The organism is Streptomyces bluensis (assembly GCF_014650715.1).
GTDB lineage: Bacteria > Actinomycetota > Actinomycetes > Streptomycetales > Streptomycetaceae > Streptomyces > Streptomyces bluensis.
In genome coordinates this window covers 173,015-286,463 of the sequence record NZ_BMVM01000004.1, presented here as the reverse complement: position 1 = coordinate 286,463, position 113,449 = coordinate 173,015, and the positions used below count along the sequence as shown (strand labels likewise).

Here is a 113,449-nt window from a genome sequence, read left to right as displayed (position 1 = left end):
ATCACCTCGACCGCCGGGACGTCCGCGATGTCGCGGGTCATGCTGTCGAAGTCGGGGGAGTCTGTGGAGCCGGACGTGTCGGCCGGATCCGAGGGGGAGGTGTCACTCATGTCCCACACGATAGGCCCGGCTTCCACGGCGGCCGTGCGCGGGAGGCACCCGCACGCCGGTTCGCACCGGCCTCCGGTAGCTGCTAGCCTTGGGTGACGACCGGTCGGACACGCCAAGACGACGTCAGCGTGCCCGGCCCGCAAGTGGAGGCTCCGAACTCCCACCTGACCCTCCTCCGGGACGGCAGGTCACCGGTCAGGCGGCCACCACCGTTCCGTACGGACGGTGGAGTCGCCCGAAGCGCGCCCCGCGGTTCACTGCGGCGGTGCTCCGGCAGTCTGGAGCCCCGCCTGTGTCCCGTCCGGGGCATTTTTCATGCGCCGTGATGGTTGGTCCCTATGTCAACCAGACATACACGGCGGTCCGCCAGACCGTCGTGGGGTGCTACCGAGGAGGATCCATCAGCGCCGAGCCCCGCATCAACGACCGGATTCGCGTTCCCGAGGTGCGACTTGTCGGTCCCAGTGGCGAGCAGGTGGGCATTGTCCCGCTGGCCAAGGCACTGGAGCTTGCGCAGGAGTACGACCTGGACCTGGTCGAGGTCGCGGCGAACGCCCGTCCGCCCGTGTGCAAGCTCATGGACTACGGGAAGTTCAAGTACGAGTCGGCCATGAAGGCCCGTGAAGCGCGCAAGAACCAGGCGCACACGGTCATCAAGGAGATGAAGCTCCGGCCGAAGATCGACCCGCACGACTACGACACCAAGAAGGGTCACGTCGTCCGGTTCCTCAAGCAGGGCGACAAGGTCAAGATCACGATCATGTTCCGTGGTCGCGAGCAGTCCCGGCCCGAGTTGGGCTACCGACTGCTGCAGCGTCTCGCGGAGGACGTCCAGGACCTCGGGTTCGTCGAGTCGAACCCGAAGCAGGACGGCCGCAACATGATCATGGTTCTCGGTCCGCACAAGAAGAAGACCGAGGCGATGGCCGAGGCCCGTGAGGCGCAGGCGGCCCGCAAGGCGGAAGCGAAGGCCAACCCAGGCCGCTCGCAGAACGCCTCCGATGCCGAGGTACCTGCCGAGGAGCCCGCAGAGGCGTGATTCCGCGGGACGTGAGTCCCAGGGATTCCCCGGGACGACAGTCCAGGGATGTCAACCGATAGACAGGACGTTCCACCGTGCCCGGTTTCACGACCGGGCACCGGAGCGCCATGACGAGGAGAGAACGGCGCTATGCCGAAGAACAAGTCGCACAGCGGTTCCAGCAAGCGCTTCAAGGTCACCGGCTCGGGCAAGGTGCTCCGTGAGCGCGCCGGCAAGCGCCACCTGCTCGAACACAAGTCGTCCCGCGTGACGCGTCGCCTCACCGGCAACGCCGAGATGGCCCCGGGCGACGCCAAGAAGATCAAGAAGCTTCTCGGCAAGTGAGGCGGGTGCGCCTGACGCCCGACGGCGTCCGGCGCCCGCAGTCACCGAGAGACCGGGACCCATTCGTTTCCGGGCCGCGTGAGGACCACCGCGGCCCCGCTACAAGGAGTTAGAGAAGTGGCACGCGTCAAGCGGGCAGTCAACGCCCACAAGAAGCGCCGGGCGATCCTGGAGCAGGCCTCCGGCTACCGCGGTCAGCGTTCGCGCCTGTACCGCAAGGCCAAGGAGCAGGTCACCCACTCGCTGGTCTACAACTACAACGACCGTAAGAAGCGCAAGGGCGACTTCCGTCAGCTGTGGATCCAGCGCATCAACGCCGCTGCCCGCGCCAACGGCATCACGTACAACCGCTTCATCCAGGGTCTGAAGGCCGCGAACGTCGAGGTCGACCGCAAGATCCTGGCCGAGCTGGCCGTCAACGACGCCGGTGCGTTCGCCGCGCTCGTCGAGGTCGCGCAGAAGGCGCTGCCGAGCGACGTCAACGCGCCGAAGGCGGCGTGACACTGCGTGACGCCGCGCCGGCTTCGGCCGCGTACGTGACGTGACCCGGACCCGCAGGCCACCCACCGCCTGCGGGTCCGAGTGCGTCCGGCACCGGTTTCTCCCGCCCCCGCCACCCCTGCCCGCCCCCTCCCGGACCTCCGCCCCGGACCCCGCTCCTCAAGAACCGGAGGGGCTGAATTCCCACGGACTCCCAAAGGTGCCCCCATGCCCCCCGCCCCCGAGCTGATCTCCCCGCGCTCCGCTCGTGTGTCCGCCGCGCGGCGCCTCGCCAAGCGGAACTTCCGAGGCAAGGAGCGGCTGTTCCTCGCGGAGGGGCCGCAGGCCGTGCGGGAGGCGGCCGGGCACCGGGTCGACGGGACGCCCGCACTCGTCGAGCTGTTCGTCACCGTCGAGGCCGCGGAGCGCCACGCCGACATCGTGGGAGAGGCACGCACAGCCGGAGCCCGGGTGCACCTGGCGTCCGAGGACGTGATCGCCGACATCTCCACCACAGTGACCCCGCAAGGACTGGTGGGGGTGTGCCGCTTCCTCGACACGCCCTTCGAGGACGTACTCAAGGCCCGCCCCAAGCTCGTCGCCGTACTCGCCCATGTGCGGGACCCCGGAAACGCCGGCACCGTACTGCGATGCGCCGACGCGGCCGGGGCCGAGGCGGTCGTCCTCACCGACGCGTCCGTCGATCTCTACAACCCCAAGGCCGTGCGGGCCTCCGTGGGCTCCCTCTTCCACCTGCCCGTCGCCGTCGGCGTGCCCGTCGAGGAGGCCGTGGCCGGGCTCAAGGGTGCCGGTGTGCGCGTTCTCGCCGCCGACGGGGCGGGGGACGACGACCTCGACGACGAGCTGGACAAGGGAACCATGGGCGGGCCCACCGCCTGGGTGTTCGGCAACGAGGCGTGGGGGCTTCCCCAGGAGACGCGTGCGCTGGCCGATGCCGTCGTGCGCGTTCCCCTCCACGGAATGGCCGAAAGTCTGAACCTCGCGACCGCCGCCGCCGTATGTCTCTACGCGTCCGCCCGTGCACAGCGCGCCTCCGGCGGGTGCCGTTCCGTCACACTCGGCTAGTAGGGTGGCGGGCTCGGGGCCCTCTCCCCGAGCTCTCGGCTGCGCTCGAAGCAGGGGGGAGCCCCATGCAAGACGAGAGGTGGGGTTCGGGGATGAGTGTCGGCACGAGCAGGTCACCGGCTGCACGGGACGTGCACGGCAAGGCGGCCCCCCGGCACGGTGAGCTCGCCGAGCTCGGCATCGACCCCGACGACCTCCCGGACGGACTCGTCGTCGCCGACGAGCAGGGCCGCGTCGTCTGCTTCAACGCCGCAGCCGCCCGGATCACCGCCGTCCCCGCCCAAGACGCCATCGGACGCCACCTTGAAGTGGTCCTTCCGTTAGAGGACCTGGAGGGCCGCCGCTGGTGGCAGCTGACCGATCCGTACGGCGGACTCGCCATCAGGGTCGGACAGCCCGAGCGGAACCTGCTGCTGCCCGGGGGCAGGGAAGTGCTCGTCTCGGCACGCTATCTCCGTACGGAACCCACCGGGCCCGTCCACCGCGTCGTGGTCTCGCTCCGCGACACCGAGGCCCGTCGCCGCACCGAGCGCAGCCACGCCGAGCTGATCGCCACGGTGGCCCATGAACTGCGCTCGCCGCTCACCTCCGTCAAGGGCTTCACCGCCACCCTGCTCGCCAAGTGGGAACGGTTCACGGACGACCAGAAGAAGCTGATGCTGGAGACCGTCGACGCCGACGCCAATCGCGTGACACGGCTCATCGCCGAACTCCTCGACATCTCGCGCATCGACTCCGGGCGGCTCGAAGTACGCCGCCAGCCCGTCGACATCGGCGCCGCCGTCGGACGGCACATCCAGGCGTACGTCGCAGCCGGTCAGCCCGCCGACCGGTTCCTGCTGCGCATCCAGCAGCCCCTGCCCGCCCTCTGGGCCGACCCCGACAAGATCGACCAGGTGCTCAGCAACCTGCTGGAAAACGCGGTGCGCCACGGCGAGGGAACCGTCACGATTGACGTACAGCCCTCGGCGTCCCCCCGGGAAGGGGAGGACACCGGTACGTCGGTCACGGTGAGCGACGAGGGCCCTGGCATCCCGGAGGAGTCCATGAACCGCGTCTTCACCCGCTTCTGGCGGGGCAGCAAGCGCGGCGGCACGGGCCTCGGGCTCTACATCGTCAAGGGCATCGTCGAAGCCCACGGCGGCACCATCACGGTCGGCCGGGCCCCCGGCGGCGGCGCCGAGTTCCGATTTACGCTGCCCGTGGGCACCCCGGCGTATCTGCAGTAACGCCGAGCCGGGCCCCACGGGCGCATTCGCACACCTCAACCCCGTTAGACTCGGCCTTTGGCACCTTTGCGTCCACCACCAGGGACGAATCGTCTCCAGGTCGAAGACGGGGCACATCAGCCAGCCAATCGGAAGTACGGGAAGAGATGTCGGCACCCAATAAGTCGTACGACCCTGTCGAGGTCGAGGCGTTGAAACCGGAAGAGATCGAGCGCATGCGGGACGAGGCGCTCGCCGCCTTCGCCGCCGCGGACTCCCTCGACGCGCTCCAGGAGGCCAAGGTCGCCCACACCGGCGGCACCTCCCCGCTGGCCCTCGCCAACCGCGAGATCGGCGCCCTGCCCCCGCACGCCAAGGCCGCCGCCGGCAAACTGGTCGGCCAGGCCCGCGGTGCCGTCAACAAGGGGCTCGCCGCACGCCAGGCCGAGCTGGAGGCCGAGCGGGACGCCCGAGTGCTGGTCGAGGAGGCCGTGGACGTCACGCTGCCGTACGACCGTGTACCGGCCGGCGCCCGTCACCCGCTGACCACGCTGTCCGAGCGTATCGAGGACATCTTCGTGGCCATGGGCTACGAGGTCGCCGAGGGCCCCGAGGTCGAGGCCGAGTGGTTCAACTTCGACGCGCTGAACATCGGCCCGGACCACCCGGCCCGCGGCGAGGCCGACACCTTCTTCGTGCAGGGCCCCGAAGGAGGCACCGAATCCGGCGTCGTGCTGCGCACCCACACCTCGCCCGTGCAGATCCGCTCCCTGCTGGACCGGGAGCTGCCGGTCTACGTGATCTGCCCCGGCGTCGTCTACCGCACCGACGAGCTGGACGCCACCCACACCCCGGTCTTCCGCCAGGTCGAGCTGCTGGCCGTGGACGAGGGCCTGACCATGGCCGACCTCAAGGGCACCCTCGACCACATGGTCCAGTCGCTGTTCGGTGAGGACATGAAGACCCGGCTGCGGCCGAACTTCTTCCCGTTCACCGAGCCGTCCGCCGAGATGGACATGGTGTGCTACGTCTGCCGCGGCGAGTCCGTCGGCAACCCCGACCGACCCTGCCGCACCTGCTCGTCCGAGGGCTGGATCGAGCTCGGCGGCTGCGGCATGGTCAACCCCAAGGTGCTGATCGCCTGCGGCGTCGACCCGGAGAAGTACAGCGGCTTCGCCTTCGGGTTCGGCATCGAACGGATGCTGATGTTCCGCCACAACGTCGAAGACATGCGAGACATGGTCGAGGGTGACGTCCGGTTCACCCGGCCGTTCGGGATGGAGATCTGATGCGGGTCCCGCTTTCCTGGCTGCGGGAGTACGTCGACCTGCCGGCGACCGAAACCGGCCGTGACGTCCAGGCCAAGCTCATTTCGGCCGGTCTGGAGGTCGAGACCGTCGAACACCTCGGCGCCGACCTCAAGGGACCGCTCGTCGTCGGTCAGGTGCTGACCATCGAGGAGCTGGAGGGCTTCAAGAAGCCGATCCGCTTCTGCACCGTCGACGTCGGCACCGCCAACGGTACGGGCGAGCCGCAGGAGATCGTCTGCGGCGCCCGCAACTTCGCCGTCGGCGACAAGGTCGTCGTGGTCCTGCCGGGCGCCGTGCTGCCCGGCGGCTTCGCGATCTCCGCCCGCAAGACGTACGGCCGGAACTCGCACGGCATGATCTGCTCCAGTGACGAGCTGGGCATGGGCGACGACGGCACCAAGGGCATCATCGTGCTGCCGCCGGAGACCGAGGTCGGCAAGGACGCCGTCGAACTGCTCCAGCTGGTCGACGAGGTCCTGGACATCGCCGTCACCGCCAACCGCGGCGACTGCCTGTCCATCCGCGGTGTCGCCCGCGAGACCGCCACCGCCTACGGTCTGCCGCTGCGCGACCCGGCGCTGCTCGACGTGCCCGGGCCGAACGCGTTCGGCTACCCCGTCGAGGTCTCCGACCCCGTCGGCTGCGACCGCTTCACCGCCCGCACCGTCACCGGACTCGACCCGGAGGCGCGCTCCCCGATCTGGCTCAAGCGCCGTCTGCAGAAGGTCGGCATGCGCCCGATCTCGCTCGCCGTCGACATCACCAACTACGTGATGATGGAGCTCGGCCAGCCGCTGCACGCCTACGACCGGGGGCTCGTCCAGGGCACGATCGGCGTGCGCCGGGCCGAGGAGGGCGAGAAGCTCACCACCCTCGACGGCGTCGCGCGCACCCTGCACGCCGAGGACCTGGTGATCACCGACGAGCGCGGCCCCATCGGGCTCGCGGGCGTCATGGGCGGCGCCAACACCGAGATCGCCGACCACCACGATGTGGAGAACGCGTCCACCGAGATCGTCATCGAGGCCGCCCACTTCGACCAGGTCTCGATCGCCCGCACGGCCCGCCGGCACAAGCTGTCGTCGGAGGCGTCCCGCCGCTTCGAGCGCGGCGTCGACCCGCTCGCCGCGGCCGCCGCCGCCCAGCGCACGGTCGACCTGCTGGTGCTGCTCGCCGGCGGCACCGCGGACGGCGGCGTCACCGAGGTCGTCGCGCCGTCCGCGCCGCGCACGATCACGATCCCGGCCGACCACCCCGACAGGGTCGCGGGCGTCGTCTACGGCCGCGAGACCGTCGTACGCCGCCTCCAGGACGTCGGCTGCGACGTGTACGGGCAGGACGAGCTGATCGTCACCGTGCCGTCCTGGCGACCCGACCTCACCGACCCGAACGACCTGGCCGAAGAGGTCATCCGTCTGGAGGGCTACGAGAACCTGCCCTCCACGCTGCCCAGGCTGCCCTCGGGCCGCGGGCTGACCCACCGGCAGCGGCTGCACCGCCGCGTCGGCCGGGCCCTGGCCGGTGCCGGGTACGTCGAGGCGCCGAACTACCCGTTCATCGGCGAGCAGGTCTTCGACCAGCTCGGTCTGGACGCCGCCGACCCGGCCCGCCGCGTCGTCAGGCTCGTCAACCCGCTGAACGACGAGGAGCCGGCGCTGCGTACGTCGCTGCTGCCGGGCCTGCTCGGCGCGCTGCGGCGCAACGACGGGCGGGGCTCGCACGACCTGGCCCTGTTCGAGACCGGCCTGGTCTTCCACCCGCGCGCGGAGCAGCACGTCGCCGCGGCGCTGCCCGTCGACCGCCGTCCGACCGGCGAGGAGATCGCGTCGCTGGGTGCCGCGCTGCCCGAGCAGCCGCGCCACGTCGCCGCCGTTCTCGCGGGCGCCCGCGAGCAGGCCGGCTGGTGGGGCAAGGGCCGTCCGGCCGACTGGGCCGACGCGGTCGAGGCCGCCCGGACCGTCGCCCGGGAGACCGGCGCCGAACTGACCGTCCGCAAGGGCCAGTACGGACCGTGGCACCCCGGCCGCTGCGCCGAGCTGGTCATCACCGTCGACGGCACGGAGCGGGTCGTGGGCCACGCCGGCGAGCTGCACCCGCGCGTGGTGAAGGCCCTGGGCCTGCCCGCGCGCACCTCGGCGATGGAGCTCGACCTGGACGCGCTGGAGCAGGCGAGCGACGGCACCCCGCAGGCACCGGGCATCTCCACGTTCCCGGTCGCCACGCAGGACGTCGCCCTGGTCGTCGACGAGTCCGTGCCGGCGGCGGACGTCGAGGCCGCGCTGCACGAGGGTGCCGGTGAACTGCTGGAGTCCATCCGGCTGTTCGACGTCTACGAGAACGCCGAGCAGCTCGGCCAGGGGCGGAAGTCCCTGGCGTATGCGCTCCGCTTCAGGGCCGGGGACCGGACGCTGACCGTGGATGAGGCGTCCGCGGCCCGTGACGCCGCGGTTGCCCTGGCGGGCGAGCGTACGGGGGCTGTTCTGCGAGGCTAGTCGCCGTTGGGGGCGCTGTGGGCCGGCCGCGGCTTTGTCGTGGTCGGCCCACAGCGCCCCCGGACTCCCACCCGTCACCTCACTCATTCGGGTGACAAGTTGGGGTGATCCGGCCTGATCCGGGCATGAGGCAGTCAGAATCGGACCGGCCCTCCGAGGCCGTCTGTGTGCTGTTTCAGGGCCTGATGGGGGGCCATCGGCATGTCGCGTACCAAGGCTGGGGCTCCCCGTGGGGAAGTGCTCCGGATGGCCCACCGGCTGCGGGCCGCTCTCGCTCGCGGGGCCCGCCACACCAGCCCCTGCCCACAGGCACGGCAGCACGGGCTCGGGGCCCGGATCGTCGGCAGCGCCGTGTTCTTCGCGGTCGGTACTGGTCTGATGCTGCACGCCGGGCAGATGCTGCTCCGGGGGCTGCGGCAGCCCCGCGACGGCGCCGGTGCCGTACGGGGCACACCGCTCAGGCCCCTGCCCGCGCGCATCGACGGGCTGGGCACCGCCGCCGCACACCTCTCCGCCGACCGGAGTGCCGCCGCCGGAGGCGACCTGTACGACGTGATCGCCACCGAGCACGGCGTACGGGTGGTGATGGGTGACGTCCGCGGGCACGGCATCGGTGCCACCGCAACCGTCGCCGCCGTCCTCGGCTGCCTCCGTGAGGCCGCGCACGACGAGGTGGAACTCGCCCGTGTGCTACGGCGGTTGGAGCGGGCCCTCGCCCGGCACCTGCGCGAGCGGGCCACCGCGGGACCGGGCTCCGACAGCCCGGCAGCCGAGGAGTTCGTGACGGTACTGCTGCTGGAGATCCGGCGCGACGGCGAGATGCGTGCCCTCAACTGCGGACACCCCTGGCCCTTCCTGCTCGGCGAGGGCCACGCACAACCCCTCGCCGGCACCGAACCCCTGCCCCCACTCGGGCCGTTCCCCCTCCCCGCCGAACTGCCGTACGTCGACTGCGGCCGGCTCCGGCCCGGCGAGGCGTTGTTCCTGCACACGGACGGGGTCACGGACGCGCGGGACGGCCAGGGCAGGTTCTTCCCCCTGCCCGCCGTGCTCGCCGAGGCCGTACGCGCCGACCCGGTCACGCCCCACGCGGTGCTGCGGGCCGTGGTCGCCCAGCTCCTGCGCCACACCGGCGGAAGGCCCGCGGACGACGTAGCCGTAGTGGTACTGAGCAACGACCGCCAAGCCGGACGCGCCCCTTCAGGGGCGCGGGACAGTGACACATGCGGCTCCGCCGCGGGGGCGCGACCAGCCACAACGAACCCGCGGCCGACGAACTACCAGTAGTTCCCCGGCTCAACCGGCGGAGCCAAGCGGCACGCCGCCCGCCCCGCCGCGGAGTGTCGGGCAGACAGCCGGGCGGACGGCGTGGGAACGGGCCACCGCACTGTAGGAGGGGGAGCCGGCGGCCCGGTCGGCCTCTTGCGAGGCATTTCAGTCAACCGGTCCGAAACCCTACGCGACAGCGCGCACACAGCCCGGCTGCGAGCACTCGGTTCACACCCCGTGTGAACAGGAAGGCGTTACGCTGCTGAGCGGCCGGTACCGAGCCACCGGAGGGCACTCATGCAGCCCAACACGCTGCTCGACTCGATCCTCGACGAGGCCGGGGTCTCCCACGCGGGCCTCGCCGCGCACGTGAACCAGGCAGGGAGGGCGCGCGGTCTCGCGCTCAGGTACGAACACACCGCCGTGGCACGGTGGTTGAAGGGGCAGCGTCCGCGCGGACAGGTGCCGGACCTGATCTGCGAGGTGCTCGCCGCCCGGCTGCACCGCACCGTCACCCTCGACGACATCGGTCTCGGCATCCCCGGAGAGCCGGTCAGCTCCCACGGTTCGTCGCTCTCCGGCTTCGTGGAGCGCGCCACCGCGCTGTGGCGCTCCGACGAACAACAGCGCCCGCACATCCTCGGCGCCCCGGCCGTCACCGGAACCCCCGCCGTGATGCCCGTGTGGGAGTGGGAGAACCCGCCCGAGGACGTGGACGTCTCGCGCGGCGGCCGCCAGCAGGTCAGCATGGCCGACATCGAGATGCTGCGCGCGGCCCGCACCCACTACGAGCAGATGTACCGCAAGGCGGGCGGCATAGCGACACGCACCCGCATCGTCGGCTTCCTCAACGCCGAGGCCGCGCCGCTGCTGCGGGGCAGCTACACCGATGCCACGGGGCGCCAACTCCACCGTGCCACGGGCGGGCTGGTGGCCGTCGCCGGTATCTGCGCCTACGACTCCGACGCTCACGGACTCGCCCAGCGCTACTTCCACCAGGCGCTGCGGCTCGCGAAGGCCAGCGGGGACCGGGGGCTCGGCGCGTATGTGATCGCGCTGCTCGTGAACCAGGCACTGTTCATGAAGGAGTACCGGCAGGCGGTCGCCTTCGCGGAGGCCGCGCTGCGCGCCGCGGGCAAGCGCATCACCCCGGCGCTCGCCTCGGACCTGTACGCGATGCAGGCCAAGGCGTACGCGCACCTCGGCGACGGTACGAGCGCGCTGTCCTGCATCCGGCGTGCCGAGCAGGCCGCCGAGCGTATCCGGCGCGGGCACGAGCCGGACGAGACCGGCTATGTCCAGCCGGGCCTGGTCAACGTACAGGTGGCGGAGGCGCTGCTCAGCCTCGGTGATCTGACGGCCGCGGCCGAGCACGCCACCGCCGCGGTGGGCACGCCGGCGCACGACCGGGGGCGCGTCCACCGGCTCGCCATGCTCAGTCAGATCGAGCTGCGGCAGGGCAATGCGGACAAGGCGGTGGCGACCGCCGTCGAAATGGCCGAGACGGCGCGAGGGATGGAGTCCCAGCGGCTGCGTGACAGACTGCGGGCGGTGCGCGAGCACCTGGTGCGCAGCGGCCGCGCGGGCACGGCCGAGGCCGCCGAACTCATCGACGGGGCACTGCGCGTACCGCTCTAGCCGGGAGGCCGTACCGAGGAGGACTGCCCTCGGTGCGTCCGATCTCCGAACGTACGGGAACACGGCGCACTCCGCTGTGCCGCGAGCGGGTCGCCGTGCGCTCACTGTGCGCCTGCTGTCAGGCTTTTCCTGCTGCGATATTGCCACTTACTCGGCGGAAGGTGGCAGAACCGTGCAGTGGACGAAACAGAACGAACAAACTGTGTATGAAAACCGCTGGTTCAGCGTCAATCTCGCGGATGTGGAGCTGCCGGACGGGCGGCATCTCGATCACTTCCTGATCCGGCTGCGGCCCGTGGCCGTGGCGACGGTGGTGAACGAGGCGAACGAGGTGCTGCTGCTGTGGCGGCACCGCTTCATCACCGACAGCTGGGGATGGGAGCTCGCCGCGGGCGTGGTCGAGGACGGCGAGGACATCGCCGAGGCCGCGGCCCGCGAACTGGAGGAGGAGACCGGCTGGCGGCCGGGACCCCTGCGTCACCTGATGAGCGTCGAGCCCTCCAACGGGCTCACCGACGCCCGGCACCACATCTTCTGGGCCGACGAGGGTACGTACGTCGGCCACCCCGTGGACGACTTCGAGTCCGACCGCCGGGAATGGGTTCCCCTGAAGCTCGTCCCCGACATGGTCGCCCGCGGCGAGGTCCCGGCCGCCAACATGGCAGCCGCGCTGCTCCTCCTGCACCATCTGAGGCTCGGACAGGACGCCTAGGCCCTGTCGTCAAACTCCCTCCCCCACTGCCTTAAGGGCGTGGGAGGTGCCCCCAGCCCCGCGACGCCATGCACGCTCCCCCACTGCCTTGAGGGCGTGGGAGGTACCCCCACTCGCCGCACCGGGCGAAAGCCCTAGTACATCCAGTACGAGGGCTTCCGCCCGGCACGCCGAGAGCACGCACCTGACGCCGCGAGGCCCGCCCTTCGGGCGGACGACGGGAGTTTGACGACAGGGCCTTGCCCTGATTCCCCCACGGCGTCCGGCGAGTCAGCGGCCAACAGCCTGCCAGATCGTCACGACGAGCGCGCCCACGGCCGTGAGCGCCGCCACCGCGGGCAGCGGCCAGCGGGTGTGCTCCAGGGCGACGAGCCGTGCGCTCAGGTCGTCGACGTCCTTGGCGGTCTGCTCGGTCTGGTGACTGAGCAGGGTGATCCCTCCCTCCACGCGGGCATGCGCCACGTCGAGGCGGCGGCGTAACTCTGCGAGTTCACCGTGGACCACGGAATGCTCCGGGTCGTTGGCCACGACTTCCACTCCTTTCTGTAGTCGTCTCATCACTTGCACGCGCACGAGCAGTCAACTCGCCTGGTGGGCGCGTGGGGAGCGTGTGCGAAGGGCATATGCGTGCCCGGCGCGCACACGGTGTGTGAATGAAGTGGGCCCGGCACCTCTCTTCGGCGCCGGGCCCACGGAGGCCTCAAGTTCTACGGAAAGTAATCGTCACGGGTAGGTGTAGAAGCCCGACCCCGACTTCCGGCCGAGCCGGCCCGCGTCGACCATGCGCTGGAGCAGCGGGGGAGCGGCGTACAGCGGCTCCTTGTACTCCTCGTACATCGAGTGGGCCACCGAGGCCACCGTGTCCAGGCCGATCAGGTCGGACAGCTTCAGCGGGCCCATCGGGTGGGCGCAGCCCAGCTCCATGCCGTTGTCGATGTCCTCGCGGCTGGCGATGCCCGACTCGAACATCCGGATCGCGGAGAGCAGGTACGGGATCAGCAGCGCGTTGACCACGAAGCCGGACCGGTCCTGGGCGCGGATCGCGTGCTTGCCCAGCACCTTCTCGGTGAAGAGCTGGGCCCGGCTCAGCGTGCCCTCGGAGGTGGTGAGCGCGGGGATCAGCTCGACCAGCTTCTGCACGGGCGCCGGGTTGAAGAAGTGGATGCCGATGACCTGATCGGGCCGCGAGGTGGCCACGGCCAGCTTCACCAGCGGGATGGACGAGGTGTTGGAGGCGAGGATCGCGTCCGGACGGGTCACCACCTGGTCGAGCACCTGGAAGATCTCGGTCTTCACCTGCTCGTTCTCGACGACGGCCTCGATCACCAGATCGCGGTCCGCGAACTCGCCGAGGTCGGTGGTGAAGCCGAGCCGCGTCTGCGTCGCCCCCAGCTCCTCCTCGGTGATCTTGCCCCGCTCGGCCGCCTTGGACAGGGAGTTGAACAGCCGGGTACGGCCGATCTCCAGGGCCTCGCCGGTGGTCTCGGCGACCTTCACGTCCAGCCCGGCGCGGGCGCACACCTCGGCGATGCCCGCTCCCATCTGGCCGCAGCCCACGACTCCGACTCGTGTGATATCTGCCCAACTGTCGGTCACATCGTCCCTTTCATCGGCATACGGATCATCACAGCAATCCCGAGGAGTCCGGGCCTGCGCCAAACCCGCACGTTACCTTCGGCGGCTACTGATCAGTATCGCGGGTGGCACATGGCAGGCTTTTCGGGCACGGCTCGCTGAGCACGGTCGCGGTCCCGGCACAGGCTCTGGCGTCCGGAGGCGAGCGGAACACACGGCACAGGGAGGCATGGGAATGAGTCGGATGTCGCGGCGGCTGTTTTCCGGGGCGATGCTCGGCGGGGTGGTCGCGGCGGGAGGCGCCGCCGCCTGGGGGGCCACGGCAAGGGACGACGACAGCGGCGGCGAGGCCCGGCGCGGGGCGCCCGCCCCCGAGCTGCGCGGCATGTGGGTGGCGTCCGTGGCCAATCGCGACTGGCCCTCCCGCCCCGGCCTGACGGCCAAGCAGCAGCGCGCGGAACTCATCGCGCACCTCGACACCGCCGTGAAGCGCCGCCTCAACGCGGTGATCTTCCAGGTCCGTCCCGCGGCCGACGCGCTCTGGCCGTCCCCCTACGAGCCCTGGTCGCAGTACCTCACCGGTACCCAGGGCAAGGACCCCGGCTGGGATCCGCTGGGCACGGCGGTCAAGGAGGCCCACGCGCGGGGGCTGGAGCTGCACGGCTGGTTCAACCCGTACCGCGTCGCGGTCCACGACGACCCGACGAAGCTGGTCGCCTCGCACCCCGCCCGCAAGCACCCCGACTGGGTCGTCGCCTACGGCGGCAAGCTCTACTACAACCCGGGCATCCCGGCAGTGCGCGCCTTCGTCCAGAAGGCCATGCTCGACGCGCTGCGCCGGTACCCGATCGACGCCGTGCACTGGGACGACTACTTCTACCCGTACCCGGTCGCGGGCCAGACCTTCGACGACGACGCGGCGTACGACGAACACGGCGGCGGCTTCCCGAACCGGGCCGCCTGGCGACGCGACAACATCGACAAGCTGGTGCGCGAGACCGCGGCGAAGATCAAGCAGATCCGGCCCGGTACCCAGTTCGGCATCAGCCCCTTCGGGGTGTGGCGCAACGCGTCCACCGACCCGCTCGGCTCCGACACGAAGGCCGGTGTGCAGACGTACGACGACCTGTACGCGGACACCCGTAAGTGGGTCCGCAAGCACTGGGTCGACTACATCTGCCCGCAGCTGTACTGGAACATCGGCTTCACCGCCGCCGACTACGCCAAGCTGCTCCCCTGGTGGGCGAAGGTCGCCAAGGGCAGCGGAACACGGCTGTACGTGGGTGAGGCTCTGTACAAGGCCGGGGACCCGGCGCAGCCCGCGGCCTGGCAGAAGCCCGGGGAACTGTCCCGGCACCTCACCTTCGCCCGTGACTACCCCCAGGTGCGCGGCCACGTGTTCTTCTCGGCCAAAGAGGTCAAGGAGGACAGGATCGGGGCCATGGCCCGGGTGGTTGCCGACCACTACCAGCGGCCGGTGCGGACGCCCAAGGTCCCCTGAGTCCCTCCAGGGAGGCGAACAGGCCCCCCTCCTTCGGGAGGAGTGTCGGCAACGGCGGCGCGGGTAGGCCGACCCGGAGTTCGCGAGCACCAGCGGCGGCACCACCGCCCCTGCCGCCGTTGCGCACTGTCACCTTGCCCTGGTAGTCGCGCGACCTTGTGCTGGCCGTCCGGTGCTCGGCGGCGCAGGCGCCGCCCGGGCCGCCGACATCGTGCCGCCGGTGGTGGTTCCGGAGCCTGTACCGCTGCTCGTGCCACCGCCGGCGCCGGATGTGGTGCTGCCCAAGTGCGGAGTCTGCCAGTCACGCCACTGCGCGAGGTTGCCGGCCTTGCCGGAAGCGATCCGGAACGCGCCCGAGCCGCTGCCCGAGCCCAGCAGGAACTTCGAGATGTTCTGCTGCAGCGGGGCCTTCCACTCGGGCCTGACGGCGCAGTGCGTGCCGTCGGCGACGTCGGACCAGTAGGTGATGTTGCTGCCCGCGCCGAGCGCCTTGTAGACCTCCGCGCCGCCCAGGGCGGCCACGCTGCCGGACCGGGCGGCGAGCCAGTTGATGTGTGGGTTCTCCATGACGAACAGACCTCGCGGAGCGACCATGCCGACGATCTCGTGCGTGTCCACCGGCAGGGCGTTCGGGTTGCCGGTGTAGGTGCCGAAGGCGTCACCGAGCCACGGCTGCTCCGAGTAGCCGCTGCTCAGTGGCTGGGAGCCGCTCTCTCCGGGGATCGCCCGGTAGGCGGGCAGGCCGGCTGTGCCGGACTCGATCGGCATCGTCAGCGCGATGCGCTGGTCGAAGGCACCGGCCACGAAGGCGCCCTTGCCGAACCGCGAGCAGCCCGTGACGCCGGTCGCGCCGGCCTTCAGAACCGATCCGTCCGACTGCTCGATCACGTCGATGATCCGGCTCACGCCCCAGGACCAGGCCATCAGCAGACCAGTGTTGCTGGATGAGCCGTAGATGTTGTAGAAAGCGCCCTGCTTGTTGTTGCGAGCCGTGTTCTCCTTGCCCACGGTGTAGGGGTCGAAGTTGATGACGGCGACGCCGGACGCCTTGATGGTGTTGACGTCCGCGCCGAGTCCGCCGTAGACGATGATTGCGGGGAAGGGGCCGGAGCCACCGGGCAGCGAGACGCTCGCGGAGAAACTGGCACTCCTGCCCTGGTGAGTGACGTTCACCGTGATGCCGTTCGATGAGACGCTCCCGGTCACGGCGGCGGGCTTCGTGGGCTTCTGGCCGTAAAGGGACTGCTCGGCCAGTTCCCTGATCTCCGCCCGGCGGCACCGCCAGTCGGACACGGTGGTGACACGGGTGCCGTCCAGCTTGGTGAACGGGTCGGGAAGCAGCGATCGGGAGGGCGTCGAGCCCGAGCCGGGCACCGGGCAGTCGAGCCCGTCGTCCTCTACGCCGGGGGCGGCCTGCGCCGCGGCCGCCACGGTGTCGGCGGGGTGGGCCTGTTGCAGGGTCGCGCCGGTCAGTGCCGCGGCAGCGGCGAGGGCTGTTGCCGTCGGCAGTCCAGGGCCGCGGCGGCGTAAACGGTATGAGCGCATGGGGCCTCCAGAGAAACGCCAGAGGGGTGTGGGAGCGCTCCCATAGGCAATGTGTCAGAGGCACGACAAATGCGGGCCACGGACTTCCGGCCAATCTCCGACGGATTATCGAGACCAGGGAGGTCCACCGTTGCGCCTGGGTGCGCTTGCCTGCCCACGCCTTGCGGCGGTGTCTCGACGACGGCCACGATCCTCACCAACGGCCGGCGCCTCAGGCGCGGACCCGCTGGCCTGCGCTGCCGGGAACGCGTTCGGGTCCCCTCCAGGTTCACCAGTTCCTATAGGTTTCCCTGTTCTTTGCGGACGAGGATGGAGGCGCGGCAAGTCGATCTCCCGTGACAGCATGACGTCCCCGGAGTGGCTCGAATGTCTCAGGTGGTACTCACAGACCCAGCGTGCGTCGCGCTGCACCTGCCCGGCACCATCACTTCGCCGGACTGGCCATGTGCCCTCAGCGCGACCGCGGCATCTGCCCAGTCCTCTCTGCCAGAACACCGGAACCCGGTGGGCTCCGCAGAAACTGTGGGGCACCCGCGAAGACCCGGCTGAGTCCGAGCGGCTGAGGAATTCTCCTCACCAAGAGCAATCGGAAGCCCACTGCCGTGCTGGGGCGGACGGGTAACCGGGCGAGTGCTCCTGTCTGCCTCGCATACGGCGAAGCCGACGAAATCGATTCCCCTCAGAAGGTATGGAAACGATGCAGAGGAAAAATAGCGAAATGACCACTCATGCTTTGTCGCAATGTGTCGTCTGCAACGGATCGATCGAACGAACGGGAAAGCGAAGCAAGCTCTCTTCATCCCTGCGGTACTGCTCAAATGCCTGCCGTCAACGCGCTTACCGACACCGCTCGAAAAACAGCGTCATCAAGGCCGCGGACAGCAGTAGGTTACTCACTCGGCTCAGCAGCTTTGTCGGCCGTTCCGACGAGTTGGTCGAGTTGCGACGATTACTTCGATCCGAACGATTGCTGACACTCACCGGGCCTGCGGGAGCGGGTAAAAGTCGTCTGGCGCTCGAATTGGCTCTACGGGAGCAACGCAGCGGACGCCGTGAGGTCGTCTTCGCGGAGCTGGGCTCGCTCATGCGAGGCGACTCGGTGGAACAGCACGTTGCAGCGCTTCTCGCGTCGGCGGTACGCGACCGCACGCTGCTGCTCGTGTTGGACACCTGCGAACATGTGCTGGACGAGTGCGGACAACTGCTGAGCGAGCTGCTGCCGAACCATCCCGAGTGGCGGGTTCTTGCTACCAGCCGCGAGCCCCTGCGAATTCCGGGAGAGATGCTCCACTCGGTGACCGGACTGCCTTTACCCGACATTCATGGGGAGCGGCAACATCTGTCCGCATATATGCAGTGGGATTCGGTTCGTCTGTTCTGTGAACGGGCGCAGTCAGTCGAACCGGGATTCCAGATCACACAGGAGAACGCTGAGCAAATAGGTAGGATATGTGCCCGCGTTGACGGCCTGCCGCTGGCAATAGAGTTGGCTGCCGGCCTGGTGGGCACGCTCCCATTGGTCGAGATTCACGATGGGCTCGACGACAGCATGTCGTTGTTGAACCATGGCTGGCGGACATCGGAGCGGCGTCATCAGAGTCTGCGCGCCGCGTTCGGGTGGAGCTATGACTTGCTGACGCCGGCGGAGCAGAAGGTGTTCAGAAGGGTGGCGGTGCTGCCAGGCGGGTTCGGGCTGGATGCCGCCGCTGCCGTACATTCGGAGGACCGAATGACGGGCTCGGAATTGAGAGCGATTCTGGCACGTCTCGCGATGAAATCCCTCATCACGCCATGCGCCGGCCCGTCAAACCTGTCGCGATTCCGCATGTTGGAACCCGTACGTTGCTACGGGTATGAACGACTTCATGCCGAGGGTGAGCAGGAGCAGGTCTACGATCATTTTGCCGGCTGGCTGGCGGAACTGGCGACCCCACTCCAAGGAACATCGATCATTTCTTCCCGGACATTGGAACGACTGAAGGAAGAGCAGGAAAATCTGAGGCATGCTCTGGACTGGTTGAGCGCAGGGCACGATGAGCGGCAATTGCTGCTGGCGGGAGCGCTCGGTATGGGGGCCACTCCAGGAGTGCGCCATCATGCGTCACCGACGACCCGTCAATTGATCTCCAGCGTTCTGGAACGAGCTGACACGATGTCGACTTATCGCAGTATTGCTCTGGAAGGGGCTGCCGTCCAGGCTGTGCGGGAGGGCGAACGTGATGAGGCCGTGCACTGTGTTGAGCAAGCAGTGGAGTTGGAGCGCCAGGGGCGTCGCTTTCCGCTGCTCGGCCGCCTGATGCTCCTGCTGAGTCTCCTCCGGGAGTTACGAGGCGAACGCACCGCGGCGCTTGCGGACCTGCAGGAGTACCTGCGGATCAGCCGCCGTCTCGATGACGAACTCATGACCGCGGTCGGCTTGAGCCACCTGGCTCGGCACTGCTTGTATCGGGGGGACCTGACGCGAGCGAACAAAGTGATCGGCAGAGCGCTACCTGTCCTGCGAACAGAGGAATTGCCGGTCCACTCAAGCGCTGTTCTGCACACTGCGGGTTCTCTCGCCTTGGAACAGAACCGCTTGGCAGACGCCGAGAAATGCTTCGTTGAACTACTGCAGCAAGCCACAGATGACCTCAGCACCACCGCCTCTGCGCTCGAAGGGCTGGCCATCATCGCTGTACGGAAGCATCAGTTCGAGCGAGGGCTGCAGCTTCTCGCGGCAGCCCTGGCCGTCGGACCACGCTTTGGCGATCCCGCGTCGTGGTGGCAAGTGCGAGTCCGTGCCGCGCTGACCGCAGCCATGCAAGCACTGCCGGCCAAGCGATCCCAACAAGCACTCGCGCTCGGACGCGGGTTGCGCCCTCATCAAGTCGTATGCCATGCGCTGGGAGCGGAGAGGGCCCCTCTCGCGGACGTGAAGGGCAGTAGCCTGTTGAGCGAACGAGAGTGGGACGTCATTGGCCTGCTGATGAATGGGCTGACCAATCGACAGATCGCGTCTCGACTGTTTCTTTCGGTGCGTACCGTCGAAACACATATACGGAACATTCGCGCCACACTCGGTCTCCGTTCCCGTGCGCACCTCGCGGCATGGGCTGCTCAGCAGGAGGTACGCACCGATGAATCCGGCCTCGCTCTGCGCCCCGGCCCCCTTTGCGGATGAGGCTGTCGAGACCTCACCGAAGCCGCCCCTGACAGGTTCCGTCGTCGCGCCGGGCGCGGGGCGCCTCCCATTCGACGAGGGCGAGGCCCGCGGCCATGCCTCCGCCGAACCCGGCGAGTACCACGAGGTCGCCGGTGGCAAGGCGCTCGGCGGCCCGGTCCAGGGTGATCGGCACCGATGCCGCTCCGGTGTTGCCGTACTGCTGCACCGTCATGTGCGTGTGCTCGGGCAGGAAGCCGAGGTCCGCCCCTAGTGCTTCGATCATGCGTCCGTTGGCCTGATGCGGCACGAGGTGCGGCTGTCGTGCGCTGTCGGTCGGATGAGCGTCCAGGAAGTCCCGGACAAGTGGCCCGACCCGGCTCTCCACGAAGTGGCGCACGGCCCGGCCGTCCATCGTGAAGTAGTGCAGGCCCCGAGCGAGGGACGTGGACGAGGCGGGGATGAGCGAGCCGCCGGCCGGGACCCGGATCAGGTCCCGCTTCTCCGGGAAGGTGGCGAGGCGAGTGGCGAACACACCCCGGCCCCTGGTGGGCCCGAGGACGACCGCGCCCGCGCCGTCACCGAAGAGCACCACGGTGCGGCGGTCGGTGGGGTCGAGCGTACGGGAGTAGATGTCGGCCCCGATGACGACGGCGTGTCCACCGGTGCCGCGTAACATCCGTTCCGCGGTGGCCAGGGCGAATACGAAACCGCTGCACACCGCGTTCATGTCGAAGGCGGGGGTGCCCGAGGTGACCCCCAGTTCGAGGGCGACCGCGGTGGCGGTGGGCGGCTGCGGCGAGTCCGGGGTGGACGTCGCCACAATGACCAACGAGACGTCTTGCGCGCGGATGCCGGCATCGGCCAGCGCCCGGAGGGCGGCCGTCGCGGCGAGGCCGGAAGTGGCCTCGTCCGGCTTTGCCCAGCGGCGCTCGCGTATCGCGGTCCTGCGGACGATCCACTCGTCCGTCACCCCGGCCGGCGTTCCGACTTCCTCGTTGGTGACGACGTTGCCGGGGAGGCAGGAACCCGTACCGAGTATCCCGATGGCCTCCGTATCGAGGACCGTTGCTGCACGAGGGGTCATGATGACTCATTTCATGTCGTTGCCGGACGGACGACTCGATGCTCAGAGCGACGAGGTGCGCATGAGAATCCCAGGAGGGGCGGTTATGCCGTCTCGTAGATGCGCTGATGGTCCCGGAGGCCGGCCAGCCGGAACGGGCCCTGGGTCTGGTGCGGCAGGTCGTGCCAGCCCCCGTCAGTGGGCAGGGTGCGCTCGTGCAGTTCCCGATAGGTGCCGTAGTCGATGGCACGCCGCTTGCTGACTGCTTCTCGATGGGCGTCGCCGCGGAGATGCTCCCGGTAGCCGGGGCGCAGACGGCCGGCGAGAAATTCCGCGACGCTGCCCGAACCGTAGCTGAAGAGGCCCAGCGACTGGCCGGTCAGTTCACTCCCACTGTCCAGGAGCGCGGCGAGCGCCAGGTACATGGAAGCGGTGTAGCTGTTGCCCACCGTCTCGTTGTAACCGGTGGTGGCCGCGATGGCGCTCTCCACCGCTGCGTCGTCCGGCTGCACGCCGCAGGCTTCCAGCAGTCGGCGGTGGGCCTTGAAAGCCATGCGGGTGTACGGCTGGTGGTAGCAGAAGGCACGGAACTCCTCCAGCGGCAGGCCCCCCTGGGCGTTGTAGTCCCGCCAGGCGCCCTCGACCGCTTCGAGGTAGGCGGTGACCGACTCCTTGCCGTTCACCAGGGCGGTGGAGCGGTAGTTGGGGCGCCAGAAATCCATGATGTCGGAGGTGAACAGCCCGGAGGGGCGGTCGATCTCGATCAGCGCCGGGTCGGCCGAGACCAGCAGGGCCGCCGCGGCGGCTCCCTGGGTGGCCTCGCCGGGGCTGTCGAGGTCGTACCGTGACACGTCGCTCGCGATGACGAGGACCTGTTGAGCGGGGTCACGGTGTACCAGGGCGGTTGCGAACTGGAGCCCGGCAGTGGCGCCGTAGCAGGCCTGCTTGACCTCGACCACGCGTACCTGCGGGGGGAGCCCGAGCAGCGAGTGCACGTAGATGCCCGCCGCCTTGGACTGGTCGATGGAGGTCTCGGTGGCGAGGACGAGCGTGCGAATACGGTCGGCCGTGTGGCGCTGGACGATGGGGGCGGCGGCTGCCGCGGCCATGGTGACGATGTCCTCATCAGCGGTGGGCACGCTCATCGCGCGCTGGCCGATGCCCTTGTGGTACTTGGCGATGTCGGTGCCGTTGTGCCTGCTGAGCTCGTCGTGGCCGAGTACGAGGCTCGTGGTGCTGAATGACAGGTCATGGATGCCTATGGCCAGGTCAGTGGGCATGTGCGTCTCCGTTGTGGCGTTCGAGGCGGGTGTGGGCCTTCATCAGTTCGCCCGGATTGGTCTGAGCCGCGAGCAGCGACAGCTCGCCGCAGAGCACGGTGGCTGCTGCCAGAACCGCCAGGCGCCGGGCGTTGTCGCCGACGGGCCGGTCCTCCTGGCAGCCGAGACGGTGAAGATGGGCGTCGACGAAGTCGAGGCCCTTGCCGTTGCCCACCGAACCCACGATGAGGTTGGGCAGAGTGCACGAGAAGTACAGGTCGCCGTCGCGGTCCTCGGCGAGGGTGATGCCCTGCGATCCCTCAACGATGTTGGCCGCGTCCTGGCCGGTGGCCAGATAGAAGGCGAGCAGCATGTTGGCGTAGTGGGCGTTGGCCGAGCGGATGCCGCCGGCGAGCAGAGTGCCGACCAGGTTCTTGTTCGTGTTGAGCGCCGCGATCCTGGCGGCGGTGGTGTGAAGGCGTTCTACCACCACGTGTTCGGGAACGAGTATCTCCGCGACCACGTTCTTCCCACGGCCGAGGATGCCGTTGATGGCGGTGGCCTTCTTGTCCGTGCAGTAGTTGGCGGATATGGAGCCGTAGCGAATTCCCGGAACGGTGGCGAGCAGGTGGGCGAGGAGGGCGTCAGCGGCGAGGGTGGCCATGTTGTGGCCGGAGGCGTCGCCCGTGGAGAACTCGAAGCGCAGGAAGAGCAGGGGGCCGGTCACCTCGTGACGCACTGCCAGCAACTCGGCGAACCGGCTGCTGCGGCGCGTGACCGCGCGCAGCTCGTCCATCGTTGCGTGGACGGCGCGGGCCGCGTCGTAGGCCGCTCCCGCATCGGCGGCCTCGACCAGGACGGAACGGGTCATCCGCTCGTCCACCAGGGTGGCCCTGATGCCGTCCTCCGTCAGCCGGGAGATCTTTGCGCCACGCCCCACCGAGGGCCACAGCGGCGACTCGTAGGTGGCAAGCGGGACCTCGATCTCGGTGGTGGCGACATTGCCCGAGATGCGCAGCGGACCCACCCAGCGGAGAGGGACCGCCGCTGTTGAGAGCTCTGTGCTCGGCCTGGTGATGATCGTCATGCCATGTCTCCTTTCGCCGCGCCCATGGCGAGGCCCCGGTCCTGACAGAATTCGCGCAGCGAGCCGGTCACCAGCACGTCGCAGTCGGCGAGTGCCGCCGGGCTGTGCGCGCCGAGCAGTGTCATCAGGGCGGTGAGCTGGTCGAGCCAGGTGGTGATCTGCCGCACGAGCGCATCCACCCCACCGTCGAGCAGCACGGTGAGGAATCCGCCGGCCGCCCCCACTGCGCGGGCGCCGAGCGCGAGTGCGCGTGCTGCGTCGAGCGGATGGCGTACGCCGCCCGAGGCGAGCAGCGGCAGCCCGTGGCCGCGTGCGTCGAGCAGCGAAGCCGGGGTGCTCAGCCCCCAGTCCTCCAGGTAGGCGTAGTCGGCGTGGTCACGACGGCCGTTCTCGATCCGGGCGAAGTTGGTCCCTCCGCGTCCGGCCACATCGGCGACCCGCACGCCCAGGGAGACCAGTTGCTCCACCGTCCGGCCGCTCAGTCCGAACCCGACCTCCTTGACGATGACCGGTACCTCGACGGCGGTGACGATCTTTTCGATGCCGACAGACCAGTGCCCGAAGGACCGGTCTCCTTCCGGCATCACCGTCTCCTGCACCGTGTTGAGATGGATCTGCAGCGCGTCGGCCTCGATCAGTCCGACCGCCCTGCGGGCCTGTTCCGCGGTGGCCGTCGCGTTGATGTTCGCCATCACGAATCCGTCGGGGTGTTCACGACGCATGGGTGTGAAGGTGCCCGCGGTGGACGGATCCTTCAGGTAGGGGCTCATGGAGCCGGTGGCGATCGGCAGACCGGTCTCCCGCGCGGCGATGGCGAGGTCCCGGTTGATCTCACCCGTCTTCTCACTGCCGCCGGTCATGGCGTTGATGTAGAGCGGGACCTGCCACTCCAGGCCGGCGAAGCTGGTTCGAGTCGAGACTTCTGCCCGGTCCGTGCCGGCGAGAGCGTGGTGCATGAACCGCACCTCGTCGAACTGACTGACTCCCGGTGCGTCGAAGGGTGTGACATGGCGTTCGGGCGAGTGCTGGGCGGTGGCGAGCCTGACGTGCTCGTCCTTTCGGTTTCCGGTCATCAAGGGCGTCCTCGCTGGGAAGCGGATACGGGGTCGGCTGGCGTGCCGTGGCCGGCGTAGTGCTCCTCGAAACCGGGTGTGGTGCCGGGATGGGGCACCTGCAACGGCAGCGTGGTGATGCCGGCCTCGGCCCAGCGCGTTTGCAGGGCTGAGGGCGAGTGGTGGGCCGGCAGCAGAGCGATGCCGCAGTCGCCACCGCCCGCACCGGACGGCTTGGCGGCCGCGCCGCAGGCCTCGGCCGTGTCGCACAGCCGGATCAGCCGCTCGGTGAACATGCCGAGCGCGGCATCCGCGTCCATGCGGGCCAGGAGGTGACGGGCGGCCCGGACGGCATGGAGCAGCGCCTCCGGCTCCCCCCGCTCCAGCGCGCGTACCGCCGCCGTCACCCATCGCTCGCTGTCCGCGAGGAAGTCGGCCCTGGCAGAGCTGCGCCACCACTCTCCCGCGGTGAGATTGGCGACCAGGGCGGAGGTGGATGCCGGGCTGCCGGTCCAGCCCACCCGGAGGGCGAGATCGCGCGGCGGTGGCAGCGTCCGTATCGAGAGGCCCGGCCAGGGGGCGCGCAGTGTCTTCGCGATCCCCCGGAGGTGCAGACTGCGGCGCAGAGCGTCCCGGTCGGGCGAACGGTAGGCGATCCACCCCTGCCAGGTGCTGGCCGCGAGGTCGGCGCCGGAAGGACCGGCGTCGATCCGGACACTCGCCAGCAGGGCGAGCCGGAAGCGGGCCTCCGGTGACAGTCGCATGCCGTAGTAGCCCGTCACGGCCCCCGTGGCCGCTACGGTGACTGCTGCGCTCGACCCCAGCCCGATCTTGGAGCCCTGTTCGTGCAGACGGCTGCGCACCGTGAGGCGTAACGGCTCCGGTGTGAGCCCCTGTTCGGCCCTGAGCTGTTCGATGACCTCCACGGTGGAGACGAGGTGCGCGAGCGTGCCGCGTACGTGCTCGGCGTCTGCCGGGGCGAGGGCGTACAGCGTTCCCTCGCTCCGGTGTAACTGCACCTCGTGGTCCAGCAGATCGGAGTCGACGACGACCTCGGCACCGTCGGCGGCGGACACGGTGACGGTGATGTACCGGTCGACCGCCACGACGATCGCCGGCTGTGCCGGTTCCAGTACGGCGTACTCCCCGGCCACGAAGAGCTTGCCGGGTGCCCGGCGGGTGACTGTCGCTGACATCAGCGGCCCTCCGCCAGGGCGGCGGCGCCGGGGCCACTGCGCGCGACGACCACCCGGGAGCCGGTGACCGCGCGCATCCGATCCGCCACGCGATCCGCGTCGGGGATGTCGCACAGCACCTTGACGTTGGGTCCGGCGTCCATCGTGGCCCAGGCCCGCACTCCTTCCTCGCGCAGGCCGCGGACCTCGGCGAGGACAGCGGCCGAGGCCTCGGTCAGGTAACGGACCGGCGGCGCCGCCGCCTCCATTGTGGCGTGCATGCCAAACGCGTTGTGTTCCGCGATGCTGCCCACGGTGCTCAGGTCGCCCGCTCGCAGTGCCTCACGCATCCGGACGAGGTCGCTACGGCTCGCCGTGACCCATTCCTTGTAGAGCGGAGAGGTGGCGACCGTGCGCCGCATGGCCTCCCGGCTGGAGACGGACTTCGGGCCCGCCTCCAGAACGACCACGACCATCGCGGCGTCCAGGCGGGCGTCCGTGACCGGCTCCGCGTAAGAGGCATCGTCGGGATCGCGAGCGTCCACGGCGCCGGCGTGCCAGACGACGAAGCCGCCGAAGACCGACCTCGCGGCGGAGCCGGACCCGCGGCGGGCGAGGCGGGACAGCGAGCGGCGATCGCAGGACAGCCCGTAGGCGCCGGCCGCGGCCAGTGCCAGGGCTGCGAAACCACCGGCGGAGGAGGCGAGCCCGGCGCCCACCGGCACGGTGTTGTGGGTGTCCACGACGGCCCGCTCACGCCGCCCGGCCCGGTCGCGCACCAGGTCCAGGAACGCGGTCACGCGACGCAGTGGCTCCCCCCGCGCGGGGAGACCGTCCATGACCACGGAATCCGCGTCGGCAGCCGCGTCGAGCCGGACCGACGTAGTGGTGGGGAACACGTCGAGGGTCATCGAGAGGCTGTCGGTGAACGGCAGCACCAGATGCTCGTCGCGCTTGCCCCAGTACTTGATCAGCGCGATGTTCGGATGGGCGACCGCGACCGCCTGTTCAGAACCCGCCATCGCCGGCTCCCTTCGCCACCGGGACGGTCCACGTGTGTACGCCGTGCTCACGGGCGAGCCGACCGGCTACCGCGTCCGCCTCGTGCGGCGTCGCGGTCAGGGCGATGACACAGCCGCCGAGCCCGCCGCCGGTCATCTTGGCGCCCAACGCGCCCGCGGCGAGGGCCGCCTGCACCAGCGCGTCGGTACGGTTCGTCGTGAGGCCGAGGCCGGCGAGCATCTCGTGGCCGTCGGTGAGCCGCCGGCCCAGCCCGGGGAGCCGTCCGTTCTCCAGGTCGCCGAGCGCCGCCCGGGTCAGCTCGGTCGACCGGTCAAGGAAGTCCGCACGACGGCCGGGCGCCTGCGCGAAGGCGGCCCCCAGCATGGCGACGGCCTCTCTGGTCCCGCAGCCGCTCCCGCTGTCCGCCACGACGACATGGCACTCGGAGCCCACCGGGGGAGTGCTGCCGCGGCCGTCCGCCAGCAGCACCGGCCCGGTGCCGCCGACGGCCAGGGCGTCGATGCCGCTGGCCCGGCCGTGCGCCGACCGCTCGGACACCTGCACCAGCTCGAAGACCTCGCGGCTGCTCAACCCGGCCTCGAAAAGCCTGTCGAGCGCGTGGACCAGAGCGCGTGCGGTCGCCGCGCTGGAGCCGAGCCCCCGCGCGGGCGGCACTCCGCTTTCGACAAGCACCTCCAGGCCCGGGGGCTCGGCAAGGCCGGCACGCCGCGCGAAGGCGTCGACGAGCAGTCGCAGTCCCTCGGGAGCGCTCTCTTCCGTTTTCTCCGCGGGTCCGTCCGCAACAGACACGGCACGGCACAGGCGGAGCGGCCCTCGCCCGGGTCGGTCCAGGTGGCTCACGGTGGCCTGGCAGCCGAGGGCCGGCACCGGGAGCGCCAGCGCCGGGGCGCCGTAGACCGCCGCGTGCTCACCCAACATGATGATCTTGCCGTGGGCCCTGCCCGTCGCGATGTGCCGCTTGTCGGCCTCAGGCACATGGTGTGTGGACATGGTTCCGGGTTTCCCTCCTTCTGATAGGTGGTAGTGCGTGGGGACTCCGGCTCGGCCGGCCCCGACACACCGCGCCGGGGAGGTGACGCTCCCGCTGCGCACCGCGCAAACGGACGACATACGCCCGTCGGCGCCGCGCATCAGGGCCTCGCACGAGAGCCCCGGTGGGCGAAGGACGGCCGAGCGACGTTCACCCGCGGCCGACGGAGACCGATCCGGCGGTGACGACCTCCCGTACCCGGACGGCCGCGCGTTCCCCGGTGACGAGGCTGGAGTTGGTCGCGCTGAAGGCCAGGTAGTCCCCGGCGAGCTGGATGCGGGACCGGGGGTCGAGACCGCGGCTGAACTCGCGCAGGCGTGCGTAGTCCCCGGGCTTGCGCAGGATGACCGCGTTCTTCCACCGCTGCACGTAGGCCATGTCCTGGTGTGCCTCAATGTGCCGGGCCAGCTCCGGCCAGGCCTGCCGGTGCACCTCGTGGGTCAGCTCCACCACCTTGTCGTCGTCCGAGTCCCAGTGCCGTATCGCCCACGGATAGCGGTAGTAGCTCGTCAGCAGGCCGTGGCCCTGAGGGGCGCGGCCGGGGGCGAAGTTGTGGTTGAAGGTGATGACGCCCAGGTCGGGGTGTTCCCGCGTGGGAAAGAGGACACAGGTGGCCGTTTCGCTCGGCTTGTTGTCCACACCGAAGTAGACGTGGATGTCCGGCACGTACGGCACGTTCTCCAGGTACGTGCGGCTCGCGGGGGCCATGCCGGGGCACAGCCGGGCGGCGATCGGGCCCGGAAGCGCGACCACCGCGGCCGCGGCCTCCTCCACATGGTCGGGCTCACCTGCCCGGCTCCAGTGCACCCGCACTCCGTCCGATGTCTCCTCCACGAGCGTGACCTCGGCGCCGGTCTCCACGGGGAGCCGGGCGGCGAGGGCCGTCGTGAGGGTGTCGACCCGATCGTGGAAGTTGAACCACTCGGAGTTGACGGCCGGCATCGAGAACAGGAAGTTGACCACGGAGAGGTCGGGAGGCGAATTGAAGAACATCGCGCTCATCGGGTCGACGACGTAGTCGCGGAAGTCCTTGTCGAGACGGCGCTCGGCGTAGGCGGCAGCGGTCTCGGTGTCCAGCGACGCGGCTTCGCCCATGTCGCTGTCCCAGCGCAGGCGGCTGCCGTACTTGTTCAGGTCCGACTGCAGCCGCCGCATGGCGGGGACTGAGGACCAAGGCAGCAGGCCGGAGCTCTTGAGGTCCGTCGGCTTGTTCGCCCGCACGTGGTGGACTCGTCCGTCCCGCCGGATGCCGACGACGTTGTTGGTGCGCAGGGTGGTGTCCTCGATACCGAGGTCGCGTACCAGGTTGAGCATCTGCGTGTAGTTCTCGATCAGCAGGATCGCTGCGAGGTCCATGTGGTAACCCCGGCGTTCCACAGTGCGCATGCGGCCGCCGGCCCGGTCCTCCGCTTCCAGGATCCTGACCGGGTGTCCGGCCTGCTGCAGGCGGAAGGCGGCGGTCATGCCGGCGATGCCGGCACCGACGATGACGATCGGCTCTCCAGTGCCTGTGGTGTTCACGGGTGTCCTTTCATCGGAGCGGAGGCGAGTGTGGGTTCACTTGTAACTGCCCTGTGCCGGCGTCAGGCCCAGCCGATCCGTGAGCCGGCGGGCCGCGATGGCCGCCGAGCAGATGCTGTGGTGCGTACTGGACTGGGTGAAGAAGTCACCTCCGGCAAGCCGGACGCGTGAGTTACTCGGCCAGGCCTTGCCGAGGCGGGCCAGCTCTCGGTAGTCGCCGGGCCGCCTGAAGACCACACACTGCCCAGGGCGCAGAACGTGTGTCATGACGGTGCGGTCCTCGATCTCGGGTGTCAGCCGCACCGTCCGCAGCGCGGCTCGGGCGTGCTCGATCAGTCGTTCCTCGGGCAGATCGCGGTGCTGGTCCGACCAGGAGCCGCGGAAATGCGCCATGACCAGTCCGCGGCCCTGGGGAACCCGGCCCGGAGCGGTGTTGTGCGGCAGGATCACCCCGACCAGCGCGGGGTGTTCCGCCCGCGGGACATTGACCATCACGGCTTTTTCAGCGGTGGGCCGGTCCAGACCGAAGGCCACGTGGACGCTTCCGGTGTACTCGACGCGACGGAAGAAGTCGGCGAATGGCCGCTCCATCTGGGCGTAGAGGTCGAGCGCCTGCGGAGCGGGAACGGCCATCACGCAGGCGTCCGCCCGCTCGGTGCGTTCCGCCGTGCCGTCCTCCGCCTGCCAGGTGACGGACACACCGGAGGAGTTCTCCTCGACCTGACGCACGTGTGCGTGGTAGGTGACGGACAACTGCGCCGCCAAGGAACGTGGCAGCCGCCCGACACCTCCTGCGAAGGTGAACAGTCCGCCGCCGCCCAGCAGCGAGTTGAGCAGCATGAACGGAGCGATGGACGAGGTGCGCTCGACGTCCTGGAGAGACGCGAGCATGCACAGCGGGTCCAGCAGGTGGTCGACGGTGCCCGGGCGCAGGCCCCGGCGGGCCGCGTAGCCCGCGACGGACTCCCCGTCGTGGCGGGCCGCGGCCGACATGTCGTACCAGTCCAGGGTCCTGCGAATCCGGACGTGGTCCGCCATCAGCTTGGGCAGATCCGTGGGGAACGGCGCGAAGCGCAGCAGCCCGGCCGCCATACGGGGCAGGGAGCCCACGCGCAGGTGGTGCACACGCCGGTCGCGCATGAGCCCGACGACGTCGGAGGAGGGCAGGACCTGGTCCCCGATACCCGCCAGGTCCGCCAGGCGCAGCATCGCCCGGTACCGGCGGGACAGCAGGGAGGCGCCGGTGTCGAGGTAGAAGCCGTCGCGTTGGATCGACGCCATCCGTCCACCCACGTACTCCGGGCCCGAGCGCTCCAGCACGGTGACCTTGCAGCCGCGCCGTTGCAGGAGGAAGGCGCTGGTGAGCCCGGCTATGCCTGCGCCGACCACGACGACGTGCGGTCGGCCTCCCGACTCCTCGGTGGCCCGTCGAGAGGTCGTGGGAAGCACGCTGCTCATGCGGACATCTCCGACCGCGGTTCCTCACGTTCGTACCGGGTGTGCCGGAGATACCACTCGACATGGTTCTGGAAGCAGAGCAGACCGTTGGCCCAGGCCCGGATCGCCGCGATCTCGCTCCCGGTGTAGGAGTCGCCGGAGCCGGAACCGCTGATCCTGTCCAGCGCGCCCTCCAACGACCGCACGCGCTCCTTGATCCGGTCCAGTGTTTCGACAGCGGCGTCCTGCAGCGACTTGCTCTCCAGGCGGTGCAGGAGAACAACGAGGTTGTAGGCGTCCGGCCGGTGCAGCTCCTTCGACACGGAGCACAGGTCGTTGATCCAGGACGCGATGTCAGCGGCGCAGCCGATCATCTCGGTGTACTCCGGCGTTCCGTAGAAGCGCGCCGGAAGCCGTACGCACTCCGCCTGCTCCACGAAATCCAGGAGCGGAAGCACCGGACCGGTGTCCCTGCGCAGCGCGATGTAGGCGTCGACATCCGGCAGGACGCCGCGTGCCCGGTAGTCCGACTCCACGACCAGGGAGGTGAAGTAGTCGTCGAGGTGGGCGAGGAGTTCGTGGAACTGCACCGGTGCCATGACCCGTTCCGTCCGGCTCAGCAGATCCGACAGCGATCGCTGCAAGGAGTCCTCGGCGCGGGGCAGCGTGCTGCGGTGCCTGGCCGCGTCCACCATCCGGCGCAGCGGCGCGGCCGCCTTCTCGGCGGCGTCGGCACTGGTGCCGGCGGCTCCGTCCTCGAAGTGGTCGTCGAGGTTGAAGTACCACATCGTCCACTGCGTGATCAGCACGCGCATACCGGTGTCCGCCCGTGGATATCCGTGGCTGACCAACTCTCCCGCGCACAGGCGGCGCAGCGGATGAAGGGCGATGCCGGAGTCGATCAGGCCGAACCGCCGGGCCCATTCCTCACCGCCACTCTCGACGGCCGCGACATCGTCGGGGTCCCGCGACGGAGCGGCGGGGAAGGGCCACCGCGGCAGAACGGCCTCCAGGACCGGATCCGAGACTGGGCTGTGCACGGTGCTTCTCCTTTCTCTGTCCCGTCGACGAAGCGATCACCGGCCGGGACGGAGGCATCGGGATGGACATGAGGGGCAGATGCGCCGGGGTTCGGTCGGCGAGGGGCGGGCGTCGGCCGGCGGGGGGCAGGCGGGACTTCCGCGACAGGCCCTGGTTCCGCCGGCTCCGCCCGAGGCGACGACGGCGTCGCCGTCACAGGGGTGCGGCGCCCGTGCAGGACGGAGGGACGAGTGGGGTGTGGTGGATCCTCGCCGTCACCGGCGAGGTCACGTGACGTCAGTGGTCACGGTCGGCGAGCCACTGGGCGAGGGCACGCAGGGGACGGCTCTCGGGTGCCGGAGGACAGGCGTCGTCCAGGTGGCACAGGGCTTCGGACAGATGCCGGCGAGCACGTTCGGCTGACAGTCTCCGCCCGCCCGCACGTTCGACCAGATGGGCGGTGCGGCGGAGGGTGTCCATGTCGTCCAGAGCAGGATCGCGGGAGTAGTGGTCGGCCAGTTCCTTCGACTCCGGTGTGCGGGAGGTCAGCGCGGCGACCACTGGCAGGCTCTTCTTGCGGGTGTGGAGGTCCGCGCCCGCCGGCTTGCCGGTCAGCTCGGGGTCTCCCCAGATACCGAGGAGGTCGTCCACGTGCTGGAAGGCCAGCCCCAGGGATCGGCCGAAGGCGTCCATCGACGCCGCCTGCGCTTCGTCGGCGCCTGCTGCGATCGCACCCAGTCGGCACGCCGCCCCCATGAGGGCGCCGGTCTTGCGGGCGGCCATGGTGGTGCATTCGCCGAGCGAGACGTCGGCCCGCCGCTCAAAACCGATGTCCTCGAACTGCCCGCCGATGAACTGCTGCACAGCCTCGTTCAGCGCCGCGGTGGCGCGTGCGCTGTGGCCGTCCTGCTGGGCGAGGGACACCGCCAGCGCGAGCATGGCGTCACCCGCAAGGAGCGCGCCGGGGATACCGAAGACCTTCCAGGCCGCGGGCCGGTGCCGACGAGTCTCGTCCTGGTCGATGATGTCGTCGTGCAACAGCGAGGAGTCGTGCGCGAGCTGGACTGCCGCGGCGGCGCTCCGTCCCACGCCGGGACGTCCGCCGACGGCCCGGGCGGCGAGCACGACGAGCGCGGGCCGTACAGCCTTGCCCCAGCCGGCCGATACGGGCCGACCCTGCTCGTCCCACCAACCCAGGTGGTAGCCGACGACGATCCGCGCCTGCTGGTGCAGGGAGGAGACGGCCTTGCGCAGGACCGGATCGGTCACCTCGCGGGCGTAGCGCAACCAGGTCTCCGGCGGGGCGTCGTCGGAGGGTGACCCCACCGCGTCCTGTTCTCGTGTCTGACCGGTCGTCCTCACTGGGCCGTTCCTTCCGTCACGGTGCCCGTCCTCGTCGTGGGCCGCTGCCAGTGGTGCCGGTCGAGTGCGTAGTGGAACAGCGCGGCGATGCCGTCCCTGGAGGTCGCTTCGCCGCCCGCCTGCCCCAGTGCGTGCAGTCCGCGGTCGAGGTGATCACGGGCGGCCCGCTGGGCCTCCTCGCGTCCTCCGGCCTGGTCGATGAGGTCGGCGAGCACGGGCAGGTCGGCCTCGACGGGAGCCCTTTCGCAGGCCAGTCGCGCGGCCAGCCGCACACCCGCGGGAGTACCGGACCGGAGTGCGGCGATCACCGGATACGTTCGTTTCTGCTGTCGCAGGTCGCCGAACGGAGGCTTGCCGCTGTCGGCGGCAGTGCCCCAGATGCTCTCGATGTCGTCGGCCATCTGCCAGGCGACACCCAGATTCCAGGCCGCCGCCCGGAGTGCCCGCACTCCCGCGACAGGCGCGCCGGCGAGGGAGGCGCCCACTTCGACACAACCGCAGAGCAGACCGGTGGTCTTGGCGCAGGCGGCCAGATAGTCCTCCGTGCTGACCCGGTCCACGTGAAAGCGGTTGAGAGAGAGGTCGGCCGCCTGACCGCGGATGATCGTGTCCACCGCGTTCGCCAGGGCTTCGGCGGCCCGATGTGCGGGAGTGTCGTCCGCGGCGGCGACGACACACAGTGCCTGGCTCAGCAGGGCGTCCCCGGTCAATACGGCCGGCCCCGATCCGAAGGCCACCCAGGCCGCCGGGCGGCCTCGCCGAAGCTCGTCGGCGTCCATCAAGTCGTCGTGCAGCAGCGAGAAGTTGTGTACCAGTTCCACCGCGACCGCGCCGGGCACAGCGGTCGCCGTGCTGCCTCCGAAGGCCCGTGCTGAGAGCAGCGTCAGTGCGGCGCGCATCATCTTGCCCGCATGGAGGCCGGTGGGCGTACCGTCGGGCTCGCGCCATCCCAGGTGATAGGCGCCGATGCGGGCCAATTGTGGGGGAAGTCCCTCCACCACCTCGCGTAACGCGGGCAGAGTGGCCTCCCGGCACTCGGCCAGCGTCTCCTTGACGAAGTCCGCAGCCAGGCCGCTGGGGACCTTTCCATCCTTCATCGGGGTTATCTCCCACTCCCGTGCTTTTCCAGGACTGGCATGTTCCGCAACTGCTGTTCCGGTAAGTCCGGGCGACGATCCGTGGCCGGTGCATCGGGACTCAACTCACCCGGAACAAGTGACGCCGTCGCGGGTCGCTAAGGTGAGAGTTGCGCTCCTGCGCTTGGTGCCTTCGCAGAGACATGCCGTGGATGTGACAGAAAGTCGATGTGCCGTGTCAGCGACGACTCCAGTGAAACAGCGGACGCTCCGCCGGGCCAAGACATCCCGGGTGCCATCAATGTCCGACGGGTCTCCTCCTTGTGCCTTTGTGAGATCCCCGGATACGTTTTCGGACACTCCGGATGCAGTGGTGCAGCGCGAGTCCTGCCATCAGTCTGAAAACGAATCGTTTTTCCTCTTTCCGGGCGGGGGTAGAAGCGTTCACGACGTCCGATCAAGTCCGCCTGCCGCACCAAGGGCCCGCGCGCTGCGCGTCCCCCATCGGGTCCGCGTCACCGTTGCCGCGTATCCCGTCACCGCTTCCGCGCATCCCGTCGGCGCGGCCTCGTCGCCGACCCGTCCGCTCCTGCTCTCCCCGTCCGGCTTCTAGGAGTTCTCATGGCGCGCAACGATCCCAACCACGACTTGAAACGGCTCCTGTCGGAGGCAGGGCTGACCGGCGAAGCACTCGCCCGATCCGTCAACCTGGCCGCCGCCGAGACCAACAAAGTGCTCCGTTACACGCGCAAGTCGGTTGCGAGTTGGCTCGCGGGCTCGCGACCGCCGGCGCCGGTCCCCGCACTGGTGGCCGAGATACTCACGCGGCGCATCGGTCGGCACATCACGATCCAGGAAACGGGACTGGCGCTCGTCCCCGACGAGCCGATGGACGCGTTGAGGGCGACCGGTGGCAGCGCCCCAGCGGCCCTGACGATGCTGACCGCAGCCGACACCGGGGCCACCACCCGCGGCGCGTTCCGGGCTCTTCCTTTCCGATTAACGAACGTACCTCCGGCCTGGGTCGATACCGGTCCGCACCCGGCGGCGGGCGACCGGCGGCTGGGAGCCGGGGAACTGGACGCCGTGGCTTACGCCACCAAGTACTACTCGGACACCATCAACACCTTCGGGGGTGCGCACGGGCGCACCGCGCTGGCCGCCTATCTCGCCACCGACGGGGCCGCCTTCCTCACCGCCCGGGCAGACCCGACGACCCAGACGCGGATCCTCGGGCAACTGTCGCGGCTGACCCATCTGCTGGCGCGCATGTGTGCGGACTGCGGTCAGGCCGGGGCGTCCCAGCAGTACTTCAACGTCGCGGCCCAGTTGGCGATCGAGGCGCAGGACCGCACCTTGTACGCCGTCACCCTGCGGGCCATGAGCGCGCAGCTCAGCCAGCTGGGCCACCGGAGCACGGATCTCGCCGTCCAGGCCTTGTCGACCGCGCCCGAGGACTCGCCGCCGCCCATCAGGGCGTTCCTGATGAGTCAGCTCGCCGTGGCCCACGCCTCGGCCGGCCTGGTCCGTCCGTCACTGTCGGCACTCTCCGACGCGATGGTGCTCCACGGCGGGCGGGACACGGACCCGTCCACTCCCTTCAGTGGCTATCCCGTGGCGGCTCTGCACTACCAACGCGGCGACGTGCACCAGATTCTCGGTGAGTACGACAAGTCCGCCACGGCGTTCGCCACCTCGTTGCGGCACCGGCCCGCTCACGCGCACCGTGCCCAGGCACTGACGCTGGCCCGGCTCAGCGAGGTTCTCCTGCTGGACGGCCGGGTGGACAAGGCCTGCACGAGCACGGAACGCCTGCTCGAAACCTTCGGGCGCATCCGCTGCCCGCGCACCGCCGGCACACTCCTCGATCTGCGCAGGCGACTGGTGTCCCACGTGAGGCGGCCGCAGGTCCGTTCGGTGGTCAGCCGCCTGGACGGCTACATGGCCCACCACTCCCTGTCGACGAACCTCGTCAAGTAGCCCCTTCGGCGCCCAAGGCAGCCGCAGAGGTGATCCGGCACGTCTGCGTCGCGGTGCACAAGCGCACATGCGTTGGTCACGCACGACGCACGGTCTCTGAAGTTCCCTACCGAACGCAGTTGGGTCGGCGTGGACTTGAAGGAGAGCAGCAGGCCGGTCCTCTGCGCTCCGCGGCGCAGGTGGGCCCGGCGAGTACCGACCAGTTGAGAGGCCGAGAGGGATACGGATGAATCCGATCGAGGTGCCCACTGCCAGCGGACTGCCACTTCTGGGTTCCATGCTGGACCTGGGACGCGACCCCCTGGGGACTTACGAGCGTGCGAGGAAGGAGCACGGCGACGTCGTGCGGATCGTGTCGGGGCCTCCCGGCCTGCGTACGGAGATCTACTTCGTCTTCTCCGCTGAGGGCGCCCAGCAGGTTCTCGCCTCGCAAGCCGCCAACTTCCGCAAGGACGACGCCTTCTCGATGGAGATGCGAGAGACCTTCGGCAACGGGCTGCTGAGCAGCCTGGACGAGGACCACCTGCGCCAGCGTCGCCTGCTCTCCCCGCTCTTCACCAAACGAAAGGTGGCGGAGTACGCCCGTGCCGTGTGTGACGAGGTGGACGCGATGTGCGGGGAGTGGGAGGCGGACGGGGGGACGGGGGCCGACCTCAACGAGGACATGAGCCGACTGACCGTGCGGATGATCACCCGGATCCTGTTCGGTTCGGACGCCGAGGAGGCGGCCGCCGTGGTGCGTCGCTGTATGCCTGTACTGGGCACGTACACTCTCAAACGCGGTCTCATGCCCGTCAATCTGCCCCGGTCCTTCCCGACCGCCGCAAACCGCCGGGCGTCGGCGGCGCAGGCGGAGCTGTACGCCTTGTGCGACCGCTTCATCGATCAGCGTCGAGGGAGCAGCGACGCCACCGGGAAGGACGGGGCGGACGACCTGCTGACGCTTCTGATCAACGCGCGGAGTGATGAGGACGCCCCTCTTACCGATCGCGAACTGCGAGACCAGGCGCTGGTCTTTCTACTGGCCGGTTCGGACACCACCGCCACCTCGCTCACGTTCGCCATGCACCTGCTGGCACGGCACCAGGACGTGCAGGACAGCACACGCGCAGAGGTGCTGGCCGCGTTGGGCGATCGAAGGCCCACCCCGAAGGATCTGGACGCGATACCCGCCCTTGAACGGGTGCTGAAGGAGGCCATGCGCCTCTACCCGGCAGCTCCCGTGCTCATCCGACGTGCGGCGCAGGCCGCGGTCATCGACGGATATGCCATACCGGCGGGTTCGTATGTCTACGTGTGCCCCTGGGTGACACACCGCCATCCCTCTTACTGGCCGGACCCTGAGCGCTTCGACCCGGATCGCTTTCTGCCCGCGCAGGCGAGCGACCGGTCGCGTTACGCCTGGTTCCCGCTCGGCGGCGGCCCGCGTTCCTGCATCGGCAACCACTTTGCGATGCTCCAGATGAAGCTGGCCGTGGCGATGTTCCTGCAGCGCTACCGCTTCACAGGGCTGGAGGAGGAGGTGCCGCTGGAGGTGGGTGTCACCATTCGGGCGGCGCGGTCCGTCACCTGCCGGCTGGCACCGGTGGGGCCGCTGTCTGCGGATGCGCTTTCCTCCGCTTAGCGAACCGCGCTCGTTGCCGGTTCCTTCTCGGTGGCGGGCGGTTCCTGCTCCTGTTCCTCTCGCTCTTCTTCAGGAGTCCAAGGGAGCCATGTGTAGGGGTCATCCGTAGCGACCGGTGCGGAGATTGTGTTGCCCATTTTCTCGCTCCTTCACAGGAAGGGAGGACGTTGGAATTCGACCACGGGTTCGCCCGATTAGGCACACTGGGAAACTCGTGATCCATTTGTCTCGTTTTTTGTTTGGCCGCCCGTGGTGCCGACCATCTCGTAATCGGAGTCTGTCAATCCGGGCTTCGGTAAAGCATCAGTAATGACCACAGTTACGTTGGAGATTTCCTGCCGCGTACCTGCCGCGCAAGCCAGTGGCAGAATCGCGCGCTCTGTGGAACGGCCGGGACTTCGTCGGCGGCCTGCACATCAGGGCTGAGTTCCTCGTCCCCTGCGGTGTGTGGGATGAACGGCGAGGGGAAGTGCCGAGAGCCCCGCGCCCCCTGAGGGGACGCGGGGCTGTGTCGACATGAGCGCTAGTGTGCGGGCTCCCCGCGGTGGCGGACCACCGCGTCCGGTCCGGGGGACAACAGGGCCTCGTGCCCGTCGTCCTCGAAACGGACCCGGAACGGGGGAGTGCCGTTCGGTCCCAGGACTTCGACGATCATCGCGGTCCTGTCGTGCTGCCCGACGATGCGGCCGTGCACGAGCAGGATGTCGCCTACGTCTGCACGCATCTGGAGGGCCTCCTCGTTCGCACAGATTGGTCCGTATTCGCAGTCTATGGCGGATGGCGCCGGATGAGACCGGCACGGGCACCGCGGTCGCGCGGTCAGCCACGTGCTCGCTGCGTGACCGCGATGCAGACCAGGACGGCCGCGGCTGTCACGGGCGCGGCGGGTGTGAGCCGCTCGCCCAGCAGCAGCACCGACCACACCAGTGTGAGCAGCGGCTGCGCCAGCTGCAACTGGCTCGCCTTCGGGATGCCGATCGTGGCCATGCCCCGGTACCAGACCACGAGACCGAGGAACTGGGAGCCCGCGGCGACCCACAGCAGCCCGGTGACGCTGTGCGCGGTCAGCTGGACCGGCTCGTACGACAGCGCCACCAGCGCGCCCGGCACGGTGAGCGGCAGACACAGCACCAGAGCCCAGCCGATCACCTGCCAGCCGGGCATCTCCCGGGCCAGCCTGCCGCCCTCGGTGTAGCCGGCCGCGCACACCAGCAGTGCTCCGAACAGGTAGAGATCGGCCGCGGTGAGAGCGCCGCCGCTCTGTGTCACGGTGAACGCGACCACCGCGGCCGCGCCCGCGAGCGCCGCCGCCCAGAAGGTCCGGGAGGGGCGGGTGCCCATGCGCAGGGCGGAGAACAGCGCGGTCGTCAGCGGGAGGAGGCCGACGACGACGGCGGCATGCGCGGTGGTCGACGTCCGCAGGGCGAGGGTGCTCAGCAGCGGAAAGCCCAGGACGACGCCGGCGGCGACGACCGCCAGGCCCGCCCAGTGCCGGCGACCGGGCAGCGGCACCCTCAGTGCCAGCAGACAGCCGGCCGCGAGTGCGGCGGCGAGGACGCTGCGCACGGCTACCAGCGACCACGGGCCGAAGCCCTCCAGACCCCATGCGGTGGCGGGGAAGGTGAGGGAGAAGGCGGTGACACCGAGGGCGGCCTGGAGGATGCCCACGGCGCGGGGACTCTCTCGTGGGGCGCTCCCGAGGGGAGTGCTGACCGCTATCGGGGAGGTGGCAGTAGCGCTATCGTGTGCTCTCATGCATGACCGTAGCAGTGTCGGTGAGCTGGTGAACAGTCTGCGGCGGGAGCTCGACCGCTACTCTCCTGGTGGAAAGCTGCCGTCGAGTCGTGCGCTGGTCGAACGTTTCCGGGTCAGCCCGGTGACCGTCTCGCGTGCCCTGGCGCAGCTGGCGGCCGAGGGGCTGGTGGTCACCCGGCCCGGCGCGGGCGCCTTCCGGGCCGAGCCCCGTACGGCCCCCGCTCCCGCCGGGGACACCTCCTGGCAGGAGGTCGCGCTGAGCGCGGACGGCGCCGCCGACCTGGTGCCGCGGACCGTGGACGCCTCCGGAGTGCTGGTCTCGCTCGCTGCCCCGCCACCGGGCGTGATCGAGTTCAACGGCGGCTATCTGCACCCTTCGTTGCAGCCCGAGCAGGCGATGGGCGCGGCCCTGTCGCGGGCGGGGCGCCGTCCCGGTGTGTGGGCACGGCCCCCCGTGGAGGGGGCCTGGGAGTTGCGGGAGTGGTTCGCGCGGAGCATCGGGGGCGGCGTCACCGCGGCCGAGGTGCTGGTCACGGCAGGCGGCCAGTCCGCGCTGACCACCGCGCTGCGCGCCCTCGCGCCGCCGGGCGCTCCGGTGCTCGTCGAGTCGCCCACGTACCCCGGCATGCTGGCGATCGCGCGGGCGGCCGGGCTGCGGCCCGTCCCGGTCCCGGTGGACGCGGACGGAGTGAAGCCGGCGCTGCTCGCGGACGCCTTCCGGGCGACCGGTGCGCGGGTTTTCGTCTGCCAGCCGCTGTTCCAGAACCCGACGGGTGCCCTGCTCTCACCCGAGCGGCGGGGCGAGGTACTGCGGATCGCGCGCGAGGCGGGCGCGTTCGTGGTCGAGGACGACTTCGTACGGCGGCTCGTGCACGAGGACGCGGGGCCGCTGCCGCGTCCGCTGGCGGCCGAGGACCCCGACGGGGTGGTCGTGCATGTCTGCTCGCTCACCAAGGCGACCTCGCCCAGCTTCCGGGTGGGCGCTCTCGCGGCGCGTGGTCCCGTGCTGGAGCGGTTGCGCGCCATCCAGGTCGTCGACACCTTCTTCGTGCCGCGCCCCCTCCAGGAGGCGGCCCTGGAACTCGTGGGTTCCCCGGCGTGGCTGCGGCACCTGAGGGCGGTGTCGGCGGAGTTGAGGCGCCGCCGGGACGCGATGACGTCCGCGCTGCGTCTGGAACTCCCCGCGTACTCGCTGCCGCACATCCCTTACGGCGGCTACCACCTGTGGCTGCGCCTGCCCGACGGCACGGACGAGTCCGCCCTGGTCACCGCGGCCCTGAGAGCGGGTGTCGCCGTCACTCCCGGGCGCCCCTACTTCAGCGCCGAGCCCCCGGCCGCGCACGTGCGGTTGAGCTTCGCGGGCGTCGCGGGAGCGGGGGAGATCACCGAGGGGGTGCGGCGGCTGAGGGAAGCGGAAAAGTGTTCGACAGGGCGCCCCTGACCTGTGAAGGTCTCGCCATGACCGACGAGCCGACCCTCCCCGAGGGCTACGAGATCTCCACCGATCCCGACCGCGTCGATGTGGGGCGGGTCCACCACTGGCTGGCCACCGACGCGTACTGGGCCGTCGACCGGCCCCGTGAGAAGCACGAGCGCGCGATGGCCGGATCGCTCAATTTCGGTGCGTACGAGGTGTCTTCGGGCCGGCAGGTCGCGTACGCGCGTGTGGTGACCGACCGGGCGACGTTCGCGTGGCTCTGTGACGTGTACGTCGACCGTCCGGCGCGCGGGAAGGGCCTGGGGGTCGCCCTGGTCGCAGCCGTGCGCGAGCACCTGCGGCCGTACGGGCTGCGGCGCGTCCTGCTCGCCACCCACGACGCCCACGGCGTCTACGAGAAGCTTGGGTTCAGAGCGCTCGAAAAGCCCGACGAGTGGATGGCGTTCGCGTACGCACGGGACGCCGACGGGAGGCAGTGAGCGTCGCGGCACCCCGGGTCACCGGTGAGTGGAACCCATTGACCCGTGCGGCATCGCGCTCCACGATCGCCGCATGCATCTTCGGGTCACGTTCGTCGCCGCCGCGCGCAGCGCCTCGCTGCTCGCGGAGCGCTTCGAGGACGACCGGCCGCTGGATCAGGCGGGCTGGGACGAGGTGCAGCGCGCCGCCCACGAACTCGTGCCGCTGGCGGCGGCCGAGCTGCGCTACTGCTCGCCCACGCCGCGCAGCCGGGCCACCGGTGACGCCCTCGGCTACGCGCCGCTGGTCCAGCTCGCGCTGCGGGACTGCGACATGGGCCGGTGGCGCGGTTTCACGCTGGGCGAGGCGATGGCGCGGGAGCCGGAGGCGGTCGACGCGTGGCTCGCCGATCCGCGGGCGACCCCGCACGGCGGGGAGTCCCTGCACGCGTTCATCACCCGGGTCGGCGGCTGGCTCGACACGCGGCCCGTCGACGACGGCGGCCGCGTCGTCGCGGTGGCCGAACCCTCGGTCGTCCGGGCCGCGATCGTCTACGCGCTCAAGGCCCCGCCGGCGACGTACTGGAACATCGACGTCCGCCCCCTGTCGACGGCCACCCTCACCGGCCGCTCCGGCCGCTGGAACCTGCGTCTGGACGGAACGGAGGGGCGGGCCTAGGGGCGTGCGCACCAGACCTCAGGGCTCTCGCGTGTAGTCGGTCGTCAGCAGCAGGTCCTTGGCCGGGCCGCGCACCCGCCACACCGTGCGCCAGCGGTCCGTGTCGTACGCCGTGAACTCGCCCCGGTAGAGGTCGGCCGAGCACGGATGGTCGGCGACCCAGTGGCCCGCGGTGAGGTCCAGATCGTGGAAGGGGCGGCTGTCCGCGAACCGCACATCCGCGGTACCCGGAGCGGCGCCCGGCAGGAAACGCAGCGTTCGTTCCGCGGGACGCCCGACGCCCTGCCAGACGAACGTGCCGGACTCCCGGTGCAGCAGCCCGCCGCCGTCCAGCGGGCCGAACTCGGTCGTGCCGGCGAACTCGCCCTCGTCGCCGTTCGCGAGATCCCGCACCGACCGCCGGACCCGCCAGCTCCCGGCCAGGTACGCCAGTACGTCCGGTACTGGCCAGAACTCGCCCATTCCGTCCCGCTCCCCTGTCACAGCCATCGCTGCACGCCCCATTGACGCACCCCAGCCCCCTCTCTATGTTGCCGTTCGCAATGCTGATCAATGTCCGATATTTCGAACATGCACTGCGTTCGCAGAAGAGAGCCGCGGAGTATCCATGTCACACACCCGCACCCGGACGACCCGGCCCCGCTGGAGACTGGGGCTCACCGCCACAGCGCTCCTCGTGGCCTCGGCCGTCGTCCCGGGCCCCGCACACGCCGAGGACGTCACCGACTACACGATCACCGTCGACCCCACCACCAAGGGCGCGAAGATCGACGACACGATGTACGGCGTCTTCTTCGAGGACATCAACCGGGCCGCGGACGGCGGCCTGTACGCCGAGCTCGTCCAGAACCGCTCCTTCGAGTACTCCACCGCCGACAACAACGCGTACACCCCCCTCACCTCCTGGGCCGTCGACGGCACCGCGAAGGCCGTGAACGACGACGGCCGCCTCCACGCCCGCAACCGCACCTACCTCGCCCTGGACGCGGACTCGTCCGTCACCAACTCCGGCTACAACACGGGCATCAGGGTCGAGAGCGGCAAGAGGTACGACTTCTCCGTGTGGGCCCGGACCGACCAGGGGACGCGCCTCGCCGTCTCCCTCGCCGACACCGACGGCACTCTCGCCGAGGCCCGCCGGATCACCGTACGCGGCGGCTGGGCCAAGTACACCGCACGCTTCACCGCGACCCGCTCCAGCACCACCGGACGCCTCACCGTCGCCACCGACGGCCCCGCCGCCCTCGACATGGTCTCCCTCTTCCCGCGCGACACCTTCAAGGGACGCGAGAACGGCCTGCGCAAGGACCTCGCCGAGAAGATCGCCGCCCTCGACCCCGGCTTCGTCCGCTTCCCCGGCGGCTGCCTGGTCAACACCGGTTCCATGCAGGACTACAGCGAGGCCTCGGGCTGGGAACGCAAGCGCTCCTACCAGTGGAAGGACACCATCGGCCCGGTCGAGCAGCGCGCCACCAACTCCAACTTCTGGGGATACAACCAGAGTTACGGACTGGGCTACTACGAGTACTTCCAGTTCTCCGAGGACGTCGGCGCGATGCCGCTGCCCGTGGTGCCCGCCCTGGTCACCGGCTGCGGCCAGAACAAGGCCACCGACGACGACGCCCTCCTCAAGCGTCACATCCAGGACACCCTGGATCTCATCGAGTTCGCCAACGGGCCGGTGACCAGTGAATGGGGCAGGAAGCGGGCGCAGATGGGGCATCCCAAGCCCTTCCGTCTCACGCACCTCGCGGTCGGCAACGAGGAGAACCTGCCGAACGAGTTCTTCGCCCGTTTCCAGCAGTTCCGCGCCGCCATCGAGGCCAGGTACCCGGACATCACGGTCGTGTCCAACTCCGGCCCGGATGACGCGGGTGCGACCTTCGACACCGCCTGGAAGCTGAACCGCGAGGCGAACGTCGACATGGTCGACGAGCACTACTACAACAACCCGAGCTGGTTCCTGCAGAACAACGACCGCTACGACTCCTACGACAGGAACGGCCCGAAGGTCTTCCTCGGCGAGTACGCCTCCTGGGGCAACGCCTTCAAGAACGCCCTCTCCGAGGCCGCGTTCATGACCGGCCTGGAGCGCAACGCGGACGTCGTGAAGCTCGCGAGTTACGCCCCGCTGCTCGCCAACGAGGACTACGTGCAGTGGCAGCCCGACATGATCTGGTTCAACAACCGCGCCTCCTGGGGCTCGGCCAACTACGAGACGCAGAAGCTCTTCATGACCAACGTCGGCGACCGCGTGGTGCCGTCGACGGCGACCGGTACGCCCTCCACGACCGCCCCCATCTCGGGCGCCGTCGGCCTGTCGACCTGGGCGACCACGGCGGCGTACGACGACGTCCAGGTCACGGGCGCGGACGGACGGACTCTGTTCAGCGACGACTTCAGCGGTGACGCCTCGCGGTGGAACCACACCGGCGGCGGCAGCTGGAGCATCCAGGACGGACAGTACGTGCAGACCGACGCGGCCGCCGAGAACACCATGGTGTCGGCGGGCGATCCGGCCTGGCACGACTACGACCTCAAGGTGAAGGCCACCAAGAAGTCCGGCAAGGAGGGCTTCCTGGTCGCCTTCGGCGTCCAGGACACCGGCAACTTCTACTGGTGGAACCTCGGCGGCTGGAACAACACCACGTCGGCGGTCGAGCAGGCCGTGGACGGCGGCAAGTCGTCGCTGATCTCCAAGCCGGGGACCATCGAGACGGGCCGTACGTACGACATCGAGGTCAAGGTGCGGGGCCGTCAGGTGACCCTCTACCTGGACGGCCAGGAGTGGGGCAGCTTCAGGGACGACAAGCCGGCCGAGCCGTTCCGGCAGGTGGTGACACGGGACGCCCGCACGGGCGACCTGATCCTGAAGGTCGTCAACGCCCAGTCCGTGGACGCCCGTACGGCCGTCGACCTCGGTGGGGCGAAGGTCGCCCCGAAGGCCCGGGTGACCATGCTCAAGGCCGCCCCCGACGCCGTGAACACCGAGACGGAAACGCCGGTCGCGCCGGTCACGTCCACGTTCACCGGGGTGGCCGACAGGTTCACGTACACCTTCCCGGCGAACTCCGTGACGTTCCTGCGGATCGCGTCACATTCGTGAGGCCCGGGGCGGCTCAGGCGCCGAAGTACGCCTGGGCCGCCCGCACCCCCTCCGCCAACGCATCCACGTCCTCAGGGGTGTTGTAGAGGTAGAAGGTGGCCCGGGTGGTCGCCGGGATCCCGTAACGGCGGACGATCGGGCGGGCGCAGTGATGGCCCACGCGGACGGCGACGCCCCGGTCGTCCAGGACCTGGCCCACGTCGTGCGGGTGGATGCCCTCGACGGTGAAGGAGACGGCGGAGCCGCGGTCCGTGACATCGCGGGGGCCCACGATCCGCACACCCGGGATCTCCTGGAGCAGGGTGAGCGCGCGGGCGGTCAACTCGTCCTCGTACGCGGCCACTTCCGCCATGCCGAGCGCCTGGAGGTAGTCCACGGCCGCCGCCAGGCCCACCGCCTGTGGCGCCATCGGCACACCCGCCTCGAAGCGGTGCGGCGGCGGCAGGAACGTCGCGCGGTCCATCTCCACCACCTCGATCATCGAGCCGCCGGTGAGGAACGGCGGGAGGTCCGCGAGGAGTTCGCGCCGGCCCCAGAGCACACCGATGCCGTTCGGGCCCAGCATCTTGTGCCCGGAGAAGACGAGGAAGTCCGCGCCCAGCCCGCCCACGTCGACCGGCCGGTGAGGCACGGACTGGGCGCCGTCGACCACCACCAGGGCGCCCACGGCGTGCGCGCGGTCGGCGAGGTCGCGCACCGGGTTGACCGTACCGAGGACGTTCGACTGGTGGGTGACCGCCACGACCCGGGTGCGCTCGTCGAGGAGCTCGTCCGCCCGGGTCAGGTCCAGACGGCCGTCCTCGGTGAGCCCGAACCAGTCGAGCGTGGCGCCCGTGCGTGCGGCGAGCTGCTGCCAGGGGACCAGGTTCGCGTGGTGCTCCATCTCCGTCACCACGATCCGGTCGCCCGGGCCGAGACGGCGTTCGTCGCTCAGCCCGTACGCGACCAGGTTGACGCCCTCCGTCGCGCTCTTGGTGAACACGATCTCGTCCTCGGCGGCCCCAATGAACCGGGCGACGGTGCGGCGCGCGTCCTCGTACGCCTCCGTCGCCTCCCCGGCCAGCTGGTGGGCGCCACGGTGCACGGCCGCGTTGTGCGTGAGGTAGAAGTCCCGTTCGGCGTCGAGTACCCGGAGCGGTTTCTGCGTGGTCGCGCCGGAGTCCAGATAGACGAGCCGGGCACCGCTCCCGACCGTCCGGCCCAGGATCGGGAAGTCCTCGCGCAGCGCGTGCACGTCGAAGGGCACAGCGGTCACCTCTCACGTCATCACAGTCGATTCTCCGTGAGGGACGCTAGAGTGCCTCACGGGGAATCGCAAGCATTGGCGTGAGGATCCCGGCTCGCTAGCATGACGGCGTGGATCACGAAGCCCCCCACTACCTGCACCAGCTCCAGGTCCCCGGCGAGGAGCGCTATGTGTCGTTGGCCCTGGTCAACACGCGCTTTACGCTGAGCCACGGACCGGTCGACCTGCTCGACGGCGCCGAGGCCGCGCACCTCTGGCTCGTACGGCACGCGCTGCTGCCGGACCGGGCGGCGCTGAACGGCCGGCAGTTCGGGCGACTGCTGGCGCTGCGCGAGTCGCTGCGCTCGCTGTTCGAGACGCGGGCGAGCCGTGCCGTGCCCCCGGCGGAACCCCTCGCCACCCTCAACTCCACGCTCGCGGCGGCCCCTTCGACGCCCCGGCTCGCCTGGACGGCCGACGGCCCGCACCGCGCCGACGAGCCCGACACCGGCAACCCGGCCGGCGCCGCGCTCTTCCACCTCGCCGAGGACGCCACGGACCTGCTCACCGGCGCCGAGGCCGACCAGTTGACGGAGTGCACCGCACAGCGCTGTGACCGCTGGTTCCTGCGCTCCCACGCGGCCCGCCGCTGGTGCACCACGAAGTGCGGGAACCGGGTACGGGCGGCGCGGGCGTACGCGGCGCGCAAACGCCGGCCCGAATGAGGGGCCAGGACGGTCAGCCTATGCTGGCGCGCATGCAGTCCTACACGATCGGCCAGGCGGCGCGGCTGCTCGGGGTGAGCCCCGACACGGCGCGGCGGTGGGCGGACGCGGGGCGGGTGGCGACCCGTCGTGACGAGACCGGGCGACGGCTCATCGACGGGAAGGACCTGGCCGCGTTCTCCGTGGAACTGGCCGGCGCCGGCGACGAAGACGTCTCGTACACCTCGGCCCGCAACGCCTTCCCCGGAATCGTCACCGCCGTGAAACTCGGTGACGTCGCGGCCCAGGTGGAGATCCAGGCGGGTCCGCACCGGCTGGTCTCGCTGCTGACCCGGGAAGCCGTGGAGGAACTGGGCCTGGAGGTCGGCATGGAGGCCACCGCCCGTGTGAAGTCGACGAACGTGCACATCGATCGCGCCTGAGCGGCGGAGGCGGGGGCCGCTCTGGCGTACCCCTCGCCCTGATCACATCCGCGCCGGGTAACCGCCGTCCACGCGTATCGCGGTGATGCCGCTGATGTGCCGGGCGCCACAGCGGTCCTGGGGCAGGACGAGCTGGGGTCCGGCGCGGTGGAGCGGGGTGTCGTCGATGGTGACCGCCAGCAGGACGGGCGCGCGGCCGAAGTCCGGGTCGATCTCGGCCCAGGACAGCAGGGCGTGATGGCCGTCCGTGCCCGTCACGGCGATCAGGAAGCGCAGGCGGTCCTTGCGCCGGGCCGGGTCGAAATCCGGGCCGGCGTCGGACAGGACGTCGTGCAGGAGCGGTCCGGTGAAGCGGTGGTGCTGGATCCCGCTGGTCGCGCACTCGAAGCTGACCCGCTCCTGGTGCTGGGGCCAGGCGAGCAGGTCGGACACGGTCAGCCGGGACGGGCGCGCGAGGTCCCCGGTCAGGGCGAGCTCCGCCACCGGATCGGCGACCGGCTGGGTCAGGGACTGGCTCACGGGTCACCACCTCCCGGGTCACGGTACCCGGGCAGCGCTCCCGTGCAAACGCACATGCCCACCCCGGTTCCCCATCGATCCGGCTCATGCGATGCGACAGGAGACTTACACCTCGCATGTGCGCCAGTATGATCGGCGTACGTGTATGAGCCCGGGTCCTCGCAGTGATCAAGTCGACCGACGTGGTCGTCGAGAGACCGTGAGCAGAGGGAGTAGATCCGTGATGACCCGTTCCCCGCGCCGTACCCGCCGGATGCCGCAGGTGGCCGGCGCGGGCGCCGCCGCGCTGCTGGCCCTGAGCGCCTGCTCCTCCTCCGACTCGGGCTCCGACGCGGGCTCCGGCTCCGGGAAAGCGGGCTCGGACTCCTCGGCATCCTCCTCGTCGAAACTGTCCGGCACGGTCACCGTCTTCGCCGCCGCCTCGCTCAAGGAGAGCTTCACCACCTTGGGCAAGGAGTTCGAGAAGGACCACCCCGGCACCAAGGTCACCTTCAACTTCGGTGGCAGCGACAGCCTCGCCGCCGGCATCACCGGCGGCGCCCCCGCGGATGTGTTCGCCGCCGCCAGCCCCAAGACGATGAAGATCGTCACCGACGCCGGGGACGCGTCCGGCACCCCCGCCACCTTCGTCCGCAACCAGCTGGAGATCGCCACCCTGCCGGGCAATCCCGACAGGATCTCGTCCCTGAAGGACCTCACCAGGTCCGGACTGAAGGTCGTCCTGTGCGACCAGGAGGTGCCGTGCGGAGCGGCCGTGCGGAAGGCCCTGGACGCGAGCGGCCTCAAGCTCACTCCGGTGTCCTACGAGCAGGACGTCAAGAGCGCCCTGACCAAGGTGGAGCTGAAGGAGGCAGACGCCGCGGTCGTCTACAAGACCGATGTGAGGGCGGCGGGTGACAAGGTGGAGGGCGTGGAGTTCCCCGAGTCGGCCGACGCCATCAACGACTACCCGATCGCCCTGCTCAAGGACGCCCCCAACGCGGCAGCGGCGAAGGCGTTCATCGAGCTGGTCTCGTCGGCCGCGGGTCAGAAGGTCCTGACCGAGGCCGGGTTCCTCAAGCCGTGACCTCATCGACCGGGAAGTCCGGCCCCGCGGCCGGAACCCCGAAGGGCGGGCCGCGGCGGGGACGCGTCCGGGCCGGTGGGAGAACCGGGCCCGGTGGAGGAGTCCGGGCGGGGGCGCGGGGCCGTCGCGCCCCCGTACCCGTACCGTTGCTGGTGCCCGCCCTGATCGGCCTCGCCTTCCTGGTGCTGCCGCTGATCGCCCTCCTCGTGCGGACCCCGTGGTCGAGCCTTCCGGAGCAACTGGCGAGTACCGAGGTGTGGCAGGCCCTGCGACTGTCGCTGGTCTGCGCGACGGCGGCCACCGCGGTGAGCCTGGTGATCGGTGTGCCCTTGGCCTGGCTGCTGGCCCGCGTCGACTTTCCCGGACGCGGTCTCGTACGGGCCCTGGTCACTCTTCCCCTGGTGCTGCCGCCGGTCGTGGGCGGTGTGGCCCTGCTGATGGCGCTCGGCCGCAACGGCGTCGTCGGGCGGTGGCTCGACTCCTGGTTCGGGATCACCCTGCCGTTCACCACCACGGGTGTCGTGGTCGCGGAGGCGTTCGTGGCGATGCCGTTCCTCGTCATCAGCGTCGAGGGGACGCTGCGGGCCGCCGATCCGCGCTACGAGGAGGCCGCCACCACGCTGGGCGCCTCCCGCTTCACCGCGTTTCGCCGGGTGACCCTGCCGCTGATCGCGCCCGGGATCGCCGCCGGCGCGGTGCTCGCCTGGGCCCGTGCGCTGGGCGAGTTCGGCGCGACGATCACCTTCGCGGGCAACTTCCCCGGCCGTACGCAGACGATGCCGCTGGCCGTGTACCTGGCCCTGCAGAGCGACCCGGCCGCCGCGATCGCTCTCAGCCTGGTGCTGCTCGCCGTGTCCGTCGCGGTCCTGGCGGGGCTGCGCGACCGATGGATGACCGCCACATGACCGACACCGAGAAGACCGCAGGGGAGGCCGCAGCCGCACCCGATGCCACAGCGGCATCCGAGGCCACAGCCACCCCCAAGGCCGCGGCCGCCCCCGGCCCGGAGGCCGAGGGGCTGGACGCCCGTCTCGTCGTCGACCGCGGTGACTTCCGCCTCGACGTGGCGCTGACCGCCGCGCCCGGTGACGTGGTCGCGCTGCTCGGCCCGAACGGCGCCGGCAAGACCACCGCCCTGCGCGCACTCGCCGGTCTCACCCCGCTCACCAGCGGCCATCTGTTCCTGGACGGCGCCGAGTGGGACGGCACTCCGCCGGAGTCCCGCCCGGTCGGCGTCGTCTTCCAGGACTACCTGCTCTTCCCGCATCTGACCGCCCTGGACAACGTGGCCTTCGGACCGCGCTGCCAGGGCGCGACCAAGGCGGAAGCCCGCGCCCGGGCCGCCGTGTGGCTGGAGCGCATGGGCCTCGCCGACCACGCCGGCGCCAGGCCCCGTCGGCTCTCCGGCGGCCAGGCCCAGCGCGTCGCCCTCGCCCGCGCCCTGGCCACCCGCCCCCGGCTGCTGCTGCTCGACGAGCCCCTCGCCGCCCTCGACGCCCGTACCCGGCTGGAGGTCCGTGCCGGGCTACGGCGCCATCTCGCCGCTTTCGAGGCCGTCGCGGTACTCGTCACGCACGACCCGCTGGACGCCATGGTGCTGGCCGACCGGCTCGTCGTCATCGAGGAGGGCCGCGTGGTGCAGGAGGGCACCCCGGGCGACGTCGCGCGCCATCCGCGTACGGACTACATCGCCCACCTGGTGGGCCTGAACCTCTACCAGGGGCACGCCGAGGGCCACACGGTGCGCCTGGACGCCGGACCCGCGATCACGACCACGGAGGACCTCTCCGGCCCGGCCTTCGTGGCGTTCCCGCCGGGCGCGGTGACCCTGTACCGGGAGAGGCCCACCGGCTCCAGTGCCCGCAACCTCTGGCGTGGTGAGGTGGCCGGCCTGGAGACCCACGGCGACCAGATCCGCGTCGACCTCACCGGTGAGCTCCGCCTCGCCGCCGACCTCACCACGCTCGCCGCGGCCGAACTCGGCCTCCACCCGGGCGCACCGGTCTGGGCGACCGTCAAGGCGGCGCAGACGCACGCGTACCCCGCCTGACACGGCATACGTCGTACGTCGCGCCCGCCCAGGGACTGTGTGCCATTCGCCTGGCACGAGCGACGGGTCCCGCACCAGCAGCGCCCCGCCGGACTACGGTGAGGCGCACCACAAGGACACCACCTCACCAGTCCGTCCATCCTCTGCGAGGCGCCGCCCATGAGCCTGTCCATGCGCAACCAACTGCCCGGCACGGTCACCGCCGTCACGCCCGGCGAAGCCATGGCGACCGTCAGGATCCGTCTCGGCGGCGGCCAGGAGATCACCGCGGCGATCACCCGTGAAGCGGTCGCGGAGCTCGGCCTGGCGGAAGGTTCCGCCGTCCGAGCGCTGGTCAAGTCCACCGAGGTCTCCCTGGCCACCGGCATGGTGAACGGCCTGTCCATCCGTAACCGGCTGCCCGGCACGGTCACCGGCGTCGCCACCGGCGGCGCCATGGCCACCGTCAAGGTCACCATCGAGGGCGGCGAACTCACCGCCGCCATCACCGCGGACGCGGTCACGGAGCTGGGCCTCGTGGACGGCTCCGCCGTCACCGCGCTGATCAAGTCGACCGAGGTCGCGCTCGCCGCCGGGTGACTCGGCGGCGCTCACGGCCGGTGCCGGTGTCCCTCCGTGAGGGGCATCACGCGGCGTTGTGCAGGGGCTGTCGGCGGCCGAAACAAGATTGCATAAACGTGCAGCGAAACGTATAGTCATGCCATCCAAGAGGAGGGTTCCATGGCGGTACGTGCAGCGGTGGCGGGAGCGAGCGGTTACGCGGGCGGGGAACTGCTGCGTCTGCTCCTGGCGCACCCCGAGGTCGAGATCGGCGCTCTGACCGGCAACTCCAACGCGGGCCAGCGCCTCGGCGCGCTACAGCCACACCTGCTGCCGCTGGCGGACCGCGTCCTTGAGGAGACCACCGCGGAGGTCCTCACCGGGCACGATGTCGTCTTCCTCGCCCTGCCGCACGGGCAGTCCGCGGCCGTCGCCGAGCAACTCGGCCCGGACGTACTCGTCATCGACATGGGTGCCGACTTCCGGCTGGCGGACGCCGCCGACTGGGAGAGGTTCTACGGCTCCGCCCACGCCGGGACCTGGCCCTACGGCCTCGCCGAACTGCCGGGTGCCCGCGCCGCACTGGAAGGCACCAAGCGCGTCGCCGTGCCCGGCTGCTATCCCACGGCGGCCTCACTGGCACTCTTCCCGGCGTACGCGGCCGGGCTCGCCGAGGCCGAGGCCGTGATCGTCGCCGCGTCCGGCACCTCCGGCGCGGGCAAGGCCCCCAAGCCCCACCTGCTGGGCAGCGAGGTCATGGGCTCCATGTCCCCCTACGGTGTCGGCGGCGTCCACCGGCACACACCCGAGATGGTCCAGAACCTCAGCGCGGCAGCGGGGGAGCGGGTCTCCGTCTCCTTCACGCCCACCCTCGCGCCCATGCCCCGCGGCATCCTCGCCACGTGCAGCGCCAAGGCCCGCGACGGGGTCACCGGAGAGTCGCTGCGCGCCGCCTACGAGAAGGCGTTCGCCGACGAGCCGTTCGTCCATCTGCTGCCCGAGGGGCAGTGGCCCGCCACGGCGTCCGTCTACGGTTCCAACGCCGTTCAGGTGCAGGTCGCGTACGACGAGAGCGCCGGCAGGATCATCGCGATCAGCGCCATCGACAACCTGACCAAGGGCACCGCGGGCGGTGCCGTCCAGAGCATGAACCTCGCCCTGGGGCTCGACGAGACCACCGGGCTTTCCACGATCGGAGTCGCACCGTGAGTGTCACGGCAGCCAAGGGATTCACGGCGGCGGGCATCGCCGCCGGAATCAAGGAGAACGGCAACCCGGACCTGGCCCTCGTGGTCAACAACGGGCCCCGCCGCGCCGCCGCGGGCGTCTTCACCTCCAACCGTGTGAAGGCCGCACCGGTGCTGTGGTCCGAGCAGGTCCTGGCAAGCGGTCAGGTGTCCGCGGTGGTCCTCAACTCCGGTGGCGCCAACGCCTGTACGGGCCCGAAGGGCTTCCAGGACACGCACGCGACCGCCGAGAAGGCGGCGGAGGTCCTCGGCCGGGGCGCCATCGAGGTCGCGGTCTGCTCGACCGGCCTCATCGGCGTCCTGCTCCCGATGGACAAGCTGCTCCCCGGGGTCGAGACGGCCGCCGCCCAGCTGTCCGAGCACGGCGGTGAGAAGGCCGCCATCGCCATCAAGACCACCGACACGGTCCACAAGACGGCCGTCGCCGAGGGTGACGGCTGGACCGTCGGCGGCATGGCCAAGGGCGCGGGCATGCTCGCCCCCGGCCTCGCCACCATGCTCGTCGTGATCACCACGGACGCCGACGTCGACAGTGCCGTACTGGACGAGGCGCTGCGCGCCGCCACCAGGGTCACGTTCGACCGCGTCGACTCCGACGGCTGCATGTCCACCAACGACACCGTCCTGCTGCTCGCCTCCGGCGCCTCCGGGGTCACCCCGGAGTACGGGGAGTTCGCCGACGCCGTCAAGACGGTGTGCGCCGACCTCGCCCGGCAGCTCATCGGGGACGCCGAGGGCGCCAGCAAGGACATCAGGATCGAGGTGGTGGGCGCCGCGACCGAGGACGACGCCGTCGAGGTGGGCCGCTCCATCGCCCGCAACAACCTCCTCAAGTGTGCCCTCCACGGCGAGGACCCCAACTGGGGCCGTGTGCTCTCCGCGATCGGCACGACGGGCGCCGCCTTCGAGCCCGATCAGCTCAATGTCGCCATCAACGGCGTCTGGGTCTGCAAGAACGGCGGCGTCGGCGAGGACCGCGACAAGGTCGACATGCGCTACCGCGAGGTTCACATCGTGGCCGACCTCGCCGCCGGCGAGGCCACCGCCACGATCTGGACCAACGACCTCACCGCCGACTACGTCCACGAGAACAGCGCCTATTCGTCATGAGCACTACGCGTAAACACACCGCCCTCCCCAAGGCCCAGATCCTCATCGAGGCGCTGCCCTGGCTGGTCCGGCACAACGGCAAGACGGTCGTCATCAAGTTCGGCGGCAACGCCATGATCGACGAGGAGCTGAAGGCCGCGTTCGCCCAGGACGTCGTGTTCCTGCACCACGCCGGCCTCAAGCCCGTCGTCGTGCACGGCGGCGGCCCGCAGATCAGCGCCGCCCTCGACAAGCACGGCATCGTCAGCGAGTTCAAGGCGGGCCTGCGCGTCACCACCGAGGACGCCATGGACGTCGTCCGCATGGTGCTCGCCGGGCAGGTGCAGCGCGAGCTCGTCGGGCTGCTCAACCAGCACGGGCCGCTCGCCGTCGGCCTCACCGGCGAGGACGCCCACACCATCACCGCGACCAGGCACCGGCCCGAGATCGACGGCGAACTCGTCGACATCGGGCGGGTGGGCGAGATCACCGAGATCGACACCGGCGCGATCGAGGCGCTGCTCGCCGACGGCCGGATCCCGGTCGTCTCGTCGATCGCCCGCAGCCAGGACGACGGGCACGTCTACAACGTCAACGCCGACACGGCGGCCGCCGCGCTCGCCGCGGCACTGGGCGCCGAAACCCTCATCGTCCTCACGGACGTCGAGGGCCTCTACGAGGACTGGCCGAACAGCGACGAGGTGATCAGCCGCCTCACCGCCGGCCAACTGGAGAAACTCCTGCCGGACTTGTCGTCCGGCATGGTGCCGAAAATGGAGGGCTGCCTGTACGCCGTGCGGGGCGGCGTGCGGAACGCCCGCGTCATCGACGGCCGGGTCCAGCACGCGATCCTGCTGGAGATCTTCACCGACGAGGGCATCGGCACGATGGTCGTGCCCGATGCGGAAGAGGGGGATGCCGGATGAGCGGCACCGCGACCAATGCAGAGCTCACCCAGCGGTGGCAGGGCGCGCTCATGAACAACTACGGCACCCCGAGGCTCCCCCTCGTCCGCGGTGAGGGCACCAGGCTGTGGGACGCCGACGGCAAGGAGTACCTCGACTTCGTCGGCGGTATCGCGGTCAACGCGCTCGGCCACGCCCACCCCGCGATCGTCGAGGCCGTGAGCAGGCAGATCGCCTCCCTCGGCCATGTCTCCAATCTGTTCGTCGCCGAACCTCCCGTCGCGCTCGCCGAGCGGCTGCTCCAGCTCTTCGGCCGCGACGGCAGGGTCTACTTCTGCAACTCGGGCGCCGAGGCCAACGAGGGCGCCTTCAAGATCGGCCGGCTGACCGGGCGCACCCACATGGTCGCCACCCAGGGCGGGTTCCACGGCCGCACCATGGGCGCCCTCGCGCTCACCGGCCAGCCCGGCAAGCAGGAGCCGTTCCTGCCGCTGCCCGGTGACGTCACCCACGTCCCGTACGGCGACGCGCAGGCCCTGGCCGCCGCGGTCACGGAGGAGACGGCCCTCGTGATCATCGAGCCCGTCCAGGGCGAGAACGGTGTGGTCGTACCGCCGGTGGGCTACCTCAAGGCCGCCCGCGCGATCACCGCGGCCACCGGGTCGCTGCTCGTCCTCGACGAGGTGCAGACCGGCGTCGGCCGTACCGGCAACTGGTTCGCGTACCAGGCCCACGAGGGCGTCCTGCCCGATGTCGTCACCCTCGCCAAGGGCCTCGGCGGCGGGCTGCCGCTGGGCGCGACCGTCGCCTTCGGGCGGGCCGCCGAGCTGCTGCGGCCCGGCCAGCACGGGACCACGTTCGGCGGGAACCCCGTCGTCTGCGCCGCCGGACTCGCCGTCCTGGAGACCATCCAGGCCGAGGGTCTGCTGGAGAACGTGAAGTCCGTGAGCGAGAAGCTGCGCGGTGGGATCGAGTCGCTCGGGCACCCGTTGATCGACCATGTCCGTGGCGCGGGCCTTCTGCTGGGTATCGTGCTCACGGAGCCGCTCGCGCCCCAGGCGCAGCAGGCGGCTCAGGACGCCGGTCTCCTGGTGAATGCGCCCGCCCCCGATGTCGTACGGCTCATGCCGCCGCTGACGATCGGTGACGCGGAGGTGGACGCCTTCCTCCAGGTGCTGCCCGGTGTCCTCGACGCAGCGCACGCGACAGTTGAGGCCGGACGATCCGGAGAATGAGACGACGATGAGTCAGGCGCAGGACCACGAGCATGCCGCAGGGCCCGCCGTGCCGCAGACCCGCACCGCCCGCCACCGCCGGATCGTGGACATCCTCAACCGGCAACCGGTGCGCTCCCAGAGCCAGTTGGCGAAGCTCCTCGCCGACGACGGGCTGAGTGTCACTCAGGCGACGCTCTCCCGGGACCTGGACGAGCTGAACGCGGTGAAGATCCGCAACAGCGAGGGCGACCTCATCTACGCGGTGCCGAGCGAGGGCGGCTTCCGCACCCCGCGCGTACCGCTGGGCGGGTCGGCGAAGGAGGAGCGGATGCGGCGCCTGTCGCAGGAGCTGCTGATCTCCGCGGAGGCCTCCGCCAACCTCGTGGTCCTGCGCACCCCGCCGGGTGCCGCCCAGTTCCTCGCCTCGGCCATCGACCAGGCCGAACTGCACGACATCCTCGGCACGATCGCCGGCGACGACACGCTGCTGCTGATCAGCCGCGACCCGACCGGGGGACAGGCACTCGCCGATCACTTGCTCCGGCTGGCGCAGAACAACCACTGAGCGGGCGCGCACCGGCACCAACGAGGGCGGGGCGTACCGGACTTCCCGGTACGCCCCGCCCTCGCATGGGGGAACTTGCGTGGGTCTTCGGTTGTGGGTCTCAGGTTGTGGGGTCTTGGCTTGTGGACCCTTCCGGGCCCCGGTGCGCGCGCTCAGCCCAGGCGGTCGGCGAGTCCTCCGGTGCAGCGGACCTCGTCGCCCGCCGTGATGAGCAGGGCCTCGGTGTCCGGCAGGGACTCCAGCCAGCTCAGCCCGTCCCGCGCGCCCATCGCGAACGCGGCCGTCGCCCAGGCGTCCGCCCAGGTCAGCTTGGGGGCCACCACGGTCACGGCGACCAGGTCCGTGATCGCCGACCGGCCGGTGCGCGGGTCCACGATGTGCGTGCCGCGCTCGGCGGTGCCGGAGGTCGCCACGGCCAGCTGCGCGGTCCCGGCGGCGGAGACCACCGCGGCCAGCGCCCCGGGACGCAGCGGATCGGACACACCCACCCGCCACGGCCGCTCCGGGCCCGGTACCCCGCACAACTGCACGTCACCGCCGCCGTTCACGTTCACCCCGGTCGCGCCCGCCGCGACCAGATGGAGGGCGGCCCGCTCGGTGGCCCAGCCCTTCACGATGCCGGTCGGGTCGAAGGTCCCCTGGAAGGTGGCGCTGAACCAGCCGTCGCTGATCCGCTCGGCCTCGGAGCACAGCCGAAGGATCTGGGCGACCTCCGGATCGCACTCCTCGATGGTCAGCTCCCCGCGGGCCAGCCGGGAGATCTGGCTGTCGTCGCGGTAGGTGCTGAACACCTCGTTGACCCGGTGGAGTCCGGCCACGGCCTCGTCCAGCGCGGCCCGCATGGCGGTGGGCTCCCCACCGCGCACGTCGAAGGAGAAGACCGTGCCCATGACCTCCTCGACGTGGCGCAGTTGAGGCGGCGACGGCGCACCGGAGGGCTCAGCCACCGGCGTTGTCCAGGGCGGACTGGAGGGACTTCTTGTAGCCCGCGCTCGTGTATGTGGCACCGGAGACGGCATCAATGTCGGCACTCCCGCTTGCGACGGCTTCCTGGTTGAGCTTCGGTATGGCGTTGCCGCTGATCTGGGTGGAGCGGCCGCCCGTGGGCATCTGTACGGCCTCGGCCTTGGTGATCTTGCCACCGCTGACGGTGACACGGACCTGGACCGGCCCGTACTCCGTCTTGACGACCTCGCCCTGGACCGTCTCGCCCTGTGCCTGAGCACTGCCCGCTCCGGCCTCGGTCCCGGCCCCGGCATCCGTCGAGCCCGACTGCCCGGCGCCCGGCTCCTGGCCACCGGACTCCTGGGCCCCCGCGCCCTGCGCGCTCTTGGCCTTGTCCAGGGCGGACTGGAGGGACTTCTTGTAGCCGGCGCTGGTGTAGGTGGCTCCGGAGACGGCGTCGATGTCGGCGCTGCCCGCGGTGACGGCTGCCTGGTTGAGTTTGGGGATGGAGTCGCCGCTGATCTGGGTGGAGCGGCCGCCTTCCGGTTTCTGTACGGCGTCGGCTTTGGTGATCTTGCCGCCGCTGACGGTGATGCGGACCTGGACCGGCCCGTACTGCGTCTGTTCCACCTCACCCGTGACGGTCTGGGCCTGCGCGCTGCCCGCGCCCTGCCCACTGCCGCCGGCCTTGTCGATGGCGGACTGGAGGGACTTCTTGTAGCCGGCGCTGGTGTAGGTGGCTCCGGAGACGGCGTCGATGTCGGCGCTGCCCGCGGCGACGGCGGCCTGGTTGAGTCTGGGGATGGAGTCGCCGCTGATCTGGGTGGAGCGGCCGCCTTCCGGTTTCTGTACGGCGTCGGCTTTGGTGATCTTGCCGCCGCTGACGGTGATGCGGACCTGGACCGGCCCGTACTCCGTCTGCTCGACCTCACCCGTCAGCGTCTGGGGCTGACCGTTGCCGATGGCCTGGGCGCCCGCCGACCCCTGGGGCGCGACCGACTCCCCGGCGGCAGCCGGGTCCGACGACGGCTTCAGCGTCAGCAGCAGCACGATGCCGGACACGGTGGCGGCGCTGGCGAGCAGGACACGCCGAATGGGATGGCTCTTCTTCATAGCTCCTGAGCTCCTGGCTCCGATAGGTCGCTGGTCGCGTAAGTCCCGTGATTCCGGTCGCTCACATCTCGGACGACTCGTGGTCGTTCACATCTCGAACGACTCGTGATGGATGCGGCGGGTCGGCACGCCCGCACCGCGCAGCGCTTCGTACACCTGCTGGGCGAACCCGGGCGGTCCGCACAGGAAGACGTCGTGCTCGTCGATGTCGGGGATCTTGCGGCGCAGCGTGTCCGGCGAGATGTCGGGGCGCTCTCCCTCGGGGCTGTTCACCGCGTACATCAGCCGGGCCCCGCGTTCCTCGGCGATCGACGCCAGCTCGTCCCACAGCGCCAGGTCCTGGGTGCTGTTGGCCCGGTACAGCAGCGTCAGGTCGCCGGCCGCGGCGGGCAGCGTCTCGAACAGCGCCCGCATCGGTGTGATGCCCACGCCGCCGGCCACCAGCAGCACCTTGCCGCGGCTGCGCTTGCCCGCCGTCATCGCCCCGTACGGGCCCTCGGCCCACACCCGGGTGCCGGGCTCCAGATCACGTAGCGCCGAGCTGTGGTCGCCGGCCGCCTTCACGGTGATGCGCAGCATGTTGGGGCGGGGCGCCGCCGACAGCGAGTACGGGTGCGAGCTGAACCGCATGCCCGGCGCGAGGAACCGCCAGCGGAAGAACTGCCCGGCCTCCGCGCCCATGCGGTGCAGCTTCCGCCCACTCATCAGCACCGACGCGACCCCGGGTGCCTCCTCGATGACCGCCTCGACGCGCAGCCGGTGCCGCATGTTCAGCCGGATCGGCGTGAGGATCCGGTACCACACCACCAGCGCCGTCACCGTCCCGTACAGGGCGTACCAGGCGGTCTTCGCCAGGGGCTCCACCACGAACTCGTTGCCCGTGGAAAGCTGGTGCCAGAACGTCATGAACGTGGCCGCGTACGTCAGCAGGTGGACGTGGTACCACAGGTCGTACGGAATCCGCCGCCGCACCGGCCCCATCGAGATCAGCCCGATCACCACCAGGATCCCGGTGCCGATCGCGGCCTTGCCCATGTCCGGCAACTGGTTGATCGAGTCGATGGTCTGCTGCACGATGTCGCCGAACGCGAGCCCGGCCTGGAGGGCGTACCCGTACATCGTCAGCACCACGTGCGCGACGACCAGGGAGAGCGTGTACCGCCCGCTCATCGCGTGCCAGCGCGCCACCCGGTCCGAGCCGACCCGGCGCTCCAGCGCGGGCACCCGGGCCATCTGCAGCACGACCAGCGCCATCAGGTACCCGGCGAGCAGCCCCGTGATCCGGCCCGCCGCCAGCCACTTGCTGGCGGTGTCCGCGAGGGACGGCGTGTTGTTCCACCACAGCCAGATCACTCCGGCGGCGCCCGCCCAGACGGCGAGCAACAGCGGGACGGCGGGGGAGCGTCGGGGGCGGATACGGCGCATGGTCTGGCGCCGCGCGGCGCGGCCGCCTGCGATCGTGGTGGTCACGGTTCCTCCGTGGTGGCGGGCAAGGGAGTGGGGCGTATCCCTCGGCCCTGAGATACGTGCCGCGGTGCCCGAGTGTTCAGCGGCCAAGGGAGTCCAGCGCCGACTGAAGTGACTGGCGGTAACCTTCACTCGTGTACGTGGCTCCGGAGACCGCGTCGATGTTCGCGCTCTGCGCGCTGAGCGCCTCGCTGCCCAGCCTGGGGACGGCGTAGCCGTTGATCCGCTGGTCCCTGGGGCTGCTCTGCGGATACGTCACCGCCGTGACATCCGTGATCCTGCCGTTCTTCACCGTGACGCGGACCTGTACGGGCCCGTACCGGGTCTGCGCCGCCTGACCGGTGGCGGTGCGCGGGCCGGTGGCCGGTCCGCTCGACGCGCTGCCTGACGGGGCGGGCGAGGCGACGGCGCCGGTGGAGGGCGACGGCGAGGCCAGGGCCGGTGCCGTGTGCGGCTTCAGTGACAGCAGCAGCACCACTCCGGAGACGGTGGCCGCGCTGGTCAGCACGATACGGCGCAGCGGACGGTTCTTCTTCAGCGCGTGCACGTCGGCCTCACAGTTCGAACGACTCGTGGTGGATACGGCGGTTCGGCACCCCGGCGGTGCGCAGCGCCTCGTAGAGCTCCCGGGCGAGCCCGTGCGGACCGCACAGGTACACATCGCGCTCGGCGATGTCGGGCACGGCCGCGCGCAGGGACTCGCAGGTCAGGTTCGGCCGCTGCCCCTGCGGACCGTTGAGCGCGTAGAGCACGCGCGCCCCCCGCCACTGCGCGATGGCCTCCAGCTCGCCCCCCAGGGCGAGGTCGTCGGCCGTGCGTGCCCGGTAGAGCAGGGTGACGTCACCGGGCAGCGTCTCGAACAGCGCGCGCAGCGGGGTGATGCCGACCCCGCCCGCGATCAGCAACGCCTTGGACCCGGTGCGCCGCTCGGCGGTCAGCGACCCGTACGGGCCCTCCGCCCACACGCGGATGCCGGGCCGCAGCAGCGCGACGGCCGCGCTGTGGTCGCCGAGCGCCTTGACCGTGATGCGCAGCCGGTCCTGCCGGGGCGGAGCGGACAGGGAGTACGGGGTGGAGGTGTGGCGCAGGCCCCGCGCGAGGAACCGCCAGCGGAAGAACTGCCCCGGCAGCGCCCCCAGCTCGTGCAGCCGCCGGCCACGTATGACGACCGACAACACGCCGGGCGCCTCCTCGTACACGGCCTCCACCCGCAGCCGGTGCCGCAGGTTGAGCCGTACCGGCGTCAGGACGCGGAACCACACGACCAGAGCCGCCACGCCCAGGTAGAGCGCGTACCAGGCGAGCTGCGCCACCTGGTTGCCGGTGAAGTCGGAGCCGAGAGCGAGCTGGTGGCCGAAGGCGAGGAAGACGGCGGCGTACGTCAGCAGGTGCACGTAGTACCAGAACTCGTGGCGGACCCGGCGGCGTACGGCACGCATCGAGGTGAACCCCACCGCGAACAGGAGCAGGGTGCCGGCGGTGGCCTTGAGCATCTCCGGGTAGTCGAGGACCACCGTCACCGTCTCGCGCAGGATCGAGGAACCGTCCTGCGCGGCGTACCCGGCGAGGATCAGTACCACGTGGGCCACCAGCAGGCAGAGCGTGTACCGGCCCGCCTTCGCGTGCCAGCGTGCCACCCGGTCCGAGCCGATCCGCCGCTCCAGCAGCGGGACCCGAGCCATCAGCCCGACCAGCACCGCACAGGCGTACCCGGACAGCAGCCCCGTGATCCGTCCCGCCCCGGTCAGCCAGCCCGCCGCGCCCACGACCGAGCCGGTGTCGCGCCACCACAGGGCGACGACGGCCGCGGCCCCGGCCCACAGGAGTGCCAGCAGGGGGCCCGCGGGAGAGCGCCGGGCCGCCGCGGGAGGCGGATGCTGCGGCGGGGCCGCGGGCCTGCTCACGGAGGTCGTCATGTCCGGCACTGTGCCGTCCGAACTTCTGAGCGGGCTCTGAGCGAAGGCCGCGACCAGCGCCTTCAGAGGAAACTCAGAGCGTTCGGCGTCGCGGAACGCCCCCGGCAGGGGTGATGCTGGAAGGCGCCATGAACGCACGCTCCGGCCGCCCGGCCCTCACACGCCCCGACGGCACGCCCGTCCGCGTCCTCGTCGTCGACGACGACCCGGACCTCGCCGAGGTGCTCTCCGGCGCCCTGCGCTACGAGGGCTGGGAGGTGCGGACCGCCCGCGACGGCGCGTCGGCCGTCGCCGGGGCCCGCGAGCTGCTGCCCGACGCCGTCGTCCTCGACGTGATGCTCCCGGACACCAACGGCTTCGCCGTGCTGCGCTCCCTGCACGCGGTGCGACCGGACGTCTGCGTGCTCTTCCTGACCGCCCGGGACGCCGTCGAGGACCGTATCGCGGGCATCACCGCGGGCGGCGACGACTATGTGACCAAACCGTTCAGCCTGGAGGAGGTCGTCGCCCGGCTTCGCGGACTGCTGCGCCGCGCGGGCATGGCCCGGCAGCTGGAGGAGGGCCCCCGGCTGGTCGTCGGTGACCTCGCCATGGACGAGGAGGCCCGTGAGGTGACCCGGTCCGGCGAGCTGATCGAGCTGTCCCCGACCGAGTTCGAACTGCTGCGCTTCCTGATGCGCAACCCGCGGCGGGTGCTCAGCAAGACGCAGATCCTCGACCGGGTGTGGTCGTACGACTTCGGCGGCCAGGCCCACGTCGTGGAGCTGTACATCTCGTACCTGCGCAAGAAGGTGGACGCCGGCCGGCCGCCCATGATCCACACGGTGCGGGGTGCCGGGTACGTGCTCAAACCGGTGGCCCGGTGAAGCGGGGCGTGCGGCTGCCCTGGCCCCGCACACTGCGGGCACGGCTCACCGCCGGACTGGTCGTGCTCCTCACCGTCAGTTGCGCCGCGGTCGGGGTCGCCGCCGTGGTCGAGCTGGAACACTTCCTCACCGGCCGTGTCGACCAGCAGCTCAGTGCGGCCGGAGTCCGCTTCCCGGAGAGCCTGGAGCACAACGAACGGACCCGCCGGACCGACCACGACGGCGACGAGAACGGAGACACCCGCAGAATGGCGACGGGCACGTTCGGTGCCCGGCTGGCCGACGGCGTGGTCACCAGCGCGGCGGTGGTGCGCCCCGGCGACTCCACCAGGGGCCTGGACGTCACCCTGACCGCGAAGGACGAGGCGGCCCTCGTCGCCGTCCCGGTCGACGGCAGGGGCCACACCGTCGACCTGTCGTCCCTGAACGAGTACCGGGTCGTCGCCGACAAGGGCGCGGACGGCGATGTACTGATCACGGGGCTGCCCCTGGAACCGGTGGACGCCGCCGTCCGCCGCCTGGAACTGGTCGCCACGGTCGTCTTCGGCGCCGCCCTCGCGACCACCGGGCTCGCGGGCGCCCTGTGGGTGCGCTGGTCGCTGCGGCCGCTCGGGCGTGTCACCGCGACCGCGACCCGGGTCAGCGAACTCCCCCTGGCCAGCGGCGACGTGGCCTTGCCCCCACGGGCCCCCGAGGCCGACCCGCACGGCGAGGTGGGGCGGGTCGCCACCGCCTTCAACCGGATGCTCGGCCATGTCGAGGACGCCCTGACCAAGCGCCACGCGAGTGAGGAGCGGCTGCGCAGCTTCGCCGCCGACGCCAGCCATGAACTGCGCACCCCGGTGGCGTCGGTGCGCGGGCACGCCGAGCTCGCCCTGCTGCACCCCGGCCCCGTGCCCCCGAAGGTCACCCGCGCGCTCGAACGCATCGCCGCCGAGTCGGCACGTATGGGGGAGATGGTCGACGACCTGCTGCTGCTGGCCCGTCTGGACGCGGGCCGGCCGCTGGAGCGGGACCCCGTGGACCTCACCCGCCTGGTCCTCGACGCGGTCACGGACGCGCGGGCGGCGGGACCGGGGCACCGCTGGGCGCTGGAGCTGCCGGAGGAACCCGTCACGGTGCCGGGCGACGCCCACCGCCTCCACCAGGTACTGGCCAACCTGCTGGCCAACGCGCGTGCCCACACGCCCGCCGGCACCAAGGTGACCGTGTCCCTGGAGTCCGGTGCCGCCGAGGCCGTACTGAAGGTCCACGACGACGGCCCGGGCGTGCCCGAAGAGGTCCGGCACAGTGTCTTCGAACGCTTCGCCCGCGCCGACCGCCGCCGTACGGCGGGCTCCGGCGCCGGTGCGGGCCTCGGCCTGTCGATCGTGGCGGCGGTTGCGGAGGCTCACGGGGGCGGCGTCACCCTGGAGAGCCGGCCGGGATCGACGACGTTCACGGTACGCCTGCCCGCCGGCACGGAGTGACCCGGCGGACGGGCCTGGTACTTGGACGGGCCTGGGCGGTTTCCTTTCGGATCGAGCCCGTTTGATGTCCCTGGTCGAAAAGATCTCGGATCTGCCGGGCGGGCGACCTACGCTGAGCCCCGTCCGCACTATCGGGGAGAAGCATGACAAGCAGGTTCACCGAGTTGGTCGTCGACTGCCACGATCCGGAGAGGCTCGCGGCCTTCTGGTGCGAGGTCTTGGACTTCCAAGTGATCGACCAGAGCGAGGGCAAGGTCGAGATCGGCTCCTGGGTGCCGACCGTCGAGGATGTCCGGGCTCGCCAGATGCCGCCCACCCTGGTATTCATCCGTGTGCCCGAGGGCAAGACGGTCAAGAACCGGCTTCATCTCGACATCAGCCCTGTCGATGGCAGCACCGAGGACGAGGTGAGCAGGTTGCTCGGCCTCGGCGCCACCAAGACGGACGTGGGTCAGGGTCCAGACCGAAACTGGGTGGTCATGGCCGACCCCGAGGGCAACGAGTTCGACGTCCTGCGTACCCTCGCACCGCAGGACTAGCTAGTACCGGGTGATCGCCGTGGGCCCGCTCGTCGTGCCGATCGCGATGTGCGGCCCCCGCCCCGGGTCGGCCCAGGCGAGGATCCGCCGCATCGCGTCCCGCGGCACCGAGACACAACCCGCCGTCGGCCCCTGCCCGTTGACGTGCAGGAAGATGCCGGCGCCGCGCTCCCGCACCGGCTGGGCGTAGTTGAAGCCGATGACGTAGGCGTAGGCGTACTGCGTGCCGTAGGTGACGAGGTGCTCGGCCTCGGTGGCGCGGCAGTCGGCGGCGAGGGGCTCGGTCCAGCGGTTGTAGGAGCGGGACTCGTTGTCCTGGCACCACCAGGAGTCCTGGCGGACACGGCGGTACGGGGCCGTGGTGCCGTCGGGCGCCTCCTCGATCCCGAAGGCGTACGGGAGGTCGTACAGCCCAGTGGGCGTCGTGTTCGTCCCCTGCGTGCGGGAGCCGCCCTCGGTGAGCCCTTTGGCGCCGAAGCGCGCGGCGGCGGAGCCCGCCTCCACCCAACGGCCGTCGCGCCGGTCCCACCAGGTGACCGTGCCGGTCGTCGACGAGGTGTCCGAGGCCTCGGCGGTGATCAGCTGGGTGCCGCCCCCGGTGTCGGCCATCCGCTCGGGGAGGGGCGCCCGGTCCGGGGGCGCGGCACCGAGCAGGAGGGAGGTGGCGGCGAGGACGGCGGCGGCTACGGCAGGGCGCATGCCTCAGACGCTAGAGGGAGGCAGCGGCAGGGGCAGCCCGGGTAGGCCATCCAGGCTCCTCGCGATGTGCTCCTTCTTGGCGAAGTAGGCGCCCAGCGAGGCGTCGTCCTCCCGTGCGAAGCGCTTGCCGTGCAGGTCGCGGTCCTCGTCGTACGTCATGAAGGGCACCGCGTACCCGCAGGTGTCGCGCACGAGGTCGGCCCGTACGACGATGATCGCGCGCAGACCGTGCGGGGTCGGGTCGATGTCCGGGAAGTGCGCGAGCAGGTCCGGGAAGCGCGGATCGTCACGGAAGACGGGCTCGCCGCGGCCGTGCACGCGGACGATGTTCGGCGGGCCCTGGAAGGCGCACCACATGAGCGTGATACGGCCGTTCTCGCGCAGATGGGCGATGGTCTCGGCGTTGCTGCCCGCGAAGTCCAGGTAGGCGACGGTCAGCTCGTCGATCACCGCGAAGGAGCCCTTGAGGCCCTTGGGGGAGAGGTTGACCGTGCCGTCGGCGGAGAGGGGAGCGGTCGCCGTGAAGAAGAGGGGCTGGGCCTCGATGAACGTGCGGAGGCGGCCGTCGATGCGCTCATAGGTCTTTCCCATGTCAGACGATTGTCCGGGAAGACCTTTCGACTGTCTAACGAATTCAGGTTCCGTGGTTCGGTTCCGTCGGCAGACGCGCGTGCGTGATTCCGGCGGAACCACGCCGTGGCCGCCCCGGCCGGCGCGCGGGGCGGCCACGGCCGCCTTGTTACTGGTTCAGCTCGCAGGCGGCGAGGGCTTCGAGGCCCTCGGGCTTCTCCGCGGCGCGGCCGATGGCGGTCTCGATGCGGTTCAGGGCGGCGACGCGCTTGTCCTCCAGGGGGCCGAGGATGGCGTTCTGGACGAAGTTGGGTCCGCCCTGGCCGACGGTGTCGACGAGTCGCTGGTTGGCTTCCTGGATCTGGGTGTCGAGGAGGGCGAGGTTGCGGTCGACCTCGGCCTGTGCGGAGGCGGGGATCTCCGGCAGGGAGCCCTCCACCGCCGGGCAGCTGATCGTGCCCGCGGCACCAGCGCCCGCCGCGTCGCCGGCGTCTGCGGCGCCACCTCCGGCTGCGTCGCCCGCGCCCGCGTCAGCGGCCCCGCCACCAGCCGCGTCACCCGCGTCCGCGGCACCACCGGCGTTCCCGGCGTCACCCGCTTCCCCCGCTGCGTTGCCGCCGGCCGCCCCGCCCGGTTCGGCCGCGGCGTCACCGCCGGCCCCCGCCTCCTCGCCGGCCGCCGCGCCCCCGGCGGCGTCGAGGGTGCAGGCGGCGAGGGCTTCGAGGCCCTCGGGCTTCTCCGCGGCGCGGCCGATGGCGGTCTCGATGCGGTTGAGGGCGGCGACGCGCTTGTCCTCCAGGGGGCCGAGGATGGCGTTCTGGACGAAGTTGGGTCCGCCCTGGCCGACGGTGTCGACGAGTCGCTGGTTGGCTTCCTGGATCTGGGTGTCGAGCTGGGCGAGGTTGCGGTCGACCTCGGCCTGTGCGGAGGCGGGGATCTCCGGCAGGGAGCCCTCCACCGCCGGGCAGCTGATCGTGCCGGGCGAGGCCTTGGTCGACGCGTTGCCGTTGCTCTGGGATGTCTCCCCGGCCAAGGCGGACCCGGCGATCACCGCCCCTGACAACACCACAGCGGCTGCGCCGCCGATCATGAAGACGCGGCGCTTGTGGTACTTCGGAAGAGCCCTGGACATGCGGATGCCTCACTCGGGGTCGGGGGGTGGGGTCCGTTCGTCGGTCGGCGGAACGGCCCGGTCCTCTGAATCCTTTGTCTGCAAACGCGGCGCCTGCGTTCGGGGAGAGGTACGAGAAAGCGCATTCCACCGTTCAACGGCTCCGGAAGTTTCCTTCGACTTCTTTGGGGCCGGCGGCGTCCGGCGCCGCGGAAGGCGAACGAATGCCCAGGTCGGCGACCGAAGACCCGCCCGCGCCCGCCGTCGCGCCACGCATCCCGGATTGACGAGTCATGCAGAGCTCTGCATACTCATGCATAGTCATCACGCCAGGGGCGAGTCCGGGCCCTCCCGCACTTCACACGCACTAGCCTGACAACCGCCTCCTCACTCACCTCGTGAGGAGGCGGCGGCACATCCACACCCTCCGAGGAGCAACGCAAGTGAGCAGCAACAGCGGTGACGTCCGGCTCTGGGGCGGCCGTTTCGCCGACGGTCCCGCCGAGGCCCTGGCCAGGCTGTCCGCCTCCGTCCACTTCGACTGGCGGCTCGCGCCGTACGACATCGCCGGTTCGTGTGCCCACGCGCGCGTGCTGCACAAGGCGGGCCTGCTCACGGACGACGAGCTGACGCGGATGATCGCCGGCCTCGACCAGCTCGAAGCGGATGTCGCCGACGGCTCCTTCGTGGGCACCATCGCCGACGAGGACGTCCACACCGCCCTGGAGCGCGGTCTGCTGGAGCGCCTCGGCCCCGACCTCGGCGGCAAGCTGCGCGCCGGCCGGTCCCGCAACGACCAGGTCGCGACCCTGTTCCGTATGTACCTGCGCGACCACGCCCGCACCATCGGCGGTCTGATCGCCGAGCTCCAGGACGCCCTGGTCGGCCTGGCCGAGGCCCACCCGGACGTCGCGATGCCGGGCCGCACCCACCTCCAGCACGCCCAGCCGGTGCTCTTCGCCCATCACGTCCTGGCGCACGTCCAGTCGCTGTCCCGGGACGCCGAGCGGCTGCGCCAGTGGGACGAGCGGACGGCCGTGTCGCCGTACGGCTCGGGTGCTCTCGCGGGCTCCTCCCTCGGGCTCGACCCGGAGGCGGTCGCCGAGGACCTCGGCTTCGAGCACGGCAGTTCGGCCAACTCCATCGACGGCACGGCCTCCCGTGACTTCGTCGCCGAGTTCGCCTTCATCACCGCGATGATCGGCGTGAACCTCTCCCGGATCGCCGAGGAGGTCATCATCTGGAACACGAAGGAGTTCTCCTTCGTGACCCTGCACGACGCGTTCTCGACGGGCTCGTCGATCATGCCGCAGAAGAAGAACCCGGACATCGCGGAGCTGGCCCGCGGCAAGAGCGGCCGTCTCATCGGCAACCTCACGGGTCTGATGGCGACGCTCAAGGCCCTGCCCCTCGCCTACAACCGCGACCTCCAGGAGGACAAGGAGCCGGTCTTCGACTCCATCGACCAGCTGGAGGTGCTGCTCCCCGCGTTCACCGGCATGATGGCCACGCTGACCGTCCACCGCGAGCGCATGGAGGAGCTGGCCCCGGCCGGGTTCTCCCTCGCCACCGACATCGCCGAGTGGCTGGTCAAGCAGGGCGTGCCGTTCCGTGTCGCGCACGAGGTCGCCGGGGAGTGCGTCAAGGTCGCCGAGGCCGAGGGCAAGGAACTGGACGAGCTGACCGACGAGCAGTTCGCGAAGATCTCCGCCCATCTGACCCCCGAGGTCCGCTCGGTGCTCAACGTGCCGGGCGCGCTCGCCTCCCGCAGCGGACGCGGCGGTACGGCCCCCAGCGCGGTCGCCGTCCAGCTCGCCGAGGTCAGGGCGGACGTGGCGGCGCAGCACGCCTGGGCCACGGCCAAGGCGAAGAAATAAGAGAAGGAGAAGAAGCGGTAGAGGCGGAAGAAGTGACGGAAGCGGTGCGTGGGGAGCGGGAGACGGACCACACGCACGTGTGAAGTGGGGGATCGCGGTTACGTTTGGTCATGAGCCGCAAGGAGCCGACCGAAACGGAGCCGCGATGCCCTTCGCCCGACTCGCCTCAGCGACCACTCCCACCGCCCACATCGGCCTGGGTCTGGCCGCCGTCGGCCGCCCCGGCTACATCAACCTCGGCCGGGAGGAGGACCTCCCCGCCGAACGCACCGTCGACGCACTGCGCGCCCGCAGCCACGAACTCCTCGACGCCGCCTACGCCCAGGGCGTCCGCTACTTCGACGTGGCCCGCTCCTACGGCCGCGCGGAGGAGTTCCTCGCCGGCTGGCTGACGGCCCGCCCCGACGTCGACGACGTCGTGATCGGCAGCAAGTGGGGCTACACGTACACCGCGAACTGGCGCACCGACGCGGAGAAGCACGAGGTCAAGGACCACAGCGTCCAGACGTACGAGCGGCAGCGCGCCGAGACCGCGGCACTCCTCGGCGACCGGCTCGACCTCTACCAGATCCACTCGGTGACCCCGGACAGCCCGGCCCTCACCGACAAGGAGCTCCACGCCAGGCTGGCCGAGGCCGCGGCGCAGGGCACCACCGTCGGCTTCTCCACCAGCGGACCCGCCCAGGCCGAGGCGATCCGCGCCGCGCTCGCCGTGACCGTCGACGGCGCGCCCCTCTTCCGCACCGTGCAGTCCACGTACAACGCCCTGGAGACCTCGGCCGCCCCGGCGCTCGCCGAGGCGCACGAGGCCGGGCTCACCGTGATCGTCAAGGAGGGGCTGGCCAACGGGCGCCTCGCCGGACCGCACGCCCCCGAGGCGGTCACGGCCGTCGCCGAACAGGCCGGACTCGGCGCCGACGCGGTCGCCCTCGCCCTTGTGCTGCGCCAGCCGTGGGCGGGTGTCGTGCTGTCCGGCGCCGCGACCACCGTCCAGCTCGCCTCCAACCTGCACGCCGCCGTCGTCGACCTCGACGACGACCAGCTGGCCCGCCTCGCCGCACTCACCGAGGAACCGGCCGTGTACTGGGAGCGGCGCGGGCACCTGCCCTGGCACTGAGGCCGACCCACCCGAAGAGCCATGAGACGCCCATGCCATGAGACGTCCATGCCCGTGGTGAGACGTGAATGTCTCACATGGGTTATGGTTGTCTCATGGCCCTCGATCGTGATCATGTGCTGCGCAGTGCCGCCGCCCTGCTGACCCGGAAATCCACCGCCACCATGGACGAGGTCGCCAAGGCGGCCGGGATCAGCCGGGCCACGCTGCACCGCCACTTCGCCGGGCGCGACGCCCTGGTCCGGGCGCTGGAGTCGCTCGGCATCGAGGAGTGCGAGTCCGCCCTGGACGCGGCCCGTCTCGACGAGGGGCCGGCGGGCGACGCCGTACGGCGCCTGGTCCGGGAGCTCGAACCCGCCGCCGGGCTGCTCGCCTTCCTCTACGGCGAGAACCAGCTGTTCGAGGGCGAGAGCCAGAACGAGGGCTGGGCCCGGCTCGACGCCCGGATCGCCGCGCTGTTCCGGCGCGGCCAGGACAGCGGAGAGTTCCGCATCGACCTCACCCCCGCCTGGCTCACCGAGGCGCTGTACGGGCTCATCGCCTCTGGCGCCTGGGCCGTACTCGACGGCCGGGTGGCCACCAAGGACTTCCAGTTCATGATCGTCGAGCTGATGCTCGGCGGCGCACTACGGAGAGAGGAACCATGACCAGCGCCCTGCGGGCGGCGGCCACGACCGAGGTGGTGAAGCGTCCGGGCCGCTGGCTCGCGCTCGGCGTCCTCGTGCTCGCCGTGCTGCTCGTGGCCGTCGACGCGACCGTCCTCGGTCTCGCCACGCCGTACATCAGCGAGGACCTCAAGCCCTCGGGCACCCAGCTGCTGTGGATCGGCGACGTCTACTCGTTCGTGATCGCGGGCCTGCTCGTCTCCATGGGCAGCCTCGGTGACCGCATCGGCCGCAAGAGGCTGCTGCTGATCGGCGCCACGGCCTTCGGCGCGGTATCCGTGCTCAACGCCTACGCGACAACACCGGAGTTGATGATCCTGGCGCGGGCGCTGCTCGGTGTCGCGGGCGCGACCCTGATGCCCGCCACGCTCGCCCTGATCCGCAACCTCTTCCAGGATCCCCGCGAACGCAGCCTCGCTGTCGGCGTCTGGGGTGCCACGGCCTCCGCCGGCGCGGCGGTCGGCCCGGTCGTCGGCGGCCTCCTGCTCGAACACTTCTGGTGGGGCTCGGTCTTCCTGATCAACCTGCCGGTGATGGCCGTTCTCGTCGTCGTCGGGATCAGGCTGCTGCCCGAGTCACGCGATCCGGCTCCCGGCCCCTGGGACCTGGCCGGCGTCGCGCTGTCGCTCGTCGGCATGATCGGCGTCGTCTACGCGGTGAAGGAGCTCGCGACCCACGGCCTGTCACCGGACGCCATGGGCGCCGCCGCGCTCGGCGCGGGCACCCTCTACTGGTTCGTGCGGCGCCAACTCGCGCTGCCCGCACCGCTGCTGGACATGCGGCTGTTCGGCAACCGCGGGTTCTCCGGAGCCGTGCTCGCCGATCTGCTGAGCGTCCTCGGCCTGTCGGGGCTGGTGTTCTTCCTGTCGCAGTACCTGCAACTCGTCCAGGGCATGCGCCCCTCCGAGGCAGGACTCGCCGAACTGCCCGCCGCCGTCGGCGCGGTGGTGGCCGGACTGGTCGCGGGCTCGTGCGCCCGGAGGTTCTCCGTACGGTCCGTGGTCGCGGGCGGACTCGCGGCGGTCGGGCTGGCGCTCGCCGCGCTCACCCTCCTCGACCGGACCACCGGCTACCCGCTGATCGGTACCGCGCTGCTGGTGGTCGGCCTCGGGGCGGGCTTCTCGTTCACCGTGACCGCCGACGTGATTCTCTCCAGCGTGCCCAAGGAGCAGGCGGGCGCCGCGTCCGCGGTGTCGGAGACCGCGTACGAGCTGGGCGCGGCCCTGGGCATCGCCGTGCTCGGCTCGATCGTCACCGGTGTGTACCGGGGCTTCCCGGCTCCGCCGGGCACCCCGGCCGCAGCGCACGAGTCCCTCGGCGGTGCCGTCGAGGTGGCGTCGGCCCTGCCCGCGGACAGCGCGCACGCGCTCATGTCGGCGGCCCGCGAGGCCTTCGTCGACGGGCTCGCCCTCGCGGCGGGCAGCGGCGCGGCGGTGCTGCTGGCAGCGTCGGTGGCGGCCTGGTACCTGCTGCGCGGGCAACGCCTGGAGGACGGGGCCGAGCACCGCTGAGAGACTACGGTGCCGGGGGGGCGCCCCTGAAGGGGCGCGGGGCTGTGACACTGTGCGGCTCCGCCGCGTGGGCGCGACCGGCCACAACGGACCCGCAGCCGGCCCACGACCCGCAGCCCCGCCCCCGTCCAGCGGAGCGTCAGGCCGCTTCCTTGGCCTTCGTCGCATACATGTCCACGTACTCCTGCCCGGACAGCCGCATGACCTCGGCCATCACGGAGTCGGTCACCGCACGCAACACATACCGGTCGCGGTCCATCCCCTCGTACCGCGAGAACTCCATCGCCTCACCGAACCGCACCGTGACCCGCCGCGGCCGCGGCAGCCCCGCACCCCCCGGCTGGATCTTGTCCGTGCCGATCATCGCGAACGGCACCACCGGCGCACCGGTCATCAGCGTGAGGCGAGCGATCCCCGTACGACCGCGGTACAGGCGCCCGTCGGGAGAGCGCGTGCCCTCCGGGTAGATGCCGAACATCCGGCCGTCCTCCAGCACACGTCGCCCGGTCATCAGCGCGGCGACCCCGCCCCGGCCGCCGTCGCGGTCGACGGGGATCATGCCGACGCCGGTGAAGAACCAGGCCATCAGCCGGCCCTTGAACCCCTTGCCGGTGACGTACTCGTCCTTGCCGATGAAGAACACCTGCCGGTGGCACACCAGCGGAAGGATCATCGAGTCGATGAACGTGAGGTGGTTGCCGGCGAGGATCACCGGACCGTCCCCCGGGATGTGCTGCGCACCCTCCACCCGTGGGCGGAACATCAGGCGCATGATCGGTCCGAGCACTGCCTTGATGAGCGCGAAGCGGGACAACGGGCCCTCCGGTGTCAAGGGGTTCGATAGGAGTCTGTGCAGGTGAGGACGATACTCGCGGTTCCCTGGCTCTTGCACATCGGGTTCACGGACTGGATACGTACTGTTGACGTAGTTTTACCTGCGGTTGAGCCCCGATGAGCGTTTCTGCGGCGGGGCCGTTCGTGTGACGGACATCGCGCGCCGTTCTCCTCCGGGTCCCCCCGGCCGCCCCGCCCAATCCGGCGGGGCGTCAACTCACCTGTCCCACAAGGCGTCCGGACGACATCCAGCGTCATCCGTGTGTTCCGCCCCGGGTCTCCCGTACGTCACCTCACGCCACCTACGATCGTCCCGCTTTGACAGGTGCAGGGCGTCTTGTGAAGGAGTGCCGTGATGGGGACGCAGGAGTCGTACGAGCAGCAGGACCGGGGGACGGGGCGACGGGCGCTGCTCGGGGCCGCGGTGCTCGGTGCGGGCGGAGCGGTGCTCGGGCTGGCCGGCACGGCGGGAGCCGCCGACGCCCGGCAGACGGGCGGCGGGCTGAAGAGCCTGCCCGTGCCGACGATCATCGGCCACCGCGGGGCCAGCGGCTACCGGCCCGAGCACACGCTCGGCTCCTACCAGCTCGCCCTCGACATGGGCGCCGACATCGTCGAGGCCGGCGACCTGGTGCCCACCAAGGACGGTCACCTCGTCTGCCGCCACGAGCCGGAGATCGGCGGCACCACGGACGTCGCGAGCCGCCCCGAGTTCGCCGGCCGCAAGACCACCAAGATGCTGGACGGCGTCTCCACCACCGGCTGGTTCACCGAGGACTTCACGCTCGCCGAACTGAAGACGCTGCGCGCCATCGAACGCATCCCGGCCAACCGTCCGCACAGCACCCTCTACAACGGCCGCTGGGAGATCCCCACCTTCGAAGAGATCCTGAAGTGGCAGGACGAGCAGACCCGTAAGCGCGGCAAGCAGGTCTGGATCTACCCCGAGCTCAAGCACCCCACCTACTTCCGGGCTCTCGGCCTGGGCACGGAGGAGCGGGTCGCCAAGCTGCTGCGCAGGTACGGCAAGGACAGGCGGAACTCGCCGGTCATCCTGCAGTCCTTCGAGCCGACGAGCATCCAGCGCCTGAACAAGCTCGTCGACAACCCGCTCGTCGTCCTGCTCTCCGGCGCGGGCACCCGCCCCTGGGACTTCGTCGAGACGGGTGACCCGCGCACGGTCGCCGACCTGATCAAGCCGCAGGGCCTGCGGGAGATCGCCGGTTACGCCCAGGGCATCGGCCCGACGCTCGACCTGATCATCCCGAAGGACGCGAGCGGCAACCTCGGCACGCCCACCACGCTCGTCGCCGACGCCCACAAGGTGGGCCTGGTGCTGCACCCGTACACGATGCGCAACGAGAACCCGTTCCTCCCGGCGAACTTCCGCAAGGGAACGGGCGCGGACGCCTACGGCGACGCCTTCGGCGCCTTCAAGGCGTACTTCGCCACGGGCATCGACGGCGTCTTCACCGACAACCCGGACACCGGTGTGCTGGCCCGCGAGGACTTCGTCAACGGCTGAGCGGCAGGCCCCGTTGGGGTGACGGACGGCCGCCCGGGCAACCCTGGCCCGGGCGGCCGTCGTCGTGCCGGTTGTGACACACGACCTGGTTGCCGCCCTGCGCCCGCTGCTCACCGCCGAGGCCTCGGCCGAGGCGCACGCCTCCGGAGCCGAGCCGGGCGACCTGGAACAGGCGGTCTGGCTCCGCCTCCTGGAGCGCCTCGACGCGCAGGGGCCACCCGCGGACCCACCGGAGTGGCTGCGCCGGGCCGTCCGCTCCGAGGTACGCCGCACCCGCCGTACGACCCGGAGGGAGCGGCGGTACGACGGGTGCGACGAGCCCGCCGACGACCGTGACCACGGCCCCGAGCAACTGGCCCTCGACGCCGCCCGCCGCCGTGCCCTTCATGCGGCGGTCCGCCGGCTGCCCGGACGCTGTCCCCGGCTGCTCGCGGCACTCCTGTCTCCCCAGGACCTCACGTACCGTGAGATCGCGGGTGAGTTGGGTATCTCACAGGGGAGCCTTGGGCCGGAACGATCCAGATGTCTGGGATGTCTGCGTCGTTTGCTCACCGCGGAGGTTGCGGCCCGCGAACTGCGGGGATAGGAGTGAGGGACAACAGGCGACAGGTGAGCGGGAGGCGTGCACACATGGGCATGAGCGTGACCATCTCCGTGGCGACCGAGCAGGATGCCGAGCAGATCTTCAGGTTGCAGTACCTGTGCTTCCAGGGCGAGGCCGCGCTGTACGGCAACTACCGCATCGAGCCGCTCGTCCAGCCCCTCGACTCGGTCCGCGAAGCGGTCGCCGCTGACTGTGTGTTCGTGGCCCGGCTGGGTGAGGAGGTGGTCGGCTCCGTCCACGGCGGCATCGACGAGGACGGCGCCGCGTCCATCGGCAAGCTCTGCGTCCACCCGCGCCTCCAGGGCCACGGGATAGGCGCCCGGCTCCTCCGCGCGGCGGAATCGGCCCTCGCCGAGGAGCGCGGCGCCACCAGGTTCCGCCTCCACACGGGCCACCGCAGCGAGGGAAACCTGCGGCTGTACCGGCGGGTGGGGTACGAGACGGTGGGCACGTCGGAGGGCAAGGACGGTATCCCGATGATCGTCCTGGAGAAGGCGGCACCCGCGGGGACGTACGCGGCGACAGCGTAAGGCAGCGCCCCCTACCGCGAACCCTTCCTCAACCAGTACATGGCGGAAAGCGGCAGCAGTACGGGAATGAACAAGTACCCCATCCCGTAGTCCGACCACACGGTCGCGTCCGGGAACGCGGACGGCTCCACCAGCGTCCACGTCCCCACGACCAGCACGCCCAACAGCTCGGCGGCGCAGCACACGAGTGCCGCCTTGCGGGCGGTCTCCCCGCCCCGCACCAGCGAGTACGTGATGAACCCGTACACGAGTCCGGCAACGGCCGAGAGCGAGTAGGCGAGCGGCGCGTGCGCGAACTCCGTGGAGATCTGCACCGCGGAGCGCGACACCGCACCGACGACCATCACGCCGTACAGCCAGACCAGCAGCATGCCCGGCCCCTTGATGAGCCGCGTTCGCCGGGTTCGCTCCCCGGCATCCTCGGCGGTCGCCATCTCAGCCTCCCCAGATGTCATAGAGCCGCACCTGGAGCACGGCGAGCACCACACCGCCGGCCGCGACGGTCACACTGCCCCAGCGGGTGCGTTCGGCGAGTGACATGAAACCGGCCACCGGAACGCAGGCCAGTGCCCCGAGCAGGTACGCCACGAAGATCGTGGTGCCCTGGTCCGGCTTCTGGCCGCGCGCCAGTTGCACGACCCCGACCGCCAGCTGCGCCAGGGCCAGCACCGACACCACGGCCATCCCGATGAAGTGCCAGTCCTTGGTCGGCTGGTCGCGGTACGCGGCCCAGCCGCACCAGGCGGCGAGCAGCAGCGCGGCAATGGCGGTCGCCACCGTCAGGGCATCAAGCATGCCGTGACCCTATTACGGGCCAAAAGCCCTCACGCCCTCGCCCCCGGCCTCCCCGCCGCAGGGTCCGCCACCGGCGTGACCGTCGTGGCGTTGACCACAACCCGTCGGGCCCCCACACAGCCCTCCGACCCGCGGACCAGGGACGATGGCCCGGATCACCCTGTCCATCGCTGTCCACCATGCGGACAAGGGGTGCCATGTCAGGACCATGGGTCTGGTTTACTGACCGCATGACCACGACGAGCTGCCGCATCCCTGCGACCGAGGCGACCCTGACGCCCGGTGCTCGTTGTCTGTGTCGAATGTGCGCCTTCTAGAGGGCCCCCGCACCACTCCTGAGTCTCGCGCCCCGAAGCGAGCCGCTGCGGCATGTCCGTGCGCTGTGCGCCGTTCGCCGTATGTGACGTAGAGCCGCTCCCGCACCTCACCCCATTCCGTGCCCGGGCACACCCACGCCCGCGCACTCGACAGTGATGGAAACCCCCAGTGATCACCACATCAGGCCTCACCAAGGTCTACCGCTCGCGCGGCCGTGAGGTCACCGCCCTCGACGGCGTCGACCTGCACGTCCGGGAAGGCGAGGTGTACGGCGTCATCGGCCAGTCGGGCGCCGGCAAGTCCTCGCTGATCCGCTGCGTCAACCTGCTGGAACGGCCCACCGCCGGGACCGTGACCGTCGCCGGGCGGGACCTCACGGCCCTGGCCGGGCGCGGCCCGCGTGCCGGCCGGGAACTCCGCGCGGCGCGCAGCCGGATCGGCATGGTCTTCCAGCACTTCAACCTGCTGTCCTCGCGCACCGTCCAGGACAACGTCGAGCTGCCGCTGGAAATCCTCGGAAGGTCGGGGAAGGAACGTTCCCGCAAGGCGCTCGAACTCCTCGACCTCGTCGGCCTCGCCGACCACGCCAAGGCGTACCCGGCCCAGCTCTCCGGCGGCCAGAAGCAGCGCGTCGGCATCGCCCGCGCCCTCGCCGGCGACCCGAAGGTGCTCCTCTCGGACGAGGCGACCAGCGCCCTCGACCCGGAGACCACCCGATCCATCCTCCACCTGCTGCGCGACCTGAACCAGCAGCTGGGCCTGACCGTCCTGCTCATCACGCACGAGATGGACGTCGTCAAATCGGTCTGCGACTCGGCGGCCCTCATGGAGCAGGGCCGCATCGTCGAGTCCGGCACCGTCAGCGAACTCCTCGCAACGCCGGGCTCCGAGTTGGCCGCCGCCCTCTTCCCGGTCGGCGGGAACACCTCCGGGGACGACAGCACCGTCATCGACGTCACCTTCCACGGCGAGGCGGCCACTCAGCCCGTGGTCTCGCAGCTCGCGCGTACCTACAACATCGACATCTCGATTCTCGGCGCGGCCATCGACACCGTCGCCGGCAAGCAGATCGGCCGTATGCGCGTCGAACTGCCCGGGCGCTACGAGGACAACGTCGTACCGATCGGCTTCCTGCGTGAACAGGGCCTCCAGATCGACGTCCTGGGCCGCGCACAGGAGCCCGCACTGGTGAAGAAAGGTGCCGCCGAATGACCTGGTCTCAGATGCAGCCGCTGCTGGAGCAGGCCTGTTGGGACACCCTCTACATGGTCGGCTGGTCCACCCTCATCGCGGTCGTCGGCGGTCTCCCGCTCGGCGTGCTGCTCGTGCTCACCGACCGCGGTGAACTCCTCCAGAACGTCGTCGTCAACAAGGTCATCGGGCAGGTCGTGAACGTGGCCCGCTCGATGCCGTTCATCATCCTGATGGTCGCGCTGATGACGTTCACACGCTGGATCACGGGGACGACCATCGGCCGTGAGGCCGCCATCGTGCCGCTCGCCATCGGGGCGATCCCCTTCTTCGCACGCCTCGTCGAGACGGCTGTCCGCGAAGTGGACCACGGGCTTGTCGAAGCCGTGCAGGCCATGGGAGGCAACACCTGGACGATCGTCCGCAAGGTCCTCGTACCGGAGTCCCTGCCCTCGCTGATCGCCAGCACCACCACCACGATCGTCGCCCTCATCGGTTACTCGGCGATGGCGGGCACGGTCGGCGCGGGCGGCCTCGGTGACATCGCCATCCGCTACGGCTACCAGCGCTTCGAGACCGAGCTGATGTGGATCACCGTGGCGATCCTCGCCGTCGTCATCTCGCTCATCCAGTTCGCCGGCGACTACGCGGCCCGTGGGCTGCACCGGCGCAGTGGGCGCTCGGGCCCCGCCCCGAAGCTGCGCCTGCTGAAGGTCAAGGAGCCCGCGACCGCGGACACCGGCAAGGCCGCCTGAACGCCCCAGTCGTACCACCCAAAAGGAAAGGCACTTTTCGTGCGTAACACCGCCAAGCTCACCACCGCCGTCCTCGCTGCCGGAGCCCTCACTCTCGGGCTCACCGCCTGCGGCGCGGACAAGGACTCCGCCTCCTCCGACACCAGCGGCCCGCTGATCGTCGCGGCGAGCCCCACCCCGCACGCCGAGATCCTCAGCTACGTCAGAGACAACCTGGCGAAGAAGGCGGGCCTCGACCTGGAGGTCAAGGAGTTCACGGACTACGTGACGCCGAACACGGCGACGGAGGACGGCTCCGTCGGCGCCAACTACTTCCAGAACCAGCCGTACCTCGACGACTTCAACAAGAAGAACGGCACCCACATCGTGCCCGTCGTCACGGTCCACCTGGAGCCCCTCGGCCTCTACTCCAACAAGATCGAGAAGGCCGACGCCCTCAAGAGCGGCGCGACCATCGCCGTCCCGAACGACACCGTCAACGAGGCGCGCGCCCTGAAGCTGCTCGCCGCGAACGGTCTCATCACCCTCAAGGACGGCGCGGGCAACTCGGCGACCCCCGCGGACATTTCCGAGAACCCCAAGAACCTCAAGTTCAAGGAGCTGGAGGCGGCCCAGACCCCGCGCTCCCTGGACGACGTGGACGCCGCCGTGGTCAACGGCAACTACGCCATCGAGGCGGACCTCAAGCCCGCCGAGGACGCCCTCGTCCTGGAGTCCCCGAAGAACAACCCCTACGGCAACTTCCTCGCCGTCAAGGAGGGCAACGAGAAGGACCCGCGCGTCACGAAGCTCGCGAAGCTCCTCACCTCCCCCGAGGTGAAGAAGTTCATCGAGGACAAGTACGCCGGTTCGGTCCTCCCGTCGTTCTGAGCCCGAGCCCGACAGGGGTACTGAAGACATGCGCAAGCCGCTCCTCACCGCGGCGGCCGCCGCGGTGAGCCTCGCACTCGGCCTGACCGCCTGCGGCTCCGGCCCTGACGCGGAGTCCGGCACGAGAGGTGGTGCCGAAGGCGGCACCCTCGTCGTCGGCGCCACCGCCGTCCCGGCCGGAGAGGTCCTGACCTACATCAAGGACAACCTGGCGCAGAAGGCGGGCCTCGACCTGGAGATCAAGGAGTTCACCGACTACGTCCTGCCGAACACCGCGCTCCAGGAGGGCTCGCTCGACGCGAACCTGTACCAGAACGAGCCCTACCTGGACGACTTCAACCAGTCCAAGGGAACCGACCTGGTCCCGGTGGTCAAGGCGTATCTGCCGCCCATGGGCGTGTACTCCAAGAAGATCACCGACGTCACGAAGCTCGCCGACGGAGCCACCGTCGCCGTGCCCAACGACACCACCAACGAGGGCCGCGCCCTCAAGCTTCTCGCCTCCAAGGGCGTCATCACCCTCAAGGAGGGCGCCGGCACGGACGCGTCCCCCGCGGACATCGGGGCCAACCCCAAGGGCCTGAAGTTCAAGGAGCTGGAGCCCGCCCAGCTGCCGCGCTCGCTCGACGACGTGGCCGCCGCGGTCATCAACAACAACTACGCCCAGGACGCGGGCCTCAGCCCCACCAAGGACGCGATCCTCCTGGAGTCCGCGAAGGACAACCCCTATGCGAACCTCCTCGCGGTCAAGCGCGGCAACGAGGACGACCCCCGGGTCGAGAAGCTCGCGCGACTCCTCACCTCCGCCGACGTGAGGAAGTTCATCGAGGACAAGTACCAGGGCTCCGTCCTGCCCGTGGTCTCCGGCTGACGCAGTACGTCACCGCACGGGGTCCGCTCCTCACCAGGTGTGGACCCCGCGCGTGCGGTTCCGTGCTCTCATGCTGCATGCTGGGCAGTTCAGCAGGCCCGAAGGTTTCCGAAGGTTACGGAGCGGCGCATGACTACCACCTTCCCCGACATCTCCATCAGCACGGAGCGGTTGGTGCTGCGCCCCTTCGACGAGGACGACGTCCCCGCCCTGGCCGAGATGATGAACGACGAGCAGGTCATGGCCTGGACGGACGTCCCCCAGCCCTTCACCGAGGACGGCGCCCGCACCTGGATCACCGAGTACGCACCCGGCGAACGCACCGGTGGCCGCGGACTCGACCTCGCCGTCACCGAGTTCCTGACCCAGCGTCTGGTCGGCGTCATCCAGCTCGCCAAGACCAACTGGCACGTACGGTCAACCGAACTCCAGTACGTCATCGCTCCCTGGGCGCGGGGCGAGGGCTACGCCTCCGAAGCGGCGCTCGCCACCGCCCGATGGCTGTTCCGGGACCAGAAGTTCGAGCGCATCGAGCTCCGTACGGCCGCCGACAACACCGCCTCCCAGCAGGTCGCCCAGAAGATCGGCTGCATCAGCGAGGGCGTCCTGCGCAACGCGTGCATAGCGCGCACCCGCACCGAGGCGGGCTGGGCCGAGATCCGCACCGACTTCATCGTCTGGAGCCTCCTCCCCGAGGACCTCGAAGGCGTCAGCGAGGCACTGGCCGACTCCGGCGGCTTCACCTCCTACTCGAACTGGAACTGACCACTCGACGCCCTGGGCATCCGCCCGCCACGGCACGACGACGGCCCACGCGCCACCACCAGCGCGACGCCCTCGGGCTCTCCCGGCCCAGGCCCCTCCGGTACTCCACGGCCACTCCCCGGCTCGACGACGTACGGCGGCCACGGCAGTCCCGGCCCCCGTGCCGTACCACCGGCGCGGCGCCCCCGGACCCGACCAGGTACCCTCACGGAGCCCGTTGTCCGGGCTGCCCCTGAGGACCTGCGCGAACCCTGGAGACTGACGACGATGGCCGACCGGGTCACGGTGATCGGCTGGGACGGCTCGCCGCTGACCGCCGCGGCGCGCTCCGCCCTCAGCGCCGCCACGCTCGTGGCCGGCGCGGCCCACCACCTGGCGCTCTCCGAAGTGCCCCCGCGCGCCGAGCGCATCCGCCTCGGCAGCGTCGCCCTCGCCGCCCGCCGCATCGCCGGCCACCGCGGCACCGCCGTCGTCCTCGCCGACGGGGACCCCGGCTTCTTCGGAGTCGTCCGCACCCTGCGGGCGCCCGAGTACGGCCTGGAGGTCGAAGTCGTCCCCGCCGTCTCGTCCGTCGCCGCAGCCTTCGCGCGCGCGGGGATGCCATGGGACGACGCACAGGTGGTCGTGGCACACCGCCGCACCCTGCGCCGCGCGGTGAACGTATGCCGAGCCCACACCAAGGTCGCCGTCCTCACCTCGCCCGGTGCGGGACCCGCCGAACTCGGCCTTCTCCTCGACGGAACCCCCCGAACCTTCGTCATCTGCGAGGAACTCGGCACCGAACGCGAACGCGTCACCATCCTGACCTCCGACAAGGCGGCCGACCACACCTGGCGCGACCCCAACGTCGTCATCGTCATCGGCGGCCCGGTCACCGCCGCCGAGGGCGGCGGCTGGATCGCCGGACGCGACCCCGCTGCCGGACCGCGCGGCTGGGCGCTGCCCGCCGAGGAGTACGGCGGCGACCTGGGCGAGGGTGAGACCGACCTGCTGCGCGCGGCCCAACTCGCCCGCCTCGGACCGCGCGTGGGCGACCTCGTGTGGGACATCGGCTGCGGCAGCGGCGCTTTCGCGACCGAGGCCGCGCGCTGTGGCGCCGCCGTCATCGCCGTCGACCGCACCCCCTACGCCTGCGGCCGCACGACCCTCGCGGCACGGCGCTTCGGCGTCCAACTCCAGGTGGTGCACGGCACCGCGCCGCACGTTCTGGAAAACCTCCCCGAACCCGATGTCGTCCGCGTCGGTGGCGGCGGCGCGCGTGTGGTCTCCGCCGTCGCCGACCGCCGCCCGCAGCGCATCGTCACGCACGCGGCCACCCGCGACGCCGCCGAACTCATCGGCAGGGACCTCACCGAGCACGGCTACGAGGTCCAGTGCGCCCTCCTGCAGTCCGTCGAACTCGACACGCGGGCCTGGGCGGAGAAGGAACGGAGCGTTGCGTTCCTGCTCACAGGGGAACTCGCGCGGCGCGAAACCCTTCGCTGAGGGGTGGCGTCGGGCGGCGAACAGGTGGCCGTCCGGACGTTCCCAGTGATCCTGTTGTCATACCGGCGAGGTAGGCTGGCGGATCGTTGTACTGCACTCGGGCAGCAGGTGCTTCGTAGCTCAATGTCCGGAAAGCGCGCCCGTTTTGGGGCGGGTCGTGGTATGGCGGAACCGGAGGGCGCGCAACGTGGCGCAGGCCACAGCGGGCCGTCGCGGATCAAGCTGCCGTGACGGCGGGGCGACCGCGACAATGCCATGGAATGGCTTTGTCGACTTGCGGGCGGATCGTCTCGTGCCGCTGGGCACGCACGCTCGTTCTCCACTGTGGGGCGGTCGGTGCGCCGTTCCGAGCCAGCTGGCGAAGAGCACTAACGGATGGGCGAGGGGTTACGCATGACCGACACCGGCCAGGTCCCGGCCGAGGGGCTGCCGGAGAACGCAGGCATGGTGGAGCAGCCGGGCGTCCACGCGCCGGGTGCGTACACCTACCTCTCCGGGACCGCCGCCGTGGACGATGAGCTGCTGCTGCCGGGCGCGCAGGGCGCGTGGGGCCACGAGACGCCGCCACCGGCCTCGGAGCCCGTCGTCCAGGGCGTCCACGAGCCGGGCCCGCACGAGACGGACGGCCGGGACACCGGTGCCGTCGACGTGAGCGCCGTCCGCGCTCCCGGTCCGAGCTCCGTCGCACCCGAGACGCCCGAAACGCCCGCCGCCGCGACGGCGTCGGGCCCCCGTCGCGCGCCGGTCGCCACGCCCGTGCCGCAGTCGCCGGTGGCCCGCCGCCCGCTGCACCTCGGCCCGCCGACCCCGGGCGGCTCCGCCAGCCCCGTCCGCTCCCTCGCCGACCGCGGCCCCGCCGGTGCCCCGGTCCCGCCCGGCGCGGTCCGCCAGGCCGGGTCGCCCGCGACGGGTCCGGAGTACCTGGACACGCCGCAGCACACGGAGGCCGCACCTCGGGCCGCGTCGCCCTGGGTGGCCGTACCGGTGACGTCCTCGCTGGCCACCGGATTTCCGCAGGCTTCAGCAGGCGTGGATACGGTGCCGTCTGCCGCGGCGCCTGTCGGGAACGCGGCCGGTGGTGCCGTGCCCGCGGAGGGTGCGGCTGCAGAAACGGTCGTCCCGGAAAACGGGCAGACGGCCGGTACGCCCACGGTGCCGGCAGCGGCGCCCGCCCCCGCCGTGAGGGGGGAGGTGCTCTCGCCCCAGGCCCCCGAGGCCGTACAGAACCCCGAGGTCCTGCACGCGCTGGACGGCTCCCTGGATCCCTCGGCCCCCGACCCGAGCGCGGTCCCGGTGGCCGAGGCCCCCGAGGTGCTTGACGGTGCGGCTCCGGCCGCCGGGACGCCGGCGCAGGTGCCGGCCGAGCAGCCGGCGGAGCCGGAGCCGGTCGCGGTCGTCCCGGAGCAGCCGCAGACCCCGCAGGGGCAGCAGCCCTCCATCGAGGACCAGCCTGCCGTCGCCGAAGACCAGCCTGCCGTTGTCCCGGACCCGGCGGTCGTACCGGAGCAGGTGGTGGCGCCCCAGCCGGTGCCTGACCCGCAGCCGGCGCAGGAGGCGCCTGAGGCCCAGGCGACGCCTGGGGAGGAGGCGACGGAGCCAGAGGTGGCGGGCACCCCGAGCGCGTCACAGTCGCAGCTCGCTGAACAGGGCCCCCAGCTCGTCATGCAGGACGCCCATATCCCGGACTCCGCGTCCCAGGTTCCGGACGCGGACTCCCAGGACGCGGCCGACCGGCCCGTGGACCCCGGGGCTCACGCGGAGACCCCGCAGGCGGAGACCCCCCGGGCGGAGGCCGCGCCGCAGGTGGAGAGCGTGCCGGAGGCTGAGACCGTGCCCCCGGCAGAGGCCCCGCAGTTGCCCGACGCCGAGGCCGTGCCCGCTCCGGAGGAGCCGCTGCCCGGGTCCGTCGCGACGGAGCAGCCCGTCCAGGACACAGCGCCCGCTCAACAGCCTCTGCCCGTCCAGGAGTCCGTCCCCGCCGAGGAACAGGCGTCCTTGGCCGAGCCCACCGCCTCCGAGCCGCTTCACGCGGTGCCGGACGAAGTGACCGCGCAGGCCGAGGCGGCTGAGCAGCAGGCCGTGGACCAGGCGCCGCCCAGCGGGCAGTTGGCCCCCGTCGAGGGCACGGCGCCCGCCCCTGAGGAACAGCCCGCGCAGGCTCCGGAGACGGAGGCCCAGGCAGCGGTCGACGAGCAGGCCGAGCCCGCGCCCGCGCAGGACGAGGCCCCCGACGTCGTCCAGGTACCGGAGGGCACCCAGCTGCCGGAGACCGCCCAGCCCCCGGTCGCGTCCGAGCCCGACACACCGTCACCTGAGGACGCCACGGCCCCCGCAGAGCCCACGGCACCCGTGACGGCCGAGGAGCCGCCCGCAGCAACCGAACCCCCCGCGGCAGTCGCGGAGGAGGTGCTTCCCGCGACCGAGCCGGAACCCCCCGCCTCGACCGAGCCGGAACCGCAGACCTCGACCGATCCGGAGCCCGACGCCAGGTCCGAGCCCGAGGGCGAGACCGAGCCCGCGCCTCCGGCGGCGGCACAGCCCACGGCCGCGGACGAGACACTCGCCGCCGCCCCGGCCCCGGACGCGGCTCCTCCCGCCGCCCCGGAACCGGACGAGGCCCCGATCGTCACGGTCCCCGCCCCCCGCGAACCCGAGGCTGCCCTCGCAACGGCCCACGCCCAGGCGGCCGTCGAACCCGAGGCACCCGGTGCGGAGCCTCCCGCTCCGGTGCAGCCCGCGACCGACACGGAGCCGGATGTCGTCCAGCGCGCGGAGGACCTGGACACCAGGGCCGCCGACCAGGAGGAGAGCACGGCCGCCATGGACGAGGCGGGGGAGCCCAAGGGCCCCGCCGCGCCCGGCTACGAGGACGCCGAACGCGAGGCTGTCCTGCGCGTGATGCGCGAGCGCCGCGACATCCGCAACGGCTTCCGCGACGACCCGATCCCGCACGACGTACTGCTGCGCGTCCTGGAGGCGGCCCACACGGCGCCGTCCGTCGGCCACTCGCAGCCCTGGGACTTCGTCGTCATCCGCTCGGCCGAGACGCGCCGCACGATGCACGAACTGGCCGAGCGGCAGCGCGAGGCCTACGCGAAGTCGCTGCCCAAGGGCCGGGCGAAGCAGTTCAAGGAACTGAAGATCGAGGCCATCCTCGACACCCCGGTGAACATCGTTGTCACCGCCGACCCGACCCGCGGCGGCCGCCACACCCTGGGCCGCCACACGCAGCCCCAGATGGCCCCGTATTCCTCCGCACTCGCGGTCGAGAACCTGTGGCTCGCCGCCCGCGCCGAGGGCCTCGGCGTCGGCTGGGTCAGCTTCTTCGACGAGCGCGAGATGGTGCGCGCCCTGGGCCTGCCCGAGCACCTGGAGGTCGTGGCGTACCTGTGCGTCGGGTACGTCGACGAGTTCCCGGAGGAGCCCGAGCTGTTGCAGGCGGGCTGGTCCAAGCGCCGCCCGCTGTCCTGGGTCGTCCACGAGGAGACGTACGGCCGCCGCGCCCTGCCCGGCGAGGAGCCGCACGACCTGCTCGCCGAGACGGTCGCCGGTATCCGCCCGCTGGACGCCAAGGCGCTCGGTGAGGCGTGGGAGCGGCAGAAGCGCATGACGAAGCCCGCGGGCGCGCTCGGCATGCTGGAGATCATCTCGGCGCAGCTGTCCGGCCTGTCCCGCCAGTGCCCGCCGCCGATCCCGGAGCCCGCGGCCGTCGCGATCTTCGCGGGCGACCACGGGGTGCACGCCCAGGGAGTCACCCCCTGGCCGCAGGAGGTGACCGCCCAGATGGTGGCCAACTTCCTGGGCGGGGGAGCGGTCTGCAACGCCTTCGCCGGCCAGGTGGGCGCCGAGGTCTGCGTCGTGGACGTCGGCGTGGCCTGCGAACTCCCGGCAACCCCCGGTCTCCTGCCGCGCAAGGTCCGCGCGGGCACCGCCGACATGACGGCCGGCCCCGCGCTGACCCGCGAGGAGGTCAAGCAGGCGATCGAGGTCGGCATCGAGACGGCCCGCGACCTGGTGGCGGCGGGCAACAAGGCACTGCTCACGGGCGAGATGGGCATCGCGAACACCACGGCGTCCGCCGCCCTGATCGCGGTCTTCACGGACACCGACCCCTCCGAGGTCACCGGCCGGGGCACGGGCATCAACGACGAGACCCTCGCCCGCAAGACCGAGGTGGTCCGCCGCGCCATCGAACTCCACCAGCCCGACCCGGCCGACCCCATCGGCGTCCTCGCGGCCTTCGGAGGCCTGGAGCACGCGGCGTTGGTGGGCCTGCTCCTGGGCGGCGCGTCCCTCCGTACGCCGGTGATCCTCGACGGCGTCAGCGCGGGCGCCGCCGCCCTCGTGGCCCGCGCCATCGCCCCCGAGGTCCTGGCCGCCTGCATCGCCGGCCACCGCAGCGCCGAACCCGGCCACGTGGCGGCCCTGAAGAAACTGGGCCTGCGCCCCCTGGTCGACCTCGACCTCCGCCTCGGCGAGGGCACGGGCGCCCTCCTCGCCCTCCCGATGGTCCAGAGCACGGCACGGGCGATGCACGAGGTGGCGACGTTCGACTCGGCGGGAGTGACGGAGAAGTAGGCGGGGCGGGCCGGCGCCAGGGCCCTTCTGAAGAGGGCCTGGGGAGGGAAACCCTGCCCCGCCCCTCCCCACCCCGGCCACCCACCTGCCCCAGCGCATAAAATCCGCACGTCAGGGGCGCTCCAGAGACGCAGCGCCCCACCGCAAGAGCCCCGCAGGGAGCCGTATCCCCATGGCCGAACACCCCGCCTACCCCGTAGGCCTCCGTCTCACCGGCCGCCGAGTGGTCGTCCTCGGCGGTGGCCAGGTCGCCGGGCGCCGCCTCCCGGCCCTCATCGCCGCAGGCGCCGACATCCTCCTCGTCTCCCCCCGAGCGACCCCCTCCGTCGAAGCGATGGCGGACGCGGGCGAGATCACCTGGGAGAGGCGACCCTACGCGGAGGGCGACCTCGCGGACGCCTGGTACGCCCTCATCGCCACCAGCGACCCGGAGGCGAACACACAGGCCTCGGCCGAGGCGGAGGCGAACCGCGTCTGGTGCGTACGCTCCGACAACGCCGACGCCGCCACGGCATGGACCCCCGCCACCGGTCACAGCGAAGGCGTCACGGTCGCCGTCCTCACCAGCCGCGCCGAGGGCCGCGACCCCCGCCACACCGCCGCCATCCGTGACGCCGTGGTCGAGGGCCTCCGTGACGGCACCCTCGTGGCGCCCCACCACCGCACCCGCACCCCTGGTGTCGCCCTCGTCGGCGGCGGCCCCGGCGACCCGGACCTGATCACCGTGCGCGGCCGCCGCCTCCTCGCCGAGGCCGACGTCGTCATCGCGGACCGTCTCGGCCCGCGCGACCTGCTCGCCGAACTCCCCCCGCACGTCGAGGTGATCGACGCGGCGAAGATCCCGTACGGCCGCTTCATGGCGCAGGAAGCGATCAACAACGCGCTCATCGAGCACGCGAAACAGGGGAAGTCCGTGGTCCGTCTGAAGGGCGGCGACCCGTACGTCTTCGGTCGTGGCATGGAGGAGCTCCAGGCACTCGCCGAGGCCGGCATCCCCTGCACGGTCGTGCCCGGCATCTCCAGTTCGATCTCCGTCCCGGGCGCGGCCGGTATCCCGGTGACCCACCGCGGGGTGGCGCACGAGTTCACGGTGGTCAGCGGCCATGTGGCCCCCGACGACGAGCGTTCCCTGGTCGACTGGGCGTCGCTCGCCGGACTGACCGGCACGCTCGTGATCCTCATGGGCGTCGACAAGATCGGCCGGATCGCCGAGACCCTGGTCGCCCACGGCAAGCCGGCCGACACCCCCGTGGCCCTCGTCCAGGAGGGCACGACGGCAGCCCAGCGCCGCGTCGACGCGACCCTCGCCACGGTCGCCGAGACCGTCCGCACGCAGGACGTGAAGCCCCCTGCGGTCATCGTCATCGGTGAGGTCGTGACCGTGGGCGTGGCGACACCCGCGTCGGGCCTGCCGAAGACCCCCCAGTAACCCAGCAACCCGGGATCCGAGTAACCCCGGGTAACCCAACCCGTTCCCAGCCGTTGGCACCGCACCCAGGACAAGGCAGTATCACCCTGTGGCCGATCTCATCACCGTTGAGGACCCCGACGACCCGCGCCTGCGCGACTACACCGGCCTGACCGACGTGGAGCTGCGCCGCAAGCGCGAGCCCGCCGAGGGCCTGTTCATCGCCGAGGGCGAGAAGGTCATCAGACGGGCCAAGGAGGCGGGCTACGAGATGCGGTCGATGCTGCTCTCGGCCAAGTGGGTCGACCTCATGCGTGATGTCATCGACGAGCTCCCGGCCCCGGTGTACGCGGTCAGCCCGGAGCTCGCCGAACAGGTCACCGGCTACCACGTGCACCGCGGTGCCCTCGCCTCCATGCAGCGCAAACCCCTGCCGACGGCCGACGAACTCCTCCGGACCGCCCGCCGGGTCGTCGTCATGGAATCGGTCAACGACCACACCAACATCGGTGCGATCTTCCGCTCGGCCGCCGCCCTCGGCATGGACGCCGTGCTGCTCTCGCCCGACTGCGCGGACCCGCTCTACCGCCGCAGTGTGAAGGTCTCCATGGGGGCGGTCTTCGCGGTGCCGTACGCACGCCTGGAGACCTGGCCGAAGGGCCTGGAGACCGTCCGTAAGGCCGGTTTCACCCTCCTCGCGCTCACCCCCGACGAGAAGGCCAAGACCCTCGACGAGACGGCCCCGCACCGGATGAACCGGGTGGCCCTCATGCTCGGCGCCGAGGGCGACGGCCTGTCCACCCAGGCCCTGGTGGCGGCCGACGAGTGGGTCCGCATCCCCATGGCCCACGGTGTCGACTCCCTCAACGTGGGCGCGGCGGCGGCGGTCGCGTTCTATGCGGTGGCGACGGGCCGCCCGCGAGCCTGATGGCGCGGCGGGGCTGTGACGTCGGCTCCTACGGCCCCGTCGACTCGTTCCGCTCGCTCATCGGCTCGCCCTGCGGGGCTTCGGCGGGGCCGGCTTCGTACGGCTGTTCCTTCCGTACACCCCGATCGTCGTCCAGCCCGCGCGACGGCCCCTGGCAGCCCTGCGCCGCCGCGATACCCAAAGCCACCAGCAGCGTCACCACGACGAACACGATGAGCCGCTGCCGCAGCAGCCGTGGGTTGGCGGGCCGCAGTCCGCTCCCGTTGGTGCGGGGCGCCGTACGGCCACCGCGGGGCACGGGCCGTTTGCCGGACCGGGTGGTGCTGCGCGGCGGCGCCGTACGCGCCCCCGGGCCGGGCCGCGCGCTGCCGCCGGTCCGGGGGGACGAGCCGCCCGTCCGGGACCCGCCCCCCGTGCGCGGCAGGGGAGTGCCCTGTGGGCTCTGTGGCCGCCGCTGGGTCCGCTGCTCGGCGTACTGCTCGGAGTGCTGCTCGCCGAGCCGCCCCGAGGTCCGGTCGGGAGAGGTACGCGGCGCCGGGGGACGGACATCCGCGAGCCCCTGTGCCTCGCGTGCGGCGATCTCCTTGAGCCGCAGCGACAGTTGAAGGGTGCTGGGCCGATCCTCGGGGTCCTTCGCGAGGCAGGCGCGGATGAGCGGAGCCAGCGCGTCCGGCACACCGTGCAGCTGCGGCTCCTCGTGCACCACCCGGTACAGCATGACCTCGGAACTGCCGTGCCCGAAGGGCGAGTCGGAGGTCGCCGCATACGCGAGGGTCGCGCCGAGCGAGAAGACATCGGTGGCCGGAGTGACGGCCGCCCCGCGCACCTGCTCGGGCGCGAGGAACCCGGGCGACCCGACCGCCGTACCGACGTGCGTCAGCGTCGAGGCCCCGGTCGCCCACGCGATCCCGAAATCGATGATCCGCGGCCCCTTCGGGGACAGCAGGATGTTGGACGGCTTCAGGTCACGGTGGACGACACCCGCCTCGTGCACGGCGAGGAGTCCCTCGGACAGGGCGGACCCGACCGCGGCGACATCGGCGGCCGGCAGCGGCCCCTCGCCTGCGACCTTGTCGTGCAGGGAGGGCCCGGGTACGTACTGTGTGGCGAACCACGGGCGGTCCGCGTCCAGGTCCGCGGCGACGAGCCGGGCGGTGCAGCCGCCCCGGATCCGCCGTGCCGCCGACACCTCGCGTGCGAACCGCGACCGGAACTCCTGATCCTCCGCCAGGTCCGGCCGGATCACCTTCAGTGCGACCCGCTGTCCCCGCTTGTCGGAGCCCAGGTAGACAACGCCCATCCCGCCCGCGCCGAGCCGTCTGTGCAGCCTGAACGAGCCGACGACGCGCGGGTCCTCGCGCCTCAGGCGCATCATCGCCATGTTCATCCCCGCTGCCCGGTCCGTGTGACGTGGCACAGCTTACGTTTCCACACCCGGGTCCGCGCAGAGGCCGCGCCCTCTCGGCCCGATCGATTGTCAGTGCCGGGTGGGAAACTGGAAGCGTGGTCGAGGAACAGGGGGTTCGTGGCTGCGTCGGGCGGCCCGAGATCCCAACGCCGCGTTGCGGAAGGGGGATTGCAACCATGAAGGGTGATCGCGTGGAGATAGTCGTGGACGCCGGGGACACGACGCGTACGTACGAGGTGGTGGCGAGCAGGGCGGGCCGCCGGGTGGAGACGGCGGTGCGCAGGGGCGTGGTGGAAGTGAGTGAAGTCACGCGCAATGGATCAGTGGTGCGTACGGCCCGCTTCATGGCGAACCGGGTGCTGGCGCTCGTCGAGCAGCCCGTCCCGCGGGAGGACGTCTCGGAACAGCCGGGGCATGCCGGGCGTCCCCTCCGGGAAGACCCTGAGTCCTAGGTCCTCGTCTCCACCCAGGGGAGTACACCGCAGGTCATGGCTCATCCTCCGGGAGGCCCGGCAATCGGTACGAGGGCATGACGACCCGTACCGGCCGCGCGCCTAGATTTGAAGTCAAGCGGCGGGTGCAGCACTCGTCCCCCGAGGTCAGACACCCGCCGCTGCCACGACAAGCACCGACAGACCACCGACAGGTCAGGAGAGGGACCATGGCCCACACGGCACCGCGGACGATGGTCCGCACGCAGGGACGCAGGGCGTACGGCGCCGTGTTCCGCGCCCGGCGCCCGGGCCGCCGCCACCCCCTGGTGGCGACCGCGATGGTCCTTCCCCTGGCGGCCCTGCTCGTGTACGCCTTCGGCGGCTGGGAGGCAGTGGTCACACAAGCGTCGTCCGTGGGCGTGATGCTGGGGCGCTGAGCGGCGACCCCAGGCCCGGAAGAGCGGTCCGGGCGGGGACATCCACCCATGAAACCCCGTGGGGACGGGGGTGCGGCGGACGGCACAGACGCCCGCGCAGCTGGGGAGCTGCGCGGGCTGTCGCCTTTCCACGGCCAAACCACCGCCGCTTTCGCGGACGCGCATCCCAGCCCCTCCGGCGTTTGAGGAGCGGGGGTCCGGGGGCTGGCCCCCGAATCGGGTCCGGGGCGGAGTCCCGAGGCCTGGGTGGATCAGGGGGCGGAGCCCCCTGGGCCGGGGTCGAAGGGGCGCAGCCCCTGGGGATGGGACGGGTAGGGGCGGCGGGGGCGACCTCATCCACGCGCAACCCGCACCCACCGCACACCCGACCCCGCACCAGCTGCGTACGCTCGACGGCAAGTGCCGTCCCCCCCCCTCAGAGGAGCCCCGTGACCGTGGACGTACTACCCGCCCTGACCGCCAGGGCACGTAGCACGGCTCATCCTCAAGGCGGAGCCTGCGGGCACTCCGACACGGTGCTCGCCGAGCGCGACGACGGCACCGTCGTACGGCACGGCGACACGGTGGCCAAGGCGCACGCTCCGGGCACGGACCTCACGGAGCTCTCCCCCCGCCTCACCACCGCCGCCGGACTCCCCGACATCCTCCTGGCCCCCCTTCACCCCAGCCCGGCGGACCTCGACGGCCGCCTGGTGACCTTCTGGCCGTACGGCACTCCTGTCGACCCGGACGCACCCGAGGACGCCCCTTGGGAGGCGGCGGCCGTGCTGCTCGCCCGGCTGCACAAGGCGCCCGTGCCGCCCGGCCTGCCGCCCATGCGCGGCCCTGCCAGGGCGGCCCGGGCGATCGCCCGGCTGCACTCGGCCGGCCCGCACCCGGCCGCCGGGCCGATCCTGCGGGCGTGGACCACCCTCCCACCCTGGGCCAGGGGCGAGGCCCCCCTGCCGGACACCACGACCCTGTGCCACGGCGATCTCCACCTCGGCCAACTCGTACGCCTGCCCGCGCGGACCGGCCCCTGGCGGCTGATCGACGTGGACGACCTCGGCGTCGGCGTACCCGCCTGGGACCTGGCCCGCCCGGCCGCCTGGTACGCCTGCGGCCTGCTCCCGCCCGACGAGTGGACGCGGTTCCTGACCGCGTACCGGCAGGAGGGCGGTCCGGCGGTCCCGGCGAGCGGCGACCCCTGGCCCGCCCTGGACGTCCCCGCCCGCGCCGTCACCGCGCAGACGGCCGCCCTGGCCGTCGCGAAGTCGGTCGCGGCGGACCGGCCGCTGGACGAGGTGCAGCAGGCCGTGGTCGACGCCTGTGACCGAATGGCCGCCGTCCCACCCGAGTTGCCCCCACGCTCCACGACGTAGGGTGCAACTGACCGAAGCCGGGCAGTGTCTGTCCTGGTGATACGCGAAGCAGCACCCGACGGCGAGGAGTTGAGCCGAACCATGCAGTGTCCGAAGTGTCATGCGCCGATGCACACGTACAACCGCAACGGCGTCCAGATCGAGCAGTGCAGCGGTTGCCGCGGGATCTTTCTCGACTACGGCGAGCTGGAGTCCCTGACCCGCCTGGAGTCCCAGTGGTCCCAGCCCGCACCCCCGCCCCCGGCCGCACCCCAGGCGTACCCGGCGGCTCCCGCCCCCGCCTGGGGTGCCCCGCACGCGGGCCACGGCGGTCATCACGGCCACTACGGCCACAAGCGCCACAAGGGCTTCGGTCACATGCTGTTCTCCAGCTGAGTGCCGCCGCGTTCCGCTGAGCTCCGCGGCGGAACCGCACACGAGGAAGCCCCCGGCCGTACGTGACGGCCGGGGGCTTCGGTGTGTGGACGATACTGGGATTGAACCAGTGACCTCTTCCGTGTCAGGGAAGCGCTCTCCCACTGAGCTAATCGTCCTCGGGGCCACGGCCGGAGGGCTGTGGTTACTGCGTGCGCGATACTGGGATTGAACCAGTGACCTCTTCCGTGTCAGGGAAGCGCTCTCCCGCTGAGCTAATCGCGCGGGCCGGGATCTTGTCGTAGGTGCTGAAAGATCCAGTGGACGATACTGGGATTGAACCAGTGACCTCTTCCGTGTCAGGGAAGCGCTCTCCCGCTGAGCTAATCGTCCTTGGAGGTGGAGACGGGATTTGAACCCGTGTAGACGGCTTTGCAGGCCGTTGCCTCGCCTCTCGGCCACTCCACCAGGAGTGCAGGGTCTCGGGATGATCCCCTGGTTTCCTTCGAGCGGACGACGAGGCTCGAACTCGCGACCTCAACCTTGGCAAGGTTGCGCTCTACCAACTGAGCTACGTCCGCTTGTCGGTTCCGTTCCGCTTGCGCGTCGCGGCGACGAGTTGAACTCTAGCGGATTCCGGGGCCAGTACAAAAACGCGTTTGTGCAGCGTGCTGCGGTGCGTCCGGTCCAGGACCTGGTCAGGGGGCCCGCGGTGCGCCCGTCCTAGACTCGACCGCGTGCCCGACCTGCCTCCTCTCGCCCGCTTCGGCGGCTTCGTCGCGACCGGCCTCACGGACGTGACCAGCGATCCCACGGCCCTGGACTCGTCCGGATTCTGGGCCGTCTCGGCCGACTACGAGGGACGTCTGGTGTGTGCGCGCTTCCGTGACGTACGACGCGAACCGGTTCCCGCCGTGGTGCCGGGGGCATGGCGCGGTCCCGGCGTCGGCGACTGGACGTCGTCCCTGGACCGCGGGGCGTACACGGAGGGTGTGCGGCGCATACGCGAGCGCATCGCGGCCGGGGAGGTGTACCAGGCGAATCTGTGCCGGGTGCTGTCCGCGCCCGTCGCTCCCGACGCCGACGTGGACGCGCTGACCGCGCTGCTGGCGCGCGGCAACCCGGCGCCGTATGCAGGAACGATTCGCCTGCCCGGTCACGGCGTGGAGATCGCCACCGCGTCCCCCGAGCTCTTCCTGCGTCGCGAGGGCCGCCTCGTCGAGTCCGGCCCGATCAAGGGCACCGGGCGCACCGAGGCGGACCTGCTGGAGAAGGACTACGCCGAGAACGTGATGATCGTGGATCTGGTCCGCAACGACATCGGCCGTGTCTGCACCGCGGGCTCGGTGACGGTCCCCGACCTGTGCGTCGTCGAGAAGCACCCGGGCCTGGTCCATCTCGTCTCCACCGTGCGCGGCGAACTGCGCGACGGCGCCGGCTGGCCGGAGCTGCTGCCCGCCGCCTTTCCGCCCGGCTCCGTCACCGGCGCCCCCAAGTCCAGCGCTCTGCGGCTCCTCGCCGCCCTGGAGACAGCACCGCGCGGGCCCTACTGCGGCGGCATCGGCTGGGTGGACGCCGACCGGGGCACCGGGGAGCTGGCCGTCGGTATCCGCACCTTCTGGATCGACCGCACGGAAGGCCTGCTGCGCTTCGGCACCGGCGCGGGCATCACCTGGGGGTCGGACCCCGAGGGGGAGTGGCGGGAGACCGAGCTGAAGGCGGCGAGACTGCTCGCGGTAGCGTCGGGGGAGTACGAGGCGAGTGGGAGGACCGTGACGTGAAGATCTGGCTCGACGGTGGTCTGCAGGACATCGAGGCCGCCCGTGTCTCCGTCTTCGACCATGGACTGACTGTGGGCGACGGCGTCTTCGAGACAGTGAAGGCGGCCGACGGGCGGCCGTTCGCGCTGACCCGTCACCTCGACCGGCTGGCCCGCTCGGCGCGCGGCCTCGGGCTGCCCGAGCCCGACCTCGACGAGGTGCGCCGCGCCTGTGCCGCCGTCGTCGACGCCAACCCGATGCCGCTCGGCCGCCTCCGCATCACGTACACCGGAGGCGTCTCCCCGCTCGGTTCCGATCGCGGCAACCAGGGCGCCACCCTCGTTGTCGCCCTCGGTGAGACGAGTCGGCGCCCCGACTCGACGGCTGTGATCACGGTCCCCTGGACCCGTAACGAGCGCGGCGCCCTCGCCGGTCTCAAGACCACCTCGTACGCCGAGAACGTCGTCGCCCTCGCCCGTGCGCACGAACAGGGCGCGTCCGAGGCGCTGTTCGCCAACACGGTGGGGCAGCTGTGCGAGGGTACGGGCTCGAATGTCTTCGTGGTTCTCGACGGGGAGATCCACACCCCGCCGGTCCCCTCCGGTTGCCTCGCGGGCATCACGCGTGCGCTCACCGCCGCATGGACGGGCGCCCGCGAGACCGACTTGCCGCTGGACGTCCTGGAACGCGCCGACGAGGTCTTCCTGACATCGACCCTGCGTGATGTGCAGGCCGTGCACCGGGTCGACTCACGCGAACTCCCGGGCGCCCCGGGCCCGGTGACCGCCAAGGCGATGCGGATCTTCCAGGAGCGGGCCGGGAACGACCTCGATCCGTAGCGGCGAGGATCGTGATGGCGGGGATCGTGGTGGCGGAGATCCGCGGCGGCGCGCGATACCCGGATGAAGACGGGCGGCGATACGGGTAGAACAGCCCTGATGACCACCACCCTGCGGCCGACCGAGCCGCTTCAGCACGCTGCGGACGGAACGCGTTCGCGGAACTACCAGGTGTGCGTGAACAGCCGTCCGGTGGGCGGCATACGCCTCGGCGTGCGCCCGGAGTACGGCCCTGACGTGGCCCGCATCGAGGAACTGCACATCGACGAGCCGGACCGCGGGCGCGGCCGGGGCACGGTGGCCGCGCTCGCCGCCGAGGAAGTGGTACGGGGCTGGGGGTGCCGGCGCATCGAGGTGTCCGTGCCGGGCGACGCGGACGCCGCGCTCCGGCTCGCCACGGCGCTGGGCTACCTGCCCGGCAGCCGCCACATGGCGAAGCCCCTCAACGGCACCCGGCCCGAGCTGCCCGCGGGCAGCGCCGCCCGTCCCATGACCGAGTCCGAGTACGGTCCCTGGCTCGCGCACGAGCGCGAGGAGTTCGCGCGCAGCCTGATGGAGAAGGGCATACCGGCCGCCGAGGCCTACGCCAGGACGGACGAGGGGCACGCGAAGTACCTCGCCGACGGACTGGCCACCGAGAACACCCTCATCAGCGTGCTGGAGCACGAGGGGGCGCGGGTCGGTGTCCTGTGGCTGGGGCTGTGGCCCGAGACGGCGTTCGTGCTGGAGGTCGAGGTCGACGCGGAGCACCGGGGCCACGGTCACGGCCGTGCCCTGATGCTTCTGGCCGAGCAGCAGGCCGTGTCGGGCGGGAAGGACCGTATGAAGCTCAACGTCTTCGCGGGCAACACCCCGGCCGAGCGGCTCTACGAGTCCCTCGGTTACCGGACGACGGCACGCCATCTGTACAAGGAGTTGCTCTGAGGCGCGTGCGCGCCTGAGCGGATGGGGTGTGTGCGGGCCTCGGCGGTACCGCGAGCCGTGACCGCTACGAGCCCGACGCGCCCTCGGCCAGCAGTCGGTCGGCGATCTCCTCGATGCGCTCGCGCAGGCCCTCCTGGCTCTTGCCGCCGTCGAGACGTTCGCCGCCGATGACGTACGTGGGGGTGCCGGTCACGCCGATCGCCTTGCCCTCGGCCTGGTCGGCGTCGACGATCAGGATGTGCCGGCCGTCGATCAGCGCGGTGTCGAACTCCCCGGCGTCGAGGCCGAGTTCGCGGGCCACATCGATCAGGAGGGGCTCGCCCTCGCGGCCCAGTTCCTCGACCCGTCCCAGTACGGCTTCCACGTACGGCCACGCCTTGCCCTGCTCCGCGGCCTCCTCGGCGGCCTGGGCGGCGGCGAAGGCGTGCTTGTGCTTCTCCAGCGGGAAGTGACGCAGCCGCACTTCGAGCCGGTCGCCGTAGCGGGCGCGCAGCGCGCCGAGGTCAGCGAGGGCGCTGCGGCAGTCCGGGCACTGGAGTTCGCACCATACGTCCAAGACCACGGCAGCGGGACGTGCGGGGGAGGAGTCGCTCATGGGACCCAGTCTCCCAGCAGGGCCGCCGCCGACCCAATCCGGGACGTACACCCCGGGGGGCCGTAGGGCCGGGGCCACGTCTCCAGGTGTCTGCTACCCGGGCGGAGCCGACCCCGAGACGACCCGGAGATCTCCCTGAGGTCTGGTCCGGCCGTGGCATGCCGGCGACGGGGCGGTGCAGGATGGAAGGAACGAACCGACCCTGCCCGACCGAGCACCGCCTGGAGGACCGGATGATTGCCGAGACCGTGTGTGCTGCCGTGTCGGCGGCCGGCCTGGGCGTCGCCGCGATCACGGCCTACCGCAAGCGCTTCCGCAGGGCGGCCCGCATCGCCGCCTATGCACTCGTGCCCATCGGCCTGGTGATGACGGGGGTCGTCGCGTGGGCGGCCGACACGGCGTTCAGTCCGGCCGCCTGGGCGGGCTTCGGCGTGCTGGGCGCCGCCTGGGCGCTCTTCGCGACCACCCGTGCCGTGGAGCGGCGCAGCGGCGGGACCACCCGCAAGGAGCGCAAGGCGGCCCGGTCCGCCCAGCGCGAGGCGATAGCCCCCGCGGCCTCGGCTCCCTCCCTGGGGCAGGGCGCCCGCCCCGCCGCCCGCCCCACGTCCGCGCCTCGGGCCGCCGGCTCAACCGACTCCGGGGACGACTTCAGTGACATCGAGGCCATCCTCAAGAAACACGGCATATGACCGCATCGTGGTCCGGATGATCGCGGATGTACGAGCCTGACTGAAACGACACAGTGGGTCCGGCGAGAGGTCGGAAGTGATCACGATCGCTCCCACACAACGGGAGAATGGCGAACTCCTGGTCATTCCGGATGTGTTGATCGCGGTAAGGGTCTCAGCTGCGCAATCATCGCCGCGAGATGCTGGACACAACCCAGAGCGACAACGCAGCTCCCCCTGAGGAGCGGCGAGGTTGTCTCTTCGCGCTCTCCCAGCCACCGCTGATGATCTTCCTTGCGGTGATCGGCTGTCTGCTGCTCATGGCATCACTGCACGACCTGCTGATGCTTTGAGCCGTAAACGGAGCCCAGGCGCCACCCGCCGAGGGCTCCGTCAGCCCCGGCGTACCCAGCTCGGCCCCCTCCCGCCGCCCTGGCCCTTCGACCGTGCGACCGTCTGCCCTTCCGCCGGCGAGTCCCGGCCGTCGCCGGGCAGTCCCAGGGATGGGCCCTCAGCCCGTGGCCTCCTTGCGGCGGGCCCGGTAGGCCGCCACGTGGAGACGGTTTCCGCAGGTGCGGCTGTCGCAGTAGCGTCGGGAGCGGTTGCGGGAGAGATCAACGAAGGCGCGCCGGCAGTCGGGGGCCTCACAGCGGCGCAGCCGTTCCTGTTCCCCGGCGACCACGAAGAAGGCGAGCGCCATCCCGCAGTCGGCCGCGAGGTGGTCGGCCACGGACGCGCCGGGCGCGAAGTAGTGAACATGCCAGTCGTAGCCGTCGTGGTCGGTGAGCCGTGGGGTGGTGCCCGCCGCGGCGACCAGGTCGTTGATGACTCCGGCGGCCGCGCGCGCGTCCGGGGCCGCGAAGACCTCGGCGAACCGGCCGCGGACCTTGCGTACCGCCGCGAGGTCGAGATCCGACAGCACCCCTACATCGCTGATCTCGTGCCTTCGTACGAAATCGCCGAGCGCCGGTACGTCCACGAGCCCGTCCGTCGTGGTGTCGTCGTCCGGCACGGTGTTCACCAGATCCACCACGGTGTCGAGGGCGCACCGGGTGTCGTGGGTGATCAGCACGTTTCGCTCCCTGGCCTGGAGGTCGGGCGGGGCGCCCGCCGATGCTGGCCGATGGTAATGGCTCGACGGCCTGTTCGAGGGGCACGGGACGAGCCTGGAACAGCGCTGTGACGGCCGGAGCGGTCCGGTGCGCGCACGCGCAACCGAATCGGTTCCGGCCCGTGCACATGGGCCCCCGGTGCCCGTGCACGCCTCTGTCCAGGCCGCGGCACGCACACCCGGCCCCGGACATGCCGACCCCGAACATTGCCCGTTTGCCCCAGGCCTCCGGCACGGACCTCTTTCCAGTCCGTCGCGGAACGTCACTGACCGGCACTCCGTGCGACATTTGTACGTACGGTGACAGGTGGCAGCCGTACGCGCCGCACCCGTACACGCCGCAGCACCGGTAGGCGCTGCGCGCACAGACACCGGCGCCCCCGCGCGGAGCTCCGCGGCGACGGTGCCGGTGAGTGCCCTATGAGGTTGTCCTGGCCCGAGCCGTCTCCCCGAGTGGACGGCGCCGGGCGGCTTTGTGGGAGCCTCGCCCTAACTTTCCGCCAGGATGTGCGAGAGCTCCTGATCGAGGTCGAAGTGCCGGTGCTCCGTGCCGGGCGGCACGGCGGCGTCTGTCCGCTTCAGAAACGATTCCAGGGCCCGCGCGGGGGCCTCCAGCAGTGCCTCGCCCTCCGGCGAGCTCAGGGCGATACACACGACGCCCTGACCGTGGCTCCGGGACGGCCAGACGCGGACGTCTCCGGTGCCGGTGGGTCGGTGGAGCCCTTCGGCGAGGAGGTCGCGGGCGAACACCCACTCGACGGTCTCCTCGGCTCCGGTATGGAAGGTGGCGTGCACGGCGTAGGGATCGGCCGTGTCATACCGCAGTCCCGCGGGAACAGGCAGTGAGGACTCGCTCGACACAACGAGGCGCAGGTGCAGCTCGCAGCTGACCGTGGTGTTCATAAGCGCCAGGGCCTTTCGCTCAGTGTGCGCTCGGGGATTCGCACGTCGGCGAAATCGACATGCCACCTACGGTGCCGTTGTAAACCCCTCTGAGTGTTTTGCATAGCTTTTGGTAGCTCATCCGGCCGAGAGTGTGTTTGCCGGATACGACCATTCCGGTGACCGGTTTCTCTCGGGTAGGGTTTGGACGTATGGATACGGGGAGTGGCGAGGTGGGGGAGGTCGCTGTGGCGGCCGACGGAATGAAAAGCGGCACGGCCGACGTACCCAGGAGTCAGACCGACGCGAAGGCGGGCGGGGAGGCGGTCCGCGGATCCCGTGCCCCGGAATTCATCAAGGCCCGGCGGATGCTGCACCTGAGCTGGCAGGTGGGTGTCTTCATCCTCGGGCTCGCTGTCGTGGTGGCGGGCGTGATCATGCTGCCGTTGCCCGGTCCCGGCTGGGTGGTGATCTTCTGCGGCATGGCGATCTGGGCGACCGAGTTCGTCTGGGCGCAGTTGGTGCTCCGCTGGACGAAGCGCAAGGTGACCGAGGCGGCGCAGCGGGCCCTCGACCCCGAAGTGCGGCGTCGCAACATCATCCTGACGACGATCGGCCTCGTGATCATGGCTGTGCTGGTCGGCATCTACCTCTGGAAGTTCGGCTTCGAGATGCCCTGGAACATCGAGGACCAGTGACCGAGCGGTGATCCGGCGCTACTCCGGTGGTGGTCGGAGGCATCCCTGACATGGGGTAATGTTCTTCCTGCGCCCGGGCGATTAGCTCAGCGGGAGAGCGCTTCGTTCACACCGAAGAGGTCACTGGTTCGAACCCAGTATCGCCCACATGATCGGTAAACGACCCGGTCCACGGTTTCCGTGGGCCGGGTCGTTGCGTTACGGAGAGTGCACCGCCCGGGGTTCACTGCCTGGGGCAGTCGTCTTGTGGGGCTGGTGTGACCGGCGAGGTCTTCGGTCGTGCGTCACTGTCGGCCGGCCATCGTCGGTCGGCGTCCACCGCTCCGTCCCCGGGTCCCGGCGGCCTTCCCCTCCGAACCGCTCGCCCCACCCGCTACTACCACCCACCCCGACCTGCACACCCCGCCCCCACCGCACCCCGACCGAGACGCCCGAGCGAGCACCCCCGCTTTCCATCAATTCCTGTCCGAATCATTGACGCGCCGGGAGGGCCTCCGTAGCTTGTGCCAGCAAGCGCTTACTTGAAACGATTCATGAGGCGGACGCAACGCCGCGGGGAGGCTCAGCCATGCAGCACCACCAGAAAGTTGAGAGACGAACCATCCTCAAGGCGGCCGGCGCCTCACTGGCCGTCGCGGGGCTCGGGGCGACGGCCACGGCCTGCGGCGGCGACAGCGGTTCGGGGGACGGGACGGTGACGATCCGTTACGCCTGGTGGGGAGCCGAGGACCGCGCCGAGAGAATCAACAAGACCATCAAGCTCTTCGAGAAGAAGTACCCGAAGATCAAGGTGAAAACGGACTTCCAGCCCTACACGGACTTCTGGAAGAAGTTCAACACCCAGGCCTCCGGCGGAAATCCGCCGGATGTCTTCCAGAATGCCATCGGGTTCCTGCGCAAATACGACGCCAAGAATGTGCTGCTCGACCTCAGCGAGCAGGTCAAGGCAGGCAATCTGTCGATGGACGGCTTCCGGGCCGGGCTGGACAAGTTCGGTGAGATCGACGGCAAGCTCCTCGGGGTTCCGGTCGGCTCCAACTCGATGGCGTTGGTGATCGACAAGCCCGTCTACACGAAGGCCGGGGTCAAGCCGGAACAAGGCTGGACCTGGGACGACTTCGACGCGGCGATGAAGAACATCCGTGACAAGACGGGACGCGCCGGTGACAGCGGCATGTACGGGGTCATGTATCTCTACGACCTCTACCTGCGTCAGAACGGCAAGGCGTTCTTCACCGAGGACGGGCTCGGGTTCAGCGAGGCGGATCTGACGGACTGGTGGACGAAGGCGAAGAAGGGCGTCGAGGAGGGCGTCTACACCGACGCCAAGAAGGTCGCCCAGATCAAGCCCAAGTCGGCGGTCGCCGCGGAGATCGCCGCCGGTGAGTTCACCTGGGACAACTTCACCGTGCGCTACACCGCCGAGGGCAAGAGCGAGTACGGCCTGGCCCCCATCCCGACGACGGACGGCAAGAAGACCGGCCAGTACCTCGGCTCCCTCATGCTCAGCGCCTCCAAGCGAACCCAGCACCCCAAGGAAGTCGCCCAGTTCATCGACTTCATGGTCCATGATCCCGAGGTCGCCAAGATCATGGGCTACGACCGCGGAGTGCCCGCGACCCAGGCCCAGTACGACGCGTTCAAGCCGACCGACGAGGTCAACAAGGCGATAGCCGCCTACGAGGAGTCCCTCGTCGCGGCGGGTGTCCTGGAACCCATCACCCCGCACCCGAACGGCGCGGACATCTGTGAGGCCGCGTTCCTGCGGATAGCCGAGGAACTCGCCCTGGGCAAGCGCTCGGTGGACGACGCCGTCAAGCAGTTCTTCACCGAGTCGAAGACGGCTCTCGGCAGCTGATGGGAACCACCGTGACACACGCCCCCGCGAGGGAGGGCCTGTCCAAGGGCAACGGCCCCCAGCCGCGGCACGGTCCGGTCAAGTCCTCGCGCCCCGCCGCCCTCAAGCGGCGGGGCCGCCGGGAGAACCTGGCCGGCTACCTCTTCATGTCCCCGTGGATCGCGGGCTTCCTGCTGCTGACCGCGGGCCCGATGGTCGCCTCGCTCTACTTCGCCTTCACCGACTACAACCTCTTCGACGCGCCCCGGTGGATCGGTCTCGACAACTTCTCCGAGATGTTCGGCGACCCCCGCTGGCAGCACTCGGTGCGGGTGACGTTGTGGTACGTCGTCGTCGGTACGCCGCTGAAGCTGCTCGCGGCCCTCGGGGTGGCGCTGCTCCTGGCCCAGCCGCGGCGCGGGCAGGCCTTCTACCGGGCCGCCTTCTACGCGCCGTCGCTGATCGGGGCGAGCGTGTCCATCGCGATCGTCTGGAAGGCGATCTTCTCGGACGACGCGATCGTCGACCGTACGCAGAAGCTCTTCGGGCTGAACGTCGGCGGCTGGACCGGCGACCCGGACATGATCATCTACAGCCTGGTGGCGCTCACCGTCTGGCAGTTCGGCGCCCCCATGGTCATCTTCCTGGCCGGCCTCAAGCAGGTCCCGCGCGAGCTGTACGAGGCGGCCGAGGTCGACGGGGCGGGCAAGCTGCGGCGGTTCTGGAACATCACGCTGCCGATGATTTCCCCGGTTCTGTTCTTCAACGTCCTGCTGGAGACCATTCACTCCTTCCAGATCTTCAGCTCGGCGTACATCGTCGGCGGCGGAGCCGGAGGCAATGCCTGTGGTCCCGCGGACGGTTCGATGGTCTACACCTGCTACCTCTACGTCCAGGGCTTCGAGAACAGCCGGATGGGCCTGGCCTCCGCCATGGCCTGGATGCTGCTCGTCGCGGTCGCCCTGGTGACGGCGGTGCTGTTCTGGTCCCAGAAGCGCTGGGTGCACTACGAGGAGGGCGCCCGATGAGTGCGCAGGCCACCGACATCACGCCGGCCGCGTCCACGAGGGCGGGCGGCCTCCGGCGCAGGCTGCCCGGTTCCGTCGTCTGGCACATCGGCTCCCTCGCGATCCTCGCGGTGATCCTCTATCCGGTGATCTGGGTCATCGGTGGCTCGTTCAAGCGGAGCGAGGACATCGTCGGCAGCCTGGACCTCTTCCCGGGCGCCCCGGTCACCTCGAACTACTCGCGGCTCACCGAGGGCATCGCGGACATCTCGATCTCCACGTTCTTCCTCAATTCGCTGACGCTCGCGGTCGGTTCCGTGATCGGCATCCTGGTGTCGTGCTCGCTGACGGCGTACGCCTTCGCGAGGATCAGGTTCGCGGGCCGCAACCTGCTGTTCACGCTGATGATCGGCACGCTGCTGTTGCCGTACCACGTGCTGCTGATCCCGCAGTACGTGTTGTTCCGCAACATGGAAATGATCAACACGTACACCCCGCTCCTGCTGCCGAAGTACCTGGCCACAGAGGCGTTCTTCGTCTTCCTGATGATGCAGTTCATCCGCAACCTGCCCAAGGAACTCGACGAGGCGGCCCGCCTCGACGGCTGCGGGCATCTGCGCATCTACTGGTCGATCGTGCTCCCGCTGTGCCGTCCGGCCCTGATCACCAGCGCGATCTTCACCTTCATCAACGCGTGGAACGACTTCATGGGACCGTTGATCTACCTCAACGAGCCCGACAAGTACACGGTCTCCCTCGGTCTGAAGATGTTCGTGGACCAGGAGGGCGTGGCCGACTACGGCGGCATGATCGCCATGTCCCTCGTCGCCCTCCTGCCGGTACTCGCCTTCTTCCTCGCCTTCCAGCGTTATCTGATCGACGGTATGGCCACGTCCGGTCTGAAGGGCTGAGGTGAGCTGACCATGGCGCAGGCATCCGCGAAGGCCTCCACCGAGGCCAAGGGCAAGGAATCCACGGCACGGAGTGAATCCCTGCTCGGCGAGCGGTTCGCGCTGTTCGCCGAATGTCTTCTCACCGGCGTGTGGATCGCGGCGGTCTCGCTGCCGCTCGTCACCTACCCCGCCGCGTTCGCCGCCGGGGCGCGGCATCTGCGGCGGCGCATCGCCCATGAGGGCGGCGGCTGGCGGGAGTTCATGGCGGACTTCCTGTCGGCCGTGCGCGGTGGGTGGGCCGCCGGACTCCTGGGCTGGGCCGCCGCGGCAGCGGTCTGGGTGGATGTGCAGGCCGTACGGGCCGGGCTCCCCGGAGGGCCGCTCGTGGGTGCCGTCGGTGTGTTCGCGCTGATCGGCCTCACCGTCGCCGGACTGCGTGCGGCGGCGGTGTGGCAGCCTACCGCCTCCTGGTGGACGCTGCTCGCGGACGCCGGGCGGCGGACCGTGCTCGACCCGGCCGGATCGTTCCTGCTCGTTGGCGGACTGGCAGTGGTCGCCGGATCCGCCTGGTTCGTCGCGCCGCTGGCGGTACCGGTACTCGGGGCCGTCGCGGCGGCGGCCGTCGCCGTGGAGGAGCGGTACCGGCGCCGCTGAACCCGGTGCTCAGCGGGGCGTCGCCCGGCGCCCCCCGTACCGGGGGTGGCGTCCGGACTACAGCCCCCGCTGTTCCGTCTGTCCTGTCCTGCGTATGTCATGGCCTGATCATTCGCCTGACCATGACGACCACCCGAATGCCCCTGACCGCTCGTCGGAAAGTTTCCCGCACGGAAAGGAAAGGCTGAACTCTGATGTCTCCCATCCCCCGCAGGTCCCTTCTCAAGGCGGCCGCGGTCGCCGGAGCCGCCGCCCAGTTCAGCTGGGCACTCGGCACGAACGCACAGGCCGCCACCAGAGCCGATGCAGAGGCGGCGGACGCGGACCCCGTGACCCTGGACTGGCTGGAGGACGGCGGACTGGGCGCCGCGCCCGGGTCGACCGTGGGTGTGCCATGGCCCAAGGGCGCCTACGAGAAGGAACAGGCGTTCTCCCTGACGAACGCGGACGGCAAGGAGATCCCCGTCCAGTCCTGGCCCATCGGTTACTGGCCCGACGGCTCCCTGAAGTGGACCGCCCACGCGGTCGGCACGGGCGCCGGTTCCGGGAAACTCACCCTCACCGCGGGCACCCCCGCAGCCCCCGAGAAGAAGGTCACCGTCGACCGGAGCGGCGGCACCATCGACGTGTCGACCGGCGTCATCACCGCGAAGATCGGCACGAGCGGCTCCACGCTCGTGAAGTCGGTCCTGCGCGGTGCGACGGAGATCGCCGGCACCGGCCGTCTTGTACTGCTGCGACAGCCCGAGATCGAGGACGGCGACCAGGGCACGGAGAAGTACGAGCGGTTCGAGAGCGTCATCGGTGAGGCCGTGGTCGAGCAGGACGGTCCGGTCCGTGCGGTCGTCCGTATCGACGGCAAGCACCGCAAGGGCGACCGCAGTTGGCTGCCCTTCTCGGTCCGGCTCTACTTCTACGCGGGCGCCGAGTCGTTCCGCATGGTGCACACCATCACGTACGACGGCAACCAGGAGCCCGGCAAGGCCGGCGGCGACTTCATCCGCGGCATCGGCGTGCGGTTCAAGGTGCCGATGCGCGACGCCGCCTACGACCGTCACATCCGCATCGGCGGTGAGGGCACCGGTCTGCTGCGCGAGGCCGTCAAGGGCATCACCGGCCTGCGCCGCGACCCCGGAGAGGCCGTCCGCACGGCCCAGTTCGAGGGCAGGAAACTGCCCGACCCGTCCACCTGGGACCAGCGGGTCACCACCCGGCTCCAGTACATCCCCGAGTGGGGCGACTTCACCCTCTCCCAGCTCTCTGCCGACGGCTTCACGGTCCGCAAGCGCACCAAGAAGGGCCACGGCTGGATCGGCGCGGGCGGCGGCCGGCGGGCGAGCGGCTTCGGATACGTGGGCGGCGCGAGCGGCGGGTTCGCCTTCGGCCTCAGGGACTTCTGGGAGAAGTTCCCCGCCCAGCTCGACATCCGGGGCGCCCACACCGACACGGCCGAGGTCACCCTCTGGCTCTGGTCACCCGAGGCGCAGCCCATGGACCTGCGCTTCTACCACGACGGCATGGGCCAGGACACGTACCCCGAGCAGCTCGAAGGCCTCAACATCACCTATGAGGACTACGAACCCGAGTTCGGCACTCCCTACGGCATCGCCCGCACCAGCGAACTACTCTTCTGGGCCCACGAGTCCACGCCCAGCGCCGAGGCGCTGGCCCAGCAGGTGGCGGCCGTGCGCACGCCCCCGCAGCTCGCCGCCCCGCCCAAGCAGCTCATCAAGGCAGGCGTCTTCGGCAGGCTCTTCTCCGAGCCGGACCGCTCCACCGCCGCCAAGGCGAAGATCGAGAACCATCTCGACTTCCTCTTCACCTACTACAAGGACCAGGTGGAGCAGCGCCGTTGGTACGGCTTCTGGGACTACGGCGACATCATGCACAGCTACGACCCCAGCCGCCACCAGTGGTGCTACGACGTCGGCGGCTACGCCTGGGACAACTCCGAGCTCTCGCCCGACCTGTGGCTCTGGTTCGCGTACATGCGCTCCGGCCGCGCCGACATCTTCCGCTTCGCCGAGGCCATGACCCGGCACACCGGCGAGGTCGACGTCTACCACCTCGGCAAATGGGCCGGGCTCGGCACCCGCCACGGAGTCCAGCACTACGCGGACAGCGCCAAGCAGCAGCGCATCGCCAACACCACCTACCGCCGCTACTACTACTTCCTCACCGCCGACGAACGCGTCGGCGACCTCATGCACGCCAACGTCGACTCCGACGAGACGTTCCTCGTCCTCGACCCCATCCGCAAGATCCGCACCGAGCCCTACACCCCGGACCGCAACGCCCTCTCCATCGGCTTCGGCACCGACTGGAGCGGCCTGGTCTCCGCCTGGCTCACCGAGTGGGAACGCCGCGGCCCCAAGTGGGAGAAGGCAAAGGCACGCGTCCTGTCCACCATGGAGACCATCGCCGCCCAGCCCAACGGCTTCGTCCAGGGCAGCGCGCTGTACGACCTGGACACCGGGAAGTTCGCCATCGACAAGGAGGCCAAGGTCAGCGTCTCCCACCTCTCCTCCATGTTCGGCCTGGTCGAGATGTGCGCCGAGCTCATCGACCAGATCGACATGCCGAAGTTCAAGGAGGCGTGGATCGACTACTGCCGCTACTTCAACGCCACGAAGGCCGAGCAGAAGGCCCGCTACGGTTCCGACTTCGGCTCCCTGCTGCTCTTCCAGGGCCACTCACGTCAGGACGCGTACGCCGCCGTCCAGGCCGGCGACGAGAAGCTGGCGGCCCGTGCGTGGCGGCAGTTCTACAACAGCGCCGACACCTGGGACTACAAGGAGTCCACGGACTGGTCCACGAAGAAGATCGAGGGCCCGACGGCGTTGGTGCCCGGCAGTGAGGCGGCGTGGGTGTCGACCAACGCCACGGCACTGTACGGGCTGGCGGCGATCCAGAACCTGGCATTGGTCGGCGACAAGATGCCGTAACCGAGCTCCGCTGGGGGCGCGGCGCCCCTAGGGCTTGTTTCGAAAGTCCCGCCTGCCGCCCGGCGTCTGGCACGCTCCCCCACTGCCTTAAGGGCGTGGGAGGTACCCCCACTCGCCGCACCGGGCGAAAGCCCAAGTACATCCAGTACGAGGGCTTCCGCCCGGCACGGCGAGAGCACGCACCAGACGCCGCTCGGCCCGCCCTCCGGGCGGACGACGGGACTTTCGAAACAAGCCCTAGCGGAAGCGCCCCAGCACCTCCCGCACGCGTCGTGCGTCGCGCAGCCGCTGCTCGTACGTGGCACCCAGTGCGAGCAGCGCCAGACCGGCGAGTGCGGGAGGTACCCAACGGGGCAGCGCGCCGACGACCTGGGCGATGTACGGGGCGAGTTCGTGCAGTGCGACCAGGGTGAGCACCGTGCCGCCGAGGACGAGCGGTGCCTGGAGGTGGTGCCGTGCGCCGAGGAGGGTGACGGCGAGCGCCGCCGCGCCCAGCAGCAGGGGGCGCGGCCAGTCCGAGTCGCCCCACGCCGCGAGCAGGCTCGGCACGAGGGTGACGGTCAGCCCGGGGCCGTACGCCGTCCAGGACGAGACGCGCGGGTCGCGCCGCCGGCGCACGACCCCGAGCAACAGAGCGGGGACGGTCACGGGCAGCGTGTATGCCTCCGGGGTGCCCACGCCCCAGGACGCCAGACGGACCCAGGCGGCCAGGAGGAACAGGGCGGCGGCCACGTAGCCGACGTGCCGCCGGTCCGGGCGGAGCGCGGTGCCCGAGGCGACGACTCCGCCGAGTCCGAGCACCAGGGCCAGTACCGGCGGGTCGGTGGACGCGAGCCCGATGGCCAGGAGGCCCGCGCCGGCACCGGTCACCTCGACGGGCACGGTCATGGAGGAGCCCTCCAGGCGGGCCGCGACGACCGCCGCGACGACCGGGACGGCGAGGACGAGCAGCGCGGTGTGCTGCGGCTGCCAGTCCGCGGCCGCGCCGATCGCGCAGGTGAGGGCCGTGGCATACGCAAGTGAGGCGGGCGCGCACCACAACCACACCCCCGACTCCCGCCGCCAGGCAGCCGCCGCCGCGAACACGACCACCAACACCGCGAGCACGACGAGTGTCGCCGTACGAGAGGCAAGGGCGACGCAGGCGAGGCTGAGGGAGGTGACCAGGGCGAGGACCACTGCGGTGGCGGCCAGCGGGGGCCGCACGGGCGCGGCGCCCTCGTCCGGCTTCTCTGGTGCCTCCAGCCGCGGCGCCGCCCCCGCGAACGCCAACACGGCCACGACCACGAAACCCTGCACCACCATCCCCACGGCGTACGGGAGTTCCAGTACCGCAGGGACCACGAACGCCGCCGCCACCCCCAGCGTGAGGGCGGCCATCAATGCCTGCCCTCGCCACGCGGTGTCCCGGCCGGCGACAACCAGCACTCCGGCCACGACGGCGAGCACCAGCGGTCCGGTGGCCGAATGCGCGGGCCACGGGAGGTCCGTCGTGACCGCCGCCCGGGCATCCTCGGGCGCCGCGGACCAGATCCGCTCCACCCAGCCGAGCGGCCCCACGAGCACGAGCGCGACGAGAGGCAGTGCCCAGGCCACCGCGAGCGCCTGCACGCATCCGGACGCCGCGGCCAGTCCGCGCCGTACGGGGTCGGGAAGGCGCATCCGTACGACGGCGAGCAGCGCCACCCCGCACAGCAGACAGCCCGGAACCGTCCATGCGCCGGGCAGCGACACCCTCAGCACCCCGCCCACCGCGGCGACCAGGAGCAGGCCCCCGGTCAGGGCGGTACCGAGGGCGAGCTTCGGCTCCGGGGCGTGCCAGGCGGCGGTCAGCGCGATCACCGCGGCGAAGGCGAGGAGCCCCGCCGCAGGGGCGGCGGAACTCGGGTCGGACGCGTTCCAGGAGAGCCATCCGGCCGCCAGAACACCCCAGGCTCCCATGCCGGCCGAGGCGGCCGCGGCGGCGATCCGCACCGGCTTCAGGGACACCAGGAGCGCGACAGCCGTGTCGGCCGCCGCGGTGGCCAGCACGGCCGCCGTGATCGTGACCGGACCGGCGTCCCTCGCGACCGCCCAGAGAAGCAAGGGGAGTTGGGCGGCGAGCAGCGCGAGAGGGAGCGGCAGCCGGAGCAGGACGGGACCGGTGGGCGACCGGTGGGGCTCCTCGCCCTCGGCCCGCCCCGCCGGTTCCGTGGACACCAGCACGCCGATCCCCACGCCGTACGCCGCCCACACCCCGGCCAGCACCGCCGACGCCGCCGCGGCGTAGCCGGTGCCCTGCACTGACGTGAACGTGACCTCGTGCAGCGCGTACGCGTCCAGCACCGTCAGCGCCAGCCCGAGGCCGGCCACCGCCTCCGCGGTCGAACGCAGCCCGTGCCGGAGCAACGGCAGCGGCACGCCCAGGGCCGCCAGCGTGACCGCGCCGAGCACCAGCGCGCGCCCGGCGATCCCCATGTGACCCCAGCTGACCAGCGTGAACGCGATCGCTGCGACCGTCAGGAGGAGGCCGCCGAGGACCAGCAGCACGTTCTGGACGCTGGGCGCCGTCGCCTCGGTCCTCCGAGCGGGCGGTGCGAGTGGCGCGGGCGGCGCCGCGTACAGCGTGTTCACCAGCCAGGCCCGGCGGGCCAGCAACACGGCGCGGCGAGCGTCGAGTTGGCGCAGCTCGGCATCGAGGATCCGCAGCTCCTCGGCCGGAGGCGGAGAGTTCGTCATGCCGAGGAGTGTGGGTCACGTCACAGCGCACGGCATGAGTGCGCGTACTCAGAAGGTACTCAGATACCGCACGGTGCCCCTCCCCGTGGGCACACTCCGACCATGGACTGGAGTCACTACCGCTTCCGCACCCTGTGGGCCCTGCCCATGCCGCCCGCCACCGTGTACGAGGTGCTGGAGCGGGCCGAGGACTACCCCCGGTGGTGGCCGCAGGTGCGCGAGGTGACCCGCCTCGGCGACAGGACCGCTCTGCTGCGCATCCGGTCCGCGCTGCCGTACGACCTGAGGTTCACCGGCCGGGAGGTGCGGCGCGATCCGGTGGCCGGCGTGCTGGAGATGGAGATGACCGGGGACCTCGACGGCTGGGCGCGGTGGACCCTCACCCTCGCCGGTACCGGCACCCTCGCCCGCTATGACCAGGAGGTCCATGTGACCAAGCCCCTGATGAGGCGGCTGGCCGTGCCAGGTCGCCCCGTCTTCCGTGCCAACCACGCGCTGATGATGCGCGCGGGGAGGCGGGGGCTCCTCGCCTACCTGGAGGAGGGGCACCGAGCGGTTTGAACCAAACGCTCGGGGGCCTGTATTGTTCAGTCCGTTCCCGGGCGATTAGCTCAGTGGGAGAGCGCTTCGTTCACACCGAAGAGGTCACTGGTTCGAACCCAGTATCGCCCACCGTTTCGATGGCGGCTCGTGCCTGCGTACAGCGCAGGCCGAGTCGCCATCGTCGTGTTCTGTGCGGCTTCGCCGCACGCGGCGGGCTTCGCCACCCGCACCCCCTCGGCTCGTGGTCGTCCTGCGCTGAGAAGCTCACGCCGCCGCCGGCAGATCCGGCCGTAGCGGCCACGCCGGGTCCACCTCCTCCTCCGTACCGCTGCGCGCGAACCACGCCTGAAGGCCGCGTGCCTGTGCCGCGTGCCACACCGCCTGCAGAGTGTGCAGCTCGGCGGGGGAGAGGCGTTCGAGCCGGGCCGCGAAACGGCGCCCCACCGCCCGTACGACATCCATCGCGGCCAGCGCGTCCGCGGCCGCGTCGTGCGCGCCCTCCAGGGCGACGCCGTAGTGCCCGCACAGGTCGGTCAGGGTCCGGCGGCCCTTGCGGTAGCGGTCCAGGTGTTTGTCGAGCACGCGCGGGTCCAGCACGTGCAGGGGCGACGACTCGAACCAGTGGGAGAGGCACGACGCGCGGTGGCGGCGCAACTCCCGGTCCAGGAGCGTCAGATCGAAGGGAGCGTTCATCACGACGAGCGGCCGGCCCCGCACGGCCTGCTCCGCCAGCTCCTTGGCTATCTCCTCCATCACCGGTGACGGCCAGCGGCCGTTGCGCTGCAGGTGATCCTCCGTCAGTCCGTGCACCGCCGTCGCCGCGGCGGGCACCGGCACACCCGGGTTCACCAGCCATCGTGTCACCCTCGGCCGGGCGCCGGGCGCGTCCTGGACGACGACGGCCGCCGACACGATCCGGTCGGTCTCGACGTCCACGCCCGTGGTCTCCGTGTCGAACGCGGCCAGGGGTCCCTCGTACCAGTACGCCATACGCACACAACTCCTCGTTCACCCTCGGCAGTTGACGCACCGTCCCCTGCCCGATCCGGTGATACCCGGGCTGTTTGCGCCATACGCCGGAAGGAGACAACAGAAGTACGGGTCTTTGCAGTTCAGGGGCCTGTGTCAGGAACTCACATTGCACTGGAAGGCTGTCGGGCATGGCGATCGCACAGCCCGAACAAGGCGGGCTGCTGCCGCAGCGGACCGCCCCGCATCGAGGCACACTCGCCACCACCGCGTGCATGGAGACACTCCAGGTGGGCTATCTGCACGCCGTGGCTGCGGCCGCGGGCTGTTCCCTCTCCCAGCCCTTTCCGGACAACGGCATCGACTGGCACGTCAGCCACAGCGCCCCCGGGCACACGGTCGACGACGAAGTCACCATCAAGGTGCAGCTCAAGTGCACGTATCAGATCCCCCCGAACCCGGCGGGCCCGGCCTTCTCCTTCACGCTCGACAACGAACACCTGGCGAAGCTCGCCCGCACCCCGGTCTCGGTGCACAAGATCCTCGTGGTGATGCTCGTGCCCCGCTCCCAGGACGACTGGCTGCGCGCCGGCCACCACCGCCTGGACCTGCGGCACTGCTGCTACTGGATCAACCTCGCCGGGCACCCGATCACCGGCCGGCACAGGACCAACGTGCGCATACCGACCTCGCGCATCTTCGACGACCGTGCGCTCTGCGAGATCATGACGCGGGTCGGAACGGGAGGCAGACCGTGACGCACCGCCCCATCGACGAATCCCTCCCCGGCGACGAACCCCTCAGGCCGGTCCGGCCCCATCCCGTCGACACCGTCCCGCCCCTGCCGCCCGAGCCCGGCCGGGTCGACCCGGCGGTCCTCGGCACCCTCCTCCACCGGCACGGCTGGCAGCGACGCGGCGGAGCCGCCGGACGCTACGGC

Annotated in this window: 104 protein-coding genes and 7 tRNA genes (2 of these 111 cut by a window edge); 68 read left to right on the top strand and 43 right to left on the bottom strand. The window is 70.7% G+C overall.

The features are described from left to right. Window positions 1-110, bottom strand: the beginning of a protein-coding gene (locus tag IE262_RS14020; protein WP_134039192.1) for a DUF1844 domain-containing protein. Its footprint begins 277 nt before the window's first position; only the first 110 of its 387 coding nucleotides appear in the window; the start codon lies at window positions 108-110; its stop codon lies beyond the left edge, outside the window. A gap of 377 nt (window positions 111-487) precedes the next feature. Between IE262_RS14020 and infC the strand changes: the two genes are divergently transcribed. The 10 genes from infC (at window position 488) to IE262_RS13970 (ending at window position 11,672) form a co-directional block, all read left to right on the top strand. Further along, window positions 488-1,150, top strand: a complete 663-nt coding sequence (gene infC, locus IE262_RS14015) for a translation initiation factor IF-3 (protein ID WP_189874077.1) — start codon at window positions 488-490, stop codon at window positions 1,148-1,150. Between the two features lie 132 nt (window positions 1,151-1,282). Continuing rightward, complete coding sequence (gene rpmI / locus IE262_RS14010; protein ID WP_003989075.1) at window positions 1,283-1,477, top strand: 50S ribosomal protein L35; 195 nt, start codon at window positions 1,283-1,285, stop codon at window positions 1,475-1,477. Window positions 1,478-1,594: 117 nt separating this feature from the next. Continuing rightward, window positions 1,595-1,978 (top strand): 50S ribosomal protein L20, encoded by a 384-nt coding sequence (rplT, locus tag IE262_RS14005; protein ID WP_004002577.1) that lies wholly within the window; start codon window positions 1,595-1,597, stop codon window positions 1,976-1,978. Window positions 1,979-2,185: 207 nt separating this feature from the next. After that, a complete protein-coding gene (locus tag IE262_RS14000) occupies window positions 2,186-3,043 on the top strand; it encodes a TrmH family RNA methyltransferase (protein WP_189873857.1) in 858 nt (285 codons plus the stop codon). Window positions 3,044-3,135: 92 nt separating this feature from the next. Continuing rightward, a complete protein-coding gene (locus IE262_RS13995; protein WP_189873855.1) occupies window positions 3,136-4,272 on the top strand; it encodes a sensor histidine kinase in 1,137 nt (378 codons plus the stop codon). 146 nt (window positions 4,273-4,418) lie between these two features. Then, window positions 4,419-5,540 (top strand): phenylalanine--tRNA ligase subunit alpha, encoded by a 1,122-nt coding sequence (gene pheS, locus IE262_RS13990; protein WP_189873853.1) that lies wholly within the window; start codon window positions 4,419-4,421, stop codon window positions 5,538-5,540. Next, window positions 5,540-8,053, top strand: a complete 2,514-nt coding sequence (pheT, locus tag IE262_RS13985; RefSeq protein WP_134039188.1) for a phenylalanine--tRNA ligase subunit beta — start codon at window positions 5,540-5,542, stop codon at window positions 8,051-8,053. The genes pheS and pheT overlap by 1 nt, the downstream gene beginning before the upstream one ends. Window positions 8,054-8,299: 246 nt before the next feature. After that, window positions 8,300-9,340: a PP2C family protein-serine/threonine phosphatase gene (locus IE262_RS13980; protein WP_229877251.1), complete on the top strand. Its 1,041-nt coding sequence runs from the start codon at window positions 8,300-8,302 to the stop codon at window positions 9,338-9,340. Between the two features lie 279 nt (window positions 9,341-9,619). Next, entirely contained in the window at window positions 9,620-10,960 is a 1,341-nt protein-coding gene (locus IE262_RS13975; RefSeq protein WP_189873849.1) for an NsdA family TPR-like regulatory protein, read from the top strand. Between the two features lie 172 nt (window positions 10,961-11,132). Beyond that, the gene (locus IE262_RS13970; protein WP_134039185.1) at window positions 11,133-11,672 is read left to right on the top strand and encodes an NUDIX domain-containing protein; all 540 of its coding nucleotides are present in this window, start codon (window positions 11,133-11,135) and stop codon (window positions 11,670-11,672) included. A gap of 270 nt (window positions 11,673-11,942) precedes the next feature. Here the strand turns inward: IE262_RS13970 and IE262_RS13965 are convergent, their stop codons facing one another. Then, window positions 11,943-12,200: a hypothetical protein gene (locus tag IE262_RS13965; protein WP_134039184.1), complete on the bottom strand. Its 258-nt coding sequence runs from the start codon at window positions 12,198-12,200 to the stop codon at window positions 11,943-11,945. Window positions 12,201-12,395: 195 nt separating this feature from the next. Beyond that, a complete protein-coding gene (locus tag IE262_RS13960; protein WP_166681702.1) occupies window positions 12,396-13,268 on the bottom strand; it encodes a 3-hydroxybutyryl-CoA dehydrogenase in 873 nt (290 codons plus the stop codon). Window positions 13,269-13,491: 223 nt separating this feature from the next. Here IE262_RS13960 and IE262_RS13955 point away from each other — a divergent pair, with 223 nt between their 5' ends. Further along, entirely contained in the window at window positions 13,492-14,748 is a 1,257-nt protein-coding gene (locus IE262_RS13955) for a glycoside hydrolase family 10-like protein (protein ID WP_134039253.1), read from the top strand. A 129-nt stretch (window positions 14,749-14,877) separates the two neighbouring features. Here IE262_RS13955 and IE262_RS13950 read toward each other — a convergent pair whose 3' ends face one another. After that, a complete protein-coding gene (locus IE262_RS13950; protein ID WP_229877250.1) occupies window positions 14,878-16,293 on the bottom strand; it encodes a glucuronyl esterase domain-containing protein in 1,416 nt (471 codons plus the stop codon). Window positions 16,294-16,981: 688 nt separating this feature from the next. Between IE262_RS13950 and IE262_RS13945 the strand changes: the two genes are divergently transcribed. Beyond that, complete coding sequence (locus IE262_RS13945) at window positions 16,982-19,453, top strand: ATP-binding protein (protein ID WP_189873845.1); 2,472 nt, start codon at window positions 16,982-16,984, stop codon at window positions 19,451-19,453. 13 nt (window positions 19,454-19,466) lie between these two features. Here the strand turns inward: IE262_RS13945 and IE262_RS13940 are convergent, their stop codons facing one another. The 12 genes from IE262_RS13940 to IE262_RS13885 form a co-directional block, all read right to left on the bottom strand. Then, window positions 19,467-20,519, bottom strand: coding sequence for a 3-oxoacyl-ACP synthase III family protein (locus tag IE262_RS13940; RefSeq protein WP_134039181.1), 1,053 nt, complete (start codon window positions 20,517-20,519; stop codon window positions 19,467-19,469). A gap of 83 nt (window positions 20,520-20,602) precedes the next feature. Continuing rightward, complete coding sequence (locus IE262_RS13935; RefSeq protein WP_134039180.1) at window positions 20,603-21,778, bottom strand: hydroxymethylglutaryl-CoA synthase; 1,176 nt, start codon at window positions 21,776-21,778, stop codon at window positions 20,603-20,605. Beyond that, the gene (locus IE262_RS13930) at window positions 21,768-22,844 is read right to left on the bottom strand and encodes a hydroxymethylglutaryl-coenzyme A reductase family protein (RefSeq protein WP_134039179.1); all 1,077 of its coding nucleotides are present in this window, start codon (window positions 22,842-22,844) and stop codon (window positions 21,768-21,770) included. Before IE262_RS13930 ends, IE262_RS13935 begins: the two co-directional genes overlap by 11 nt. Further along, the gene (fni, locus tag IE262_RS13925) at window positions 22,841-23,917 is read right to left on the bottom strand and encodes a type 2 isopentenyl-diphosphate Delta-isomerase (RefSeq protein WP_189873843.1); all 1,077 of its coding nucleotides are present in this window, start codon (window positions 23,915-23,917) and stop codon (window positions 22,841-22,843) included. Before fni ends, IE262_RS13930 begins: the two co-directional genes overlap by 4 nt. Next, window positions 23,917-25,092, bottom strand: coding sequence for a phosphomevalonate kinase (locus IE262_RS13920; protein WP_189873841.1), 1,176 nt, complete (start codon window positions 25,090-25,092; stop codon window positions 23,917-23,919). Before IE262_RS13920 ends, fni begins: the two co-directional genes overlap by 1 nt. Beyond that, the gene (mvaD, locus tag IE262_RS13915) at window positions 25,092-26,093 is read right to left on the bottom strand and encodes a diphosphomevalonate decarboxylase (protein ID WP_189873839.1); all 1,002 of its coding nucleotides are present in this window, start codon (window positions 26,091-26,093) and stop codon (window positions 25,092-25,094) included. The genes IE262_RS13920 and mvaD overlap by 1 nt, the downstream gene beginning before the upstream one ends. Beyond that, window positions 26,080-27,084 (bottom strand): mevalonate kinase, encoded by a 1,005-nt coding sequence (gene mvk / locus IE262_RS13910; RefSeq protein WP_166681701.1) that lies wholly within the window; start codon window positions 27,082-27,084, stop codon window positions 26,080-26,082. The genes mvaD and mvk overlap by 14 nt, the downstream gene beginning before the upstream one ends. 190 nt (window positions 27,085-27,274) lie before the next feature. Continuing rightward, a complete protein-coding gene (locus IE262_RS13905; protein WP_134039174.1) occupies window positions 27,275-28,645 on the bottom strand; it encodes a protoporphyrinogen/coproporphyrinogen oxidase in 1,371 nt (456 codons plus the stop codon). Window positions 28,646-28,681: 36 nt separating this feature from the next. Beyond that, complete coding sequence (locus IE262_RS13900) at window positions 28,682-30,103, bottom strand: protoporphyrinogen/coproporphyrinogen oxidase (protein WP_189873837.1); 1,422 nt, start codon at window positions 30,101-30,103, stop codon at window positions 28,682-28,684. Continuing rightward, window positions 30,100-31,122, bottom strand: coding sequence for a terpene synthase family protein (locus tag IE262_RS13895; protein WP_189873835.1), 1,023 nt, complete (start codon window positions 31,120-31,122; stop codon window positions 30,100-30,102). Before IE262_RS13895 ends, IE262_RS13900 begins: the two co-directional genes overlap by 4 nt. 277 nt (window positions 31,123-31,399) lie before the next feature. Further along, window positions 31,400-32,464: a polyprenyl synthetase family protein gene (locus IE262_RS13890; RefSeq protein WP_229877249.1), complete on the bottom strand. Its 1,065-nt coding sequence runs from the start codon at window positions 32,462-32,464 to the stop codon at window positions 31,400-31,402. After that, entirely contained in the window at window positions 32,461-33,561 is a 1,101-nt protein-coding gene (locus tag IE262_RS13885; protein WP_134039171.1) for a polyprenyl synthetase family protein, read from the bottom strand. The genes IE262_RS13890 and IE262_RS13885 overlap by 4 nt, the downstream gene beginning before the upstream one ends. Before the next feature lie 600 nt (window positions 33,562-34,161). On the opposite strand from IE262_RS13885, the gene IE262_RS13880 reads away from it, so the two are divergent. Further along, entirely contained in the window at window positions 34,162-35,520 is a 1,359-nt protein-coding gene (locus IE262_RS13880) for a tetratricopeptide repeat protein (protein WP_134039170.1), read from the top strand. Between the two features lie 226 nt (window positions 35,521-35,746). Then, window positions 35,747-37,144 carry a cytochrome P450 gene (locus IE262_RS13875; protein ID WP_189873833.1) on the top strand — a complete coding sequence of 466 codons (1,398 nt, stop codon included), beginning with the start codon at window positions 35,747-35,749 and terminating at the stop codon, window positions 37,142-37,144. Between the two features lie 523 nt (window positions 37,145-37,667). On the opposite strand, the gene IE262_RS13870 is transcribed toward IE262_RS13875, so the two are convergent. Both IE262_RS13870 and IE262_RS13865 read right to left on the bottom strand, forming a co-directional pair. Beyond that, window positions 37,668-37,868: a DUF1918 domain-containing protein gene (locus tag IE262_RS13870; protein WP_134039168.1), complete on the bottom strand. Its 201-nt coding sequence runs from the start codon at window positions 37,866-37,868 to the stop codon at window positions 37,668-37,670. Between the two features lie 95 nt (window positions 37,869-37,963). Continuing rightward, entirely contained in the window at window positions 37,964-38,899 is a 936-nt protein-coding gene (locus IE262_RS13865) for a DMT family transporter (RefSeq protein ID WP_189873831.1), read from the bottom strand. Here IE262_RS13865 and IE262_RS13860 point away from each other — a divergent pair. The 3 genes from IE262_RS13860 to IE262_RS13850 all read left to right on the top strand — a co-directional run bounded on the left by IE262_RS13860 (window position 38,898) and on the right by IE262_RS13850 (window position 41,474). Then, the gene (locus tag IE262_RS13860; protein ID WP_189873829.1) at window positions 38,898-40,340 is read left to right on the top strand and encodes an aminotransferase-like domain-containing protein; all 1,443 of its coding nucleotides are present in this window, start codon (window positions 38,898-38,900) and stop codon (window positions 40,338-40,340) included. The genes IE262_RS13865 and IE262_RS13860 overlap by 2 nt on opposite strands. Window positions 40,341-40,357: 17 nt before the next feature. Next, entirely contained in the window at window positions 40,358-40,816 is a 459-nt protein-coding gene (locus IE262_RS13855) for a GNAT family N-acetyltransferase (RefSeq protein ID WP_134039165.1), read from the top strand. Between the two features lie 73 nt (window positions 40,817-40,889). Further along, window positions 40,890-41,474, top strand: a complete 585-nt coding sequence (locus tag IE262_RS13850) for a histidine phosphatase family protein (protein ID WP_134039164.1) — start codon at window positions 40,890-40,892, stop codon at window positions 41,472-41,474. 18 nt (window positions 41,475-41,492) lie between these two features. Here IE262_RS13850 and IE262_RS13845 read toward each other — a convergent pair whose 3' ends face one another. After that, window positions 41,493-41,936, bottom strand: coding sequence for a DUF6314 family protein (locus IE262_RS13845; protein WP_134039251.1), 444 nt, complete (start codon window positions 41,934-41,936; stop codon window positions 41,493-41,495). A 145-nt stretch (window positions 41,937-42,081) separates the two neighbouring features. On the opposite strand from IE262_RS13845, the gene IE262_RS13840 reads away from it, so the two are divergent. After that, window positions 42,082-44,580, top strand: coding sequence for an alpha-L-arabinofuranosidase family protein (locus IE262_RS13840; protein ID WP_189873827.1), 2,499 nt, complete (start codon window positions 42,082-42,084; stop codon window positions 44,578-44,580). Window positions 44,581-44,593: 13 nt separating this feature from the next. Here IE262_RS13840 and IE262_RS13835 read toward each other — a convergent pair whose 3' ends face one another. Beyond that, window positions 44,594-45,826, bottom strand: coding sequence for a cysteine desulfurase (locus IE262_RS13835; protein WP_189874074.1), 1,233 nt, complete (start codon window positions 45,824-45,826; stop codon window positions 44,594-44,596). Between the two features lie 110 nt (window positions 45,827-45,936). On the opposite strand from IE262_RS13835, the gene IE262_RS13830 reads away from it, so the two are divergent. Continuing rightward, the gene (locus IE262_RS13830) at window positions 45,937-46,530 is read left to right on the top strand and encodes an ABATE domain-containing protein (RefSeq protein ID WP_134039162.1); all 594 of its coding nucleotides are present in this window, start codon (window positions 45,937-45,939) and stop codon (window positions 46,528-46,530) included. 32 nt (window positions 46,531-46,562) lie between these two features. Next, a complete protein-coding gene (locus IE262_RS13825; RefSeq protein WP_189873825.1) occupies window positions 46,563-46,952 on the top strand; it encodes a TOBE domain-containing protein in 390 nt (129 codons plus the stop codon). 42 nt (window positions 46,953-46,994) lie between these two features. On the opposite strand, the gene IE262_RS13820 is transcribed toward IE262_RS13825, so the two are convergent. Further along, on the bottom strand, window positions 46,995-47,471 hold the full coding sequence (locus IE262_RS13820) for a molybdopterin-dependent oxidoreductase (RefSeq protein WP_189873823.1): 477 nt from the start codon (window positions 47,469-47,471) through the stop codon (window positions 46,995-46,997). A gap of 223 nt (window positions 47,472-47,694) precedes the next feature. Between IE262_RS13820 and modA the strand changes: the two genes are divergently transcribed. The 9 genes from modA (at window position 47,695) to IE262_RS13775 (ending at window position 56,150) form a co-directional block, all read left to right on the top strand. Beyond that, window positions 47,695-48,537 carry a molybdate ABC transporter substrate-binding protein gene (modA, locus tag IE262_RS13815; protein WP_189873821.1) on the top strand — a complete coding sequence of 281 codons (843 nt, stop codon included), beginning with the start codon at window positions 47,695-47,697 and terminating at the stop codon, window positions 48,535-48,537. Next, entirely contained in the window at window positions 48,534-49,442 is a 909-nt protein-coding gene (locus IE262_RS13810; RefSeq protein WP_189873819.1) for an ABC transporter permease, read from the top strand. The genes modA and IE262_RS13810 overlap by 4 nt, the downstream gene beginning before the upstream one ends. Next, window positions 49,439-50,587, top strand: coding sequence for an ABC transporter ATP-binding protein (locus IE262_RS13805; protein WP_189873817.1), 1,149 nt, complete (start codon window positions 49,439-49,441; stop codon window positions 50,585-50,587). The genes IE262_RS13810 and IE262_RS13805 overlap by 4 nt, the downstream gene beginning before the upstream one ends. Before the next feature lie 159 nt (window positions 50,588-50,746). Further along, complete coding sequence (locus IE262_RS13800; RefSeq protein ID WP_189873815.1) at window positions 50,747-51,166, top strand: TOBE domain-containing protein; 420 nt, start codon at window positions 50,747-50,749, stop codon at window positions 51,164-51,166. A gap of 141 nt (window positions 51,167-51,307) precedes the next feature. Beyond that, complete coding sequence (argC, locus tag IE262_RS13795) at window positions 51,308-52,336, top strand: N-acetyl-gamma-glutamyl-phosphate reductase (RefSeq protein ID WP_134039155.1); 1,029 nt, start codon at window positions 51,308-51,310, stop codon at window positions 52,334-52,336. Further along, window positions 52,333-53,484, top strand: coding sequence for a bifunctional glutamate N-acetyltransferase/amino-acid acetyltransferase ArgJ (gene argJ / locus IE262_RS13790; protein WP_189873813.1), 1,152 nt, complete (start codon window positions 52,333-52,335; stop codon window positions 53,482-53,484). The genes argC and argJ overlap by 4 nt, the downstream gene beginning before the upstream one ends. Then, window positions 53,481-54,389 (top strand): acetylglutamate kinase, encoded by a 909-nt coding sequence (gene argB / locus IE262_RS13785; protein ID WP_134039153.1) that lies wholly within the window; start codon window positions 53,481-53,483, stop codon window positions 54,387-54,389. The genes argJ and argB overlap by 4 nt, the downstream gene beginning before the upstream one ends. Beyond that, window positions 54,386-55,603 carry an acetylornithine transaminase gene (locus IE262_RS13780; RefSeq protein WP_189873811.1) on the top strand — a complete coding sequence of 406 codons (1,218 nt, stop codon included), beginning with the start codon at window positions 54,386-54,388 and terminating at the stop codon, window positions 55,601-55,603. The genes argB and IE262_RS13780 overlap by 4 nt, the downstream gene beginning before the upstream one ends. Before the next feature lie 7 nt (window positions 55,604-55,610). Beyond that, the gene (locus IE262_RS13775; RefSeq protein WP_134039151.1) at window positions 55,611-56,150 is read left to right on the top strand and encodes an arginine repressor; all 540 of its coding nucleotides are present in this window, start codon (window positions 55,611-55,613) and stop codon (window positions 56,148-56,150) included. Between the two features lie 152 nt (window positions 56,151-56,302). Here IE262_RS13775 and IE262_RS13770 read toward each other — a convergent pair whose 3' ends face one another. The 5 genes from IE262_RS13770 to IE262_RS13750 all read right to left on the bottom strand — a co-directional run bounded on the left by IE262_RS13770 (window position 56,303) and on the right by IE262_RS13750 (window position 61,591). Further along, window positions 56,303-57,040, bottom strand: coding sequence for an FAD:protein FMN transferase (locus tag IE262_RS13770; RefSeq protein WP_189874072.1), 738 nt, complete (start codon window positions 57,038-57,040; stop codon window positions 56,303-56,305). A gap of 49 nt (window positions 57,041-57,089) precedes the next feature. Beyond that, window positions 57,090-58,208, bottom strand: coding sequence for an FMN-binding protein (locus IE262_RS13765; protein WP_189873809.1), 1,119 nt, complete (start codon window positions 58,206-58,208; stop codon window positions 57,090-57,092). Between the two features lie 87 nt (window positions 58,209-58,295). Next, window positions 58,296-59,678 carry a ferredoxin reductase family protein gene (locus IE262_RS13760; RefSeq protein WP_166681699.1) on the bottom strand — a complete coding sequence of 461 codons (1,383 nt, stop codon included), beginning with the start codon at window positions 59,676-59,678 and terminating at the stop codon, window positions 58,296-58,298. A 76-nt stretch (window positions 59,679-59,754) separates the two neighbouring features. Further along, window positions 59,755-60,222: an FMN-binding protein gene (locus IE262_RS13755; protein ID WP_134039148.1), complete on the bottom strand. Its 468-nt coding sequence runs from the start codon at window positions 60,220-60,222 to the stop codon at window positions 59,755-59,757. Window positions 60,223-60,229: 7 nt separating this feature from the next. Continuing rightward, window positions 60,230-61,591: a ferredoxin reductase family protein gene (locus IE262_RS13750; RefSeq protein WP_189873807.1), complete on the bottom strand. Its 1,362-nt coding sequence runs from the start codon at window positions 61,589-61,591 to the stop codon at window positions 60,230-60,232. A 128-nt stretch (window positions 61,592-61,719) separates the two neighbouring features. Between IE262_RS13750 and IE262_RS13745 the strand changes: the two genes are divergently transcribed. The 3 genes from IE262_RS13745 (at window position 61,720) to IE262_RS13735 (ending at window position 64,465) form a co-directional block, all read left to right on the top strand. After that, the gene (locus tag IE262_RS13745; protein ID WP_134039146.1) at window positions 61,720-62,457 is read left to right on the top strand and encodes a response regulator transcription factor; all 738 of its coding nucleotides are present in this window, start codon (window positions 61,720-61,722) and stop codon (window positions 62,455-62,457) included. Window positions 62,458-62,465: 8 nt separating this feature from the next. After that, complete coding sequence (locus tag IE262_RS13740) at window positions 62,466-63,926, top strand: HAMP domain-containing sensor histidine kinase (protein ID WP_189873805.1); 1,461 nt, start codon at window positions 62,466-62,468, stop codon at window positions 63,924-63,926. Window positions 63,927-64,069: 143 nt separating this feature from the next. Next, complete coding sequence (locus tag IE262_RS13735; RefSeq protein ID WP_134039144.1) at window positions 64,070-64,465, top strand: VOC family protein; 396 nt, start codon at window positions 64,070-64,072, stop codon at window positions 64,463-64,465. On the opposite strand, the gene IE262_RS13730 is transcribed toward IE262_RS13735, so the two are convergent. The 3 genes from IE262_RS13730 to IE262_RS13720 all read right to left on the bottom strand — a co-directional run bounded on the left by IE262_RS13730 (window position 64,466) and on the right by IE262_RS13720 (window position 66,866). Further along, window positions 64,466-65,164: a L,D-transpeptidase family protein gene (locus IE262_RS13730; protein WP_189873803.1), complete on the bottom strand. Its 699-nt coding sequence runs from the start codon at window positions 65,162-65,164 to the stop codon at window positions 64,466-64,468. A gap of 3 nt (window positions 65,165-65,167) precedes the next feature. Next, window positions 65,168-65,755 (bottom strand): pyridoxamine 5'-phosphate oxidase family protein, encoded by a 588-nt coding sequence (locus tag IE262_RS13725; protein WP_134039142.1) that lies wholly within the window; start codon window positions 65,753-65,755, stop codon window positions 65,168-65,170. A gap of 148 nt (window positions 65,756-65,903) precedes the next feature. Next, window positions 65,904-66,866 (bottom strand): hypothetical protein, encoded by a 963-nt coding sequence (locus IE262_RS13720; RefSeq protein WP_189873801.1) that lies wholly within the window; start codon window positions 66,864-66,866, stop codon window positions 65,904-65,906. 422 nt (window positions 66,867-67,288) lie between these two features. On the opposite strand from IE262_RS13720, the gene argH reads away from it, so the two are divergent. The 4 genes from argH to IE262_RS13700 all read left to right on the top strand — a co-directional run bounded on the left by argH (window position 67,289) and on the right by IE262_RS13700 (window position 72,015). Then, on the top strand, window positions 67,289-68,722 hold the full coding sequence (gene argH / locus IE262_RS13715) for an argininosuccinate lyase (RefSeq protein ID WP_189873799.1): 1,434 nt from the start codon (window positions 67,289-67,291) through the stop codon (window positions 68,720-68,722). 145 nt (window positions 68,723-68,867) lie between these two features. Further along, window positions 68,868-69,839: an aldo/keto reductase gene (locus IE262_RS13710; protein WP_134039139.1), complete on the top strand. Its 972-nt coding sequence runs from the start codon at window positions 68,868-68,870 to the stop codon at window positions 69,837-69,839. Window positions 69,840-69,934: 95 nt separating this feature from the next. Continuing rightward, the gene (locus tag IE262_RS13705) at window positions 69,935-70,486 is read left to right on the top strand and encodes a TetR/AcrR family transcriptional regulator (RefSeq protein ID WP_229877248.1); all 552 of its coding nucleotides are present in this window, start codon (window positions 69,935-69,937) and stop codon (window positions 70,484-70,486) included. Continuing rightward, entirely contained in the window at window positions 70,483-72,015 is a 1,533-nt protein-coding gene (locus IE262_RS13700) for an MFS transporter (RefSeq protein ID WP_189873795.1), read from the top strand. Before IE262_RS13705 ends, IE262_RS13700 begins: the two co-directional genes overlap by 4 nt. A 139-nt stretch (window positions 72,016-72,154) precedes the next feature. Here the strand turns inward: IE262_RS13700 and IE262_RS13695 are convergent, their stop codons facing one another. Then, window positions 72,155-72,829 (bottom strand): lysophospholipid acyltransferase family protein, encoded by a 675-nt coding sequence (locus IE262_RS13695; protein ID WP_189873793.1) that lies wholly within the window; start codon window positions 72,827-72,829, stop codon window positions 72,155-72,157. Between the two features lie 375 nt (window positions 72,830-73,204). Here IE262_RS13695 and IE262_RS13690 point away from each other — a divergent pair, with 375 nt between their 5' ends. The 3 genes from IE262_RS13690 (at window position 73,205) to IE262_RS13680 (ending at window position 75,508) form a co-directional block, all read left to right on the top strand. Continuing rightward, a complete protein-coding gene (locus IE262_RS13690) occupies window positions 73,205-74,374 on the top strand; it encodes a glycerophosphodiester phosphodiesterase (protein ID WP_189873791.1) in 1,170 nt (389 codons plus the stop codon). Between the two features lie 73 nt (window positions 74,375-74,447). Further along, window positions 74,448-74,960 (top strand): sigma-70 family RNA polymerase sigma factor, encoded by a 513-nt coding sequence (locus IE262_RS13685; protein ID WP_189873789.1) that lies wholly within the window; start codon window positions 74,448-74,450, stop codon window positions 74,958-74,960. 44 nt (window positions 74,961-75,004) lie between these two features. Then, on the top strand, window positions 75,005-75,508 hold the full coding sequence (locus IE262_RS13680) for a GNAT family N-acetyltransferase (protein WP_134039133.1): 504 nt from the start codon (window positions 75,005-75,007) through the stop codon (window positions 75,506-75,508). A gap of 11 nt (window positions 75,509-75,519) precedes the next feature. Here the strand turns inward: IE262_RS13680 and IE262_RS13675 are convergent, their stop codons facing one another. Together IE262_RS13675 and IE262_RS13670 are read right to left on the bottom strand one after the other, a co-directional pair. Continuing rightward, window positions 75,520-75,963, bottom strand: a complete 444-nt coding sequence (locus tag IE262_RS13675; RefSeq protein ID WP_189873787.1) for a hypothetical protein — start codon at window positions 75,961-75,963, stop codon at window positions 75,520-75,522. After that, window positions 75,944-76,303: a hypothetical protein gene (locus IE262_RS13670; RefSeq protein ID WP_134039131.1), complete on the bottom strand. Its 360-nt coding sequence runs from the start codon at window positions 76,301-76,303 to the stop codon at window positions 75,944-75,946. Before IE262_RS13670 ends, IE262_RS13675 begins: the two co-directional genes overlap by 20 nt. A gap of 486 nt (window positions 76,304-76,789) precedes the next feature. Here IE262_RS13670 and IE262_RS13665 point away from each other — a divergent pair, with 486 nt between their 5' ends. From IE262_RS13665 to IE262_RS13625, 9 genes are all read left to right on the top strand, one after another. Continuing rightward, window positions 76,790-77,833 (top strand): methionine ABC transporter ATP-binding protein, encoded by a 1,044-nt coding sequence (locus IE262_RS13665; protein WP_134039130.1) that lies wholly within the window; start codon window positions 76,790-76,792, stop codon window positions 77,831-77,833. Beyond that, window positions 77,830-78,567 (top strand): methionine ABC transporter permease, encoded by a 738-nt coding sequence (locus IE262_RS13660; RefSeq protein WP_189873785.1) that lies wholly within the window; start codon window positions 77,830-77,832, stop codon window positions 78,565-78,567. Before IE262_RS13665 ends, IE262_RS13660 begins: the two co-directional genes overlap by 4 nt. 39 nt (window positions 78,568-78,606) lie before the next feature. After that, window positions 78,607-79,437, top strand: coding sequence for a MetQ/NlpA family ABC transporter substrate-binding protein (locus tag IE262_RS13655; RefSeq protein WP_134039128.1), 831 nt, complete (start codon window positions 78,607-78,609; stop codon window positions 79,435-79,437). A 28-nt stretch (window positions 79,438-79,465) separates the two neighbouring features. Next, a complete protein-coding gene (locus IE262_RS13650) occupies window positions 79,466-80,308 on the top strand; it encodes a MetQ/NlpA family ABC transporter substrate-binding protein (RefSeq protein ID WP_189873783.1) in 843 nt (280 codons plus the stop codon). Window positions 80,309-80,437: 129 nt separating this feature from the next. Further along, window positions 80,438-81,073, top strand: a complete 636-nt coding sequence (locus IE262_RS13645; protein ID WP_134039126.1) for a GNAT family N-acetyltransferase — start codon at window positions 80,438-80,440, stop codon at window positions 81,071-81,073. Window positions 81,074-81,340: 267 nt separating this feature from the next. Beyond that, window positions 81,341-82,558: a precorrin-6y C5,15-methyltransferase (decarboxylating) subunit CbiE gene (cbiE, locus tag IE262_RS13640; RefSeq protein ID WP_189873781.1), complete on the top strand. Its 1,218-nt coding sequence runs from the start codon at window positions 81,341-81,343 to the stop codon at window positions 82,556-82,558. A gap of 393 nt (window positions 82,559-82,951) precedes the next feature. Next, window positions 82,952-87,136: a nicotinate-nucleotide--dimethylbenzimidazole phosphoribosyltransferase gene (gene cobT / locus IE262_RS13635; RefSeq protein ID WP_189873779.1), complete on the top strand. Its 4,185-nt coding sequence runs from the start codon at window positions 82,952-82,954 to the stop codon at window positions 87,134-87,136. 172 nt (window positions 87,137-87,308) lie between these two features. After that, a complete protein-coding gene (gene cobA / locus IE262_RS13630) occupies window positions 87,309-88,565 on the top strand; it encodes a uroporphyrinogen-III C-methyltransferase (protein WP_134039123.1) in 1,257 nt (418 codons plus the stop codon). Window positions 88,566-88,653: 88 nt separating this feature from the next. Then, window positions 88,654-89,472, top strand: coding sequence for a TrmH family RNA methyltransferase (locus tag IE262_RS13625; RefSeq protein WP_134039122.1), 819 nt, complete (start codon window positions 88,654-88,656; stop codon window positions 89,470-89,472). Window positions 89,473-89,500: 28 nt separating this feature from the next. Here the strand turns inward: IE262_RS13625 and IE262_RS13620 are convergent, their stop codons facing one another. Then, a complete protein-coding gene (locus IE262_RS13620) occupies window positions 89,501-90,859 on the bottom strand; it encodes a serine/threonine-protein kinase (protein WP_189874069.1) in 1,359 nt (452 codons plus the stop codon). Window positions 90,860-91,056: 197 nt separating this feature from the next. On the opposite strand from IE262_RS13620, the gene IE262_RS13615 reads away from it, so the two are divergent. From IE262_RS13615 to IE262_RS13600, 4 genes are all read left to right on the top strand, one after another. Then, on the top strand, window positions 91,057-91,332 hold the full coding sequence (locus IE262_RS13615) for a DUF8836 family protein (RefSeq protein WP_134039120.1): 276 nt from the start codon (window positions 91,057-91,059) through the stop codon (window positions 91,330-91,332). A gap of 209 nt (window positions 91,333-91,541) precedes the next feature. Continuing rightward, on the top strand, window positions 91,542-91,751 hold the full coding sequence (locus tag IE262_RS13610) for a hypothetical protein (protein WP_134039119.1): 210 nt from the start codon (window positions 91,542-91,544) through the stop codon (window positions 91,749-91,751). Window positions 91,752-92,179: 428 nt separating this feature from the next. Next, the gene (locus tag IE262_RS13605) at window positions 92,180-93,112 is read left to right on the top strand and encodes an aminoglycoside phosphotransferase family protein (protein WP_134039118.1); all 933 of its coding nucleotides are present in this window, start codon (window positions 92,180-92,182) and stop codon (window positions 93,110-93,112) included. Between the two features lie 81 nt (window positions 93,113-93,193). Further along, on the top strand, window positions 93,194-93,487 hold the full coding sequence (locus IE262_RS13600; protein ID WP_134039117.1) for a TFIIB-type zinc ribbon-containing protein: 294 nt from the start codon (window positions 93,194-93,196) through the stop codon (window positions 93,485-93,487). Window positions 93,488-93,573: 86 nt separating this feature from the next. Here the strand turns inward: IE262_RS13600 and IE262_RS13595 are convergent. The 5 genes from IE262_RS13595 to IE262_RS13575 form a co-directional block, all read right to left on the bottom strand. Further along, a tRNA-Val gene (locus tag IE262_RS13595) sits at window positions 93,574-93,645 on the bottom strand. Window positions 93,646-93,679: 34 nt separating this feature from the next. Further along, window positions 93,680-93,751 (bottom strand) — tRNA-Val (locus IE262_RS13590). A 36-nt stretch (window positions 93,752-93,787) separates the two neighbouring features. Further along, a tRNA-Val gene (locus IE262_RS13585) sits at window positions 93,788-93,859 on the bottom strand. Between the two features lies 1 nt (window position 93,860). Then, window positions 93,861-93,934: transfer RNA gene (locus IE262_RS13580), tRNA-Cys, on the bottom strand. A 40-nt stretch (window positions 93,935-93,974) separates the two neighbouring features. Next, window positions 93,975-94,047 (bottom strand) — tRNA-Gly (locus tag IE262_RS13575). Between the two features lie 156 nt (window positions 94,048-94,203). Here IE262_RS13575 and IE262_RS13570 point away from each other — a divergent pair. From IE262_RS13570 to IE262_RS13560, 3 genes are all read left to right on the top strand, one after another. Further along, the gene (locus IE262_RS13570; protein WP_189873775.1) at window positions 94,204-95,247 is read left to right on the top strand and encodes a chorismate-binding protein; all 1,044 of its coding nucleotides are present in this window, start codon (window positions 94,204-94,206) and stop codon (window positions 95,245-95,247) included. Then, entirely contained in the window at window positions 95,244-96,065 is an 822-nt protein-coding gene (locus tag IE262_RS13565; protein WP_134039115.1) for an aminotransferase class IV, read from the top strand. The genes IE262_RS13570 and IE262_RS13565 overlap by 4 nt, the downstream gene beginning before the upstream one ends. A gap of 99 nt (window positions 96,066-96,164) precedes the next feature. Next, entirely contained in the window at window positions 96,165-96,989 is an 825-nt protein-coding gene (locus IE262_RS13560) for a GNAT family N-acetyltransferase (RefSeq protein WP_134039114.1), read from the top strand. Window positions 96,990-97,053: 64 nt separating this feature from the next. On the opposite strand, the gene IE262_RS13555 is transcribed toward IE262_RS13560, so the two are convergent. Next, window positions 97,054-97,584: a DsbA family protein gene (locus IE262_RS13555; protein WP_189873773.1), complete on the bottom strand. Its 531-nt coding sequence runs from the start codon at window positions 97,582-97,584 to the stop codon at window positions 97,054-97,056. Window positions 97,585-97,817: 233 nt separating this feature from the next. On the opposite strand from IE262_RS13555, the gene IE262_RS13550 reads away from it, so the two are divergent. Next, window positions 97,818-98,273 (top strand): hypothetical protein, encoded by a 456-nt coding sequence (locus tag IE262_RS13550; protein ID WP_229877247.1) that lies wholly within the window; start codon window positions 97,818-97,820, stop codon window positions 98,271-98,273. 179 nt (window positions 98,274-98,452) lie between these two features. Next, a complete protein-coding gene (locus IE262_RS13545; protein ID WP_166681697.1) occupies window positions 98,453-98,605 on the top strand; it encodes a hypothetical protein in 153 nt (50 codons plus the stop codon). Window positions 98,606-98,763: 158 nt separating this feature from the next. Here IE262_RS13545 and IE262_RS13540 read toward each other — a convergent pair whose 3' ends face one another. Further along, the gene (locus tag IE262_RS13540) at window positions 98,764-99,324 is read right to left on the bottom strand and encodes a CGNR zinc finger domain-containing protein (protein WP_134039112.1); all 561 of its coding nucleotides are present in this window, start codon (window positions 99,322-99,324) and stop codon (window positions 98,764-98,766) included. Window positions 99,325-99,852: 528 nt separating this feature from the next. Then, a complete protein-coding gene (locus tag IE262_RS13535) occupies window positions 99,853-100,266 on the bottom strand; it encodes an SsgA family sporulation/cell division regulator (protein ID WP_004002642.1) in 414 nt (137 codons plus the stop codon). Between the two features lie 191 nt (window positions 100,267-100,457). On the opposite strand from IE262_RS13535, the gene IE262_RS13530 reads away from it, so the two are divergent. The 7 genes from IE262_RS13530 (at window position 100,458) to IE262_RS13500 (ending at window position 108,279) form a co-directional block, all read left to right on the top strand. Continuing rightward, complete coding sequence (locus IE262_RS13530) at window positions 100,458-100,943, top strand: TIGR02611 family protein (RefSeq protein WP_134039111.1); 486 nt, start codon at window positions 100,458-100,460, stop codon at window positions 100,941-100,943. 75 nt (window positions 100,944-101,018) lie between these two features. Beyond that, window positions 101,019-101,090 (top strand) — tRNA-Val (locus tag IE262_RS13525). 421 nt (window positions 101,091-101,511) lie between these two features. After that, window positions 101,512-102,801, top strand: a complete 1,290-nt coding sequence (locus IE262_RS13520; protein ID WP_189873769.1) for an ABC transporter substrate-binding protein — start codon at window positions 101,512-101,514, stop codon at window positions 102,799-102,801. Next, entirely contained in the window at window positions 102,801-103,808 is a 1,008-nt protein-coding gene (locus IE262_RS13515) for a carbohydrate ABC transporter permease (RefSeq protein WP_189873767.1), read from the top strand. Before IE262_RS13520 ends, IE262_RS13515 begins: the two co-directional genes overlap by 1 nt. Then, window positions 103,805-104,698: a carbohydrate ABC transporter permease gene (locus IE262_RS13510; protein WP_134039108.1), complete on the top strand. Its 894-nt coding sequence runs from the start codon at window positions 103,805-103,807 to the stop codon at window positions 104,696-104,698. Before IE262_RS13515 ends, IE262_RS13510 begins: the two co-directional genes overlap by 4 nt. A gap of 12 nt (window positions 104,699-104,710) precedes the next feature. Further along, window positions 104,711-105,334, top strand: a complete 624-nt coding sequence (locus IE262_RS13505) for a hypothetical protein (protein ID WP_134039107.1) — start codon at window positions 104,711-104,713, stop codon at window positions 105,332-105,334. Between the two features lie 194 nt (window positions 105,335-105,528). Next, window positions 105,529-108,279, top strand: a complete 2,751-nt coding sequence (locus IE262_RS13500) for an exo-rhamnogalacturonan lyase family protein (RefSeq protein WP_134039106.1) — start codon at window positions 105,529-105,531, stop codon at window positions 108,277-108,279. Window positions 108,280-108,516: 237 nt separating this feature from the next. On the opposite strand, the gene IE262_RS13495 is transcribed toward IE262_RS13500, so the two are convergent. Next, window positions 108,517-110,997, bottom strand: a complete 2,481-nt coding sequence (locus tag IE262_RS13495) for an SCO7613 C-terminal domain-containing membrane protein (protein ID WP_189873765.1) — start codon at window positions 110,995-110,997, stop codon at window positions 108,517-108,519. A gap of 102 nt (window positions 110,998-111,099) precedes the next feature. On the opposite strand from IE262_RS13495, the gene IE262_RS13490 reads away from it, so the two are divergent. Then, window positions 111,100-111,558 carry an SRPBCC family protein gene (locus IE262_RS13490; protein ID WP_189873763.1) on the top strand — a complete coding sequence of 153 codons (459 nt, stop codon included), beginning with the start codon at window positions 111,100-111,102 and terminating at the stop codon, window positions 111,556-111,558. Between the two features lie 39 nt (window positions 111,559-111,597). Beyond that, window positions 111,598-111,669: transfer RNA gene (locus IE262_RS13485), tRNA-Val, on the top strand. A gap of 135 nt (window positions 111,670-111,804) precedes the next feature. On the opposite strand, the gene IE262_RS13480 is transcribed toward IE262_RS13485, so the two are convergent. Then, complete coding sequence (locus IE262_RS13480; protein ID WP_134039103.1) at window positions 111,805-112,530, bottom strand: 3'-5' exonuclease; 726 nt, start codon at window positions 112,528-112,530, stop codon at window positions 111,805-111,807. 170 nt (window positions 112,531-112,700) lie between these two features. On the opposite strand from IE262_RS13480, the gene IE262_RS13475 reads away from it, so the two are divergent. After that, entirely contained in the window at window positions 112,701-113,267 is a 567-nt protein-coding gene (locus IE262_RS13475) for a DUF4365 domain-containing protein (RefSeq protein WP_189873761.1), read from the top strand. Then, window positions 113,264-113,449, top strand: partial view of a hypothetical protein gene (locus tag IE262_RS13470; protein WP_189873759.1) — the beginning only. Its footprint extends 1,059 nt past the window's final position; the window shows 186 of its 1,245 coding nt (coding positions 1-186); it begins with the start codon at window positions 113,264-113,266; the stop codon falls past the right edge of the window. Before IE262_RS13475 ends, IE262_RS13470 begins: the two co-directional genes overlap by 4 nt.

Bases quoted from the DNA above. Each gene is read 5' to 3' on its own strand.
- rpmI (WP_003989075.1), top strand. From the start codon at position 1,283: ATGCCGAAGAACAAGTCGCACAGCGGTTCCAGCAAGCGCTTCAAGGTC.
- IE262_RS14000 (WP_189873857.1), top strand. From the start codon at position 2,186: ATGCCCCCCGCCCCCGAGCTGATCTCCCCGCGCTCCGCTCGTGTGTCC.
- IE262_RS13995 (WP_189873855.1), top strand. From the start codon at position 3,136: ATGAGTGTCGGCACGAGCAGGTCACCGGCTGCACGGGACGTGCACGGC.
- pheS (WP_189873853.1), top strand. From the start codon at position 4,419: ATGTCGGCACCCAATAAGTCGTACGACCCTGTCGAGGTCGAGGCGTTG.
- pheT (WP_134039188.1), top strand. From the start codon at position 5,540: ATGCGGGTCCCGCTTTCCTGGCTGCGGGAGTACGTCGACCTGCCGGCG.
- IE262_RS13980 (WP_229877251.1), top strand. From the start codon at position 8,300: ATGGCCCACCGGCTGCGGGCCGCTCTCGCTCGCGGGGCCCGCCACACC.
- IE262_RS13975 (WP_189873849.1), top strand. From the start codon at position 9,620: ATGCAGCCCAACACGCTGCTCGACTCGATCCTCGACGAGGCCGGGGTC.
- IE262_RS13955 (WP_134039253.1), top strand. From the start codon at position 13,492: ATGTCGCGGCGGCTGTTTTCCGGGGCGATGCTCGGCGGGGTGGTCGCG.
- IE262_RS13950 (WP_229877250.1), bottom strand. From the start codon at position 16,293: ATGCGCTCATACCGTTTACGCCGCCGCGGCCCTGGACTGCCGACGGCA.
- IE262_RS13945 (WP_189873845.1), top strand. From the start codon at position 16,982: ATGGAAACGATGCAGAGGAAAAATAGCGAAATGACCACTCATGCTTTG.
- IE262_RS13940 (WP_134039181.1), bottom strand. From the start codon at position 20,519: ATGACCCCTCGTGCAGCAACGGTCCTCGATACGGAGGCCATCGGGATA.
- IE262_RS13935 (WP_134039180.1), bottom strand. From the start codon at position 21,778: ATGCCCACTGACCTGGCCATAGGCATCCATGACCTGTCATTCAGCACC.
- IE262_RS13930 (WP_134039179.1), bottom strand. From the start codon at position 22,844: ATGACGATCATCACCAGGCCGAGCACAGAGCTCTCAACAGCGGCGGTC.
- fni (WP_189873843.1), bottom strand. From the start codon at position 23,917: ATGACCGGAAACCGAAAGGACGAGCACGTCAGGCTCGCCACCGCCCAG.
- IE262_RS13920 (WP_189873841.1), bottom strand. From the start codon at position 25,092: ATGTCAGCGACAGTCACCCGCCGGGCACCCGGCAAGCTCTTCGTGGCC.
- mvaD (WP_189873839.1), bottom strand. From the start codon at position 26,093: ATGGCGGGTTCTGAACAGGCGGTCGCGGTCGCCCATCCGAACATCGCG.
- mvk (WP_166681701.1), bottom strand. From the start codon at position 27,084: ATGTCCACACACCATGTGCCTGAGGCCGACAAGCGGCACATCGCGACG.
- IE262_RS13900 (WP_189873837.1), bottom strand. From the start codon at position 30,103: ATGAGCAGCGTGCTTCCCACGACCTCTCGACGGGCCACCGAGGAGTCG.
- IE262_RS13885 (WP_134039171.1), bottom strand. From the start codon at position 33,561: ATGAAGGATGGAAAGGTCCCCAGCGGCCTGGCTGCGGACTTCGTCAAG.
- IE262_RS13880 (WP_134039170.1), top strand. From the start codon at position 34,162: ATGGCGCGCAACGATCCCAACCACGACTTGAAACGGCTCCTGTCGGAG.
- IE262_RS13875 (WP_189873833.1), top strand. From the start codon at position 35,747: ATGAATCCGATCGAGGTGCCCACTGCCAGCGGACTGCCACTTCTGGGT.
- IE262_RS13870 (WP_134039168.1), bottom strand. From the start codon at position 37,868: ATGCGTGCAGACGTAGGCGACATCCTGCTCGTGCACGGCCGCATCGTC.
- IE262_RS13860 (WP_189873829.1), top strand. From the start codon at position 38,898: ATGCATGACCGTAGCAGTGTCGGTGAGCTGGTGAACAGTCTGCGGCGG.
- IE262_RS13865 (WP_189873831.1), bottom strand. From the start codon at position 38,899: ATGAGAGCACACGATAGCGCTACTGCCACCTCCCCGATAGCGGTCAGC.
- IE262_RS13855 (WP_134039165.1), top strand. From the start codon at position 40,358: ATGACCGACGAGCCGACCCTCCCCGAGGGCTACGAGATCTCCACCGAT.
- IE262_RS13850 (WP_134039164.1), top strand. From the start codon at position 40,890: ATGCATCTTCGGGTCACGTTCGTCGCCGCCGCGCGCAGCGCCTCGCTG.
- IE262_RS13845 (WP_134039251.1), bottom strand. From the start codon at position 41,936: ATGGGCGAGTTCTGGCCAGTACCGGACGTACTGGCGTACCTGGCCGGG.
- IE262_RS13840 (WP_189873827.1), top strand. From the start codon at position 42,082: ATGTCACACACCCGCACCCGGACGACCCGGCCCCGCTGGAGACTGGGG.
- IE262_RS13825 (WP_189873825.1), top strand. From the start codon at position 46,563: ATGCAGTCCTACACGATCGGCCAGGCGGCGCGGCTGCTCGGGGTGAGC.
- modA (WP_189873821.1), top strand. From the start codon at position 47,695: ATGACCCGTTCCCCGCGCCGTACCCGCCGGATGCCGCAGGTGGCCGGC.
- IE262_RS13805 (WP_189873817.1), top strand. From the start codon at position 49,439: ATGACCGACACCGAGAAGACCGCAGGGGAGGCCGCAGCCGCACCCGAT.
- IE262_RS13800 (WP_189873815.1), top strand. From the start codon at position 50,747: ATGAGCCTGTCCATGCGCAACCAACTGCCCGGCACGGTCACCGCCGTC.
- argC (WP_134039155.1), top strand. From the start codon at position 51,308: ATGGCGGTACGTGCAGCGGTGGCGGGAGCGAGCGGTTACGCGGGCGGG.
- argB (WP_134039153.1), top strand. From the start codon at position 53,481: ATGAGCACTACGCGTAAACACACCGCCCTCCCCAAGGCCCAGATCCTC.
- IE262_RS13780 (WP_189873811.1), top strand. From the start codon at position 54,386: ATGAGCGGCACCGCGACCAATGCAGAGCTCACCCAGCGGTGGCAGGGC.
- IE262_RS13775 (WP_134039151.1), top strand. From the start codon at position 55,611: ATGAGTCAGGCGCAGGACCACGAGCATGCCGCAGGGCCCGCCGTGCCG.
- IE262_RS13770 (WP_189874072.1), bottom strand. From the start codon at position 57,040: ATGGGCACGGTCTTCTCCTTCGACGTGCGCGGTGGGGAGCCCACCGCC.
- IE262_RS13765 (WP_189873809.1), bottom strand. From the start codon at position 58,208: ATGAAGAAGAGCCATCCCATTCGGCGTGTCCTGCTCGCCAGCGCCGCC.
- IE262_RS13750 (WP_189873807.1), bottom strand. From the start codon at position 61,591: ATGACGACCTCCGTGAGCAGGCCCGCGGCCCCGCCGCAGCATCCGCCT.
- IE262_RS13745 (WP_134039146.1), top strand. From the start codon at position 61,720: ATGAACGCACGCTCCGGCCGCCCGGCCCTCACACGCCCCGACGGCACG.
- IE262_RS13735 (WP_134039144.1), top strand. From the start codon at position 64,070: ATGACAAGCAGGTTCACCGAGTTGGTCGTCGACTGCCACGATCCGGAG.
- IE262_RS13730 (WP_189873803.1), bottom strand. From the start codon at position 65,164: ATGCGCCCTGCCGTAGCCGCCGCCGTCCTCGCCGCCACCTCCCTCCTG.
- IE262_RS13725 (WP_134039142.1), bottom strand. From the start codon at position 65,755: ATGGGAAAGACCTATGAGCGCATCGACGGCCGCCTCCGCACGTTCATC.
- IE262_RS13720 (WP_189873801.1), bottom strand. From the start codon at position 66,866: ATGTCCAGGGCTCTTCCGAAGTACCACAAGCGCCGCGTCTTCATGATC.
- IE262_RS13710 (WP_134039139.1), top strand. From the start codon at position 68,868: ATGCCCTTCGCCCGACTCGCCTCAGCGACCACTCCCACCGCCCACATC.
- IE262_RS13705 (WP_229877248.1), top strand. From the start codon at position 69,935: ATGGCCCTCGATCGTGATCATGTGCTGCGCAGTGCCGCCGCCCTGCTG.
- IE262_RS13700 (WP_189873795.1), top strand. From the start codon at position 70,483: ATGACCAGCGCCCTGCGGGCGGCGGCCACGACCGAGGTGGTGAAGCGT.
- IE262_RS13690 (WP_189873791.1), top strand. From the start codon at position 73,205: ATGGGGACGCAGGAGTCGTACGAGCAGCAGGACCGGGGGACGGGGCGA.
- IE262_RS13680 (WP_134039133.1), top strand. From the start codon at position 75,005: ATGGGCATGAGCGTGACCATCTCCGTGGCGACCGAGCAGGATGCCGAG.
- IE262_RS13675 (WP_189873787.1), bottom strand. From the start codon at position 75,963: ATGACATCTGGGGAGGCTGAGATGGCGACCGCCGAGGATGCCGGGGAG.
- IE262_RS13670 (WP_134039131.1), bottom strand. From the start codon at position 76,303: ATGCTTGATGCCCTGACGGTGGCGACCGCCATTGCCGCGCTGCTGCTC.
- IE262_RS13660 (WP_189873785.1), top strand. From the start codon at position 77,830: ATGACCTGGTCTCAGATGCAGCCGCTGCTGGAGCAGGCCTGTTGGGAC.
- IE262_RS13650 (WP_189873783.1), top strand. From the start codon at position 79,466: ATGCGCAAGCCGCTCCTCACCGCGGCGGCCGCCGCGGTGAGCCTCGCA.
- IE262_RS13645 (WP_134039126.1), top strand. From the start codon at position 80,438: ATGACTACCACCTTCCCCGACATCTCCATCAGCACGGAGCGGTTGGTG.
- cbiE (WP_189873781.1), top strand. From the start codon at position 81,341: ATGGCCGACCGGGTCACGGTGATCGGCTGGGACGGCTCGCCGCTGACC.
- cobT (WP_189873779.1), top strand. From the start codon at position 82,952: ATGACCGACACCGGCCAGGTCCCGGCCGAGGGGCTGCCGGAGAACGCA.
- cobA (WP_134039123.1), top strand. From the start codon at position 87,309: ATGGCCGAACACCCCGCCTACCCCGTAGGCCTCCGTCTCACCGGCCGC.
- IE262_RS13620 (WP_189874069.1), bottom strand. From the start codon at position 90,859: ATGAACATGGCGATGATGCGCCTGAGGCGCGAGGACCCGCGCGTCGTC.
- IE262_RS13615 (WP_134039120.1), top strand. From the start codon at position 91,057: ATGAAGGGTGATCGCGTGGAGATAGTCGTGGACGCCGGGGACACGACG.
- IE262_RS13610 (WP_134039119.1), top strand. From the start codon at position 91,542: ATGGCCCACACGGCACCGCGGACGATGGTCCGCACGCAGGGACGCAGG.
- IE262_RS13600 (WP_134039117.1), top strand. From the start codon at position 93,194: ATGCAGTGTCCGAAGTGTCATGCGCCGATGCACACGTACAACCGCAAC.
- IE262_RS13560 (WP_134039114.1), top strand. From the start codon at position 96,165: ATGACCACCACCCTGCGGCCGACCGAGCCGCTTCAGCACGCTGCGGAC.
- IE262_RS13555 (WP_189873773.1), bottom strand. From the start codon at position 97,584: ATGAGCGACTCCTCCCCCGCACGTCCCGCTGCCGTGGTCTTGGACGTA.
- IE262_RS13550 (WP_229877247.1), top strand. From the start codon at position 97,818: ATGATTGCCGAGACCGTGTGTGCTGCCGTGTCGGCGGCCGGCCTGGGC.
- IE262_RS13545 (WP_166681697.1), top strand. From the start codon at position 98,453: ATGCTGGACACAACCCAGAGCGACAACGCAGCTCCCCCTGAGGAGCGG.
- IE262_RS13535 (WP_004002642.1), bottom strand. From the start codon at position 100,266: ATGAACACCACGGTCAGCTGCGAGCTGCACCTGCGCCTCGTTGTGTCG.
- IE262_RS13530 (WP_134039111.1), top strand. From the start codon at position 100,458: ATGGATACGGGGAGTGGCGAGGTGGGGGAGGTCGCTGTGGCGGCCGAC.
- IE262_RS13520 (WP_189873769.1), top strand. From the start codon at position 101,512: ATGCAGCACCACCAGAAAGTTGAGAGACGAACCATCCTCAAGGCGGCC.
- IE262_RS13515 (WP_189873767.1), top strand. From the start codon at position 102,801: ATGGGAACCACCGTGACACACGCCCCCGCGAGGGAGGGCCTGTCCAAG.
- IE262_RS13510 (WP_134039108.1), top strand. From the start codon at position 103,805: ATGAGTGCGCAGGCCACCGACATCACGCCGGCCGCGTCCACGAGGGCG.
- IE262_RS13505 (WP_134039107.1), top strand. From the start codon at position 104,711: ATGGCGCAGGCATCCGCGAAGGCCTCCACCGAGGCCAAGGGCAAGGAA.
- IE262_RS13500 (WP_134039106.1), top strand. From the start codon at position 105,529: ATGTCTCCCATCCCCCGCAGGTCCCTTCTCAAGGCGGCCGCGGTCGCC.
- IE262_RS13495 (WP_189873765.1), bottom strand. From the start codon at position 110,997: ATGACGAACTCTCCGCCTCCGGCCGAGGAGCTGCGGATCCTCGATGCC.
- IE262_RS13490 (WP_189873763.1), top strand. From the start codon at position 111,100: ATGGACTGGAGTCACTACCGCTTCCGCACCCTGTGGGCCCTGCCCATG.
- IE262_RS13480 (WP_134039103.1), bottom strand. From the start codon at position 112,530: ATGGCGTACTGGTACGAGGGACCCCTGGCCGCGTTCGACACGGAGACC.
- IE262_RS13475 (WP_189873761.1), top strand. From the start codon at position 112,701: ATGGCGATCGCACAGCCCGAACAAGGCGGGCTGCTGCCGCAGCGGACC.